Origin of the sequence: Geomonas sp. Red32, from assembly GCF_023652955.1 — a bacterium.
Lineage (GTDB): Bacteria > Desulfobacterota > Desulfuromonadia > Geobacterales > Geobacteraceae > Geomonas.
In genome coordinates, this window is sequence record NZ_JAKLOY010000001.1 from 1 (window position 1) to 115,343 (window position 115,343).

The following is a 115,343-nucleotide window of genomic DNA, read 5'->3' on the forward strand; positions in this document are numbered from 1 at the left end:
CGAAGCCGGTGTCCACGTTGGCGATGGAGGTGGTGCCGGTGGTGTTGCCCAGAGCGGAACCGTGCTCGTCGATAGCGATGGCGCCGTCATGGCAGCTCATGCAGAGACGGCTCGGGCCGGCCAGCGGATCGGTGATGGTGAAGGTGCCGTTGTTGGAGTTGAGCGGAGTGGCCCAAGCGTACGGGGTGTAGGTGGTGGTGTCCGGAATGGTGTGGTTCCACAGCGGAAGGTTGAACCCGCCGTCGGAGGACTGAGCGTGGTGCGGGGTGTGGCAGAACACGCAGACTCGACCCATGGAGTCGGCGGTCGGACCGACAACCTTAGTCATGTCGTGCAGGGAGCCGTTAACCCCGGTGCCAGCCGGAAGACCGGCGATGGCGGTCCCCGCCACGGCGAAGGACCCGAACACTGCTGCTACTGCTAATACCTTTTTCATTCGTGCTTCTCCTTTGCATTGAATTGAATGCTATTGCATTCATCCCTCACGGGAATCGTAACTTCATGAATTGAGAGAACTACCGACCTGCTCCTGGCTCTTCCGTTGCCCCCCCTTTCCTAAATTTAACTGCGATCATTTCAAGACTTTTGCTACCGGCTCGTCTGGCTTTTTCTGGTGCGGGTTACGGAATGCGCCACCCGTCACGATTTCGTAACAGCAACATGCGCACCACATTCGGCGTTACGAAGTCGAAACGTTGTAACGGAAAGAAGTATGAGGGGCATTATAATGGCGTGTTCACCATTAGTTGCGTCGGTGTTCTTAAAACCGATGATCAATTGTCATTTAGTGGTCATTTTTGGCCTTTGTGGCCCCAATCAGTCAGGGAGAGAATGGCCCGCAGAGCCCCCGGCAACGTCCCAGACGGGGGTGATTCGGCTATTTAGCGATGGGTGGCTTGGTCTTTTCACGAGGTGGGGACCGGGGGAATAACGGTGCCCCCCCCAACGGCAGGTGTGGTGGCAGGTGTGGTGGCAGGTGTGGTGGCAGGTGTGGTGGCAGGTGTGGTGGCAGGTGTGGTGGCAGGTGTGGTGGCAGGTGTGGTGGCAGGTGTGGTGGCAGGTGTGGTGGCAGGTGTGGTGGCGGGTGGCACCAGAGCTTCTCTGTCCGGCGGGTCCACGAAAAAGAGCCTCCCCGTCAAGCGGGAAGGCCCTTTTTCATTCAAGAGCAAAATAGCGTCATCAGCGCAGCCGTGGAAAGACCAGCCCGCGCCTCATCTTAAGCACCCCCGAAATAGGGCCGTACGACTCCGAGTTCCCGGGCGCCTGGTGGCAGACCACCACGCAGGTCCCGTTGCCGGGGGAGGTAGTCGCGTAGTAGGGGTTGGTGAAGGTGTCCGACGCCGCGTAATCCCGGTCGAAGTTGATGAGGTGCGCGTTGTTGACGGCGGTCACCTTCGGGTTGCTGATCGGGACCCCGTGCGGATCATGGCAGGCGAAGCAGGGAATCCGCCTGGTCACCACATGGCTGAAGTGGTGATTGGTCACCCCGGTGCTGAAGGCCGACCCGTTACTGATGATGTAGTTCTCCGAGTGGCAGCGGAAACAGACCGCATAGAGGGCGCTGCTGTAGGACTCGCGGGTCGAGGGATCGGTCGAGCCCAGCGGCATGTAGTAGCGGGCCATCAGGATGTGGACGAAGTTGGAGCCGTGCGGGCCGTTGGGACCGATCCCTCCCGCCTTGGTACTCTGGTCGCTGTTGTGGCAGTCGGAGCAGTAGATCCGGGGCATCGGCTGCAGGTTGCTCAAAAGGCTCGCCGAGCCGATCTTGCTCACCCCGGTCACCGGGTGGTAGGAGGGGTTGGCCGTGTTGAACCGCTGCTGCTGGTCGGGCTCCGGGATCATCCGGTTGGGCATCGGCTCGGTCTGCCCGGAGAACTGGGCGGCCGACGGCCCGGAGTGGCACTTGAAGCAGACGTCGAACTCGGTCTGCGCGTAGTTCCCCGCCGCGTCCACCCTCACCCCCGCCAGCCGCCCGTCGATGTTGGGAGGGTTGGAAAGCGGCGCGTTGGTGCCGTTCACCTGGTGCGGGTTGTGGCAGTCCACGCACTGCACGTGGTAGTGGGAGGCCGCCACCGGCAGGGACTCCTTCTCGTCGTGATCGAGCAGCGGGTTCGGGTTGTGGACGTTGACCGGGTGACGGTAAAGGGTGGTCGGGTCGAAAAGCGGCTTGACGTTCACCGAGGTGGTGGCGGTGGCGCTCCCGTTGTGGCAGGAGGCCAGACAGTTGTCCTCCATGTTCGCCCAGCTCAGAAGCCGCACCGGGCCGGGGGCGCTGTGAACGCTGTGGCAGCTCAGGCACTGGTGGCCGAGGGTGGGATCCTTGGTGTTGTTGTGGGTGGTGGCGGACCACCCGGCCGGCTGGTGGCAGGCCACGCAGAGCGGCGAGCCGGTCATGTAGTTGGGGCTGGCCGGGTTGTCGGAACCGTTGTTCATGACCAGGAAGTTGCCGAACTCGTTGTCGTGCGGGTCGTGGCAGGCGGTGCATTCCAGGTTGATCCCCTTCTCGAGCCGGATCTGGGGGGGGAGATTGGACGGAGAGACCAGGTGGCTCGCCAGGGCCAGGGTATCGGTGTACTGGAAGGAGATCGGGTGATCGTCCCTGAGGTCGGTGCCGAGCTTGGCGTTGACGGTGGCGTTGAGCGCCCCGGAAGCCCCCGCGATCTGGTCGTAGGGCATGTAGGTCTGGTCGGAGAGGTGGCTCCCGACGTACTTCGACAGCGCCAGCGTTCCGTCGTGGCAGCTCAGGCAGAGCCTGGAGGCGCCGGTCGGCTTGTCCGGCTTCGGGCTCGCGTTCAGGGTCGAGGACTGGTTGTACGGCTGGTACGGTGTGGTGTCCGGCGGCAGCGAACGGCTCCAAAGCGGAGTGCCGCTGATCGCGTTGTGGGGGACATGGCAAAAGACGCAGACCTGGGTCTCGCCGGCGAAGGTCACCCCGGGAAGCCCCGAGGTCCGCCCCCGGCCGCCGGAGGCGGAGAGGTTGTGGGGGGAGTCGAGGACGCTCATCTTGCCGTGGGCCGCCCCGGCGGCACCAAGGGCGGCGACGAGCGCCAGCGCGGGGAGACGAAGCCGCCGGGCCAGGATCGTGATGCTACGCATTGAAGCCATGGTTGTTACCTCTTGGGCGCCGCGGCAACGCCTGAGACCGCCGACGATTCCCGCTCGGGCGCCACGCGCCTGAAGATCTGGATCCTCTGGTTATAGGTGTCGGTGACGAAGATGAACTCACCCCGGATGAAGATTCCCGAGGGCATCCAGAAGGCGCCGTCCTCGGTCCCGACTCCGCCGAAGGTGAAGAGGAACTGGCCGGTGTCGTCGAAGATCTGCACGGCGTCCAGCAGGGCGTCCGCCACGTAGATGCTCCCCTCCGGGTCCACCGCTATCCCTTTCGGCTTGTTCATCTCTCCGCTTGAATCCCCCATGGCGCCGAACTGCCCGACCTGCAGACCCTCGGGGGTGAAGATCCTGATCTTGTAGTTAAGGGGGTCGTTGACGTACACCTGCCCCTTGCGGTCGACGGTGACGTCGGTCGGGAGGTTGAACGGGACGGTCCCTATGCTCCCCGGGGTGTCGCCGAAGCTCCACTTGACCTTCGCGTTCTCGTCCACGGCCAGCACCCGGTGGGCGGTGGTCTCCGAGATGTACAAAAGATGATTGACGGCGTTGTAGGCGATGCCGGTCGGGCGGGCGAGCTTACCCATGAAAAGGGAGAGCTGCCCGGTGGCCAGGTCGTAACGGTAGACCGCGCCCGCCTCGGAGTCGGTGATGTACAGCCGCCCCGAGGCGTCCTCGGCGAGCCCGATGGGAGAGATGAAGGCGCGCCCCTGCTCCTTGGTGATCCGCCGGTACTGCCGCTGGCGGGTGTCCATCAGGTGCACCACCCCCGCCCCGGTGTCGGCCACGAAGAGCCGGTCGGCCGCGTCGTAGAGGACGCCATACGGCTTGGTGAACTGGCGGGGATCGGGGCCGGCGATCAACTTGACGATCTTCTTCCAGAAGGAGACCCCGATCCCGGCGTCCTCAGGCGTGGAGATACTCCTCACCCATTCGATCTGGGGGGCCATGGGGGCTTCCGGCCACTGGGGGCCCGGCTTGGAGCGCTGCAGGAGGTTCGTCTGCCCGGTTGCGCAGGCGGAGGTCAAAAGGAAAAGCCCGGCCAGGGACAGTCTGAAAAGACGGCTCCACAGCCGGTAGGTCTTCGGGGCACGGATACCAGGTTTCACTAGAAGAACCTCGTCACGGAGCAGGTGATGTTCCTGTCCTGGGTGCTCGTCGAGCCGGCCAGACGGTAGATGTACTGGCCGCTCAAGGTGAACTGCAGCTGGTTGAACATGCCGTTCAGGGCGCAGCGCAGCGACATGAAGTCCGCGTAGGCCCCGGAGCCGCGGGTGTCGTTGATGGTGAGCGCGGTGTAGGCGCTGATGAATCCGAATATCCTGCGGCTGTAGTTGGCCGCCAGGCTCGCCGAGTTCTGGCCCGAGTTGCCGACGCCGCGGGAGCCCTTCAGCACCGCATAGGTGTCCCGCAGGGAGAAGCCCAGGAGGGCGTTATCGTCGGTGCGCCAGTTGTAGTTGGTGTAGCCCGAGGCGTGGTAGGAATCCTCCTGGGTGGAGGAGATCTCCCCGTACTCGGCCCCCGCCTGGAGGTCGAGCCAGTTGGCATCGGCGCGCAAAAGCAGGGCGGTCGAGCGCGAGAGCCCCTGGGTGGTCGCCTGCCCGGCCAGCAGGGTCTGCTGCTGGGTCGAATAGCTCGCCGACAGGTTGTAGCGCCCCCCCGCCAGGGCCAGGTTCGCGAAGGTCCCGTAGGTACCGGTGCGGTAGCGGATGGAGTTGTTGACCGCCACCGTGTAGGAGATGGCGATGTCGGAACCGGGGAGGATCTGCCCCGCCGTCAGGATCTCGATGGTGCCGAGCACCAGGTCCACCCGGTAGTCGGACCCCTCCTGGTAGATGATCAGCTTGTCCGCGCTGGTGACGGTGATCACCGCGGTCAGCTGACCCGCCACGTTCGGCTTGATCTTGTCCCCCCAGTTGACCTTGGCATGCACCTCGTCCCTCACGGCGAGCTGGGAGAGGGGGAACTCCTGGCTCGAGTAGGAGAGCGCGCCGTCGAAGGTAACCATCATGTTCGCCTGCGCGGGGAGCTGCTTCATGTAGATGACCTTCCCGCTCCCCGAGTACGACTCGGTCGACCCCCCCAGGAAGCGCCCGTTGGTCATCGACCCGGAGACGCTGGTGAGGAGGCTTTGGTAGAGCCGGTGGGAAAGGGAGCCGGAGAGGGTGTTGCTCCGCTCGGTCTGGTTCTCGTTCTGGAAGTTCAGCGTCGAGTTGTAGGTGTAGCTGTCCCCCAGGGTCCCCTGCAGCGCTTTCCCGAGCGCGGTTCCGAGCTGGCTCGTGAGCGAGATGTTCCGCTGCGGAACCCCCTGCACCCGGCTGTCGTTGATGTTCAGGTTGGTGGAGAGCCGGTACTGGCGCGCCTTGTCGAAGGCCAGGTCGTTGCCGAAGGCGAGCGAGTAGCCGCTGGAATTGGTGGTCCCCGCCTCAGTGCTGGTGGTGGTCATCGAGAGGTTGGTGTTGCTGATATCCTGGTAGTCGTGATGGAGCAGGATACCGGCCGCGTCGGTCGCACTGTGGGTGTTCTCGTCGCGCCCCTCGGTATCGGACGTGCTGTGGAGGTAGAAGAGCTGGAGCGGCACCTTGGAGTTCATCAGGGTGGCGCTGACCTGGTTGTTGTTGCTGGTCACCGCGTAGGTCGGCTGGTAGCCGTTGCTGATGTAGGAGGTGGTGTGCGAGCTGCCGAACGAGAACGGGTGGTAGGTAAGGTCGAGGCCGCTTCCCACGATGCTGTATTCGGCGTCGAACAGCTTCAGGTTTTCCTGGCTGAACTGCTGGGAGTAGGTGAGCCCCCCGAGCATCTGGAGGCTCAAAAGGTGCGGGTCGAGCACGGCGCCGGTGGCGTTGATGGTGTACTTCTCCATCAGCGAGTTGGAGACGGAGCTCGAATTACTCGGGCTTATGTGCTCGGCGTAGCTGTAGGAGACCCCGAGGGACTGGTTGATGTCCCCCAGCATCAAAAGGCTCGGGTACTGGATAACCTCCTCGTTGCGGGCCGCAAGCGCGGTGCCTTCCCCAAGAAGCCACAGTGCCAGAAAAAGATAAAGGACCCAGGCGCGCATGCCGCTATTTGAGGAAGTACTTCGCCTGCCCGGAGTGCGGGTCGTGGCAGTCCATGCAGAAGAGTCCGGTGGCGGTGACCTTGTCGTGCATGGCCTTGGCCTGCCGCGGTTCGCGGTGGCACTGCACGCAAAGCTTCGCGCGCTCCAGCTTCATGAGCGACTTGTTGGGAGAGGAATGGGGATCGTGGCACTCGAGGCAGGCGCCGACCGCGGCCGGGCCGTGCAGGAAGTACCCCTTGAGGATCTTCGGGTGGCACATGAAGCAGAGCTGCTCCTTGGGCTTCTTCAACCCGGAGTCCTTCGACTTGTCGTGGCAGTTGTCGCACTTCTTCTGCTTGTACGGGGGGTGGGCGGAGCCTTCCCCTTCGCCCGCGGCCGAAGCGGAGTTCTTCTTGAGAGCGGCCTCCTTCTCCTCCTGGAGCTTTTTCAGGTGGTAGTCCTCGCAGTACTGCTCGGCGGGAGGCATGGCGGGTACTCCGTCGAAAATGGTCGAGGTGACCTTGTGGACGGTGACCGGGTCACACCCCCACAGGGCCGCCGAGGCGACCAACATTCCGAACATAGCTACCAGCGTCTTCCGCATCAGCACTCCGATTCCCGAATTCATCACTGCACCCGCCGCGCGGGGACCGTCCCGTCACCCGCGCGGCGGCTCATTGCACCGTATCGTTACTTGGCAGCCGGGGTAGCAGCCGGGGTAGCGGCCGGGGCGGCAGCCGGCGCGGCGGCGCCCTTCTCTTCGGGCTTCTTGGCCTTCACGTCCGCCTTCTCTTTCTTGGCCTTGTCTTCCGGCTTTTTCTCCATCTCCCCCATCCCGTAGAAGGCGAGCGAGTAGTTGATGGGGCTTGCGTACTGGTTGGCGACGATCACCACCTGATTGAGCTTGAATCCCGGCGCCGCATACTTCTGGAACAGCGGGAGGTTCTCCTTGGTGACCACGATGCCGGCCGGGAGGTTGAGGGAGCCGGCGGGAAGCCCCGGGCGGCCGAAGAAGCCGAGCAGGCGGCGCTGCGAGTTGAAGACCTGCACCACCTGGTGTCCGGCGTCGACGATGAAGATGTTCCCCTCGTCGTCCACCGTGATCCCGCGGGGGCGGGTGAACTCGCCGAACCCGTCCCCCATCCTGCCGAACTCGGAGAGGAGGTGGCCGTCGAGGTCGTACTCCTTGACCTTGCCGTTACCGATGTTGACGACGTGGATGTTCCCCTTGGAATCGACCGTCATGCCGTTGGGGAGCGCCATGTTCTTGCTCTTGTCGGGGTTCCTCCCCAATGTGGAGATCAGGTCGCCGCTCTTTCTCTCCATGACGAAGATCTCCCCGAGCCGGTTGTCAAGGGCCAGGAGGTAATCCTTGTAGGCGTAGACCGCGATGATACTGCGAGTGGTGCCCAGGTCTTTCCCCATCGACTTCACGTACTTGCCATCCGCGTCGTAGACGGCGATGTCCTTCCTGCCGTTGTCAGCCACGTAGACGTAGCCGTCGTCGTCCACCGTCACGCTGATCGGCTTCTTGAGCTCGGCGGCCCCGATCTCCTCGTTGAGGTTCTTCATGGTCTTGTTGACCATGTCGATCACCACGATCTGGGAGGCACCGATGTCGCAGACGTAGATCTTGCCGCCATGCACCGCCACCCCGTACGGCTTGGAGAGCCGGACGACGGTCTGGGTTCCCCCGGTCAGAAGCCGGGAGAAGATGCTCTGCTTGCCGGTCAGGTCGGCCGAGTTGGAGATGCCGGTCAGGTACTGGATGTGCGGCTCGTCAGGCGGGGGCGGGAAAAACACCGGCCCGGTCTGGGCGTTCTTGGTCTCGGCACATCCCGCCAGCAGTGCCACGAGCAGCAGCAGGACCGGCAGCCTCAGGTCCACGGACTTCAACGACTTCACAATGCCACTAATCCCCTTCACCATGTTTCTTGCTCCTTTGCAACACATGCTTCCTGCTGGGACGGGCGGCAGGAGAGCCGTCCGCCTGCCAGCACCGATGTTACTGGTAGGTCTCGGGCTTGACCCGGTCGTACTTCAGTTTGCGGTGGCAGCCGGGGGCGCAACTTCCTCCGGTGGAAGTGATCATGAAGTTAATCGGGATCTTCCACTCGCCGAATTCCGCTCCATTCTTGTTGATCAGCTTCGGCCCGTCGGAGGCGTGGGGCTGGTGGCAGATCCGGCAGGTGCGTCCCTTGCGGCTCACCACGTGTACGTAATGGAGGTTGCGGTTTCCGTTGCGGAAGTTGGTGTAGATGGTGGTCTCCGGGAACCGGAGGAGGTTCTTCTCGTGGCACTTGAGGCAGGCGTCGTAGGCGCCGTCCTGGTACGGGTAGTAGAGCTCGCTCGGGTAGTTGCCGGGGAGCAGGCGGAAGTAGGCAGAGCCGTGCGGGTTGTGGCACGCCTTGCAGCTTCCCTTCTTGATCGGCCCGTGCAGGTAGGGCTTCCCTTCGATCTGTTTCTTGATGTTCTTGAGAGGCGGGGTACCGAGGTTGTCGACGCCGTGGCAGCCGAGGCAGACGGTCATCTGGTCGGCGGCCAGAAGCCCCTTGGCCTTTCCGTAGTGGGCGGCATGGCAGTTGGCGCAGGCCCCCTCGGAGATCACCGGCTTGTGGGGTACCTTGACGGCGGCCAGCGTGGCCGCCATGCTCTTGTGGCAGCCGAGGCAAAGGTCGGGCATCTTGTTCTTGAGGAACATCTTGACCGGCGAGCCGTGGGGATTGTGGCAGGCGGTGCAGGCGTCGTCGCGGACCGGCGGATGGACCACCGGGGCCGCCTTGAAGGCCGCCGCGAAGTCGGCATGGCACTTCAGGCAGACCTCGCGCACCGGCCCCTTCATGAGCGCCTTCTCGTTCGACTCGTGCGGCTCGTGGCAGGTGTTGCAGGAGCCGACCGCGGCGGGGCCGTGCATGTACTTCTGCTTGAAGGGATCCGACTCGTGGCAGTTGAGGCAAAGGGGAGCGCGGTCCTCGCCGGCCTCCAGCAGGAACGGCTGGTTGGAGCCGTGCGGGCGGTGGCAGGCGGTGCACTCGCCGTCTTTGACCGGGGAGTGCTGGAACTTCTTCTTCCCGAAGGGATCGTGGCAGCCGAAGCAAAGGGAGGGTTGTTTCGAGGAGAGCTTGAAGCTCTTGGCCCCCTTGACCGGGTGTTCCTTCACGACCTGGGTGTGGCAGGAGGTGCAATCCTCATCCTTCACCGGGGCGTGCGGGTTCTTCAAGGCGGCGATGTCGGCGTGGCAGCCGGCAGTGAGACAGGAACCGGCGTGGGCCGGACCGGCGAGGCACAGGACGAGGAGGGTCAGCACGATAGAAATTGCAACATGACTTTTCATTGAATGTCATCCCGCCCGAAGTTGTGATAGTGGCCCGCCCGCGGGGAGTTTCCGTGCGGAGGATACTGCCACAATGCGATGCGCAAGTTACTCAGGAGCCCGTACAGGCTCAACGCGTAAAAAAAGGGCCTGAAAAGTCATGCCCCCCGTGCCTATGCCGCCTCCGGCAGAGTAAGTGCGCCGGACACCTGCTTCGTGTGCCTGTCACCGGAAAAGTTTTGCCAGAGCATATGCCAACTCAAGGTTGGAAAGCCAGCAAAATCCTCAGGCTATTTATCAGATTCGCCATTTTTTTTCAACACGAAATGCTTGTCAGGCCCGGCTAGCTGCCTGAAATCCTGACAAAGATCCGGAAACCAGGAAAAGATTTATTATCCCCTGTTTATTAAGCGGTCTACCATTAACACCTTTACAGGACACTTGAAAAGGGAAAATTCTGTGGCCGGACTCCCCGTGTCAGAAGCGGGGACGTAAAGACCAGCGGATACCGCGCGCTTGGAGCGGCTATGAGCTAACGCCCCCGGCTAAGAGACAGAAGCCGTTATTTTAGTAGGATTAATGGCCGGCGCGATGGAGAGGGTGACGGTGCTGCCGCGGGGTCATCCTTCGGGGTAGTCGGAGAGCGCGAGGAAGGTCTCCTTGAGCTCGAACGAGAAGATGGCGAACATCCGGTCCACCAGGCGGCTGGTGGGGACCGGCGGGTAGAGCGGCACCGACAGGCGGTAGATGAGGTCGAGCAGCCCGTCGTGGGGGTTCTCCTCCAGGAAGAGGGCGCCGTACTGCAGGACCGGGGCGAAAAGGAGCGCCTCTTCCATGACGGCGTCGTCCTCGCTGAAGTAGGGGAGGATCATTTCCAGGGAGAAGCAGAGGCCGGAGCCGCCGGCGTCCTCGGTGATGCTCAGGAGCACCTCGTCCTGGGGGGAGCCGAACTCCTGGGATTCGGGGGAAACGCTCCCCGCGGGGAGCACCAGCACTTTGCCGTGTACCGGGTCGATGCCGTAGGGGGCGTTGCGGAGCTCGAGGAACCGCTCGAGAAGCCGGTACGCCTTGCTCTGCACCCTCCCCATGCCGCGGTAGAATGCGGGGCGGAAGGTGTCGCGGTTGGCGATCAGATCCTCCAGGGGGATAAACTCCTGCTCTCCACCTGCCGGTCTCGCGCTCCTGATCTCGGGGTTGTTAACCACCAGTTTCAGGTGCGTTCTCTTCCGCTCGTCCTTATCTTTACTCATGAGTGGTGAATCTCCCGTGACGTCTGACTCTGTAATACACCGCGGGAGAGACGGGTGTCAAGCAATCCCTCCTCCGCCCTGGCCGATGGCCTCGACCACCCCGTCGCGGATGTGGATGGTGCGCTCGGCGTAGCTGCAGTTCTCCGGGTTGTGGGTGACCATGACCACCGTCTGCCCCCCCTCGTTGAGCGAGCGGAAGAGCTCCATCATCCGGTTGGAGGTGCCGGTGTCGAGGTTGCCGGTCGGCTCGTCGGCGAAGAGGATGGCCGGCCGGTTGACGATGGCGCGGGCGATGGCCACCCGTTCCTGCTCGCCCCCCGAGATCTGGCTGGGGAGGCGGTCCCCCTTGCCGGAAAGACCCACCCGGTCGAGCGCCTCGCGGGCCGCCGCCTGCTTCTCCGCCGGTTTCCAGGGGGAGATGGCGAGGGGGAGCATGACGTTCTCCAGGGCGGTCAGGTAGGGGATCAGATTGAAGGACTGGAAGACGAACCCCATCCGCTGGCTCCGGAAGTCCGCCAGTCGCTCCCCCGGGAGGGCGTAGAGGTCTACCCCGGCGATCGTGACCGTGCCGCCGGTAGGGCGGTTGAGCCCCCCTAAAACGGAGAGGAGGGTGCTCTTCCCCGAGCCGGATCTCCCCATGATGGTGACGAATTCCCCCTCCGCGATGGAGAAGTCGATCCCGCGGAGGGCGGCGACCGTCTCGTCCCCCGTCGTATAGCTCTTGCTGACTCCGGTTACCTCGATAAGTGCCATGACGTTCCTTTCCTATGATCTGCCGCCCAGCCGGAGCTTAAAGCGCCCTGAGCGCCTCGGTGGGATCGAGCTTGCTCGCATGCAGGGCCGGGTAGAGGCTCCCCAAGAGGGCCAAAAGGACCGACAGCGCGAGCGCCGCTCCGGCCAGTCCGCCGTCCACCACGAGATGCAGCGCCTTGCCGTCGGACATGAAGGGAAGCGCGAGCCGCGCCCCGCCGATCCCCGCTGCGTACCCGATCACCCCGGCCAGGATCCCCACCACGGCGGCCTCCACCAGGATGATCCGCATGATGTGGCTCTTCCTGAACCCGATGGCCCGGAAGACCCCGATCTCGGTGGTCCGTTCGTTGACGCTCCCCATCATGGTCACGAAGACCATCAGCGACCCGATGAAGACCACCACCGCCGTCATGGCGTAGGAGAAGCGCTTGAACTGGTCGATGGCCTTGAGCCGCCCCTCCACCACCTGCTGGATCGCGCTCACCTTGGTTCCCGGGAGCTTCTCGGCCAGCTGCTGCACCATGTCGGCGATCGGGCAGCCGGAGCAGAGGGCGGCCACCTCGACCAGGCTCACCCTCCCCTCCTTGCCGAGGATCCGCTGGGCTACCGGAAGATCGACGAAGACCAGGGAGTCGTCCTGGGAGCCGGTCTCGTCGAGGATCCCGCTCACCTTGAAGCTCTTTCCCTTGATATCCAGGGTATCCCCGGTCATCAGGTTGAGCACCTTGGCGGCCTCGCTCCCGACGAGGAGTTCGTCCGGCCCCTTGGGCGTTTCCCCGAAAACCTTCCACCACTGCTTCATCTTCAGCTCCTGCGGGAACTGCACCCCGACGAGCAGCACCTGGTGCCCCCCGGCCTGCACCCCGCCCAGCACCTTGGGAGCGACGGCGGAGATGTTCTTGTGGTTGGCGATGGTCTTGATGACGGCCAGGTCGGATTCCTTGATCTCGGTCTGGTCGAAGCTGACCCCTCCCAGGCTGATCCCGCCGTAGGTGAGGGAGAGGCCGTTTTGCTGCGGAGTGATCAGGATGTTGGCCCCGAACTCGTCCATCTTCCGTTCGATGTCGGCCGACATGGAGCGGGTCAGGGTGAGCAGGGTCACGATGGTGGCGATGCCGACCACCAGGCCGACGGTCAGAAAGGCCATCTTGGCCTTGCGGCGGCGGAGGTTGTTGAAGGAGATGTTGTGCAGTTTCACGGGCAGTACCTATTTCCGGAGAGATTAGCCGCTTGCTTCCGCTTAAGACAACCTCCCCCCCACCTCATCAAGGAGAGGGGGCGGGAGCGGGGTGACCCTTAAAAAAGCCGCGCCCCGCTTTTGAGGTCGCTCACCTTGATGCGTACCGTCGAGGCGTCCACCTTGGCGGGAAGGTAGGAGGGGTTGCAGCCGCCGTCGGCCTGGGCGCCGATCTGGGTGATCGGGAACTTCTTGTTGCAGTTCTTGCAGATCATGTTCCCCCCCTGCTGGACGTACCCTTTCTTCTCGTGATAGCAGACATCGCAGGCGTCGAAGGCGGTGTGGATCTGGCCGTCGCTCCCCTTCACGACGAAGAAGTCCAGCTCCTTCCCCCCTTCGGAGTACTTGAAGAAGTGGGCCTTCCCGTCGTTGACCTTGGCCAGCGGGACCGACACCACGCCGTTGACCGGCTTCACCTTCTGGTACTTCCCGCCGAAGCTGGGGAACTCGAAGGCACAGACCGCGGTGGCCACCGCGACCGCGAGGACGACGGCTAAGACGCCCAGTTTGATTCCGTTTTTGCACAACCTTTCCATGTGTCGACTCCTTTATGTGATGCAGAATGCTCTTCTTCGTTTCCTGACGTCCTATTCTTTGCCGCTGCAGATCCTTTGACCGCAACAGCCGCCGGTCTGCCGGCTGACCTCGTGACCGGCCACCGCCTTGAACTGCTGCGGAGTGAGCACCTTCTCCACCTGGCTGCAGAACCCGCTATCGCAGACCTTCTTCGCGAGTTCCCCGGGGGCCACCTGCTTCGAGTCGTAGCCGGCCACCACCCATCCCTTCTTGAGATCGACCTCGATGGCAGCCACCCCCCGCTGGGACTGCAGCGCACGGGTCACCTGCTGGACGCAGCGGTCGCAGGTGATCCCGCTGGTCTTCAGCACCACTACCGCATCGGCGCAAGCTCCCATCCTGACGTAGCGGCCGAAAACGGCCAGCACCACGAGGACCAGGGCTACCAGGGAAATGTTGATGACTTTGTTACGCATGCGGAAACTCCTGTAGCCGGGCATCCCCCGGCCGTACCCTACGAGCCGGATGGATACAAGGAGCGTGCCACGGCGGCGGCCGGACCGAAACGGCGTGAATGGCGGGTTTGCGAGAGGGAAAGCGGAGAGCGGCGGGAGGGGGTGAGGAATAGTCTTCAAAGAGAAGTAGCATTTTCTACAACGGTGCGGCGGAGCCCACCCGGTGCCCCCTCCCCGGGAGGCGGGGAGAGGGTACCGGCCGCGGGGCTACTTCACGGTGTACCAGAACTTCGCCGAACGGGTCTTGCCGTCTTTGATCTGGAACTTGGACATCACGCCGTACTTCCCTTTCTTGGCCATGTCGAAGTCGCCGCCGAAGTGGCCGTGCATCGCCATGAGGTCCTTGGTCTGCTCGCTTTTGTCCGGCCCGAGCACCTTCACCTTCACCTTCCCATCGGTGATCGGCTTGCCGGTCTTGGCGTCGACGAAAGAGACCGAGATGTGATGGGTCTCCTTGACCCCTTCCGGCATCTCCATCCCCATCTCCTTCATCGCCTCTTTCATGGTGGTGACCTTGAAGGTCGCCTTCACCCCGTCGACGACCTCCTCGTGGGCGGCATGCCCCTTCATGGAGCCGTGCTCCATGTTCATACCCGAATGATCCATGGCCCAGGCCGGTGCGGAAAGGGCCAATGCTGCTGCCAGTACCAAGACGATTCTTCTCATCTGCGACTCCTTGTCATTTTTGTGTTTTTTGCAGCAATTTCACTATTAGTGAAAATGCATGACCGAGGTTCGGCATGCCGAACCTCACTTAACTCTGTGAAAGCGGTTAGGAATACCCCATTATGATCTGCACTTTCAATTTCCGGGACCTGGGCTTATCGTACCACTTTCGCGGTGGTCAGTGCTTCATCCCCGAGTACTTCAGTTTCCCCTTCTTGAGATCCCGTTTTTTCATCAGCACGAAGATGACCGGCGTCATGATCAGCACGTGGACCGCCGAGGAGATCATCCCCCCGATCATGGGGGCGGCGATCGGTTTCATGATGTCGGCGCCGGTACCGGTAGACCACATGATGGGAACGAGGCCGATGAGGGCCACCGCCACCGTCATCAGCTTCGGCCTGAGCCGCAAGACCGCCCCCTCGTAGGTGGCGTCGTAGATGTCCTGTTCGGTGCAGGTTCCGTGGATGAGCTTTCTATCCAGTGCCTCGTGTAGGTAGATGACCATGACCACCCCGGTCTCCACCGCGATCCCGTAGAGGGCGATGAAGCCGACCCAGACCGCCACCGACATGTTGTAGCCGAGCGCCTTGACCAGGTAGACGCCTCCCACCAGTGCGAAGGGGACCGAGAGCATGACCATGCTCGCCTCCAAGGCCGAGTGGAAGGTGAAGTACAAAAGGACGAAGATGATCACCATACCGGCGGGGACCAGGACCTGCAGCCGCGCCTTGGCGCGCACCTGGTTCTCCCACTGTCCCGACCAGGCGACGTAGTAACCCGGGGGAAGCTTCAGGTTCTTCTCCAGCACCTTCTGGGCCTCCGTCACGAAGCCACCCATGTCGCGGCCGCGCACGTTCAGGTAGACGAGCGACCTGAGAAGGCCCCCCTCGCTGGCGATCTCGGGAGCGCCGGTGGAGACCTTCACCTTGGTCACCAGGGAGAGCGGGATCTGGGAGCCGTCCTTGGTCGTCACCAGCATCCGCTGGATGGAGGGGATGTCCCCGCGCAGGTCGCGCAGGTAGCGGAGCCTGATCGGGAAGCGGTCGCGCCCTTCCACCGCGGTGGTGAGCTGCATCCCGCCGAGTGCTGTCTCGATGATCTGCTGCACGGCTCCCACGTCCATGCCGTAGCGCGCCGCCGCCTCGCGGTCGACGTCGATGTCGACGTAGTTGCCGCCGGTGACCCTTTCGGCCACCACGTCCGCCGCCCCGGGCACCGTCTTCAGGATCCCTTCCGACTGCACGGCGAGATCCTTCAGGACCTCCAGGTCCTTGCCGAAGATCTTGACCCCGAGGTCGGTCCGGACCCCGGTGGAGAGCATGTTGATCCGGTTGATGATCGGCTGGGTCCAGCCGTTACGCACCCCGGGGATCTGGAGCTTCGCGTCGAGCTCGGAGACGATGTCCGCCTTGGTGATGCCGGGGCGCCACTGCTCCTTGGGCTTCAGGATGATGATCGACTCGAACATGGAGACCGGGGCCGGGTCGGTGGAGGTTTCCGCGCGCCCCACCTTGCCGAGCACGTAGGCCACCTCGGGCTGCTCCTTGATGATCTTGTCCTGCACCTGGATGATCCGCTTCGCCTCGGTGATGGAGATGTTGGGAAGCGTCACCGGCATGTAGAGAAGGCTCCCCTCGTCCAAAGGCGGCATGAACTCCGAGCCGATCGACATGAACATCGGGATGGCGATGGCGAGCGCGATGACGTTCAGGAGGATGGTGGTCTTCTTGTACTTAAGGACCCAGCGGATGACCGGCGAGTAGAGCTTGATGAAGAAGAGCGACACCGGGTTCGAGCTCTCCGGCGGCATCTTGCCCCGCATGAGGTAGTACATGAGGACCGGCACCAGGGTGATGGCGATGAGCGCCGAGCCGACCATGGAAAAGGTCTTGGTGAAGGCGAGCGGATGGAAGAGTTTCCCCTCCTGCCCTTCCAGCATGAAGACCGGCACGAAGGAGAGGACGATGATGGCGAGCGAGAAGAAGATGGCGCGGCCGACCTGCTTCGCACTCGCGATGATCACCTCGAGGCGCTTCTCCTGCCGCTCCTCGGGGGGCATCTCCGAGAGGTGGCGGTAGCAGTTCTCCACCATGATGACCCCGGCGTCGACCAGGACCCCGATGGCGATGGCGATCCCCCCCAGCGACATGATGTTGGAGGTGACCCCCATGAACTTCATGGTGATGAAGGACATGAGCACCGCGATGGGAAGGGTCAGCACGATGACCAGCGCGCTCTGGAAGTGGAGCAGGAAGACCAGCACCACCAGCGACACGACGACCGACTCCTCGGTGAGGGCGTGCTTCAGGGTATGGATGGCCCGTTCGATGAGGTCGGAGCGGTCGTAGCGGGCGGTGATGGTGACGCCGGGGGGAAGCCCCTTGGAGAGGGCGGCGATCTTCTCCTTGACCCGTTCGATGACGTCGTTGGCGTTTTCGCCGTAGCGCATGACGACGATGCCCCCCACCGCCTCGCCGTCGCCGTTCAAGTCGAGGAGGCCGCGCCGGATGGCGCCGCCCAATTGGACGGTGCCGAGGTTCTTGACGTAGATGGGAGTGCCGAAGGCGCCGGAGCCGACCACGATGTTCTCCAGGTCGGAAGCCGACTTGACGTAGCCGGTGCCGCGGATCAGGTACTCGGCGTCCGCGTGTTCCATGAGGCCGCCGCCGACGTCGTTGTTGGAGCGCTTGATGGCGTTCATGACGTCGTCCACCGAGACCTTGTAGGAGAAGAGGCGGTTGGGGTCGAGGTCGATCTGGTATTCGCGGACGAAGCCGCCGATGGAGGCCACCTCGGCGACCCCGGGGACCGTATTGAGCTGGTAGCGGACGAACCAGTCCTGCAGCGTGCGGAGCTGTTCGAGGTCGTACCCTTTCCCGTCGATGGTGTACCAGAATACGTGGCCGACACCGGTGCCGTCCGGGCCGAGCGTCGGGGTGACCCCGGCAGGAAGGAGCGAGGCGGCGTAGTTCAGGCGTTCGAGGACGCGGGTCCTGGCCCAGTAGATATCCGCCTTGTCGTCGAAGATCACATAGATCATCGAATAGCCGAAGGCCGAGGAAGCGCGGACCGCCTTGACCATGGGGAGCCCCTGGAGGTTGACGGCCAGGGGGTAGGTAACCTGGTCCTCCACCACCTGAGGCGAGCGGCCGGGGTAGTCCGTGAAGACGATGACCTGGTTATCCGAGAGGTCGGGGATGGCGTCGACCGGGGTGCGGTAGACCGCCCAGACCCCGGCGGCGATGATCAGCGCGAAGAGCATCAGGACGACGACGCGGTTGCGGGCGGAATATTCGATGATTTTCTCGATCATAAAAACCGGACCTTAAGAGAGTAAAAAAACCAATAGAACACGGATGACACGGATTGAACGGATTAACACGGATAAGGCTAAGTCAGAACCTTTTTAAGGTAAAAGCTAGTCAACATCGAACTGATCCAGGGTGTAAATCACCCTCCGAAGCTCCGGCTTCTTTCCGAAGTTAAGGACGAGGCCGAGTTCCTTTCCGGTCGCCTTGAGATAGTTGGTAAGCTGGGCGATGTGCTCTTGCCGCAATGACTCCGCCGCTTTTAGCTCGAGAATGATCTGGTCATCCACCATGAGATCGGCGAAGTAGTCACCGACCACCACACCCTTGTAGAAAACGGGGATGTGTTGTTGAGGGTTGGCAGTGAAGCCATGTTCCGTCAACTCCAGGGCAATCGCGTTCTGGTAGACCTTCTCGAGAAAGCCATACCCAAGCGTATTGTAGACCTTATAGAAGCAGCCAATAATCCGTTCCGTCGCAGCCTCGTGGAGCACATCTCCCTCCGCTTGCTTCCCGGTTTTGATTCCCCCTCAAAAAGCCTTTGCCTCTCCCCTAAAAGCCTTGCCTTTGTCTTTGTCTAATCCGCCTTTATCCGTTCAATCCGTGTCATCCGTGTTCCATTGCCGTGGGTTTGCCTCGGTTTTACATCTTCATGTCGTTCATATCCATGCCGTCCTTCTTCTTCCCCGGTGCCGCCGGGGAGGCTCCGGGGGCTGGCTTACTCATGTCCATCCCCGGCATGCTCCCCTGGGTACCGGGCCCGCCTCTCAACTTGCTTTCGGAGTCGATCAGATACCCTCCGGTGGCGGCTACCTTGTCGCCGACGTTAAGCCCCGACAGGATCTGGATCTTGTCGCCGGCCTTCGCCCCCACCTTCACCTCGCGCGGCTCGAAGACGCCGGCGCTCTTCTCCACCCAGACCACCTGCCTCACCCCGGTGTCGATCACCGCCTGGCTCGGCACGGTCATGGTGTTCCCCAAGGACGACTTGAGCACCGCATTCACGAACATGTCCGGCTTCAGCATGAGCCCCGGGTTATTGAGCGCTACCCTCACCTTCACGGTCCGGGTCTTGGGATCGAGGAAGGGATAGACGAAGGAGACCCTCCCGTTGAAGGTCTTACCGGGATAGGACTGCGAGGTGATCGCCACCCCCTCCCCCACCTTCACCGACGGGAAGTCGTTCTCGTACACCTCGACCTCCACCCAGACCCGCGACAGGTCGGCAATGGAGAAGAGGGGATCGCCCATGTTCACGTACTGCCCCTGCTGCACGATCTTCTCGATGACGATGCCGGAGAGCGGCGTATAGATCGGGATGCGGATGTTCGGCTCGCCGGCCTTCTCCAGGGAGGCGATCTGGCTGTCCTTCACCCCGAGAAGCTTCAGCCGCTGCCGTGCGGAGGCCACCAGCCCCTGCCCTCCCTGCGAGATGGACTGGATCGGGGAGTTCTTCAACTGGTCGCGGCTCTTCAATGCCAGCAGGTATTCCTGCTGCGCGGCCACCAGGTCCGGCGAGTACAGCTCGGCAACCGGGCGGTCCTTGGAGACGTAGGCCCCGACCGTATTGATGTTGAGACGGTCGATCCTGCCGGCGGCCCAGGCGGTGACCTTGGCCTGGCGGGCCTGGTCGTACTGGACGATGCCCACGGCGGCGATCTCCTTGTACATCGGAGATTTCTTCACCGCCACCGTTTCCACGTTGGCCATCACCTGCTGGGTCGGGGAGAGGGCGACCTGGCCAAGCTGCGCCGCCTGCTGCTTCTGCTCCGGCGTCTGCGCGGTCGCTTCCTGGGCCTGGTTCACCTTCTTGATGAGCTGCATCCCGCAGATCGGGCAGACGCCCGGGGCGTCCTTGATGATGAACGGGTGCATCGGGCAGGTGTAGAGGACCTTGGAGGAGGTCTCCAGCTTGGCGGTGCCGTCCCCCTTGCTCCAGCCCGGGACCTTCTGCAGCTTCCCGCTCTTATACATCCAGCTTCCCACCACCAGGGTCAGGGTCACGACAGTCAGGGGTATGGCGATTTTCTTGTTCATGGTTGCTATGGCCTCGCTTCGATCGCGATTTATAAAACTCTTCAATTAACCTATCGGTTGCCGCCCGCCCTTACTCCAGCTCTTTGCCGACCAGCGCTTCCAGCTGCGCCCTCTTCACCTGGTAATCCGCCACCGAGTCGTAGTACTCCCGCTCGTAGTTGAAGAGGGTCACCCGGCTGTCCAGAAGGGTGAGGAAGTCTACCTTGTTCACCCGGTAGCCGATGGTGGCCGACTCCAGCGACTGCTCGGCCTGGGGGATGATGCCGGTCTTGTAGAGCTCGATCAGCTTCTTTCTCCGCTCCATCTGCACCAGCAGGTCGGCGATCCCGCTGGAGATGGTGTTGCGTGCGGCGTTCAGGTCCTCGGTGGTCATATTGACCTCCGAGGTGGACTCCGCCTGCAGCGCCTGGCGCCGTTCCTTGCGGACCGGGAGGTTGAAGGTCACCCCCAGGGAATACATGTCGTCGCCGTTACTCCCCATGGCGCGGTCGCGCTGCATGTACTCGAAGGAGACGTTGAAATCCGGGTAATTCTCCATCTTGGCGAGCTTGTAGGAACTTTCCCACCGCTCGATCATGGTCTTCAGGTTCTTCAGCGCCGGGCGGTTCTGCTCCGCCAGCTCGGCCAGGGTCTTGGCCGGGGGAAGGTTGTCCTTCAGAACCGGCTCCGGTATGGGGCCCACCGGCTGGGTAGCCGGACGGTAGAGCAGGGAGTTAAGGGCAATCTCCAGCGACTTCCGCTGCTGTTCCAGCGAGATCTGCATGTCGAGCATCTTGGAGCGCTCGAGCTGCGCCTTGTAGACGTCCTGCTGGGCCCCCTGCCCAACCGAGTACTTGGTCTCCGCCAGGGTGATGAAGGTGTCGAGCACCCCGATGTTCTTCTGGACGATGGCCAGCGAGCGGTCGGTGAAGTAGAGCTGGTAATAGACTTCCTTCACCTGGCGGATCAGCTCCAGCGTCTTCTCCTCGTGGGTATAGTGAAAGGCCTCCGCCTCCTTGTTGGCAACCTCTTCCCGCAGGGCCCGTTTTCCGAAGAAGGGAAGCTGCTGGGAGATCCCGATCACCTTCTGGGTCATGGCGTCCTTGGAAAAGTTCAGCGGGTCGTTGATCAGGCCGTTCTGGATCTTCAGCATCAGCATCGGGTCGTCGAGACTCCCCGCCTGCCGCGCACGGCTCTTCAGGGTTCCCACGTGGATGGCGGCGGACTTGATATCGGGATTGTTGGAGACGGCGGCGTCGAGCAGCTTCGGGAGACTCTCCGGGGGAAGAGCCTCCGGGGCGGCGAAGGCCGGCGCCGTCAGTAGCACTAAGAACAGGATGGTTACGATTCTGGCAGTCATGGAGACTCCTGGGGGTTCAAACGATCTTTCCTGGACTAGCAACGGGTGTGCCAGCAGCGGAAACTACCGGAAGATGGTGGAACTGTGCGAAAGGAGTAGGAGAAAAGGAGAATATCCTACCGGGCGCTGGGGAATATTCTACAAGAGACGGGAGCCCATGCAAGCGGGGCTGGCGTTTATTAATGGCTAAGCGGAAGGGAAATTCTGAAACAGGCACCGTTGCCGGGGACGTTTTCGGCGACGATGGTGCCGCCATGCCCCTCGATGATCTTCCTGGTGATGGGGAGCCCCAGCCCGGTACCGTTTCCCTTGGTGGTGAAGAAAGGCTCGAAGATCTGCGGGAGCGTTTCGGGGGGGATACCGGGACCGTTGTCGCAGAAACGGATGTCGACCGAGTTGCGGTCCCCGGAAAAGAAGGTAGTGATGGTGACCTTGCCGCCGGCGGGCGCGGCCTGGATACCGTTGAGGATGAGGTTCATGAAGGCCTGGCGAAGCTTTTGCCCGTCGGCGGTCACCTCCGGGACGGCGGAGGGATGGAACTCGATGGAGACCCTGCGGGAACGGGCCTCGGCGGAGAGGAGGGTAACGATGTTGGAGAGTTCGCCGTTGATGTTGCAGGGCCCCTTGCCGGTCGGCTCCGGCCGGGCCAGGCGGAGAAAATCTTCCACCACGCCGTTCAGCCGGTCCGATTCCTTCACCAGGATGTCGAGGAACTCGACCCGGTTTTCGTCGGAGGCGCCTCCCTCCATGAGGATCTCGGCGGTGCCGCGGATGGAAGCGAGCGGGTTGCGGATCTCGTGGGCGAGCATGGCGGAAAGCTCCCCCAGGGCGGAGAGACGCTCGGCACGGCGCAACTGCTCTTCGATCTGGATGATGAGGTCGGATTGGCTCTGCAACTGCTGGTAGGAGGCTTCGAGCCCCTTGGCGGTCTCTTCCAGCTGCTCGCGGCGGGAGCGTTCCTGCTGCGACAGCATGCCGGTGATTCCCCCGACCACGTTATAGAGGATCACCTCGAGGTACTTCTCCATCTCCATGGCGAGGTGGCCGCCCCACTGGAAAAGGATGTGCGGCGCGTAGCAGATGGTGACCAGGATCGCGCATCCGATCCCCCCGCGGAACCCGAACCAGTAGGCGGAAAGGATGATCGGGATGTAGTAGAGACGCTGGAAGATGTCGTGCAGCATTGCGAGCCTGAGCGGGGTCAGGTAGTGCAGGAGACTGATCCCGACCACGCAGACAAGCAGGGCGACGACTCTGAGGATCTCCGATCGCTTCATAGCGCTCCCGGTACGCCTATTCGGTCCAGGAGATACAGGAAACCGGACAAAGATCGATGGCCTTGGTCTGTATATCCTCTTCCGAAGCACCATCAGGATTATAGACTTCCGATTTTCGCTGGGGATTGAAACGGAAAACTTCCGGACAGTTCTTCATGCAGATCCCGCAACTGATACATTCATCCTGGTCGACCCAAGGTTTTCTAGCCACGAATGCTCCCTTCCACTTCACGAAGCTTTGTGTGTATACACAAGGAGGACACTATACCGCAAATCGTTCAGGCATGAACTAAATTTTTTCAGTGATCCCGCACGCCTCGAAGCTCCCTCTTCCTCCCCCCCATCCTCACCCTGTCCCTCCCCCCCTCGTCCCCTCCTCGACCGGCTCTCCCTCCCCTTCAAGGGGAGGGCTGGGGTGAGGATGGGGTGAAGAAGTCAACCTGGTATTACTTGCTTTTACCCGTACCGGCAGGTATTGGTGTAGTTCATCCAGGGAGGCTCCATGAACAAGTTACTGCCGTCCTATTTCAGCGCCGGCGACGGCCCGGCGGTGATCCTTCTTCACTGCACCCTCAGCTCCAAGAACCAGTGGCGGGCGCTCGCCTCCCTGCTCCAGGGGAGCCACCGGGTGATCGCCCTCGACCTCTACGGGTACGGCGACACCCCGATGCCGGCCGTTGCTGCCGGGAACTTCACCCTGGCAGACGAAGCGGAGCTCGTGCGGGCGCTGGCGGACGAGCTCGTGCCGGGAGAGCGCTTCCAGCTTGTCGGGCACTCCTACGGCGGAGCGGCGGCCCTTTGCTTCAGCCACCTCTTTCCCGAACGGGTCTCCGGTCTCACCGTCTTCGAGCCGGTCTCCTTCCACCTCCTCCCCGAGGGGGATCCCGCGCTGACCGGATCCCGCGACTTCATGCTGCGTATGCGGGATCTGGTTGCCGCCGGGAAGCCGCAAGAAGCGGTGGAGACCTTCGTCGACTACTGGGGCGCCCCCGGCACCTTCGCCGGCTTCCCGCCCCGGGTGCGCAACGACTTCGTGGCACGGGCGGAAAAGCTGGTCTTCGATTTCCACGCCATTACCGGGACCCCCTTCACGATCGGCGACTACCGTGAGCTCCCTATGCCGGTCACCGTCATCGCCGGAAGATCGAGCCGCCCCACCGCCCTCAGGGTCGCCCATCTGCTGGCCGACGGGGTCCCGGCCTGCCGTCTGCTGGAGGTCGATACCGGCCACATGGGCCCGGTTAACGACCCGGACCGGGTGAACCCGGTCATCATAGAGAGCCTCTCGGCGCGGCCGGAGGAGTAATAAATCGTCATTTATTGACAGAATCGATCCAAACAGGGTACATTACCGCTGGAAATCGCCCACCACTACGCTGACGTACCGCTTATCCTCACCACGCTGAAGTCGGTTGGCCACTGCATCATCACCTGAAAGTACACCATTCATGCGGACCCCAGGCGGCACGGGCAGGCGGTATTCCCGGCAGGCCATGGCCTGTGTGCGCATCTATCACCATGTAAGGAGTAACCTGTGAAGCACCTGTGCGCGCCCCGTCATTACCAGTCGATATCCGTGCTGCTGCTCGCCATTCTCGCCTGCCCGCTGGTCCTGACCGGCTGCAAGGAAGAGAAGAAGGCAGCGGCAGCCCAGCAGCTTATGGCCCCCGCCGAGGCGGTCAAGCAGGACAGCCCGAGCTCCGCCAAAGCAGCGGCCCCCAATCCGGCCGCCACCTCTGCCACCGGCCAACCGGCAGTAGCCGCCGGCGCAGCCGCCATGGCCAACGCCACCAGCGCCAAGCAGGGCACCAAGAAGCCCAAAGGTAAAGGGGCCAAGGGCGCCGAGCAGGCGACCCCCTCCATCAAGTACCGCGCCGGTGAGGACCCCGACTTCGCCGCCCGCAAGGGATGGCCGGTGAAATTCCCCGCACCGCTTCCGGGCTCCCTCCTTCCCCAGAAGAGGATCGTTGCCTACTACGGCAATCCGCTCTCCAAGAGGATGGGTGCGCTCGGCGAATACCCGAAGCCGGAGATGCTGCAGCGCCTCAAGCGCGAAGCGAGCCGCTGGCAGGCCGCCGACCCCTCCCACCCGGTCCAACCGGCCCTGCACCTGATCGCCGTAGTGGCCCAGGGCGACCCGGGCAAGGCGGGGCTCTACCGGATGGTGATGCCGGACAAAGTCATCAACGATGTCTACAGCTGGGCCAAGGAGGCCGGGGCCATCCTGTTCATCGACATCCAGACCGGCCACGACAATATCCGCGCCGTGCTGCCGCGCTTCGAGTGGCTGCTCAAGAACCCCGACGTCCACCTCGGGATGGACCCCGAGTTCAACCTGATCAAGAGCAAGGCGCGCCCGGGGAGCAAGATCGGCACCTACGACGCCTCCGACATCAACTACGCGTCGAACTACCTGAAGGACATCGTCAAGAAGTACAACCTTCCGCCCAAGGTGCTGATCGTCCACCGCTTCACCCGCAACGGCGTCACCAACTACCGCAACATCGCGCTGCGGCCGGAGGTCCAGATCGTCATGAACATGGACGGCTGGGGCGCACCGTGGCTCAAGCGCGATTCCTACAAGGACTACATCGTCTCCGAGCCGGTGGAGCTGACGGGCTTCAAACTCTTCTACCACAACGACACCAAGAAGGGCGACGCGCTGCTGACTCCCGCCGAGGTGCTCAAACTTAATCCGAAGCCGATCTACATCCAGTACCAGTAGGTTCGGCTGGGTTTTAAAACTTAAAAGGCGGCTCCCGCTGGTTAATCAGCAAGGGAGCCGCCTTTTTCTTTTCGGCTGATAGGCATTGTCTCTCTCAGAGGGGCAAATCCCCCCCTGTCCCCCCTTTGACAAGGGGGGGCCCTGCTTCTTCTTTGGTCCTAATCTCCCTTCCCTTCAGTCCTCCCGGACCAGTCGAACTCCCGCTTTACCTCTGAGACTCCGCCGCCGTTGAAGGTTCGCTCCACGAAGAGCGCCTGCAGATCGCTGTCCACCATGATCACCGTGGAACAGCGGGTCCCGTAGCGCTCGCTTTCGATGAAGATCGACGATAGCAGCCGCTCCCATTCGAGCCCCACCCCGGTGTCCGGCAACTCCTCGTCGGGAGCCTTGGTCCCGTCGGCCAGCACGGCGAAGAGCTCCTCCGCTGAAGGATCCTCCCCCGCGAGCACCCTCTGTAGCCCCGCCTTCCCCCGCTCCACCTTCGGCCAGGGAGTATCCAGCAGGCGATTGCTGATCCCGAAGATGCCGGAGGTAAGAGGAGTGACCAGGCCGCTCTTGTTCGAATAGTGATAGAGGCTCCCAACCTCTCCCACCACGAGGTTGAAGCCGCAATAGGGAAGCCCGGCGGCGTGCAGCTCGTCGAGGTACCGTTCCGCCCCCTTCTCCCCGGCGAGGAAACCGGAGACCAGCTTTCCCCGGGTCGGCGCGTCGGGCGGGTGCGTGTGCGGCTGGCGATAGTTGGTAAGGGCGGCGATCCGGCCGGTCTCGGTCACCCCGAGCCAGGTTCCCCCATGGAGGAGATCACGCCCTCCGAAGAGACCGGGGGCGTCTTGCCAAGATGAAGCCGCGGCGGTCGGTCGGTCGTAAAACTCGTCGCGGTTGGCGGCTATCACCAGCGGATAGCGGGGATGGGCTGAGCAGGCGATCAGGAGGGTACACATCGGGAGTAGGTCTCGTTAGCGTTCCCCCGGCAGCTCTACGCCAGGGTCAAAAGTTGAGAATGGAGTTGATGGATTTCTGCTGCGCGTCGGTTACGCTGTCGAAGCTCACCCCGGCGCCGGGAATACTCCGTGAAATCCCCCACGGGTGCGACCAGCGGACAGTGGCGGGAATGGGGGTCTGGTCCCTGAACTCGGTGAAGCGGAGCCAGATCTTGTCCCCCTCGTGAAGCTCCTGCATGGAGTGGAGATAGATCCCCCCCTGGGAGATGTTGACGCAGAACGACTTGGTGGCCTCGACGAACCCGGCATCGGCGGAGACGAGGACGTTGAGAACGACCTCCCGCCTCTTGTGGCGGCGAAGACACCTGGCCGGAAAGGCACGGCACCTGCTTTCGATGAAATAGTTAAGGACGGAACCGGCATCGGGGGAAAAGGTCTGCTCGAGAGGACTCAGGGCGATCTTCCTGTGCTTCTTGTCCCACTTGACCCTCAGGATGGGGAAGATGTTGAAACACTCATAGGCGACCTGCTTCTCTTCCTTGCTGCAACGAACCAGGGTGAGGATGTCTACCAGCAATCCGTTGATGGGACGATCCATCGCGATCGCGGCCATCTCGTTGAACGAGGCCGCGATATCACACATGACGCCGATTTCGGCGAGGGCCTTTTCGTACGCACTCCCCGCCTCAGCGTCATTCACTACAATCAGCACCCTGAGATTTTCCATCGGCGTCTTCTGTCCTGTCTCTACTATGTCCTGTGGTTCCGGATCAAAGGCCTTCCGCCGCGACGACCTGCTACACTATAGCGTCTGACTCTGGAAGGTCAATCGTCATGTCGGCACCCTCACCGTTCGATGCCGGGGGCAGGTACCCATTCATCCCACATCGGCACCACGGCCGTTAACTGAAGGAGTTCCGGCTAGGATAAAGCCTTACTCCCACCTTATACTTGCCTTGATCGGGAAAGGGATGGTATCAACGGTTAACCGTCCGATGGAGGCGAACACGGACGGTCGAGGCCGGTAAAGGAACGGAGTAGCGATGTTCGATCAGCAGCTTTGGATGGGGCTTTTGGGGCTCCTGCCGCTTCTTGTCTACGTGGTGCTGGTTTTCCGCGACGTGGAGATCCTCACCGCCACCGTCATCTCCGTGATCCTCGGAGCCATCCTCAGCCACCAGAGCGCCCTCTCCTTCGCCGCCGCCCTCGCCAACAGCATGAGCTCCTTCCTCGCCCTGGTCGGCCTCATCATCATGCTCGGCCGGGGGCTCGGCGAGGTGCTAAGCGCCACCAAAGTTTCCCACACCATCGTCCACCGCATCATCTTCACCGTCGGGGTCGACACCGAGAACAAGGCGATCGCCGGCATCATGCTCGCCTGTCTCACCATCGTCGGCCTGCTCGGCACCATGGCCGGGGGGAACGCGATCATCGCCCCCATCGTGCTCCCCATCGCCGCCGCCGTCGGCCTCTCCCGGAGCACGGTCGCCATCGTCTTCCAGGCGGTCGGCGAGGAGGCGCTGATCCTCGGCCCCTTCACCCCTCCCGTCATCACCCTGCTCGGGCTGACCAAGATATCCTACGGGGCCATGCTCCTCTTCGTCTCCGGCCCGGTCGCCCTGGTAACCATCACCGCGACCTGGTTCATGGTCCGCCGCATCCAGCGCCAGACCAAGGACATCCACCCCTACGAGAAACCGGAAGGGATCGAGCTCTTCCACCCCACCAGGCAAAGCCGCCGCGCGACGCTGGCCTTCGCCGGCTGTTTCCTGGCCGCCGTCGTCTACGGCATGGCGGTCAAGGCGCCGACCTCCTTCGTCATCGTCATCATGCTGGGACTTTCGCTGGTAACCGGGCTGGTGGGGGGACTGAAGCTGGATGAGATCCTGAGGCTGGTGATCAAGGGGATGGCGGGGAACGTCGGGCTGTTCCTTCTCTTCCTGCTCCTCGACCCGTTCATCGTGTTCGTTCAGCAGGCGGGGGGATTCGCGGCCCTGGCGAAACTGATCAGGCCGATGATGGAGTTGGGGGGAAAGCCGGTGATCGTCATCACCGGGGGGCTATTGGGAGCCTTCGGGATCAGCGGAGCGACGGTGGCCACCCTGAAGCTACTGCACGAGATGTTCAACCCGCTTTTATCCCGCTACGCCGTCTCGATGCTCGCCTGGTCGCTCGCCCTGGTGGTCGCCACCCGGGTCAACAATTTCGTCTTCCCCGGGGCCAACATGGTGAGCTCGCTCGGCTTCGCCGAGTCCGAGGACCTTAAATCCATGATCAGAAACGGCTGGCTGGTGGCCACCTGCCAGATCACCCTGCTCATCCTCTTCAGCGTCTTCTTCGCCTGACCCCAAAGCCTTCTCCCTCCCCTTCAAGGAGAGGGTCGGGGTGAGGATGGGGGATTAGTTCACTTTCCCGGCTTGCTCGAGGTGACGGCGGTGATGACCACGGAGAGGTCGCCGGCGGGACGTTTCACGGTCACCTCGTCGTCAACCTTCTTCCCCAACAAGGCTTTGCCCACCGGGGAGTCGACGCTGATCCTCCCGAGGCTCACGTCGAACTCGTCGGGCCCCACCAGCTGGTAGCAGCGCTCGTCGCCGTTCTCGTCCTCGTAGGTTACCCAGCAGCCGAAGCTGACCGAGGTGGGGTTGAGCGGCGGATACACCACCTTCACCACCTTCAGCCGGTCCCCCAGGTGCTTCAGTTCCCGGTCGATCTCCCTCAGCCGCTTCTTGGAATAGATATATTCCGCGTTCTCGGAGCGGTCCCCTTCGGCGGCGGCGTCCGCCATGTTCTTCACCATCCGGGGGCGTTCGTTCTCCCAGAGATAGTCGTAGCGTTCCTGCAATTTCTTGCGCCCTTCGGCGCTGATCATGTTGGTCATCGTTTGGCTGTTACTCCGTTATTTCGTTTCGCCGGGAGGCTGGACCGGTGCTGCGGGCGGGATTGCCGGAACCGCAGCCGGCTCGTTTCCCGCCCCTTCGGCCACCGCCGGAGGAACCTGCCCGCCGCCCGCCGGGGCCGCCGGAAGATCGGCCGGGAGCGCGGTCTCGGGATTGGCCGCCGGCGGAGTCGGCTGGGGCACGGAAGCCCCGAGCACGCCACCGTCCGGCGAGATGGACGGCGGAGGATTCGCCGCCGCGTCCTCGGAGGAGAGGGTAGGAGGAGGCGACGCGGGGCGCGCGGCCTTGGCGGCGCCGTGCTCTTCTTCCTCCGGTTCGCCGGAGGCGTTCTGCTCGCCCGTGCAGATCTCGTCTTGGGCCATCTCCAAAACCGACTCGGGGGGGACCGGTTCGAAGACCGGCTCGCCCGAGGCGAGCGTCTTGCCGAGCTCCCTTCTCCCCTTGTCGAACATGATGGTGCCGCGCACCCGGTAACTCGAAACCGCGCAGTCCAGCTCGTAGTTGGTCAGGATGTAGGCGAGGTTGGAGACGTTGTACTCCCTGCGGTAGTACTCCTTGTCCTTGGCCACCGACTTGATCCAGAAGACGTAGACGTTGTCGGGAAGCGGGTGGACCGACTTGCGGTCCAGGTAGTACTTGAGATCGCCGTCCTCGGCAAAGTTGTACCAGCGATCCTCCCCGTAGGTCAGACCACTCCACGCCATCAGCAACAACATCGACAACATAATCGTCCGGACGTTCATGCCACCCTCCTGTGGGCCAATGAAGCAGGGGCTTATGCCGGGCTCATGATAGACCACTTTGGTGGTGAACGCAACCTCCGCTCTTGAAAGTCCCCCTTTGGAAAAGGGGGATTTAGGGGGATTTCCGCCGTTGCCAGCGCCATAAATCCCCCCTGTCCCCCCTTTTTCAAAGGGGGGGACGTGATGACAAGCAGCGTAGGTCGTGTTGAGGAACGAAACGCGATGGTTTCCACGGTCATCCTACTTGAGGGACTTCTAGTGGTCTTCGTGGCGGTACTGCTTGAGGGATTTCTGGTAGGTCTGCTGGATTTCGTTGGGGGAGCCCTGCTTGACGTAATTTGCGAGCTGGCGTACTAGGTACACGGTCACCAGGAAGACGACCGCGACGAGGATCCCCCGCAGCACCTTCTCGCGGGTGGTGAGCGGCTCGGGAGGGGGCGGCTCGGAAAATCCGAACTCGCGGCGGTCGGCGCGGTTGCGTAAAAACTCCATCTGGGTGGCGGAGATGTGCTGGAACAGCAGGTCGCGGTCGTGCTCGGCCAGCATGGCGAACGACATCCCGGCCCGGCACCCGGCCTTCCCCCTGACCTTGGCGGGTATCACGTGAATGACCCGGGCCACCGTGTGAATCAGCCGGGGAGGCGCCAGCGGGAGGTGGATCTCCATCGCCACCAGGTCGTCCGGATAGGCGTGGTGGCCGAGGAGAAAGGCGAGCCCTCCGCCGCCGAGGTTGATCTCCCAGTGAGGCAGGTCGCGCCACTCGAGCGGAACGGTGGGACGGTAACGGGCTCGGTGGGCGGCGATGACCACCTCGTCGAACCCCTGGAACTTCATCTGCTCGATCTCGCGGCGCTGCTTCCAGTCGGCCTCGACGGAGCTGTAGGCGGCCTCCTTGATGAAGGCGTACTTGATCCGCAGGTCGAGGTTGATCCGGAAGAACTGACGCCGCTCCTTGAGAGTGAAGGGGCCGAAGAGCCGTATCCGCAGCACCTTCTGGCTCTGCTTGTCCGTGATGATCCCGCTGCAGGTGTAGTGCTCGTTTTTGATCCGGATGCTGACGTCGAGGATGTACCCCTGGTCGATGTGTACTTCGGCCGGGAGGACGTCGCGGGAGATCTGGACCTGCAGCTCGTCCCCCTCGAACTCCCCCACCACCGCCCACTCGCGGAACACCCCGCCACCGGAGAGCGGAATGCCGACCTCGATGCGGGACCCGGGGTTCAGGAATTCGCGGTAGGCGTCGTAGTAATTCTCCACCATGACTGCTCCCTGCTCATAATAACAGCGGCAACGTCCATATCATTAAACTGCACTACGGCGTGATTGCAACAGGTTACCGGAAGAAAAGGGGCCTTCGATGCCATTTTCATGAAGGAAAGCCCTTGACAGTTCCCGAGCCTGTGCTATCACAGGATGGTCCAAGTTTTCTCATTTAATTCAACTAGGGAGGTATTCATCATGAAAAATGTGGCGAAGGCAGCAGCGGCTCTTATCCTGGTACTGGCGGCAACGAGCGCCCTGGCGGTTCCCCCGGGCAAGACGGTGGAGTGGCAGACCCCGAACGGCAAGGTGGTGTTCAGCGGCGACGTCCACGCCAAAAAAGGATTGAAGTGCGCCGACTGCCACACCAAGATTTTCAAGATGAAAAAAGGAGCCGATGTGTTCAAGATGTCGGACATCTACGCCGGCAAGTACTGCGGTGTGTGCCACAACGGCAAGAAAGCCTTCAAAGCAATGGGCAACTGCGCCAAGTGCCACAAGAAGTAAATCTTTCGGAATGCGCCCCGGCTCTGCTATAGTAGCCGGGGCGCGCACCCTGCCGAAGGGGCGCGCCAGTTGAAGGCGCCGCTGACGGCAGGAGTTGAGCAGTTCCCCCTCCTCGATCCTTTCAGCCGGCCCGCTCCGGCCCCCGCGGAAACGATCCGCCGCCAGCCGGACAGGACGGCGGTGTCCATCTCCCGAAATCGAACAATCCCTGATTAATAGAGCGACGCAAGGAGAGTATTGCCATGAGCGTTACCAAGAGATCGGTCTGCCCGTTCGACTGCCCGGACACCTGCGGCCTGTTGGTCGAGGTCGAGGGAGGGCGAGCCGTGGCGGTCAAAGGAGATCCCGAGCACCCGTACACCCGCGGCTCCCTCTGTCCGAAGATGCTCCACTACGAGAAGAGCGTGCATTCGCCGCTGCGGCTTACCACCCCGCTCAAAAGAACCGGAGCCAAGGGTTCCGGCGAATTCGCCCCCATCTCCTGGGACGAAGCGGTGGCGGCCATCGCCGGGCGCTGGAAGGAGATCATCGCCACCCACGGCGCCGAGGCGATCCTCCCCTACTCCTACGCCGGGACCATGGGGGTCGTGCAGCGGAACGCCGGGCACCCCTTCTTCCACCGGCTAGGGGCCTCCCGCCTGGACCGCACCATCTGCTCACCCGCCAAGGGGGCGGGATGGCAGGCGGTCATGGGAAAGACGCCGACCCCGCACCCCGACAGCGCGGGTAAGAGCGATCTCCTCATCCTCTGGGGGATCAACGCCGCCGCCACCAGCATCCATTTCCTCAACGCGGTCCGTGAGGTCAAGCAGCGGGGAGGCGAGGTCTGGCTGATCGACACCTACCGGACCCCGACCGCGGCCGCCGCCGACCGCACCATCCTGGTCCGTCCCGGCAGCGACGCGGCGCTCGCCCTCGGCATCATGCACGTCCTTGCCCGCGAGGGGCTCGTGAACGAGCCGTTTGTGGCAGAGAGCGTCCTCGGCTACCGGGAGTTCCGGCGCGAGGTGCTCGGCACCTTCACCCTTGACGAGGCATCCCGGCTCACCGGACTTCCCGTCGCCACCATCGAGGAGCTGGCCCGCAGGTACGCGGCGGCCAAGGCGCCCTTCATCCGGATCGGGAGCGGGCTGTCCCGCTACGGCAACGGCGCCATGACGGTACGCTGCATCGCCTGCCTTCCCGCGCTCGTGGGAGCCTGGGAGCGCGAGGGGGGCGGAGCCTTCCCCGACACCTCCACCGGCGGCGCCTTCGCCATGGAGCACGTCCTGCGCGAGGACTTCGTCACCACCCCCACCCGCATCGTCAACATGAACCGGCTCGGGGAGGCGCTGAACACGCTGAACAATCCCCCCGTGATGAGCCTCTACGTCTACCACTCGAACCCGGCGGCGGTGACCCCGGACCAGAACGCGGTCCTCAGGGGGCTTTCCCGCGACGACCTCTTCACCGTGGTCCACGAGCGCTTCCTGACCGACACCGCCCGCTACGCCGACATCGTCCTCCCCGCCACCTCGTCGCTTGAACACAGCGACATCTACCGCGCCTACGGGACCTACTGCATCCAAAGGGCCCGCGCCGCCGTCGACCCGGTGGGGGAGAGCAAGTCCAACTGGGAGGTCTTCTCCCTGCTGGCCAAGGCCCTGGGCTTCGAGGAGGAGCCCTTCACCCTGACCGCCGACGAATTGATCGACCGCCTGCTGGCGCTTCCGTCGCCGATGAGGGAGGGGATCGACACCCGCGCCCTCGCCGAGGGGAAGGGAGTGGAGCTGACCGTCAATCGGGACGGCGGGTATCTCACCCGCTCCGGGAAGATCGAGATCCTCAACCGGAGCCTGCCGGAGCCGCTCCCCTGCTACCTTCCGACCCACGAGGAGGAGGGGAAACTCCCCTTCCGGCTGATGACCGCCCCCAACCCGTTCGCGCTCAACGCCACCTTCTACGACCAGCCGGACCTGCGGGAGAAGCAGGGGGGAATGCGCCTGCAGATGAATCCTTCCGACGCCGACGCCCGCGGCCTCAAGCACGGGGAGCGGGTGGTCGCCTTCAACGAGCTCGGCGAGGTCCCCTTCTTCCTGGACGCCACCGACCGCGTCCCTCCCGGCGTGGTGGTGGCCGAGGGTGTCTGGTGGATCGCCCATGCCCCGGGGAACCGCTCGGTGAACGCCCTCACCTCCCAGCGGCTGACCGACCAGGGGGGAGGGAGCACCTTCTACGACAACCGGGTGGACGTCCGCCCGGAATAAGGAGACTGCCCGAGGGAGGGGACTGGCTCCGCCAGGTGCCTGTCCCCTTAGCCGCGCCCTTAGTCCGCGGCCACCGCCCTCTTCACTCCCTCCGCGATCCGTAAAAGGGGGCCGCCCCTCTGCTGCCAGGCCCCTGGCGCCTCCGACATTTTCCCTCATGCTTTGTTCACCGCTGCCGATGTAGAAAAGGGAAGCGCGATTAAAGCACGAAAGCGGGGGGCGGTATGGAGGCTAACAGCAAGATCCTTCTCGAAAGCGGTACCAACGAGCTCGAGATAGTGGAGTTCAGGATCGACGAGGTCGATGCCAAGGGGAACGTGGTTCCCTGCTATTTCGGCGTCAACGTCGCCAAGGTGCGGGAGATCATCCGGCTGCCGAACCTGCGCAAGGTGGTCAACGCCCACCCCGCGGTCTGCGGGATGATCAAGCTGAGGGAGCAGGTCATCACCCTGATCGACCTCTCCCGGTCGCTCAACAAGAACACCGACGGCATCGCCGCCGACCGGGTCATCGTCCTCGAGTTCAACCGGATCGTGGTGGGGATGCTCGTCCATTCGGTCTCCCGCATCTACCGGATCTCCTGGGAAAACGTGGAGCCGCCGGTCAAGGCCATCCACGACGCCAACATAACCGGCGTAGTGAAGATGGAGGACCGGATCATCCTGATCCTCGACTTCGAGAAGATCGTCAGCGAGCTCTCCTTCGGGGAGGCACTCTCCCGCCCCAGCGACGAGCTCCTCGCCAACGCCCCGCTCAACCGGAGCGAAAAGACCATCCTGGTCGCCGACGACTCCAGGTTCATCCGCAGCACCATCTCCAGCTCCCTGCGGGAAGCCGGGTACCAGGTGCTGGAGGCCGAGAACGGCGAGGACGCCTGGGAGCAGGTGACCAGCCTGCGGGACCGGGCCGCCCAGCAGGGAAGCCCGATCTCCCAGCTGCTCAACTTGGTGATCACCGACATCGAGATGCCGCGCATGGACGGCCTGCACCTCACCGCGCTGATCCGCAAGGAATCGATGCTCGACGAGATGCCGGTGGTCCTCTTCTCTTCGCTCGCCACCGACGACAACAAGGCCAAATGGAAGAACCTGGGCGCCAACGACATCCTGACCAAGCCGGACCTTCCCAACCTGGTGGAGCGGGCGGACAGCCTCGTCCACTGACCCATCCCCCCGAGCTTTCCGTGGTGGTCCCGCTCTTCAACGAGGAGCGGGCCATCGCTTCCTTCCTGAACGAACTGGCCCTCCAACAAGCGATCGATTTTGAGGTGATCCTCTCCGACGGCGGCTCTTCCGACGGCACCCTCGCCGAACTCTCCCGGCTCGTCCCCTCCCTCCCCTTCCCGGTGAAGGTGGTGACGGGGAGCAAGGGGCGGGGCGCCCAGCTGAACCGTGGGGCCGCCGAAGCCCGCAGCGGGATGCTCCTCTTTTTGCACGCCGATTCGGCCTTCGGCGATCCCCTTTCTTTCCGCAAGGGAGTCGATGCGCTCGAGCAGGCGGGGCGCACGAGCCCGCTGCCGGTTGCCGGCCACTTTCCCCTCACCTTCGCCTTCCCCGGTTCACCGCCGCTCCCCTACCGCTTTTACGGCGAAAAGGCGGCCCTCGACCGCCCGGGGTGTACCCACGGCGACCAGGGATTCCTGATCCCCCTCCCCCTCTTCCGCGAGCTCGGCCCCTTCGACCCGGAGCTCCCGCTCATGGAGGACAACGTCCTGGCGGAGCGGATCCGGCGGCAGGGGCGATGGATCCTGCTCTCCACCCCCATCGCCACCTCGCCGCGGCGCTTCCTCGCCGAGGGGCTCCTCCCCCGCCAGACGCTGAACGCCATCCTCATGGACCTGGCCGCCGTCGGCAGGCTCGACCTGATCGACTCGCTCAGGGAGACCTACCGGAGCCAGGACCGGACCGGCCGGCTCGATCTTTCCCCTTTGCTGGAGAATCTGCGGATGCGGATTGCCGGGCTGCCGCCGGCGGAGCGGAGGGATCTCTGGAGAAAGACCGGGCGCTACGTGAGGCTAAACGCCTGGCAGATCCCGTTTTTCTTAGACGTGGTCATGAAAAAGGCGGCCGGCGGCAAGGGGGGAATCTTCCTCTCGCTGCACGACCGCCTGGTGGGGAGGTTGCTCGATAATGGGGTGGCGGATCTGGCCGCCTCGTGGCTGGTCCGGCTCTGGTTCCGGCTGGTCCTCAGGCGGTGCCGTCGATGATGGCGGCGTCGGCCTCCAGGTAGGATTTGAGGCGGGGGGCCTCCTCCTCGCCCAGTTCGACGAACTCGATGCCGAAGCCGCCCGGCAGGGTGGACTTGATCCGGCCGGTCTCCTCGTTGAGCCAGGCGACCCGCCCCTTGACCTCCAAGAGGAGCGGGCTCTCCCCTTCCAGGTAGAAGGCCACCTTGACCGGCGTGTCGCACGGCACCTTCTGATGGCTCGCCACGAAGATGCCGCCGTCGCTGATGTCGAGGGCGTTGGCGCTCAGGGAGCTGTTGCCGATCAGGACGAGGACCGGGAAATGACAGGGGAGACGGACGTCGCGGCGGTCGACCGTGCTCGTGTAGCGGCGGGCCATCTCCAGGAACTCCCGGCGCTGGACCGGTTTGGTCAGGAAGTCGTTGCACCCGGCCCGGAGGGCCTTCTCGCGGTCCTCGTCGTGGCCGGCGGTGGTCAGGATGATCACCGGGGTATCGCAGATGAAGGGATCAGCCTTGATGGCGGCGCAACACTCGAGCCCGTCCATCTCCGGCATGTGCATGTCCATGAAGACCAGGTCGGGAGCCTCCTTGCGGATGACCTCCAGCGCCTCGACCCCGTTGGCGGCGGTGAAGACGTCCACCTCCGAGATCTTCAGGAAGCTCTTCTCCAGTTCCAGCACCAGCCTGGTGTCGTCGACCAGCAGTATCTTCGCTTTCGCCACCTGACTCCCCCCGTTCCTGTCACGTGCGAGCCGTCAGCACCTCGTCAAAATTTCACAGTGCCAACAGCACTACACGAAAAATTTCAGCAATTAACCAATATTGCCGCCCCTTTGTCAACGCAAATTATTCCTGTCCGCCCCGCCCCCCCCGCCCTCCCACCCAAAGCAAGACCGGGCAACGAAGCCGGCATGTCGTCCCCCCCTTTGCGAAGGGGGGACAGGGGGGATTTTAACCAAAGCCAGTCCCTACCGCCACCACCGAAATCCTCGCGTCCCCTCCCCTTCAAGGGGAGGGCCAGGGTGAGGATGGGCTCCCCCCCCTTCTTACACAACCACTCTCATAAATTCCCCCAACGATCTCATCCTGAGCGGCGCGCACCCGAAATAATCCCCATCGCACTGCACCGCCTTATTCCCCGTGATCTCCACCTCTTCCGCGGAAAAGACCGTCACCCCGCTCCCCTCGGAAACCCGCCCCGCGAGCAGCAGCAGAAAGAGCTTGAAGTAGTCCGTTCTCCCCCCCTTGATGCAAACCACCTGGAACCCCGGCGCGAAGAGATCCGCCTGCGGCGCGAGCAGAAAATCCCCCGCATACCGCACCGCGTTGCAGACGATCACGCTATGGCACTCGACGCTCCTCCCGCCCCCGGTAACCGTGAGGCTTGCGCGGTCCCAATCGCGCATCACCCGGAACGCCGACAGCGCGTAGGCCCCCTTCCCGAACCGTCTCTTCTCCGCGAGCCGGACCCCTTCGACCACCGCGCCGTCCACCCCGACCCCGGCCATGAGGAGAAACCGTTTCGTCTCCCCCCCGCACGAGATCTCCCCCACCGATACCGGACGCGTATCCCCGCGCACGATGCGGGCGACCGCATCCTCCGCCGTGGCGATTTTCAGTTCCCGGGCCAGCACGTTCGACGTCCCCATAGGCACCACCGCCAGCGTAGCCGCCTTAGCCGTGAGCCCGTTGAGGACCCCGTTGACCGTCCCGTCCCCCCCCGCCACCACGATGAGCGGATCAGCCACCTCGTCGCAGAGCCGTTTGGCAAAGAGAGCCGGATCCAGAGCAGAGGTAGTGGGAAGCAGCTCCGCCTCCATCCCCCCCTGCTTAAGTCCGTTCATAATGGAATCAACTTTGGGTTGCGAGAAGCTCCCCGAAGTAGGATTAACAATGACAAAGCACCGACGTCCCAAGCGTCACCTCAGACATAGAGTAGAAAAAAGCCGTCCCAGCTATATACCCCATTCCCCCCCCAATCACAATCACCCAGAAGCTATGCTTTGAATGTTGAAGGAAGTCCTGATCCTTAAAAAAATGCGATGAATAGCGTCTGCCAAAGGTTCACCTTTGACAAGCCCCCCTGATCTCTATATAGTCCGCATTAATTTGCCAGCTAGGTGTAAGGCATTAGAGGGGAGGCCGGGGTCTTGAGAAGTATGCAAACGCCCCTGGCGGGATGACCGTTTTTTCCGCTCATCCCCCCAAACGGAACATTTCACCACCACACGAGTGCGGTATATCAACCGGTTACGTCAGCAGTCGGCATCACCCACTTTACGCCGCGCATGGTGCGGGTGTGATATCAACAATTTCCGGTCAATAAGTTGTTGGCGAGGTAAAAGGAAGGATCACAATGAAATTTCGAATGATAATGACTCTGTTTTTTGTCTTCTTTTCGTCCGCAGCCAATGCACAAAGCTATGTCTCGCTTTCAAAGTCAATGGTGAGTGGGAAGTGGTACGAGCACAGGATATCCGTGGAGAACCTCACCAAGGTACCGCAATGGAATCCCTTCGATGACCCCGCCCCTCTTCCTCCCCACAAGGCTATTGCCATCTCAAGAGATTACCTTAAGAAGCACAACAAAGACATCGGCCACCTCGCACTTGGGACTATTACGATCGATCGCGTGATCTCCAAAAAAGTGAAGAACCGCTGGAAGTACATGATCTCGATCCTAGACCGTAACGACATGGCAAACTCATTCAACATCGTAGTAATGATGGATGGCACCGTCATCGAACCAGTCGAAATCTCCGATCCGGGAGTGGTTTGTCCAGAGGAAGAATAATCCTCGGGTGAAGGTGGGGCAGCTAAAGAGGCTGAAAAACCCGACGTGTCCGCCACCATTTAATCTGACGCCGAGAAAGAAGAAAAGTTGCCAACCAAGCGCATGGACCAGGTCTCCGCGATTGAGAGTGTTGGTGAAAGCTGGAAGGAGTTGAGCGCTCCGCCGGTCATGCCGCGCCGTTGGCGGGAAAGACACTAACATTGACCTTAGAGAGGCAAATGACACAGTGAAAGCTTCTCTATAGGATTCACAGCGACAATGACCAAATTACGAAGTGATCTCGGGAAAAAGCATACGTGAGGAGGTGTTATGGGAATTTTTGGCGATGAGAGAGTTGACTATCTGGAAGCGGAAAGACAGAAGCTCTGGGGACAAGTCACTGCGCTTCAAGAACAACTGCGCAATACCCAAGGAGAGTGTCAATCACTGAAAGAGCAGTCACGCGCACTCGAAGTAGCACTGGCAAAGAAAACAAGTGACTATGAGGCTGAAGCAAAAGAATCTTCTGAAAAAGCCTCTTCATATGAAACAAATAGCAAGGCATCGTTTGAGAACATCAGCAATTTTCAGGCAGAGGCTAGTGTTAAGCTTGAGGAAATACGTGCTGCATTACAGACAGCTGCCGCTTTACAACCGGAGATAAGTCAATTCCATATCTCAGCGCAAACCGAGGAAAAGAACGTAAAGCAATTAATGCTGAATATAGAAACACTGCATAAAGGGGTAACAGAAAAGGTAAATGAGCTTAATACAATATACTCAAGTCATTCTGGGTACGTAGAAAAAGTGACGAAACTTGAGGAATTATATTCAAAAGGTGATGACCTTGCCGCTAAAATTGAACAATTTCATAAAACTGTACTTGGGAAAAGTGAACAAATCAATAAACTTCATTTAAATATTGTCGGTTACATTGGTAAAGACGACAAAGGAGGAGATGTAAAGGTACCTGGATTAAAAGATAAATTGGAAAATGAGTATAATGAACTTCAAGACTTAGCTGGTAAGTTAGGTCAAAAAATTACAGAGATAGAAGCAACTACCGAATCCGAACTTACTTCTTATACTCAAGCTAAAGAAAATGAATTTAGTTCAACGCTTGATAAGTGGAAAAACGAATACAATGTAGCTTTAAAAAGAATCAAAGATTTATTGCCAGATGCGCTTACAGCTGGCCTGAGCGCAGCGTACCATGACAAAAAGGAAGCTGAAATTAAGGAAAGCGAAATACTAACTAGTAAGTTTGTTAAGGCTATTATTGGTATGGTGGTAGTTTCGTTGATTCCGTTTGCAGTGAGTATTTATTCATGGTATGTAGCCACGCCATTGGAAAAGGTTTTACTGGATATGCCAAGACTTGTTCTTGCAATTCTTCCTTTGTACATTCCTGTTTTGTGGTTAGCATATTCCTCTAACAAAAGTATAAAATTATCTAAAAGACTTATTGAAGAATACACACACAAGGAGGTATTGAGCAAAACGTTTGAGGGGCTATCAAGACAGATTGAAAATATTGAAGACCAAGAGATTTCCTCGGATTTAAAGATCAAACTGCTTTATAACATACTTGAAGTTAACTCTGAAAATCCAGGAAAATTGATTACTGATTATAATAAGTCAGACCACCCACTTATGGATGCTTTGGAAAAAAGTGTGAAATTGGGTAACACTATTGATAAGATAGCCGAAATTCCAGGTTTATCTAAGCTTGTTTCGGTATTGGAGAAGAAAACAAGAAAGACGCTTGATGAGAAGAAAAAACAAGCAAAAGCTGGTTTAGATGCAATCGTAGATGAAGAGGAAGATGAGCCATAAGGCAAAGGTAAGGGCAAACTGATTGCGGATGACTGACCGATGCCCGCCGAACCTGTCATGTCCGCCCCGACCTAGACACAAATTGTAAGCACTAGCAGTGGCAATACTTTACCAGGGAGGCCTTTTATGCATAATTGCACGTGCGTCAAGCAAGCCACCTCAATGATTGATTGGGACATGACAAGCAAGGCTGGTACTACCATAGCTGCAATCTTGATTGCCATACAAATATTTGTTGCAGTGTGGTCAATTTATCAAACAAACAAGAGAGATAGAATGAAGTCGACTCTCGAATATTACGAAAAGGTGAACCAAGAGATAAAAACTGCAAAAGGTGACGTTAGGAAAAAATACGGTTCGACTCTTACACGTGACACGTGCGCGCAGATTCTGAAGGATAGCGAATATACTGTTAAACTTCATAAGATACTTAATGCTTACGAACGAATGTGCTTGGCGGCTAACATCGGCATCTTTGACATTGACGTTCTCAACAAAATAAGCGGAGCTAACTTAATTCAGAATTATGACAGATACTCTGCTTATATCCTATATCGACGTGAGATAAAGGATAAAGAATTCATATGGGTTGAGTTTGAAAAACTAATTCGTGAGCTGAGGCGTAAGAGAAAATAGGGGCAATTGGGGCAGGATTGATTAATGACGGAGACAATATAAGCAGCGGTTTTCCAACCATCCGCAGGACCAGGTCAAAGCCGGGTCAGCGGGGCGTTGGGGGAGGAGGGTAGGTGACAAGCAAACAAAAGAAAAGTAGAAAGGGGAAAAAAGCTCCCACCAGAACAAAACAGGTCATGCGGTGGCATCTGGACGGTACCTTCCCGGGTAATGATCCCAATGGTCAGCCGGTGGGCGAAGATTTCAGGGTAGTGGCGCACGACGTGATCTGCATCGTAAAGGATCTGATCACGGGGACCCCCCTCTCCGATCCGCGTGAGATCAAAATTGGCATAACTTCAAGGCCAGTACCGTATATCGACGCCACCACCGACCCCAAGTTCCTGTTGATTTTTCTCTCAATGACAGATGACGACCTGATGGTAAGGCGGGATTATGCAAAGTTTGCCTTCCAACTCGGCCACGAACTCGGGCATGCGGTAATGGGGCCGTTACGGACTAACGGGCTCATCGAAACGCTGGCGGATGCCTTCTCCTACGAGGTCCTCGACCGGATGAACCGTCTGTGGGAAAGAAAGTACAGCGCCACAAGACCGCATTGGGCCTCGTGGGCATCCCATTTCACGGATTACCAAAAAAACGAGGAGGCTGAGCGCTTCGCTGGCCTTCCAGCGTCAATCCGAAACGCGGTGGGGGAACCCGACTGGCCCCAGGTTCCCGACTACCTTAAAAACAACCTCGGCATACTCGAGATGAACCTGACGGAGGAGGCGGGTCTGAGACTTAGGTCGCTGGGGGCAAGTGCATTACGCAGGAACAAGATTCCCTGGAAGGATCTCCTCGGCATAAGTGGATTCACCACCCCGTCTGCCAAAGACGACCCCGGTTTTCGCAGCGACCTCCAGACCGAGGTGCACCTGCTACCAAATGCGGTGCGGAACATTCTACCCCGGATCGGAAGGTAGAACCCTAGCAGGTTGTTGGAAGGTGCGAAGGACCCGGTTCAAAGCAAGGGGACGGTCATGCGTTGCATGCGTTTCTCTATGCAGGGAACGTCTGAGGGGCCAAGTCCAGGATCCGCCATGCAGGCAGCCTGGGGGTCAAGGGTAGGGGCAGTGGGACCGGGTGTTGAGAAGTTGATAGATTGAAGGGGGCGCTAGTAGTGATAGCGTGCCTGAAGGAAATCTATAGAATCGTCGCGGACGAGATAAAAGGCGATGGGGCCAGGCTTTTAAGGTCTCAAGTTTGCCGTAGTTATTACACACAGGTTGGGGGAGATGGGGCCACCCATTGATAACCGGATAACTCAAGGCGTCCTCGTGCATTACGCAATAACGTCCCGAGATGTCCATTTATCAATGGGTGGACCCACTATGGCCCCAGATTTCACAGACTGTGACAAGGTTGCAGTCTAGGGGAGGCAAAATGAACTTCAAAGGGGCAGCCTGGGGGTCAAGTCTTGAATGTTGAATTTCCGGGAAACCGTTATCGAGCCGGAGAAAAAGGGGACAGGCTACTTTTGCAGTAAATCGAACAGGTCGGGGAGGGAAAAGTAGCCTGTCCCCTTTTCCTTCACCGTTAATTGGCAGCGGAAAGTGGAAAGATCTTCCGATTCAGCAGATTCGAGGGGCCTGTTCTGGAATCCGCCCTCAGGAGGCCGGAGCCGGTGATAGAGAAGAGAGGAAACCAGCGTGGATAATCATAGCGGCCAGACGTTCACCGAGTTGTGCCAGTTCATCGTCGATCCGGGGTCGGTGCGGTTGCTTCCGAAACCGTATTGCCTCCGGAATTTGATCGTGATCCTGGGGAGGGTTGAGCCCGCTGCCGACTCCCTCGATTACGCTCGGGTGCCTCAACCCTAAGAACGAGATTCGGGCAGCCTGGGGGTCAAGTCCTGAATGTTGAATTTCCGAGGCAAAGCAAGGGGACGGTGAAAAAACTTCCCCACCCTTCTTCCATCGGTAGGCTCCTACCCGACGAGCTAGCCCAGCCGGAGAAAAAGGGGACAGGCTACTTTTGCAGTAAATCGAACAGGTCGGGGAGGGAAAAGTAGCCTGTCCCCTTTTCCTTCACCTTGAAGGGGGCGCTAGTAGTGATAGCGTGCCTGAAGGAAATCTATAGAATCGTCGCGGACGAGATAAAAGGCGATGGGGCCAGGCTTTTAAAGCCTCAAGTTTGCCGTAGTTATTACACACAGGTTGGGGGAGATGGGGCCACCCATTGATAACCGGATAACTCAAGGCGTCCTCGTGCATTACGCAATAACGTCCCGAGATGTCCATTTATCAATGGGTGGACCCACTATGGTCCCAGATTTCACAGACTGTGACAAGGTTGCAGTCTAGGGGAGGCCAAATGAACTTCAAAGGTAACTTTTGGTACGTCTTTATCGCTTTAACATTTTCCATCTTTGCCTTTGGATGTGCCACTACACCGGTTCCGTCAGAGGAAGCCACTCTTGTACCTAGCAACCAGATCCATGATAATCGATATCTACAAGAGCGCGAAGGCACCGGTGAAGTTATTGTCAAAAGAGACAAGGGATTTCTAGGCTCTGGTTGTTTTTCAAAGGTTTATATTGACGCAATCTTTATCGCCTATGTAGATCCGGCGGAAAAGGTAGTCCTGTTCTTACCTGAAGGCGACCATCTTGTAGGCGCGGAACCCAATAGCATTTGCGGTGGTGGCTTGTCAGAATCAAAAGCGTCTGTAACCAAAGGTAAAAAACTCGTATTTCGAATCGGATATGGCAGCAATGGTGACTACCACATCCTACCCACAGCCTTCTAAACGGGGAAAGGTTTTGGGCCAGACAAAGGGGGCCAGCCATTGATAACCGGATAAGCTTTTATGGCACGCCCCGAGAAATCACTATATCAAGGGAAGCCGAGGGGGACGCCCATGCGATGCATGCGTTTCCCGGATGAAAGGGGAAGCCGAGGGGGACGCCCATGCGATGCATGCGTTTCCCGGATGAAAGGATCGCCAGAGGAGAACGAGGACCGCGTGCGGCGAGAAACGCATGGAACGCATGGGCGTCCACCTTGATTGCCTTTCATTCATTTAGCCTCTCCCCCCCCCCACACACACTTCTAACTTACTGAACTTGAGCGGCCTATGAAACGAGCAATGTCCCTAGCCTTCCTGCTGGTTCTCCTTATCTGCCTTCCTGCGATAGCAGATGAGTTGGAGGACTTCGGCTCACAGATGTCCTACTTTTACCTGGCCCCTTCTGCGGAAGGGTTTAAAGCTTTCCAGGCAAAGGCAGACAAGTTTCGCGGACAATTTGAGAAGGCAGGTAACGGCGCTAAGGTTCTCACGGCAGTAATGATCGCAAGGATCTCGGAAAAGAACGGGTGGCCGATCACGGACGGTGCGCTAGGCGATCTCGCACGAGAAATCGCGAAAGGCGAATCGAAATTAGCGAAGTATGTTTCCGACGATGCGCAAGTTGATCCAGGGAAATTGGATGTGTGGTGGGCCAGTTTCTTCGCTACGGGTGATGAGAGGTATCTAGAAAGGATCTTCAATTATGCTGGCCTCGAGCTTCCCAAAGGGGACATCGAGCGGTTGATGGTGATCGGTTCAGCTACATGGTCATTCAAGGCCAACTGCCGTCAACACAAGAAGGTCTTGGAATTTGCCAAACGAAAGTTGGAGGCTCCAGGCTTAGCTGAGCCACAAAGATCATTTCTCCGTGACTGCATCAAGTCGGCAGTCGAACCAGATAGCCACCAAGAAGAGGCTTATGGGGAGTATGGGACGCTGGTTACTTCGTTGAGTTAGTCGGGGAGAAGAACTACGGGAGCTATGAAAGGAAGGGCCATGGGGTCAGCCATTGATAACCGGATAAGTTTTTGTGGCACGCCCCGAGATATCAATATATCAATGGCTGACCCCATCGTCTTTCTATTCGCTTAACTTGTTGGCGGATGAGAGCCGGAAATCACTAAGAGAAGTCCATCCAGAAGTTAGGCCTAGCAATGATGAGAGGGCGCAGTCCCATGAGCACAGTTATATCAGCTGATCAAAATCCAGCCGCGGGCGCTACGGTAGTTATTACGCACAGGTTGCGCGAAAATAAGCAGGCAGAATATGAAAGGTGGCTCGAGGAGATCGCCCCTCTTTGCAAAGCTTCACCCGGTCATCTGGACTGGCACATCGTCCGTCCGATACCAGGGTTGACGGAAACGTACACCGTCATAATTCGATTTGATACCGAGGCGCATTTGCGGGAGTGGATGGAGTCCCCAACCCGCGCCCGTTTGATAGAAAAAGTTCGGCCACTGCTTATGACCAAGGATGACTTTTTTATCAGTAGCGGATTGGATTTCTGGTTTACCCCCGCGGGAGCGAAGGCCAAGGTGCCTGTACGCTGGAAACAGTACCTGGTGACATGGTCAGCCATCTACCCTCTAGCGTTAAGTGTGCCTCTGGTCGTTACTCCAATTCTGCAAGACCTTGGGATTCCGAATAACCGTCTAATAACAACATTGGCGGTGACGGGACTCGTTGTTTTCCTTATGGTGTACGTGGTAATGCCCCGCTATACCAGACTGGTTCAGCGATGGTTATTTAGATAATGCACCCCGCACCCAATATACGCGCTTAGATCATTGCCGATCTAGAGCATGATGGGGATTGGTGGGACGCAATACTAATAAGAGGGGTGCTGATGGTTTTGAATTCGACCCCGTCAGCTTGGTTTCGATCGGAGGGGAAATGAAATGCTGCATACGTGCACTCCTGTGGGGTCTCTTTCTGATTCTCTGCGGGTGCGCAACAGAAATGGTAAAGCGTCTTCCAAAGCAAGTCGAAGATGTTGGTGAGGTTAAGAGTGCATGTATGGCGGGCAATGAACTGTTCGTGGACTATGTGCCTTACCTCTATCACACGAGATTAGGACTTGCATACGACAAGGATATGAAGCCATCCTCTGTCGGCGACCAGCAAAGGATCAGTTTTAATCTCGGCAGAATCAATCAGCTGACACCGAGGCAGTTTGGTCATAGGTTAAATAGTTACACCAGAAAAAAATTGGTCGAGCTCGTATACGAGCCGGAAACACATACACGCGGAGGACGCTTTATCCCTATCACCGTAGCGAAATATTCTACGTTTGACACAAAATGCAACGTTACCGTTCCTGTTTATACTGACGTTGACGATGCCATAACTACAGATGAACCGATTGCTTTGATTCTGGAAAGGTTCGGCGAAGCTCCGGAGAATTACTACCAATATTTAATGTTCCAGCACGAAGACAACAATATCGAGATCATTTCCCTTCCTGCTCTTCCTTTGAAGGAATCGGAAAGCCCCGCATGGAAGGTCGTGAGTTATACCCTATATCCTTTTGCGATCGTCTGGGATGTAGCAACCTTCCCTGTGCAGATCCCATTGGCTATGCGGAGTTTGGGTGATGGGGCAACTCGCTCTTTTCCTTAGCCGTTAATTGGCAGCGGAAAGTGGAAAGATCATCCGATTCAGAGATTCGAGGGGCCTGTTCTGGAATCCGCCCTCAGGAGGCCGGAGCGGGTGATAGAGAAGAGAGGAAACCAGCGTGGATACTCATAGCGGCCAGATGTTTACCGAGTTGTGCCAGTTCATCGTCGATCCGGGGTCGGTGCGGTTGCTTCCGAAACCGTATTGCCTCCGGAATTTGATCGTCATCCTGGGGAGGGTTGAGCCCGCTGCCGATTCCACGATTACGCTTGGCTGCCTGAACCCTAAGAACGAGATTCTGATCGGGGAGGTATCGGGACTACTGCAACGACAGGTCACACCGGTGCAGCTTAACGACTACGAGATCGTGAAGGCGATTAACATCGGCCATGGCGCCGACCTGAACGGTTCTTCCAACCGGCTCCCCCTCACTCCGGTTCGAACCCTGTCCTTCTCCCCCGACTTGTCTTCCTCACAATTGCTCGACGAGATCCTCGGCAAGGCCTTGGAGTGCGGCGCGACCGATATCCACTTCGAGAGCTACGAGGAGGATGTGGATGTGCGGATCAGGGTGGATGGACTGCTGCGAGGCTTCTCCACCGCCATCGATAACGACAACATCAGCTCTATCGTCTCCCGCATCAAGATCCTCGCCGGACTCGACATCACCGAACGTCACCGCGCCCAGGATGGACGCATCGCCGCCTGCTGTCAGCATGACGGAACGGCCCGCGACGTCGACTTCCGCGTGTCGGTGGTGCCGGGGCCGTTTGGGGAGGATGTGGTCATGCGCATCCTCGACAGCTCCAATCCATTGATCGGACTGGAAAAGCTTGGCTTCCACAGGGATGTGATGACCCAGTTCGAGCAGATCGCATCCAACCCCGAAGGGCTCATCCTGGTCACCGGCCCTACCGGGAGCGGCAAGACCACCACGCTCTATTCCGCCCTCCAAAAGATCAACACTCCCGAGAACAAGATCCTCACCGTCGAAGACCCGATCGAGTACACCTTCGACAAGATCAATCAGAAGCAGATCACCCCGTTCATGAGCTTTGCCGACTACGCGTGCTCCTTCATGCGCCAGGACCCCGATATCATCCTGATCGGCGAGATACGCGACGAGGAGACCGCCTCCGCTGCCATGCGCGCGGCGCAGACCGGCCACCTCGTGCTCAGCACGCTGCACACCAACGACTCCGTGCGCACCGTGTCGAGGCTCCTGACCTTGGGAATCGATGCCAGCCTGATTGCCAGCTCGCTGCTCGGGGCGATCTCGCAGCGGCTGGTGCGGAAACTGTGTGACAAGTGCAAGCAGGAGACCGCGCCCACCGAGCAGGAGCGTCTCCTGTTCAACCTCCCCGCCGGCGGAAGGTATTTCACCGCCCCAGGTTGCGAAGCCTGCGACCATACCGGGTTCAAGGGTCGGACCGGCATTTACGAGCTCTTCATCCCCGACGACGAGATCGCCGACATGATAACCTCCGAGCAGTCGATGCACCTCATCCGAAGGCGTGCGTTGGAGAAAGGCATGCGCTCCCTGCTCGCCGACGCCCTCGACAAGGCCCGCCAGGGAACGATCCCCCTCTCCGAGATCCTCCGCGCCGTCCCCTACCGCATCATCGCCGCAGAATGCGGCACCAATCCTCTATGACCACTCCAGCACCGACAGGTCGCTTCCGCCTCCTTCAAAGGGGCCGACAGGGATGAGGGAGGAAAATGCATATTTTATAGGACCTAGAAAGAAATGACTTAACAGACCGTAATCACTTAGGATTACCGAAAAAACCATCACCCCTCGACGGCGAACCATCGGAGCGGGAGCACATGGAGTGACCGCGGCTATTCACTCGAAATTGCTACGTAATTTGATATCGCCAAGAGGTCGGCATGTCCATAATCTGCCCATCCAGGACCGTCAAAACGGGTACAGCTTTCGGTTGCCGGTGAGGGGGAGGCTGATAGACTTCCCACATGCCTACCCTCGCCCGCATAGACCAGGTTGAACTTCTCCAGCACGTCATCGTCAAAGCCGTCCCGGGCCAACGGCTCTTCGAGGACGACACCGACCGTGACACCTTCCTCAGTATGCTGAAGCCTCTCCTCGCCCGGACGGGGACCAGGTGCCTCGCCTGGGTCCTGCTGCCCGACCACTTCCACCTGCTGCTTCGCCCCACCACGTACAGGCTCACCACCCTGATGCTGCCGCTCTTGGTCGGCTATGCCCGCGGCTTCAACAAGCGGCACGGCCGGCGCGGCCGCCTGTTCCGCGGACGCTACAAGTCGGTGGCCTGTGAGGACAACACCGTACTCAAGGAGCTCGTCCGCTACCTCCACCTCCACCCGTTGCGCTCGGGCGAGGTGGCGAAATACAGGGATCTGGAGCGTCACCCATGGTGCGGCCACGGTGCTATCATCGACTCCTCGATGCAGGGCTGGCAAAGCGTGGACGAGGTGCTGGGGCGTTTCGGCAGGAAAAGGGAGCGCTGCCTCCTGGCCTACCGCCGCTTCGTCAAAGCGGGCAGGGGGCAAGGCGAGCGGCGGGAGCTGGCCGGGGGAGGAAAGCGGCGGGTGCGAAGGCTGGGGGTGGAGGCGCGTCCAACCCGGTGCGACGCGCGCATGCTGGGCACCAGCGCCTTCGTCCAGGAGATCGTGGAAGCGCAGCAGTGGCAACGGGCGCCGGTACGAGGTCGGGCGGAGAACATATATACTCCCCGCCGCGCCGTGGTTTCCCTATCGGAACTGGTCGAAAAAGTAGCTGCCGCGGTCGGGCTGAGCCCGGAGCAGGTGCGCCGGCGGTGCCGGGCTCCCGAGGTCCGCAAGGCGCGTAGCGTGATCTGTTATCTGGCGTACATACGGAATTGCCATCCCGGCAAGGCGGTGGCCGCCGAATTGGGCATGGCGCACGCAACCGTCTGTGCTTGCGCCAGAGCGGGCGAGACTCTCCTCCGCTACAACTTCCGGCTGCACCACCTGCGGCTTTGAAAAAAATGCCGTGCTTGTCAGGGGAGGGTCACGGTGCCGTTTGCGGGGCTCTTGGCCAGGACGAGGTCGAGATAGGCGCCCAGGTTCTTTGCGCAGGTTGCGTCGGTCGAGGGGGCGTACAGGAGATCGATTTCGGTGCCGGGGCTTTGGGCCTTTTGCAGGACGACCGAGCCGGCCGGGCAGCCTGTAGGGGTTGCGGTGGCCGTGCTCCAGGTGTGAGTGGCCAGCCCGTCGGGGGAGAATACGGCGCGGGTCACCAACGTGGCGGGAGTGGTGGAGGTAGTAGGAGTCGAGACGGTGAAACTGGTGAATTCGTACATGCTTCCCGCCGACGGCGAGGCAGCCACTTCAAGCCCCGCCGCGCCGGTGGAGAAGTTGGCATCGGTGGCGGAGGCGGCCAAAACGTTGTCCACGTACATGCTGATGGCCGTGCCGATCATCCTCAGCTCGACGGTATGGGTGCTCCCGGCCACCAGGTCGGTGCCGCCGGCCGGGTCGAGGTAGGTGGAGCCCAACTGAGTCTCGGTGCCGCTCACCTCCTTCATCAGCCGCCAGCCGACGCCGTGGGCGAAGTCGGCGAAGTAGCGGCCGTTGGTGTAGCTGCCGCTGGTCTGGATGCGCCCGGAGACGCCGGCGTTGGTCCCGGAGGTCCAGCCGAAGCAGTGGATGGTGCCAATCACGCTGTAATCGCCGGTAGAAAGGGTGCCGGTATTCCAGATGTTGCCGTCGGTTGTGGAGTAGGTGGCCTTGTTGGCCGTGTCGATGTAACTGTTCGAGTTCCAGCCCTGTTTCCACCCGGAATTGACTTCGCCGGCGTGATTGACCAGGGGGATGTTGGATGTGTCGGTGAAGGAATCGTAGATCAATTGGGCGGCCGACGCCGCCGTCGATGCCGCCAGCAGCAGTGAAAAGACAAGTACCAGAACTCTCCGCATAAGTTTCTCCTTCTTTTGGGGGATGGACTGCTTATGAGTCCCGGCTGTTGCCGCAGAACGAAAAAAGCCGGGCGCGAATATCGTTAGATATTTCGGCAACCCGGCTGTCTCGGTGAGACCCTTTAGGCTTTCCGTCACTCCCTCGCGGAAGCTTTAGTATTGTCGTCTATCGCCAGTACCTGTTCCCCCCACCCTACCACACCCCTCCCGCCCCCCTGGTGACCCCCGTCACCAACGCGGCAGCACCTGGTTCTTCTGTTAAGCAATCGCCTAAGCCGGGTCGCCTTTGGGGGCTTCGAGCTTGGCGGCTTCTTTTTCCTCTACGGCGAAGCGGTGCATGCTTTCCATCATCTCCCGCAGACGGCGGTCGACCAGGAAGTTGACACTCCCCTCTGGATAGCGGCCATCCGCCCCCGGCTCGCCCGCGGGAACGCCGGTGAGGATCTCGATTCCCTGGTCGATGGTGCTCACACTCCAGATGTGGAAGCGCCCCGCCTCCACCGCCTCTACCACCTCGTCGTTCAGCATCAGGTTCCGCTCGTTGATGGATGGAACCATCACTCCCTGGCTGCCGGTCAGCCCCTTCGCCTTGCACAGCGCAAAGAATCCTTCGATCTTCTGATTCACACCGCCGATCGGCTGCACCTGCCCGTGCTGGTTGACGCTCCCGGTCACCGCAATCCCCTGCCGGATCGGGAGCCCGGAGAGGGCTGAAAGGAGCGCATAGAGCTCGGTGGAGGAGGCGCTGTCCCCCTCGATCCCCTCGTAGGACTGCTCGAAGCAGATGGAGGCCGAGAAGGAAAGCGGCTTGTCGTTGCCGAAGCGCCCGCGCAAGAAGCCGGTCAGGATCAGCATCCCCTTGTCGTGGATCGGCCCCGAGAGCTTGACCTCCCGCTCAATGTTGACCATCCCGGCCCGCCCCAAGGAGACCCGGGCGGTGACCCGGGAGGGGCGCCCGAAGCTGTAGTCGGCCATGGTGAGGACGGAGAGACCGTTGATCTGGCCCACCACGGCGCCGTCGATGTCGCAGAGGATGGTGCCGTCGGCCAGGTACTCCTGGATCCTCTCCTCGATCCGGTTGGAGCGGTAGATCTTCTCGTCGATAGTCTTCCTCACCCATTTGCGGTCCACCACCTGACCGCCTCCCCGGCTGGCCCAGAAGCTCGCTTCGCGGATGGTGTCGGAGAGCTCCATGAACTGGGTGGTGAGACGTTCCTGGTCCTCGACCTGGCGGGCGGCGTACTCGAGGAGGGCAGCGACGCCGCTGGGGCTGAAGGGGAGCAGCCCTTCCTTGCGGCAGTGGGCGGCGACGAAGAGGGCGTAGTCCTGCAGGACCTCCGGCGTGCGATGGATCCTCGAATCGAAGTCGGCGCGGACCTTGAAGAACTTGCGGTAGTCGGGATCGAGGTAGAAGAGGAGGTGATAGATCCAGAGGGAGCCGATCATGATGATCTTCGCGTGCAGCGGGATCGGCTCCGGCTTGAGCGACACCACGGTCATGAAACGGTACTGCTCGAGGACGTCCTCGATCCGGATCTCCGAGTTGCGGATGCAGCGCTTCAACGACTCCCAGGCGAAGGGGTTGAGCAGCACTTCGCGGGCGTCCACGATGAGGTAGCCGCCGTTGGCCCGGTGCAGCGCCCCCGCCTTGATGAGGGTGAAGTTGGTAGTCGCCACCCCTCCCATCTGCATCACGTTCTCGATGCGGCCGAAGAGGTTGTTGTAGGTGGGGTTACTCTCGAAGATGATGGGGGCGCCCGAGTCGGGGTCGTTTTCGACCACCACGTTCACCTCGTAGCGCTCGAATGTCGGCTCCTGCCGGGGAAGCTTGAGCCCGGGGATCTGGGGAGGCGGAGTCTGCGGCTTGAAGTCCTCCAGGTTCAAAAGGAGGTCCTCCTGCACGGACTCCAGGTAGTGGAGGACCTTCTGGAAGCCGGCGTACTTCTCCTTGAGGGGATCGAGGTGATGGCCGATGGCCGAGATCCCGAGCTCGCGGTCGAGGCGGGCCAGGTCGTCGCGCAACCCCTTCTCGTTTTCCCGCACCTGCCTCAGGGCGTCGTTGAGCTTCTCGGTCAGCTCCCGGCCGACGCCGTCCATCCGCTCCCGCTCGTCCTTATCGAGCCCTTCGTACTCCTCCTGGGTGTAGTTGCGCCCCTCCTTCTGGGGCACGATCACCAGGCCGGAGACCGTCCGCTGCAGGGCGAACCCCTGCTCGGTGGCATCCTGTTCGAGCTGGGAGAAGATCTCGCCGTTTCTCTCCTGGTACTGCTCGATGATGGAGACCCGGTCGCTCTCGTACTCCTTGCTCTCCAGGACGGCCGGGATGTTGGAACGGACGTAGTCGAGGAGCTCCTGCATGTCGTCGGCGAACTCGGCCCCCTTGCCGGCGGGGAGCGAGATGGCTAACGGGGAATCGGGGGTCTCGAAGTTGTTAACGTAGCACCAGTCTGGCGGCGGGGGACTGTCCATGGTCCGCTTGCGGAGCATGCTTTCGATGGTGGTGCTCCGGCCGGTTCCTGGCTCGCCGGCCAGGTAGAGGTTGAAGCCGTGGCTGGACATGCCGAGGCCGAAGTCGATGGAGGTGAGCGCGCGCTGCTGGCCGATGCTCCCTTCCAGCCCGGAGATGTCGGAGGTGGAGTTGAAGGTGAAGACTGAGGGGTCACAGACCCATCTCAGTTTATCGACGGGGACTTTGCGATCGGATTCCGACATGGGAGCCTCCTTGGGCAGCGGCGATCCGGCAGGGGAAGAAAGCGGCGGTCTCCCTTTGACGGGGCCGCCTCAGCAGCGCGGCAACCGGCTATCCAGCCTTGGGTGAAACCGCTCGGCGACCAGCGCTTTCACTTGATCCATCGGGGGGGTATCCCCCCTTTCCCGCGACAGGGAGGTGATGGGGCACCCCTCCATCCCGCACGGGTTGATACGACGAAACGCGGAGACGTCGTGGCCGACGTTGAGGCAGAAGCCGTGCATGGAGACCCAGCGTCTCACCCCGACGCCAATGGAAGCGATCTTCCCCCCTTGGCTCCAGACCCCGGTCCGCCCCGCTACCGTGTGCCCCGGGACCCCGAATTCACCGGCCACCTCCACCAGGAACTCCTCCAGGAAACGGAGGTAGCGGTGGAGATCGCGGCCGCGGCGGGAAAGGGCGATGATCGGGTAGCCGACCAGCTGTCCCGGGCCGTGGTAGGTGACGTCTCCGCCGCGGTTGATACGGACGGCGTCGATGGCGGGGTCGAGGAGGTTATCGAGGCTCCCCGCCGAACCGATGGTGTAGATCGGCTCGTGCTCGAGAAGGAGCAGCGTATCCTCTCCGCCGTCGGCGACCTCAGCGACCTTCCGCTCCTGAAAAGCGAAGGCGTCGGTGAAGGATATGGTTCCGAGATCGAGTATCTGCATGGGTTCCTTCTTAGTCGGGGCTTTGGCACTTCGTGGAGGCTTCCCCCACCCCCTGGCCCCCTCCCTCAAGGGGAGGGGGAAGGGGCAGCTCACGCGTGGATGGCCTTTTTGTCAACGTCCAGGGCCGCCTCTCGCAGTGCCTCGGAGAGGGTGGGATGGGCGTGGACGGTGAGGGCGATGTCCTCGGCGCTCCCGCCGAAGCTCATCACGGCAACCGCCTCGGCGATCATGTCGGAGGCGCGGGGGCCGAGGATGTGGATGCCGAGCACCCGCCCCCCTTCCTTCTCGGCGAGCACCTTCACGAAGCCGTCGGTCTCGTCCATGCACTTGGCCCGGCCGTTCCCCATGAAGTTGAACCGCCCGGCCTTGTACTCCACGCCCTCCTCCTTGAGGGCCTCCTCGGTCTTCCCGACGGAGGCGGCTTCCGGCCAGGTGTAGCAGACCCCGGGGATGCAGCCGTAATCGACCAGGCTCGGCTCTCCCTTCATCCGTTCCACGCAGACCACTCCTTCTTCGGAGGCCTTGTGGGCCAGCATCGGGCCGGCGATCAGGTCGCCGATGGCGTAGATGCCGGGGACGTTGGTCTGGTACTCGCCATCCACCACCACCCGCCCCCGGTCCAGCCGGATCCCGAGCTCCTCTATGCCAAGCCCCGCCGTGAGCGGCTTGCGCCCCACCGCGACGAGGATCTTGTCGCACTCGATTTCCTGGTTGCCACCTTCGGTTTCGACCCGGGCCACCAGCTTGCCGTCCCGTTTCTCGACCCCGGCCACCTTGGCCTGCATCACGAACTCCATCCCCTGCTTCTTGAGGGACCGCATCAGTCCGTCGGCAACCTGGCCGTCGCTCCCCGCCACCAGCCGCGGGAGCATCTCCACCACCGTCACCCGGGCGCCCAGCCTCAGCCAGACGGATCCGAGCTCCAGCCCGATGTAGCCGCCCCCGACCACCAGCAGGTGTTCCGGCACGGCAGGAAAAGAGAGGGCCTCGCGGGCGCTCACCACGCTCTCGCCGTCGAAGGGAAGGGCCGGGATCTCCACCGCTTCGCTCCCGGTGGCGACGAGGACTTTGTGGGCCGATACCGTGGCGGGGGAATCCCCCTTCACCTCGACCCGGTGTACCCCGTTGCCGTCCGCCCCTGCCAGCCGCCCCTCGCCGGCGAAGGAGGAGATGCCGTTTTTCTTGAATAGGAAGGCGATGCCGTCGGTGAGCTTCTTCACGACGTCTTCCTTGCGGGACATCATGCGGCCGACGTCGATGGTCGGGGGAGCGACTTCGATCCCGTGGTGGGCGAAGCGGTCGCGGGCCAGGTGGAACAGCTCGCTCGAATCGAGGAGCGCCTTGCTCGGGATGCACCCCTCGTTGAGGCAGACCCCGCCCATGGCGGAACGTTTCTCCACCACCGCCACCTTCATTCCCAACTGTGCCGCCCTGATGGCAGCCACGTAACCGCCCGGTCCGGCGCCGATCACCACCAGGTCGAAGATCTCTTCAGACATGCCTCGTCCTCCTGAACGTATGCGGCCCTCGCTTTGGCTGCCGCGTGAGATTGTAATGAGAAAAAAGGAAAGGGAGTCGCCTCCCCTTAAACTATAGCCGGTTTCTTCAATGCCGTTGGCGGAGCGATCCCTCCCCTTCACGGGGAGGGACAGGTTGAGGATTAGGTTCTTATCCCTCCAGAAGCATCTCCTCCGGCTCCTCAATGTACTCTTTGACCTGCTTCAGGAAGCTGACCGCCCCCTTGCCGTCCACCAGCCGGTGGTCGTAGGAGAGGGCCAGGTACATCATCGGACGAATCACGATCTGGCCGTCCCGGACCACTGCCCGGTCCTGGATCGTGTGCATCCCGAGCACCCCGCTTTGGGGAGCATTGAGGATCGGAGTGGAGAGGAGCGAGCCGTAGACACCGCCGTTGGAGACCGTGAAGGTACCTCCCTCCAGGTCGGAGACCGCCAGCCGGTTGGTGCGGATCTTCTCCCCGAACGCCGCGATCTGCTGCTCGATCTGGGCGAGGGTCATCCGGTCGGCGTCCCTCAAGACCGGGACGACCAGCCCCTTCTCCCCACCCACCGCGACGCCGATGTCGCAGTAGTGGTGATAGACGATGTCATCCCCCTCGATGCTGGCGTTGACCTCCGGGCAATCCTTCAGCGCCTGGCAGCAGGCCCGCACGAACAGCGACATGAACCCGAGCTTCACCTGGTGGCGCTTGAGGAAGAAATCGCCGTGCTGTTTGCGGAGCTCGATGACCTTGGACATGTCCGCCTCGTTGAAGGTGGTCAGCATGGCCGTCTGCTGGCGCACCGCCACCAGCCGCTCGGCGATCCGCTTCCGGATGGGGGGCATGGCCTTGCGGGTGATGCGCCCTTCTTCGCCGGACGGCGGGGCTGGGGCCGCGGCGGGTGCCGGTGCCGGGGCGGGTGCCGATACGGCCGCAGCGGACGGCGCGGCAGCGGGGGCAGCCTCGCGTGCCTGCGAGCGGCCGTTTCCCTTAACCGCCTGGCTGAGCGCCAAAGCGGGCTCGGCCCCGGCGGAGGCGGCCTTTTGAAGGTCCTCCACGGTCACCCGTCCGCCCCGGCCGCTCCCCTTCACTTCCCGCGCATCCACCCCCATCTCGCGGGCGAGCTTCCGCCCCGACGGAGACATGGGGGGCTCGGGGCCGGAGGGAGGCTCTTTGACCGGCGGGGGAGTCGGCTTGGGCTCCTCCACCGGGGGCTTCGGCGGTGCGGGCTCCCGTACCGGTGGTGCCGGTTCGCCTGCCGGAGGAGCCTCCGCGGTGGCCCCCTCCTCGATGGTCCCGATGACCGCACCGATCTTTACCGTCTCCACCTCCGGGACCAGGATGTGCAGGACCCCGTCCGCCTCGGCGGTGACTTCGAGGGTAATCTTGTCGGTCTCTATCTCGCAAAGCGGCTCGTCCTTGGCCACCTGCTCGCCATCCTTCTTAAGCCACCTGGCGATCAGCGCCTCGAACACCGATTCGCCGACTGAGGGGACCTTGATCTCCATAAAATTCCTCCTAAAAACAGGTATGTCTAAAAAAATTGCAGCAGTTATTGATTGGTTTAGATTCCCAGCGCTTCGCTGACGATCCGCTCCTGCTCCACCCGGTCCAGCCGGTGAGAGCCGGAGGCCGGCGCGGCAGCTTCGGGACGCCCGACGTAGCGCGGGACATGGCCCAGGATGTCGGTCAGCACCGGCCTCATGAACCGCCAGGCGCCCATGTTGTGGGGCTCTTCCTGGACCCAGCTGAAGGGGACGTCGTTCGGGTAGCGCTGCAGCTCGTTGCGGAGCTGGTCCACTCCCAGGGGGTAGAGCTGCTCGATCCGGACCAGGGCCGTTCCCTGGATCTGGTCGCGGGCGATGCGGTCGGCGAGGTCGTAGTAGATCTTCCCGGTGCAGATGAGCACCTGGCGCACGTTCCCCTGCTGGGGTGGCTCGGCGATCACCTCGCGGAACTGCCCGCCGGTCAGATCCTCTACCTTGGAAACGCAGGAGGGATGACGGAGAAGGCTTTTCGGCGTGAAGAGGATCAACGGCTTCCGGAAACTCTGCACGATCTGCCGCCTCAGCACGTGGAAAAGCTGGGCCGGGGTGGAGGGATAGACTACCTGGAGGTTGCCGGCGGCGGAGAGGGCGAGGAAGCGCTCGATGCGGGCGCTGGAATGCTCGGCCCCCTGCCCCTCGTAGCCGTGCGGGAGCATAAGCACGAGGCCGCTGGAGCGCTCCCACTTGGCCTCGCCGCTGGTGATGAACTGGTCGATGATGACCTCGGCGCCGTTGACGAAGTCACCGTACTGCGCCTCCCAAACGACCAACGAGTCGGGGGACTCGAGCGAGTAGCCGTACTCGAAGCCCAGGACCGAGAACTCGGCGAGCATGCTGTCGAAGGCGCAGAAGGCGGCCTCCCCGGTGGCTGCCGTGGAGAGGGGATAGAAGGGGTCCCCGGTGACCTGGTCGAAAAGGGCCGCGTGGCGATGGCTGAAGGTGCCGCGGCGGACGTCCTGCCCCGAGATGCGGACGCTGACCCCCTGGTTGAGGAGGGTCGCATAGGCGAGGGTCTCGGCGTTCCCCCAGTCGAGCGGTCCCCCTTTCTGCACCGCCTCGCGGCGCTTCTGCAGGAGGGCGGCCACCTTGGGATGGGGATTGAATCCCTGCGGGGTGACGGAGATCTTTTCGGCGAGGGCCTGGATGACGTCGTCCCCCACCGAGGTCTTAACCGATTCCCGCGGGATTGCCGGTTTCATGCCGCTCCAGCGGGCCAGGAAGGCGGACTCGCGGGGGACCGACTCGCGCTCGCTCGCCAGCCGGAGCTCCTCGGCCACCTCGGCCTCGATCCCCTTCAGGCTCTCGGGGTCCTCCCCCTCGGCGATCAGCTCGCTCTGGTAGAGTTCGTGGAGTTGGGGGCGGAGCTTGATCTGCTGGTACATGAGGGGCTGGGTGAAGTACGGCTCGTCCCCCTCGTTGTGGCCGAAACGGCGGTAGCAGATCACCTCCACCACCACGTCGCGGTGGTAGCGGTCACGGAAGGCCAGCGCCAGCTCGGTGGCATGGATGACCGCCTCGGGATCGTCGCCGTAGACATGGAAGACGGGGGCGTTGACCATCTTGGCGGCATCGGTCGCGTAGCAGGTGGAACGGGCGTCGGCGGGGAGGGTCGTGAAGCCGATCTGGTTGTTGAGGACGACGTGGAGGGTGCCGCCGGTACGGTAACCGGTCAGCTGCGACAGGTTCAAGGTCTCCGCCACCACCCCCTGGCCGGAGAAGGCGGCGTCGCCGTGGATGAGCAGCGGGAGGACGCGGGTCTCGCCGTCGCTCCCCAGTCGGTCCTGGCGGGCGCGGGCCTTTCCCTCCACCACCGGATCGATCGCCTCCAGGTGGCTCGGGTTGGAGGCCATGGTCAGGTGAATGGAACGGTCGCCGGCCACCGTGAAGTCGGCGGAATACCCCTTGTGGTACTTGACGTCTCCCTCACCCACCACCCCGAACTCGGAGTTGTCGGCGAACTCGGCGAACATGTTCTCGTACGGCATCCCGAAGATGTTGCAAAGGACGTTAAGACGCCCCCGGTGCGGCATCCCGAGCACCACGTCGGTCACCCCGAGCGAGGCCGCCTTCTTGATCGCCGCGTCGAGCATCGGGATCAGGACGTCGCCCCCTTCCAGGGAGAAACGGGTCTGCCCGGGGAACTTCTTCTGCAGCACCCGCTCGAAGAGCGCCGCCTCCTTGAGCTTCTTGAGGATGGTGAGCCGCCGGTCGCCCTCGAACTCCCCGCGGTTGCAGGTCGGCTCCATCTGGTCGATCAGCCACTGGCGCTCCTCGGGGGACTGCAGGTGCATGAACTCGACCCCGGTCGAGCCGCAGTAGGTGCTCCGCATGACCTGGACGACTTCCCTGAGTGTCACGGGACTCTTGGTGAACCTGCGCGTGTGGAAGGAGGTGTCGAGGTCTGAGGTGTCCAGCTCGAAGGCGGAGAGGGCAAGGTGCGGGTGTTCGAGCTTGCAGGGTGAGAGAGGATCGGTGCAGGCCAGCAGGTGGCCGATGTCCCGGTAACGGTAGATGAGGGATTGAACCCCCGAGTGCTTCATGAGCTCCTCGACGGTGCAGGGAGCCCCCCCTGACTCTCCGCGAGGAGCAAGTCCCAGGTCGAAACCGGTGAAGAAGGCGCGCCACTCGTCGGAAAGAGCTTCAGGATTCTCCTTCCAAAGCTGGTACTGGTTTTCGATCCACAGGGGACTCACATTGTCCGGCATTCCCATCGTCTGCTCCTTTTCGGTTTCATGAGCGTCGGGCGCTCATGAGCTTATCGAAGTTTAGCAGATGAGGTTTTCCTTTCAAGGGGCCGATTTCCTTGCGTAACGGCGGACGGTGATGCTCTCGGTGGTGATGAGTCCCCCGTCGAGCATCTCCTCGATCTTGGGGATGACCGCTTCGCACTTGGCGGGCTCGTCGATGACCTCGACCACCACCGGAAGATCCGAGGAGAGGCGCAACAGCCGTTCGGAGTGGATACCGCCGCGGGGGCCGAATCCGGCGATCCCGCGCAGGACGGTGGCGCCGGCGAATCCCTCTTTGCGAAGCATTTCGACCAGTGCCTCGTAGAGCGGGATGTGCCGGAGGCGGTCTCCCTCTCCAATGAAGACCCTGATCAGGGTCAGTTCCTCGGCCTCTGCGTGATCAGACATAGCTCACTCCCTATGGGTGGTAAGGTGCCGGGGGTGCGTTGCCAGCCGCCGGGCTACTGGAACTTCCACCCGACGTTCACCCCCCAGATGTCGGAGGAGGAGTCGGGCTGATAGATGTAATTTGCTCCGGAGAGCTCGAGGGGGGACTGGGTGAAGCGAAATCCCTGGTAACTGAGGCTTACTTTCAGGTTCCCGACGGTTACTCCGCCTTCCGCGAAGGCGCTCCACTCTCCCTGGGGCCGGACGGTGGCGGAGTTGACGGTGTTGCTGACGTAGAAGGGATATTTGGCCCCCCCCTCCAGCTCCAGGGTGGTCCGCTCGGCCAGGGGATAACGGGAACGGAGCCCCGCCAGCCAATACCAGCTTTGCCACGCCTCCGTGTAGCCGTGAGCGGCCCCCGCCTGGGTCATGGTGTCCTGCAGGTCCCGCAGCCAAAAACGGTAGCCGAGCCCCCCGAAGGGCTCCACCGTCACCCGGGAGAGCCGGATACGGTAGGCGAGGTCCAGCTCTTCACGAACGCCAAGGTAGACCACGTCGGTCTTGGCGGGGACGGGGGTGAGCCCCTGGGTCTCGCCGTCGTAATCGACGTCGCCCCCGAAGATCTCGCTCCTCCCCCGGAACAGCACCGGTGTCTCGGTGGCCACCGTCCCTACCACTCCGAGGGCGAAGATGGCCCCGCTCTCCTTGAGCCTGGTCCGTCCGCCGTAGTACTCGTCCCAGTAGTGGTGCAGCGCCGAAAGGTAGGGGGTGACTTCTTCGAATGAGGCGGCGGACGCAGCCCCCGCACCGCACATCGACATCACCGCGGCGGCCAGGAGCGGCGTGATCGTCTTGCCTAATCCCATTACTCCTGGCTTTCTCCCTTTTTCTTGCGCGGCGAGCGGGGCTTTTTGACGGGCTCGCCCTCCGGCGCCGGGGCAGCTTCGCCCGCCTTGGCAGCGGAAGCGGTCTCCTTTTTCGCCTTACCGGCGGCCTTGGCCCCCTTGGCAGGCTTGGCTTTCGCCTCCCCCTTCGCCTCGGATTGCGGTTCGGCCTTGGTTTCCGGCTCCGGCTGGGCCTTGGCGGGGGACTTCGTGGCCCGCTTCGATCCCGCTTTCGCTTTGGGCGCCGCTTCAGCTTCGCCCTTCCCGGCCTCGACCTCCGCCTTGGGAGCAGCAGTCACCGGCGCCTTGGCAGCGGCTTTAGGAGCCCTGCCCTTGGCTTTCCCGGCCGCTTTGGTGGGAACAGCCCCCCCCTCGCCCGCTCCGGCGGCGGGTGCCGCCTCGGTGTTGGCCGCGGCGGGCTCCGCTTTGATGGTGCCCGGCTTCGCCTTCTTCGCGGCGCCTTCCGCTTTGGCCGCGGCGGGCTCGGACTCGGCTGCCGATGCGACGGCGGCGGCAGGCTCGCTCCCCTCCTTGGCCTTGGTCCCCTTTCCACCCCTCTTGCGGGCCGGCTTGGCGGCAGGAGCCTGCGAAGCGGCAGCGTTCGCTGCCTCCTGCACCACAACCTCATGGACCGCCTCGGGAGCCATCCCACCGGCCATCTCCTGGACGGCAGGTTCGGCAACGGCCACTTCCTTGGCAGCTTTGCCACCGCGCTTCCCGCGGGAGCGGCGCCCCTTCCCTTCCTGGCGGGGCTCCTCGCCGGCAGCCTCCTCCATCACGGAGGCATCGACCACCCCGGAGACGGCGGCGGCCGGAACTTCCTGGATAGCGGTCGCGGCTTCCCCGGTGGCCTCAACAACTTCCGGGGTGACCGCGGCGCCCTCGGCGGGCTTCTTCTTGGAGCGGCGGGTTTTCGCCTTCTTGGGTGCCGCGGCAGCTTCGGGGCCACCTTCGGCGGCAGCTTCGTGGGCCCCCCCGGAGGGTGCCTCTTCGCCAGCTATCTCTTCGGTGGCCTCGCCACCGGTCTCGGCAGCGGCCTCATGGGCGCCACCTTTGCCCCGCCGTCTCCGGCGCCGGCGCTTCTTCTTGTGCTCCTCGCCCTGCTCCGGATGTTCGGCCGCTTCGGCGGTCTCTCCTTCGGGAGCCACCTCGGCCGGGAACAGTCCGGCAGGCGCTTCGGGGAGGTCGATGGCCACCTCGGCCTGTTCGTTGGCCTGCGCTTCGGCGCCCCCACCCTTGCCCCGCTTCCGCTTCCGGCGGCGCTTCTTCTTGTGCTCCTCGTGTTCCCCTTCGGTGAGGACGTGCTCGGCACCATCCGGTTCCACCGCCAGGGCGACCGGCACCTGCTCGGGCGCCTCTTCCCCCTCGGCGTGGGCGGCAGCCGCGGCAGGCACCGCCTCGGTGACTGACTCGACGACAGCCTCGGCTTCGGCCGCCCCTTTCCCTTTCTTTTTCTTCTTCTTGCGGCCATCGGCCGGAGCGCCCTCCTGGACGGCCCCCTCCTCCTTGACCGCCTTGACCGCCTTGGCGGCCGGCTTCTCCTGGGGAGCCTCCTCCAGGGAGATCTTCTCGCGCTTGATGAGCTCGAGGTCCATCTGGTTGAGGAGGTAGGAAGGTTTACCCTTGACCGTGACCTCGATGTCGTAGTCGCTTTCGATCCGGGAGAGCTCTTGCCGCTTACGGTTCAAGAGGTAGTAGGCGACCTCCAGCGGGAGGCTTCCGAGGACCTCGGCCACCGTCCCCTTGGCCGCTGCCGCATGGACCTTTCTCAGGAAGGAGAGCGCCATCGCCTCCACCGACTTCACCTTGCCGCGCCCGTCGCAGTGCGGGCACTCCAGGGTGGAAGCCTGGTGGATGTTCTGGCGGATCCTCTGGCGGGACATCTCGAGCAGGCCGAACTCCGAGATGCGGGAGACGTTGACCCGCGCCTTGTCGGCCTTGAGCGCGGACTTGAGGGTCTTCTCCACCTCGATGTTGTGCTTTCTCTCCCGCATGTCGATGAAGTCGATGACGATGAGCCCGCCCAGGTCGCGCAGCCTGAGCTGCCGGGCGGCCTCCTCGGCGGCCTCGAGGTTGGTCTTGAAGGCGGTGTCTTCCACCCCCTTCTCGCCGGTCGACTTGCCGGAGTTGACGTCGATGGAAACGAGCGCCTCGGTCGGCTCGATGAAGATGGAGCCGCCGGATTTGAGGGGAACCTTCTTCTCGTAGATGAGGTCGATCTGCTCTTCCAGCTGGTAGCGGGAGAAGATGGGACGCTTCTCCTGGTGCAGTTTGACGAGCTTCTCGAACTGGGGATCGATCTCTTTGAGGCAGTCGCGCACGTCCTTGAAGACGTCCTTGCTGTCGACCAGGACCTCGTCGATGTCGGAGGAGAAGTAGTCGCGGATGGTCCTTATGAAGAGCGCCGACTCCTGGTAGATGAGTCCCGCCCCCTTGCCGGAAAGCCCTTTCTCCCGGACATCCTCGTACAGGGCGACCAGCGAGTCGAGGTCCTTCTGGAGCTCCTCCCTGGTCCTCCCCATCGCCTCGGTCCGGATGATGTAGCCGTACCCCTCGGGGATGGCCATCTCGGAGATGATTTCCTTGAGCTTCTTCCTTTCCGACTCGCTCTCTACCTTGCGGGAGATCCCGGAGGAATCGCTTCCCGGCATGAGCACCATGTAGCGCCCCGGCAGCGAGACGTAGCTGGTAAGGGCGCTCCCCTTGTTGTCGCGCTCCCCCTTCTCGACCTGGACGATCAGCTCCTGCCCCCGCCTCAGGATCTCCTGGATGCGGGGACGGCGGTGCCGCTGGTCCTCGGCGATGTCGTCGCGCCACTTGTAGTTCTCGGGGTGGATCTCGCCCATCTGCAGAAAGCCGAGCTTCTTGAGCCCCACGTCGACAAAGGCGGCCTGCAGCCCCGGCTCCACGCGGACCACGACGCCCCGGTAGATGTTGCCGCGGATCTGCTCGCTCCCGGCGATCTCCACGTCGAGATCGACCAGCCTCCCGTCCTCAACGATCGCCACCCGCGCTTCTTCGGCGTGCAGCGCATTGATCAGCATTTTTTTTGACATAAATTAGTTGTTTCCTTTCCTTTTGGCCGGCGCGGCACCGGATGGTCTTCCGGCGTTCTGCGCTCCAGTTTGGTATCGGCGCCCCCCAAGGGTGCCGTCATTCTCTATTTGCAAGCCCATTAGTGGGCGGCAATGTTAATGAAAAACCCTGGGATTATAACAGAAGAATTCGTCCCCGCACATAAAAAACACAGAGGTTCAGCGGGATTTCCCAACTTCGCACCTTCCGGAGGCCGGGAGAAATTATCATTAACGCCATGAGGGGATCGAAAAATCCGGCGTCATCCTCCCCGCCGCCCGCGACCGCACCAATGACAGCACCTCACCGTGCCTTCTAATAATTAAGTTTTGACGAAGCCGACTTTCATGTTATTTTGCCCTAACTTCTCCCGCTGGCAAGGGATATGCTTTCATCCTCGTTTTTCTGGAGCCCCGATGGTACGAGACTTTCAGAACGTTGGCGCGGTCGCCCATGTCATCCAACTCTCGGTCGCGCCGGTCTTTCTGCTGACCGCCGTGGGGACCATGCTGGGGGTGATGATCAACCGGCTGGCCAGGATCATCGACCGGGCCCGCCACTACGAGGGAAAACTCGAGGCCGCCCGCCCCGAAGACATCGCCAAGCTGCACGATTCCCTGGCCACCCTCCGGCGCCGCGCCGACCTGATCGGCCGCGCCATCTTCCTCTGCACCTCCACCGCCGTCATGGTCTGCACCGTCATCGCGCTTCTCTTTCTGGGCGACTATCTCCGCTACGACATGTCCCAGCCGGTCGCCCTGCTGTTCATCCTGGCCATGCTGGTGCTGGTCACCGGGCTGATCCATTTCCTTAGGGAGGTCTTCGTCGCCAAGGCGAGCCTCAAGATCGGCCCCAACCGCTAGCGCCCGACGTTAGGAGAATCCGATGAGACAGCTCCTCCCCGTTTTCGACAGCCACTTCCATATCATCGACCGCCGTTTTCCGCTGACCCCCAACCAGGGGTACCTGCCGGACGATTTCACCTGCGAGCAGTACCTCGCCCGCACCTCCTCCTTCAACCTCAAGGGGGGAGCGGTGGTATCGGGATCGTTCCAGGCCCTGGACCAGGAGTACCTGGTGGATGCGCTGGGGAAGCTCGGCCCCGGCTTCGTGGGGGTGACCCAGCTTCCCGCCACCGTGAGCGACGGCGAGCTGCTTCGTCTCGACAAGGCGGGGGTGCGTGCGGTCCGGTTCAACCTGAAGCGGGGAGGATCGGAGGGGGTGGAACACCTGGAGCAGATGGCCCGCCGCGTCCACGAACTGGCCGGCTGGCACGTCGAGCTCTACGTCGACTCCCGCGACCTGGGGGACCTGAAGGAGACGCTGGCGGGCCTGCCGGCGGTGAGCATCGACCACCTCGGACTGGCCAAAGAGGGATTCGGGACGCTGCTGTGGCTGGTGGAGCGCGGGGTACGGGTGAAGGCGACCGGGTTCGGCCGGGTGGACTTCGACGTCAAGAGTGCCCTGAAGGAGATCTGCGCGGCCAATCCCGCCGCGCTCATGTTTGGCACCGACCGCCCCTCCACCCGGGCGCCCCGCCCCTACCGGGACGAGGATCTCACCCTCGTGCTCGATGCCCTGGGCGAAGAACAGGGGAGAAAAGCGCTCTACGACAACGCGGTGGCTTTCTACCGGCCGTGATTGGCGGGCCTTCTCCCCGGCGGCAGCGACAACCGCTCGAAGGCCTCCCGCAGCTCATCCACCGGCGTGTTGACGTTGCGGAAAGATTTTTCGTAGGAACTGTCGGCGAAGACGATGCTGTGTTCCGGCATGAAACGGTTCAACTTGGACTTCAGGTCGAGCGCGATGAGGGTGGCCTCCTCCAGGGTGGGAGGATTGGCCATCGCCTTCTCCATCACCGACAGGACGTAGATAAGAGCCACCTCCGCCTCGACCAGTTCGATCCCCACCGAAACGATGATGTTGCTTCGCCGGAGTTTGAAGAGCAGGGCGAAAAGCCTCGCCTGGTTCTCCTCCTCCATGGCCACCTTGATCCAGAGATGGGAGGACTCCCGCTTCTCTTTGAATAACTCAGCGAAATAATGGTAGAGCTCGGCACACCGCAACTCGACCGCCTCACATACCTCCAGCACATCGCTGCCGCCAAGCCCTATACCAGTGCTGCCGCTATCTTGATCCATTTACCTGCTCCCCCGCAAATAACCGATCATGGTTCTGGTACTGCCTAACAGTATATTTTATATTGACTTTTATGCAAGATTGATTGATTTTCAGAAAAATTCAGTCATAGTAGAAAAAGCCGTCCGACCCTATGCCAGATACAGTACTCACTCTGCCTTTCTTTATCAACAGAAATATTTAATATTACTCGATGCCGGGAATTTTATTCATAACAGACTCTCAGTACATTGCATCTCTCGCCGAGAACCTGCAATTGCTGATAGATCAGCCGCTCGCCGTAGAGAACGATCTCTCTGCCGGGATCAGGCGCATCTTCGACGACCGTCCCGACCTGATCCTTTTCCAGGGGACCGTCGGTGGGATTCCTTGCGACAAGGCGGCGCGGCAGGTGAAGATGCTGCTCGGCGGAAGTCCCGCACGGCTGGTCCTCCTCTCCGACGACGGCTCCCGCCCCTTGGGTGACACCTTCGAAGAGGTGATAGATCTCCGCGTTTCCTTCGACGACCTGGTCTTGAAGCTCCGGGAGATGGCGGCAGAGCCGGGGAACGAGCCTGCCGCCGCGGCGGAGGAGCCTCCCTCTTCCGACTTGGCCGACGAGGTGGAAATCACCCTGCCCGAGGACAAGATCGAGGAATTCTGGACCTACACCACCACCGCCGCCAGCGAGGAGGTCAACAACTGGGATTTCGCCGCCGAGGCCGGAGTGAGCCCCCAGCCGGTCCCCGACCAGAGCGAAATCGCCCCTTCCGGACCTCCTCCCGGCGAGGAGCTCGGCATGCGGATGACCACCGACGAGTTCGGGCTGCCAATCTACGACCTCCCCACCGGGAGCTCCTCCGACGACTGGGAGGACCTTCCCCTGCCGGTAGTGGACCCGCTCCCGGCCGAGCTGTTTCCGCCGGCCGCGGCCGCCCCCGCGATCCCGCCCTCCCCTCCGCCTCCCATCGAGGAGGACCACTGGACGACTCCGGTACCGGGAGAAGAGCCTTCCGCCGCGGAAGCTGCCGAACCGGAAGCGGCGGCAGAGCCTCCGGTCCCGTCCGATCTCCTGGCGGAGGAGCTCCTCCCCGACATGGAGGAGCTTCCCCCGAAACTGCGCTATTCACCACCGATCATCCCGACCTACGACCGGGTCGAACGCGAGCGTGCCGACCGGCTGTTCGGGAACATCTCCGAAGAGGGGAACGATCAGCCGCCCCTTCCCGAGGAGGAGCCAAGGCGCTCGCAGGGAAACGGCTCCGGCCAAAGGGATCCGAAGCCGGCATCGCGCGGAAAGGTCACCACCCCGGCAGAGCAGCACGCCCAAGGGGTCAGAAAGCCGGCCGCCCCCACGGCTCCCGACAAGATCGACGACAGCCTCTTCCAGGCTCCCCCCGACGAGTTCGACGCCGGTTCGCTTAAGATCGACCAGAGCGCATCCGGCCGCAGGACGGCCGTCTCGAGCGCCACCGTCGCGCTGGCGGGTGCCGTGGTGGTCTGCCTCGTCCTGGCCGCTGCCTACCTCTGGCCGCGCCTGCACATCGGCAAAAGCGGCGGGCCGGGCCACCCGGCGCCAGACCAACCGGCCATGACGCAGCCCCGTCCGGCGGCCACGGCTCCGGCCCCGGCCGCCCCGCCGGGACTCCCGGCCTTCATCCCGAAGGAAGCCGCCGATGCCCGTTACGGCGCCACCCACCCCGGATGGGAACGCTATCAGGCCGACGGTCTCGAATACCTCGTGTTCCGCGAGCAGGGGGCGATCAGGGCCATCCAGATAGTCGCCAAGGAGCAGGGGACCATCACGGTGCCGCTGGTGAAAACCTGGGCCCGCATCGCCACCGGTCTCGAGCTCCCTGCCGCCAGTAACGTCCGCCTGCAAGGCGGCTTCGAGGTGGGAGGCGGCTTGCTGGCCAACGGCACCGAATTCGCCATCTACCGCAGCGTCCCCGAAGGCGACATCCGCGGCTTCGTCCTCTCGCTCCCGGCGGCCGCGCCCGCGCCAGCCGCGGGGCAGAATCCGCCGCGCTAGTCCAACAGCAATTTTCACTGCCTCGACCAATTGGCCCTTTATTGGCGGATTGGTGGCGGCAAATCGGAGAATACATGCAGCTCGCGTTTCCCGCCGGATACCGTCATCTTCTCCTGGCCACGCTCCTCGTGGCGGGGCTCCCCCTGTCGGCCCGGGCCCTCGACGCCAAGTTCGAGATCGCTCCCCAGCAGCTGACCAGGAAGGCACCGGCCGCTTCTGCACCCGCCGGACCATCGCACGCCCCCGCTTCCTCAGCTGCGCCCTCCCCGTCCGCGCCATCGCGCGCCGCAACATCCCACGCCGGGACATCCCACGCCGGGACATCGCGCGCTTCGGAGAAGCATGAGGGGAGCCGGGAGACCGTGCGTTACACGGTGAAACCGGGGGACCAGCTATACCGGATTTTGGCCCGCGAGTACGGCGTCACCGGCGACCGGGCGGATCGCCTGGTACGGGAAACCAGGCAGCTGAACCATCTCTCCAACGTGCGCGGCCTCCAGGTCGGCTCCACCATCCTCCTCCCGGCCGGGATGGCCGGAAGCCACCGCCGGACCGCCGCCCGGCACGTTGCCTCCCCCGCCCGCCGGAGCAAGACCGTGTCACGCAGGGTGGAAGCCGCCTACCAGGAAGAGACGCCGGGCGTGCCAGTGAGCCCCAGCGTTGCCGCCGGCTCCACCTCGCCGGGTGCCCCCTTGCTGCCGCTGCGGCTCTCGCAGGCGCTCCCGGATGCCCGCGAGGTCTGGGGACGGCTGGTGACCGCCCCGGCTGCACCGAACGACCGCTACGGCTATCTCTCCAGCACTTTTTCGCTGTCGCTCGATCCCGACCGCTACCCGCTCCTTCCCGCCCAGGACGGCGGGAGTATCCTGGTGGACGCCAACGGGAGCCTTCCTCCGCTGGTCAAGTCGCTCATCTTGGAGAAGAACCCGAAGCTGCGGATCGTCAACGAGGATCCCGACAACACCCGCCGCTTCTACCGCTCGCTCCTGGACGCCTCCCACTTCTACTCTTTCGAGGAGGATTTCCAGGTCTACCTGGGAGCGGATCCCAAGATCACCGTGCGGGCCGACTTCAAGATCGAGAAGACCCCGGAGAGCCTCGCCAAGCAGGACATCACCCTCTTGAACGTCGACAACAACCGTCCCGCCGTCCCGGAGGGTCTGGTGAAAATGCTGGCGGGGAGCGGGTTCAACCTTATCGAGGCCAACCGCTATCACGTGGAAGGGAAGCAGGGCGAGCCGAAGGTCCTCTACCAGGTGAGCGAGAAGGAACCGACGGCACTGTGCGATGCGGTCTTGGACGCGCTTTCCATCCGCCCCCAGGGTGAGCTGAACCTCGACCTGTACGCCGGGGACAACCTCGGCATCCGCCTGGAGGTGCCGGTGGACCGCTACTTCGAAATCCGGGGGCAGCGGTACGTGGTGGCGCTCTTCAGGGACGATCCGGTGATGTACACCCTGGTCCGGCTCCTGGAGACCAAAGGGTACAAGGTCATCGTGCTTCAGAAGGGGGATGACCTGGCCCAGGTGGCCGACCGGATGCTCTCCCGGATGCAGATCCCGGCGCGCTACCGGGAGCAGGACCTCTGGTCGCTCAGGGATGTGGGATACGGGGTGAAGCTCGCGGGAACCATGGTGCGGGAGGGGGAAAACGGCCGGACCGTCTTTATTACGGACAAGAAGGTGGATCCGCTGGTGCAGGAACTGGCGGAGGCGAATGGGTACCGGATGCAGACGCGGTAGAGGGGAAAACCTCCCTCACCCGGCCTTCGGCCACCCCTCTCTCTGCGAGGTATTAAAAGGATAGGAACTAGGGGGAGGAGAGGCGGAGGTAGCAGTCGGCGCGGTAGAGAGATGCGTCGGAGGCGAGCGGCGAATTCGGGAACTTCTTCAGGAAGGTGTCGAAGAGAGCCAGCGATTGCCGGTACTCTCCTTTCAGATAGGCGCGTTTGGCCTGCTGGTAGGCATCCTGCTCGGCAGCCGGGGAGGCCGCGGTCCCTTTGGTGCCATTGGACTTGGAACTTCTGGCGGACTTGGACTTTTTGCCGTTAATCGAACTCTTCGCCGGCACACCCGGCTGGGGGGCCGAGGCGGCCTCCTGCTTCGGCGCAACCGGCGGGGCCACGGCCTCGCTTCCGGCGGGCTTGTTCACCTGCTTGCCCGAACCTTCCTCGGCCGCCTTCTCACCCTTAGGAGCCTCGACCTGGCCCGCCCTTACCCGCTTCAGGCGGTGATGGCGGGCTTTTTTACTTTTGGCGGCCGGGTGCTTTTTCCCTTTGGCGGAACTCTCCCCCGCCTCGCTCCCCTTCTTGACCGGCACCAGCAGCTCGTCGCCCGGATGGATCAGGTCGGGATTCTTGATGGTGTTGAAGACCAGCACCTGCGGAAACCAACTCGCCACGCCGGTGTGCCTGCGAGAGATCTTTTTCAGCGTGTCTCCCGGCTTGACCGTGACCTTGCGGACCAGCACCCCTTCGGAGGGGTTGGCGGGGGCCTTTTCACCGCTGGCAGGCTTGGGCAAATAGAGGAGGAACTCCTCCCCCACGGAGAGGGAAGGAACCATCAGTACCGCCAAAAGCGAAGTGGTGAGCAGGGCCGCCTTCTTCATGATCAGTACCTGTTGCCGATTTGATCCTGGTAGTTTAACAGGTTCTTGAGCTGCATGTTGGTTCCCACGGCGGTTCCGGGCTTCACGCGGTAGGTGACCTTGATGCTGCGGGTCTCGCCGGCGCCGAGCTCATCGAAGCGCCAGGAGTAGACGCCGTTGTCGGCGCGGGTGAAGGCAGGATCGGCGGCCACCAGCTCGAGCTGGTTGGGGAGCACGCTCTCCAGGGTGACCTGCTTGGCCATGTTGGTGCCGCGGTTCACGCAGTTGAGGTCGAGCGACGAGACCTCGCCCGGCTTGAGGCGGCCACCCTTGGCGGCCATGGAGAGCTCGAGAATCGGCCGCGAGAAGGTGAGCTGGACGTCGGTGGAGGCGACCCGCTCGGGAGCGTTCTCCGGCTCGAAGGATACCGAGGCGCTGGCCACCTGCCCGTCGTTGGCGGAGGCCGGGGTGGCGATCTCCAGCACCACGTAGGCCTCTTCCTTGGGAGAGAGCGGCCCGACATGGTTGATGATCGGTTCGTTGGCCTGGCGCTTACCGTCGCGGTTCAGGTCATCGAAGAAGGTGTAGGTGGCGCCTCCGCCGACGTTCGCCTTGATGGCGAAGACCTCGCGCGAGTTGCCGGTGTTGGTGACGATGAGGGGAACGGCAACCACCTGGCCGGGGATGACCACCAGCTTGCCGGCGGTCGTCCTCACCGCCACTCCGCTCACCTTCTGCACCACGGAGGTGGCCGAGACGAAGGAATCCCTCTTCTCGAGGTCGTTGTTGATGACATCGGCCCGCAGGAAGAGCTCCTGGTCGGCCAGCGCCTCGTCCTTAAGCTGGAAGGCGAGGTTGAAGTCCTTGCTCTCGCCGCTCTTCAGCTGGACGCTGTCGAGCACCAGGGCCGCCTTGCTCTCCTGCTTGAATCCGGAGGCGACGGCCCCGACCGGCTCGTACTGCGGCGGGTAGTTGACCCTCATGGTCACCCCGCGGGCCGGGGCGGTACCGATGTTCAGAAGCGAGATACGGTAAGAGACCTTTTCGCCGGGGACCAGTTTAGGCTTGTCGGTCTTCACCACCGCGCGAAGCAGCGGTGCCGAGGTGGCCAGCTCGATCTCGCGCGACTGGGAAGCCTCGTGGGCGAAGGAGGAGACGATCTTGATCGGGTAGGTGTTCCGCTGCCCGTCGATGTTGGAGCGCGGAATGGTCCCCACCGCCACCATCCTGAACTTCTCGCCGTTGGCCAGGGTCGGGGTGGTGTTGATCGGGATGTCCGGGGTGCCCGGTGCGGCGAAATGGAAATCGAAATCGCGGGGGAAACCGGACTCGAGGTAGAAGCTGTCGTTGCCGTTGCCGGTGTTGACGACGTCGATGGGGATGATGAACTGCTTGCCGGCTTCCTCGGTCTCCGGAACCGGACCTACGCGGACGTCGAGGTTGGCGTACTGGGCGACCTCGAGGTTGAAGACCTGGGAGGTCTCGGCGGGCCGGGTGGCGGCCATCTGCTTGGGAGCCGGGTACTCGATCCCGAGCTGGCGGAGCTTGGCGGTGGCATTGGCGGCCGCCGCACTGCCGGGGAATTTGTCGACCACACCCTTGTAGGCGTCGATCGCCTTGTTACGCATGGCGATCTTCTCCTGCTCGGCGCCTCGTTCCGCGGCAGCCTTCTCGGCAGCGGCCTTGTCCGCGGCGGCTTTCTCGGCCAGTGCCTTTTCGGCAGCCAGCTTCTCGGCGGCAGCCTTTTCCGCCGCCAGCCGCTCGGCAGCGGCGCGGTCGGCAGCGGCCTTCTCGGCGGCAGCCCTTTCGGCGGAGGCCTTCTCCTGGGCGACCCGCTCGGCGGCAGCTTTCTCCGCCGCGGCCTTTTCGGCGGCGGCTTTGTCTTGGGCGGACTTCTCGGCAGCCATCCGTTCAGCGGCAGCGCGCTCGGCAGCCATCTTCTCGGCGGCGGCTTTCTCGGCGGCCAGGCGATCAGCCTCGGCCTTCTCGGCGGCGGCCTTGGCGGTAGCGGCTCTTTCAGCCGCGGCTTTGTCGGCGGCCAGCTTCTCGGCGGCCAGTTTCTCGGCGGCCAGTTTCTCGGCGGCCAGCTTGTCGGCGGCGGCCTTCTCCGTAGCGGCGGACTCTTCGGCCCCGGCCTGCTCCGGCACCACCTTTTCCGAGGCAACCGTCTCGGCGGGGGCCTTCTGCGCCACCGCGGCCCCGGCCGCCGGCTTCTGCCCCGCCCCGTAATTCTCGGCGAGTTGAACCAGTTCCTCCTCCACGGTTCCCTTCAGCGGGTTGTCGGGATAGTCGCGGAAGAACTGCGCCATGTACTTGGCGGCCTCGTTCTTGTTGCCGGCCCGGTAGTTCGCCCGTGCCAGCCAGAAGATCGCCATGTCCTTGAGAGGCGTTTCGGGATACTTCTTGAGCAGCGACGACATCGTCTGGACCGCACTCTTATAATCCTTCCTCTGATAGGCGTTGAACCCGGTGATGAACATCTTCGAGTCTTCGGAATCGAGAGAAAAGGCAGGTGCTGGAACGAGGACTGCTATAAGCAGAAGGACGGCGAGAAATTTCAGGACTGAAGCACGGAAAACTTTATATACATGCACGTGAAGAACCTTTCCGAGCGGAGTAGATATATGATGAGTAACGTGACGGAAAGTATCATTATAGACAAGCGTTGTCAACGCAGAATGGGCCCGTGTTTTATACTCAAAGGGCCGTGAATCACAGGACTTTAGCCGCTTCTTCGACGGCGCCGAAGAGAGATTAAACGCGGCACATCGACCCCCTGACAGGCACCAACCGAGGGTTGATTGAGAGGCAGGTTTTCCATTGAGCTTGCGGCCGCCGAAGAGACGGCCGCCGTATTGACACCACTCCCCTTCTTGGCTACCATCGCCACGTTGCCACCCGGTATCGATTCAAGGAGGAAACCATGTCGCCCTCGTACCGTCCCCGCGGCCCCAAAACGGTGCCACCAAAGAGCGCCGAAGAGATCGACGAGATCGTCCGCAAGATGAGAGGCGAGCAGACCCGGCCGGAGAACTACCGGGAACGCTCGCTGAAGATCCACGGCTGGATCTGCGCCAAGTGCGGTCGGGAGTTCGAGCTCGCCAACCTGCACCTTTTGACCGTCCACCACAAAGACGGCAACCACAACTACAATCCCCCCGACGGCAGCAATTGGGAAAATCTCTGCGTGTACTGTCACGACGACGAGCACAGCCGCACCATCCTGGCCGACTACCTGGCCGGAAAGGACAAGAAGCGGTAAAGGCTTCCGGCGCCGGACGGGGGGCCCACCCTACTCCGGGACAGAACGCGCCGGCAGAGAGTTTTTGACAAAAAGCCTCCCCTCCCCCTACAATGCCCGATTGGCGCCGCCCGCCTCGTTCTTCTCATGACGATCCGAAGGCGCCCTGCGTCCCCCCACCATCCGGCATAGTTCTCTTCCGTGGTGCCCGCAGGTCCCCCCCTTTGCGAAGGGGGGACGGGGGGATTTGCTTTGTGGATGTGAAAAAAGCTCTACCGAAAAGGACGATATACGATGCTCCACCTCAAAAAACTCTCCAAAGATTTCGCGGGCAAACCGCTCTTCACCGATATCAGCTGGCACCTCAAGAAAGGCGAGCGGGTCGGCCTGGTCGGGGAAAACGGCGCCGGGAAATCCACCTTGATGAGGATCATCGCCTCCGAGGTGGAGGCATCGAGCGGCGAGATCCAGATCGCCCGCGGCGGCACCGTCGGCTACCTCCCCCAGGACGGTATCGTCGCCAAGGGGCGCCCCCTCTTCGAGGAGGTGATGACCGCCCTCTCCGAGCTGCAGGCCATCGAGCGGGAACTCGCCGAGCTCACCGCGCGGCTCGAGCTCGAGCCGCATGACGCGCCGGGCCACGAGCAGATGCTCGACCGCTTCGGCCACCTCCAGGAGGAGTTCCGCCTCAAGGGTGGCTACGCCATGGAGAGCGAGGTGGGGAACGTTCTCTCCGGCCTCGGCTTCTCTCCCGCCGATTGGCAGAAGGAGTGCGGGGAGTTCTCCGGCGGATGGCAGATGCGCATCGCGCTCGCCAAGCTCCTTTTGAAAAAGCCCAACGTCCTTTTGCTCGACGAGCCGACCAACCACCTCGACATCGAGGCCCGCAACTGGCTGGAGGGATACCTGCAGGGGTACCCCTACTCGGTCATGCTGGTCTCCCACGACCGCTTCTTCCTCGACCAGGTCTGCTCCCGCATCGCCGAGGTCTGGAACCACGCCATCACCGACTACCACTGCAACTACAGCCGTTACCTCGTTCTTCGCGAGGAACGGGTCTCGGCCTTGAGGGAGGCCAAGAAGCGCCAGGACGAAGAGGTCGAGAAGATGGAGGATTTCATCTCCCGCTTCCGCTACCAGGCGACCAAGGCGTCGCTGGTGCAGTCCCGCATCAAACAGCTGGAGAAGGTCGAGCGGATCATCCTCCCGCCGGAGCGCAAAAGAATCCGCTTCACCTTCCCGACCCCGCCCAAAAGCGGCAAGACGGTGATGGAGCTCTCCGGGGTCACCAAGGCTTACGGCTCCAACGTGGTGCTGAACCAGGTGGATCTCCTGATCGAGAGCGGGGAGCGGGTGGCGCTTGTCGGCCACAACGGGGCGGGAAAATCGACCCTCATGAGGGTATTGGCAGGCGGCGACGTCACCGGCGGGGCCGTCAAGGCCGGCCACAACGTGATCCGCGACTACTTCGCCCAGGACCAGGCCCAGGAGCTCGATGCCACCCGGACCGCCTACGAGGAGATCTACGCCGACGCCCCCTTCGACATGGTGCCGCAGCTGCGCGATATCCTGGGCGCCTTCCTCTTCTCCGGCGACGACATCCACAAGAAAGTGGCGGTCCTCTCCGGCGGGGAGCGCAACCGGCTCGCGCTCGCCAAGCTCCTCCTGCGCCCCTCGAACCTCCTCCTCATGGACGAGCCGACCAACCACCTCGACCTCTTCAGCAAGGAAGTCCTCCTCGAAGCGCTCAAGAATTTCCCCGGCACCGTGGTCTTCGTCTCCCACGACCGCCACTTCATCGACGGCCTCGCCACCCGGGTGGTCGAGGTGGCCGGCGGCATGCTCGAGAACTACTACGGCGATTACGAGTACTACCTAGAGAAGAGCGGCCAGGGCGAAGCGATCCGCCCGGAGGCACCCCAGCTCGCCAAGCCCGCCCAGGAAGGGGAGGCGCCGCGCAGAAACGGCGATCCCGCCCCGCTTCCCCCCATGGCCTCCAAGGCCTCCCGTCAGCAGCAGCGCGAGGATGAGAAACAGCGCCAGAAGGAGGAGCGGGCCAAGGAGAAGAAACTTGCCGAAATCGAGAAGAACATCTCCGCCAAGGAAGGGGAGCTGGCCGGCCTCGAAACGGCCATGGCGGCCCCGGACTTCTTCAAAGACGTCGAAGCCGCCCGGGTAGCAGGGGAGAAACACGCCCTCCTCACCACGGAGATTTCCGAGCTCTACCAAGCCTGGGAGTCACTCTCCTAACCCCGCCTAATTGCATAGTAACTTTAGGATTTTCCCCACCACGTTTGTTGACAGGTGACGCAACTCCATTACTCTTAGTATTGGGAAAATATCCAGTCCCGCTCTCATGGGAGACCCAATGACCGAGAACATCACCATCAACATGCCCGAGATCGTCCCCCTGTACCCGCTGCGCGAGATCATCGCCTTCCCGTACATGGTTTTCACCATCTTCCTCAAGCACGAGGACATGCCCCCCTTCGAAGAAGCGGTGCTCTTCAACAACCTGGTGGCGCTCGTCAAGCTGAGGCAGGAGCCGACAGGGGAGCTCTTCTCCGCCCTTCATGAGATCGGCACCCTCTGCAAGGTAATGCAGATCAACAAGCTCCCGCAGGGTGGGGCCAAGGTCGTGCTGGAAGGGGTGGTCCGCATCAGGGTCCTCGCCATCGTCCAGCAGACCCCGGTGGCGCTCTCCCGCCTCGAGCCAGTCCGCGAGTTCGCCGAGAAGTCGATGGTGTCCGAGGCGTTAGTGGGAAGCCTCAACGCCCTTTTGAAGATCGCCCTCTCCTACGGCCGCCCGCTCCCGGACGACGTCATGAAGATGATCGACTTCATCGACAACCCCGCCCGCCTCTCCGACCTGGTCGCCCTCTACCTGAACCTTCCAGTGGACGAGCTTCAGAACCTGCTGGAGACCGTCGATCCCCTCGAGCGCCTGAAAAAGGTCTACATGCACCTCACCAACGAGGTCCAGAGGCTGCAGATCAAGGGCGAGGTGCAGGCCGAGGTGACCAAGAAGGTCGGCAAAAGCCAGAAGGAGTTCCTGCTTCGCGAGCAGATGAAGCAGATCCAGGAGGAGCTCGGCGAGGAGGATTCCAAGCAGGGAGAGGCCAACGAGCTCCGTACCAAGCTGGAGAACGCCAAGATGCCGGAAGAGGTCCGGAAGATCGCCGAGAAGGAGCTGAAAAGGCTCGAGCGGATCAACCCTGCCTCACCGGAGTACACGGTCTCCCGCACCTACCTCGACTACCTGACCGGGATCCCCTGGCAGACCAGCACGCCGGACAACAAGGACATCAACCAGGCCGAGAAGGTCTTGAACGAGGACCATTACGACCTGAAGAAGGTCAAGGAGAGGATCCTCGAGTACCTGGCCGTCCGCTCCCTGAAAGAGAAGATGAAGGGGCCCATCCTCTGCTTCGTCGGCCCTCCGGGAGTCGGCAAGACCAGCCTCGGGAAGTCGATCGCCAGGACACTCGGGAGAAAGTTCATCAGGATCTCGCTGGGCGGTATGCGGGACGAGGCGGAGATCCGCGGGCATAGGCGCACCTACATCGGGGCGCTCCCGGGCCGCATCATCCAGGAGATCAACCGGGCGGGCTCCAACAACCCGGTCTTCATGCTCGACGAGGTGGACAAGATCGGCGCCGACTTCCGCGGTGACCCCGCCAGTGCCCTTCTCGAGGTGCTGGATCCGGAGCAGAACTTCTCCTTCACCGACCACTACCTCGACGTCCCCTTCGACCTCACCAACGTGATGTTCATCACCACGGCGAACCTGCTCGACCCGATCCCGGCCCCCCTGAAGGACCGGATGGAGGTCATCTCGCTGTCGGGCTACACCGACGAGGAGAAGCTCAACATCGCCAAGACTTACCTGGTGGCGCGCGAAATCGAGGAGAACGGGCTGAACGAGATGCCGCCCGAGTTCAACGACGAGGCGATCTACCGGATCACCCACGACTACACCCGCGAGGCTGGGGTGAGGAACCTGCAGCGGAACATCGCCTCCATCTGCCGCAAGATCGCCAAAGAAGTCTCCCAGGGGAAAGAGGCGCGCAAGCTCATCGCCCCCGACGACGTCGCCGAGCTCCTCGGGCCGCCCCGGTACTTCGACGAGGTGGCCAGCGAGAAGGACCGGGTCGGGGTGGCGACCGGGCTCGCCTGGACCGAGAGCGGCGGGGACATCATCTTCGTCGAGGCGACCATGATGAAGGGAAAAGAGGACCTGATCCTCACCGGGTCGCTTGGCGAGGTGATGAAGGAATCGGCCAGGGCGGCGGTCTCCTTCGTGCGGGCCAACTGCGAGGAGCTGGGGATCGACAAGAAGGAGTTCGACAACACCACCGTCCACATCCACGTCCCGGCCGGCTCTATCCCGAAAGATGGCCCCTCGGCCGGCATCACCATGGCCACCACCATCGTTTCCCTCTTCTCGGGGCGCCCCGCCCGCCGGGACGTGGCGATGACCGGGGAGATGAGCCTGACCGGCCGGGTGCTTGCCATCGGCGGCCTGAAGGAGAAGGTGCTGGCCGCCCGGCGCGCCGGGGTGAAGAAGGTGCTGGCCCCGGCCAAGAACAAGAAGGACCTCGATGATATCCCGGACAACGTCAAGCAGGAGCTCGAGTTCTGCTTCGTCGAGGACGTGCGCGAGGTCTTCGCCCAGGCGCTCCAGTAGGGGCGCCGCGAAGCCGGCGATGCCCGATCGATCCATGACAATCAGCACCAGGGTGCAGGAGATCTTCCGGGAGACCGGGGCCATTGCGGCACTCACCCTGCGCGCCATAACCGGTATCTTTCAAAAGCCTTACTACCAGAGGGAGTTCGTGACCCAGCTCGACAAGATCGGGGTCGGCTCCCTCTTTATCATTCTCCTGACCGGGCTTTTCACCGGGATGGTGATGTCGCTCCAGGCGCTTATCCAGCTCAAACCGTTCGCCGCCACCAGCTACGTCGGGGGAATGGTGGCCATGGTGATGGTGAAGGAGCTCGGGCCGGTCCTCTCCGCTTTGATGGTCACCGGGCGGGTCGGCTCCGCCATCACCGCCGAGCTCGGCACCATGGTAGTCACCGAGCAGGTGGACGCCATGCGGGTGGAGGGGACGGACATCGTCAAGCGCCTGGTGGTCTCGCGGCTGAAGGCTATCCTGGTGGCGCTTCCCCTTTTGGCGGTGGTGACCGACACCGTCGCCCTCTTCGGCGGGTACCTGATGGCCGCCGGGTCGGGGGTCAACCTCATCATGTACCTGCACTCAATACCGCAGTTCATGGCGCTGCAGGACATGTTCGAGGGGCTCGCCAAACCGGCCTTCTTCGGGGTGATCATCGCGATGATCGGGTGCCAGGTCGGCCTGAGCACCCGCGGCGGCGCCGAAGGGGTCGGCAGCTCCGCGAAACGGGCGGTGGTCCTCTCCTCGGTGCTGATCCTGGTCGCCGACTTCTTCCTGACCAAGATCTTCATCGCCTTCAGGTGACCGGGCAGACATTCCCTCGCCCCTTCTGGGGAGAGGGGCAGTGGTGATGGACAGGGTGAGGATGGGGATCATGCCCTCCACAGGAATCAGACTCGACAAGGTGACCTACAGCGTCGGCGGCCGCTTGATCCTCCAGGACTTCGACCTCTCCCTCGACCGCGGGGTGAACCGCACCATCCTCGGCGTCTCCGGCGCCGGCAAGACCACCATCCTCAAGCTCATCCTGGGGCTCATCCCTCCCAACAGCGGAAGCATCACCATCGACGGCACCGAGATCACCGGACTCTCCGAGGCGAGGCTTCGCGAGGTGCGCCGCCCCATCGCGGTCGTCTTCCAGGGGGGCGCCCTCTTCGACTCGATGACGGTGGGGGAGAACGTCGGGTACCGGCTGATCGAGCAGGGGACCAAAAACCCGGCCGAGATCGAGCGGGTCGTACTGGAAAAGCTCGGCTTCGTGGGGCTGGAGGACGCCATCGACCTTTACCCTGCCGAGCTTTCGGGAGGGATGAAGAAGCGGGTGGCCATCGCGCGGGCCCTTGCCGCCGATCCCGGCTACATCCTGTTCGACGAGCCGACCACCGGCCTCGATCCCATCGGGGTCTACAACATCTGCGAGTTGATGAGGCGCCTGCAGCAGCAGGGGAAGACCACCCTGATGGTGACCCACGACCTGCACACCGCCTTCCAGGTTTCCCAGCGATTCTCCTTTCTCCACGAGGCCCGCCTGGTCTTCGAGGGGACCCGGGAAGAGCTGATGGCGGCCGGGATGGAGGTGACCAGGGAGTTCCTCTCCCCTACCCCCCGCTCCCTCTTCGCCTACACTTCCCCAGAAAGGACCACGGCATGAACCGTAGCGAGAACATAGCGCGCTCCCAGCTCAGGATCGGGATCTTCGTGGTGGTGGCCCTCGTGCTCCTCTGCCTGGGCATCCTCCTATTGGGGGAGAAGACCAAGATGTTTATCTCCAAGGGGAAGGTCTCCCTGATCATGACCGACGTGGCGGGGCTCAAGGAAGGGGCCCCGGTCTGGCTGGCGGGGGTAGAGATAGGGGTGGTGCGCGCGATTCACTTCGAGCATCCCGAGGCGAACAACAACGTGGAGATCCAGCTTGAGGTGGAGAAGGAGTCGCAGAAGAAGATCGGCAAGGATTCGGTGATCACCATCAAGACCCGCGGCCTGATGGGGGAGAAGTACGTCGACATCACCCCGAGCGGCCACCTGGTGACCGTCCCGTTGACCCGTGTCTACGGGACCAACGTCCCGAAGCTCGACGACGTGATGCAAAAGGCCGCTACCGCCTTCGACAACCTCAACGCCACCATGGAGAAGATCGTCAACGGGAAAGGGACGATGGGACAGATGATCGCCGACCCCAGGCTCTACCAGAACCTGACCCAGTTGACCGCCGAGATGAACACCTTCGTCGCCACCGCCAACAAGGGGCAAGGGACCATCGGCAAGCTCAACCGCAACCCCGAGATCTACGAGAAGCTGGTGAGCACCCTCGAGCGGGCCGACCGCACCCTGGCCGATTTCCAGAACGGCCAGGGGACCATGAACCTGCTGATCCACGACCGCGCGCTCTACGACAAGCTCCTCTCGCTGGCCGACAAGAGCCGTCAGGCCGCCGACGACATGCACGCCCTGAACGTGAAGCTCCTCTCGCCGCAGGGAACCATCGGGAAGCTGGTCCAGGACCGGGAGTTCTACGACAAGGGGGTGGCGGCCATCGAGAGGGCCGACCGGTCGATGGCTACGCTTGAGGAAGTGATGGAACGGGTGAAGAGCGGCCAGGGGACGGCCGGCAGGCTGGTGAACGAGCGAGTTCTCTACGACAATCTCAACGGTGCGGTGGACGATCTCAATTCGCTTCTGAAGGACGTCCGCGAGCATCCCAAGCGCTACTTCAAGTTTTCCCTCTTCTAGGCCGGGCTCCTACAACTTCGCCGCCTCGGCGACCACTCTCCGCACCCGGTTCAAGGCGTCGTCCTCCATCATCCCCCGCACCAGGAAAACGGGGACGCTCCCACCGGGGTCGGCGAGGATGGTGTAGGTGATCCTGGTCCCGCCGGCCGCGGGCCTCAGTACCCAGCGCCCACGGGCCCGGATGGCAACGCAGCCGGGAGCGGGCTTTCCTCTCGACCACTCGTCCCGGCTCTCGAACTCGACCTCCACCGTCCCGTTGGCCTCCCGCCTCACCCAGGTGCGGGCGGAAGCGCAGCGGTCGGAGAGCACCGGCGTCTTGATGAGATCGGTCCAGGCCGCCGCCTCGGCCGAGCGCTCCAGGATCTTTCTCGTCATCCCCGGGTCCGCCTCGTCGATGTAGGGCCCCATGAGGTAGGAGACGAGCTTCGCGCTCGGGGTCCCGGTCGAGGTCTCGATCCTCAACTCCATGAACCGTGCCCCCTCCACCGGCCGCCCCATCACGGCCAGCCCGTGCCTCGTGCGAAGATGCCTCCACTCGTCCGCGCCTGCCGTAGCCTGGAAGAGTGACAGGGAAAGAAGCAGGCCCGCCAACAGAGGAAGCCATCGCATGCTACCGGCTCTATCCACAGAAGTTCCCTTGCCGTTGTCAGTAAAAAACGCTCAACACAATACACGCGATGGCCGATTCATTCAAGAAAGGAGATCCGTCCAGTACCGTAACCTGTCTGCCTGCTCCATTGACAAGGGGAGAGGGGTTCCGGACCGTTAGTTGACGGCTGGAGTGGGGCGACCTCGAAGGAGGCTCATAGTGCGGATACGTCCAGCGGCGTTGGCAGTGGCGTGGATGGTGGTGACGGGCGCTTCGTGCCCGGCGTGGGGAGACGACCTCTCCGAGGCGGCGCAGGTCTTCGACGAATACTGTGCCGCGGCCAGGACGGGCGATTTCGAAAAGCTGATGTCGCTCTACACTGAAGACGAGCAGCGGATCAAGCGGGAGCAGAACCTGGCGATGGATGCGCAGGAAGGTTTCCTGCTCAAGGCCCGCTCGCTGGCCCCCGATTCCTACACCATTCAGCATGTCAGCTGGAAATTGAAAAGAGACCGCAGCAGCGTGACGCTCTACCTGGAGGGGGTTGCCCCCACCCTGGACGAGTGGAAAGCAGAGCGTCCGCGTTCGGCCGTGCGGGAGTCGGTAGCCTTGAAGAAGGAATCGGGGGAGTGGAAGATCGATGCCGTAGTGAACTGGGGGAGGCCGGGGACCGTCAGCGCCGCTCCCGACCTCGTCTATACTCCGGCCAACCTCGATCCGGAAAAGACGGTTAACGTGGAGGGACGGGTCCTGCGGGTCGAGTACCAGACTTCCTACACCCTGGTCCTGCTGGAGCGCCGTGCGTCCGAGGACGTCGCGGTGTTCCTCCCCCCGCGGGAAGAGCTGGTTGCCTCGGAGGACGTCCTGCAGTGGTTCGGGGAGCCGCTGCAGCAACTGACCCCCTGGAACCTCTTCGAATTCGAGTGCCATCCCGACCGTACGAGCGATTCCAAGTGCTTCGCCGTCCGGGGATGGTGGATCGGGGACTAGCTACTCGGCGCGGACCTTCACCTTGACCGGTATCTCGTCCAGCCAGCGCCCGATCTTCTGGGCGATCAGCGACTCCGCCACCGCGAGCACCAAGGCGCTGGTGGCGTAGATCCCGACGCACTTGGTAAGGGCGCCGGGGGAGACATCGCCGTCCTGGAAACGGGAGAGGATGATGGCCACCACCACTCCGGCAATCGCCGAGCCCACGTGGCGCTTAACCCAGTCCTGTTCCATCTCCAACAGCACCTTCACCAGTTCCACCTCTTCCTCTTCGATCATCCATTCCGCGTTCAGCCAGGCGATGTACATCCTGGGAACCATGATTACGAAAGTGGTAAAGGTGACGGTGATCATCAATGCCGGCAAAAGTGTCATCACGCCCTCCTGGCAACTGTCGTCTCGAAGCTCGATATCTCCCTCAGCACAAAAGGGTCCAAAACCGGCGGGGCCCGCAGTTATTTTTCCTTAATCGATTTCCCTTTATTTCACCGGCACTTAGAGCGCGGCAATCACTGGCATTCCATCCCTTGCCGATCCGATTTACCCGAAACTGCGGCCTTTTTGAACAGCACCCCCCATCAACGATTGAACAGCCACCCTCCCGGCCGGACGCCAAAGGACCGCGGCGAGGCCGCCAAATGGCAGGAGAAGCCTCGCCGTGGACGTTGCATAAGCTATTGGTTGGTGTTATCTTTTTCCTCATTTGCAGATGAATAGAGAAGGCCCGAGGTTATCATGAAGAGAGTGCTCAGCACCGCGGCCGCCTGCGCCTTGTTGCTCCTTTCGGCAACCAGTTTCGCGCAGGGTCTGGCCGACAAAGTGCAGGAATACACGTTGAAAAACGGCATGAAGGTTCTCATGGTCCCCCGCCACACCTCCCCCACGGTGGCGGCCTGGATCCGCTTCAAGGTGGGGAGCGTCGACGAGCGGAGCGACGAGCGGGGGCTTGCGCACCTGCTCGAGCACATGCTCTTCAAGGGGACCAAGACGCTCGGGACCCGTGACTACGCGGCCGAAAAGCCGGTCCTGGACCAGATCGAGAAGACCGCCCAAGCCCTAATGGCCGAAGAGGCCAAGAAGGACAAGGCCGATCCCAAGGTGGTGGCCAAGCTGACAGCGGATCTCAACCGGCTCGAGAAGGAAGGGGAGAAGTACGTCGTCAAGGAAGAATTCGCGGATATCTACGCGAGAAACGGTGCCACCGGGTACAACGCCTTCACCAGCAAGGACGGCACCACCTACATCATCAACCTCCCCTCCAACAAGCTCGAGCTCTGGGCGGCCATCGAGTCGGACCGGATGCAGAACGCGGTGCTCCGCGAGTTCTACACCGAGATGAAGGTGGTCAAGGAGGAGCGCCGCCGCTCCTACGACGCGGAGCCGGAAGGGAAACTCTGGGAGACCTTCATCGCCGATGCCTTCAACGCGCACCCTAACGGCCAGCCGACCATCGGCTGGATGTCGGACATCGAGCAGCTGACCCGGACCAAGGCGGAGAGGTTCCTCCACAAGTACTACGCGCCCAACAACGCCATCATGGCCCTGGTGGGGGATTTCGAGCCGTCCCAGGCGATAGCGCTCATCGAGAAGTACTTCGGCAACATCCCCCCCGGCCAACCGGTCCCGCCGGTGACCGTGGAGGAGCCGCAGCAGGCGGGTGAGAAGCGGACCGAGGTGATCGGGGACGCGGAGGCGGAGCTGTACGTCGGCTTCCACAAGCCGACCCTCCCCGCCTTCGACGACTACGTCTTCGACGTCATCGACATGCTGTTGACCAGCGGGCGCACCTCGAGGCTCTACAAGAAGCTGGTCATGGAGCAGCAGATCGCCACCTCGGTCTCCAGCTTCACCGCGCCGGGAAGCCGCTATCCCAACCTCTTCATCATCTCCGCCACCCCGCTCGCTCCCCATAGCGTGGCCGAGGTGGAGAAGTCGATCGACGAGGAGCTGGAGCGGCTGAAGAAGGAGCCGATGACCGCCCGCGAACTGCAGCAGATCCTCAACCAGCTGGAGGCGGAGGAGTCGCGCCAGATGGCTTCCAACGGCGGCCTGGCGAGAAACCTCACCGAGTACGAGGCGGTCGCCGGGACCTGGCGCTACCTGATCGAACACCGCCAGAAGGTGGCGGCCATCACCCCCCAGGACGTGATGCGGGTCGCCAACCAGTACTTCACCAAAGAGAACCGGAACGTCGGCTACCTGACCAAGAAACAGTGATCCCCTGCCCGCGCAGGAGCTTATAGTATCCCCTCGCCCATCCAAGGGTGGGGTGCCCGATATACCATTCATCAAGGGAGCAGCAGATGATTGCACCTCTGACATCGAAATCTTTGTTCCGCGCGACCCGCACCCTGATCCTCGGGGTGGCCGCCCTGGCTGCGGCCGGTTGCGCCACCACGCCGGGAGCCTCCGCCGGGACCGCCAAGGCCGCGGCCGAGCTCGCCAATCCCCGCACCATGGCCTTCCCGGCCCTGAAATTCCAGCTCCCCAAGAGCGAGCGGGTGGTGCTCGATAACGGCATCGTCGTTTACCTCCTCCAGGACCATGAGCTCCCGCTGGTCCAGATCACCGCCTACCTGAGCGGGGGGAGCATCTTCGAGCCCGACGACAAGGTGGGTCTCGCGTCGCTGGCCGGGGCCGCCATCCGCGACGGGGGGACTCTTTCCACCCCGCCCGGCAAGCTCGACCAGGAACTTGAGTTCATGGCCTCCTCCATCGAGTCCTCGATCAACGCCGACCACGCGACCGTCTCCATGTCCACCCTGACCAGGAACCTCGACCGCACCCTCACCCTCTTTGCCGAGGTGATGACCAAACCGGCCTTCGATGCCGCCCGCTTCGAGAAGGAGAGAAACCGCGCCATCGAGGGGATCCGGCGCCAGAACGACGATCCGAAGGGGATCGCCGGCCGGGAGCTCACGAAGGCGATCTACGCGGGACACCCGCTGGGAAGGATGCCTACCATCGCCTCGGTCCGCGCTATCACCCGCGACGACCTCAAAGCCTTCCACCAGCGCTACTTCTACCCCGGCAACACCATGCTGGCGGTCTCCGGCGACTTCGACCGGGTGAAGATCCTCGCCGAGCTCAACCGGCTCTTCGCCTCCTGGCCGGACCACCGCCAGCCGGTGCGGAACTTCCCGATGCCGGTGGAGGACAAGACTCCCGAGGTGCTGCACGCCCAGAAGGAGGTCAACCAGTCGGTGATCCGGATGGGGCACCTGGGGATCGACAAGAACAATCCCGACCTCTACGCGATCAAGGTGATGGATTACATCCTGGGAGGGGGCTTCACTTCGCGGCTCACCCAGCAGATCCGCTCCGACCGCGGACTCGCCTATAACGTGGAGAGCTACTTCGAGACCGGCCGGCGCCTCCCCGCCCCATTCGTGATCGAGACGGAAACCAAGACGGAAACCACCGCCAAGACCATCGAGCTCATCCGCCAGATCGTCGAGGAGATGACCAAAAACGAGGTCACCGACGCCGAGCTCAAACTCGCCAAGGACCACATCGTCAACTCCTTCATCTTCGGATTTGAAAGGAGCGACGTGGTGGTCAACCAGCAGGCACGGCTCGAGTTCTACGGGTACCCCCCGGGCTTTTTGGAGAACTTCCGCGACAACGTCGCCAAGGTCACCAAGGAGGACGTCCTGAGGGTGGCCAGGAAGTATCTCCAGCCGGAGGCGATGAAGCTGGTGGTGGTGGGTGACGAGAAAAAGTTCGACAGGCCGCTCTCCGAATTCGGGAGCGTGCGCGAAATAAGCCTGACCATTAAATAGGAGGAAGTATTATGGCAACGTGGAAATGCAAGAGCTGTGGATTCACCAAGGAAGGAAGATGCAAACCGCAGAAGTGCCCCCAGTGCCAGGAGAAGGGGAACTTCGAGAAAGCTGAGGAATAAGCAGCGGTTGTAACCTGCCCTACAGAAAAGGCCGGAGGCGTATGCCCCCGGCCTTTTTATTGCCCCCCCCCCTAGTCCCCCGAGAAGTGCGGCGTCCGTTTCTCCAGGAAGGCCTTGATCCCTTCCGCGTAATCCTTGCTGTCGTAGACCGTCCGCCTGAGCCCCTGCACCCGTTCGAAGGTGACCGGGTTGAGCGGGTGGGCGCTCGCCAAAAGCCGGATCTGCTCCTTGATGACCCCGATGCTCAAGGGGCTGTTCTTGGTGATGCTGGCCGCCAGGTCGTAGGTGAAGTTCTCCAAGTCGTCCACGTCCACCAGGTGGTTCAAAAGGCCGGACTGGTAGGCCCGCTCGGCGGAGAGGGGCTGGGCGGTGAAGAACATCTCCTTGGCCACGTTGACCCCCATGATGTTCATGAAGTGCAGGATCCCGGTGACGTTGTACGGCACCCCGATCTTCGCGGGAGTCATGCAGAAGGAGGAGGTCTGGCAGCCGATCTGGATATCGCAGGAGAGCGCGAGGTCGCAGGCGCCTCCCCAGACGCTCCCCTCGATCATGGCGATGACCGGGATGGGGAGGCTCTGGATGGACCTCAAAACGGTCACCAGGGGATCGTGGTAGCTCAGCGGGTCGCGCCCCGGCATGGGGAGCTCGTGCACGTCATGCCCGGCCGACCAGACCTTCGATCCCTTGAGGGCCCGGATGATCAGCACCCGCATCTTCCCCTTCTGAAGCGCGCCGATGGACTGCAGGGTCTCGTTGATGAGCTCCTTGCTGAGGACGTTGCGGTGCTCGGGATTGTTGAAGGTGATGGTGCCGATGTTGTCCTGCAACTGGGTATTGATGATCGCCATGGAGGGCCCCCTTGGGTGTGAATCGCCGCGAGCTCCGCCGGTAACGGGCTCGCGGCACCCTCACATTCTACCAAACGGGCGGCATACGTCAGGCGGGGGAGGCACTCTTCAGCTGTTCGAGGAAATGGTCGAGGCGGTAACCGGCCACCGCCGCCAGCTCGGCCAGGCGGGCCGCCACGGCCTCGGGGTCCTCGCCCCCGGGCTTGGCGTAGCTGGCGATGCGGGTGAGCCAGTCGAGGAGGATCTCGAAGCGCTCCTTGTTGAACCACTCGACCCCGTCGCTTTCGTGGAGCAGGATGAAGCCTCCTGCCGCCGGTTCCTCCATAAGCTCCGTCAGGGTCTCCCGTTCACCCTCTTGGCTGTAACCGGCCAGGAACTCCTGGTGCCGCAGCAGCACCCGGAGAAGGTCGCTCCAGTCGACGGGGGAGAGCTGAACCGCGGTTGCGGCCGGCTCGGGGAGCGAGGCGAAGGCCTCCACCAACGGACGGCCGAGGCCGAAGTGATCGAACGCCTCGTGCGCCTGGGAAGGGGCATCCTCGCCGTCGAAGAGCCCGGCGATCCGGTGCAGGATCAGGAAGGCGTTCAAAAGGAGCCACCCTTGGGGATCGGCGGCCGGATCGGCCATCCCATCCTTGAGGGCCGCGGTGATCCCGGTTCCGAAAGAGACCAGCAGGGAGCGCTGGGCCTTGCCGGTAGCGTCCGGGGCCAGGGTTTTCAGGAAGCCGGCCAGAAGAGGCTCGACCAGCGGGATCATGGTTTCCGCCTCCTCGCCCGGCTCGCCCGCTGCCGAGGCGAGCTTGGCGAGCAGCGCCCGCAGCGCGTCGTTGGCCGCGCCGTAGCGGATCTGCTTTACCTCCTCGTCAAGGCTCTCCACCCCGGCGCCGTTGAGCCGGTAGCAGAGGGTCCCCCAGGTGCCGTAGTCGTCGTCCCGGATCTCCTCGAAGTCGACGAAGGCGTGGTATTCGTAGGCATCCATCTCCACGTAGAGTCCCTGCTCCCAGAGATCGCGGCCGTTTCTCAGGTAGCTCAGTCCCGAGCCGAAATCGCGGAAGCGGTAGTAGTGGCGGCCGTCGCCGTTGAAGTCGAGCGCCTCACCGAGGCTTCGCTGCACGAGCCGGCTCCCGCCGCTTACGTCCTTCCTGAGGATGGCGCAGGAGTAGCGGATCCAGCCGGCGGTGGAGCCGTAGCGGTTGTTGTAGAGGACGAGGCCGCGCTCGTTTCCCGCGCGGTTCGAGTAGGCGAAGACGTTCTCGTCCACCTGGCTGCCGCTGTAGAAGTCGTAGAGGACGAACTGGTCGGAGCCGGAGAAGATGTGGCGCCGGCGCATGAGCGGGAAGATGTGGGTCTCGTGCCGCCGCACCAGGTCCTGGTCGACCGGCTCGTCCCAGTAGGCCCGTTTGTACTCCATCCCGTACTTCTCGTGGAACCCCTCGACCTGGCCGTGGCCGAACATCGGGAGCCCCGGCATGGTGACCAAAAGCAGGGTGGCGCCGAAGTATTTCCCCTCCTTGCCGAACTGGTCGACGGCGGTCCGCTCGTCGGGGTTGTTCATGAAGTTGACGAAGCGCTTGAGGATCTCCGGCTCGAACTCGAGGACGTTTTTCAGGGTCTGCCGGTACTTGGCGTTCTCCTCCATCTTCAGCATGTTCATGAAGGCGGAGTTGTAGACCCGGTGCATCCCCAGCGTCCGGACGAAGTATCCCTCCATGAGCCAGAAGGCCTCGGCCAAAAGGAGGGTGTCGGGGGCTTCCACCGCCACCCGGTCCACCACCTCGCGCCAGAACTCCTCCGGGAAGACCCGGTCGAAAGCCTCCTGGTCCATGCCGTGCTCGGCGCGGGAAGGGACACCGCTGCCGTGGCCCGGGAGGGGATACCACAGGCGCTGGTAGTGCTTCTTGGCGAGCGTCATGGCGGCGTCGAAGCGGATGATCGGGGTCTGGCGCGCTACGTGGAGGATGGTCTGGATGACCGCCTCGCGGACCTCGGGGAGGAGGTAGTTCAGCTGCGCGGTGTCGTTCCAGGGGGTCGAGGTGCCGTCGTTGCCGTGGTAGATGTAGCGGACCCGGCCGTTACCCCGGTCGAGGTGCTTGAAGACCACCGCCGCGTCCCGCTTGTCCCAATAACCATCCTCGATGAAGAGGCCGATCCTCCCGTCCGCCGACAGATCGGGGCCGTTGAACTGGTAGTCCGGATAGGGGGGATAGTCGAGCTGGACGTACCAGTCTGGATGCTCCATCGTCCACTTCGAGAAGAGCCCGGTGTGGTTGGGGACCATGTCGGAGGCGAGCCGGATCCCGCGGGCTGCGCAGCGCCTTTTCAGGTTGTCCAGTGCCCACTCCCCCCCCAGGTCGTTGGCGATCACGTAGTCGTAGAGCGAGTAGGCCGAGGAGATGGCGTCGACGTTGCCGCTTATGTGCTTGATGCTCTGCGAGGAAGGGGAGCGCTCCCAGATGCCGATCAGCCAGAGCGCCGTGAAGCCCCAGCGGGAGAGCCTGTCGAGCTCGGCGTCCGGGATCTGGTCGAGGGTGCGCACCTCGCGCTGGTAGTAGCGGGAGAGCTGGTCGAGCCAGACGTAGACCATCTTGGCGATCATTACGACGTTGGGCATCCAGTCGGCGTCGGGGGAGAAGCGTTCGTATTCGGGATAGTCTCCCCCTTTCCCTAAGCGGCCGAAACGGAGCACGTCGGTCCCGGCCCCGCCGCGGCCCTGGAAGAAGGAGCGCTGCTCCTGGGCGACGATATCGAGGGCGGTGGTCAGCTCGGCCAGCAGGTCGGCGGGGAGAAACGACGCCCAGTGTTCCTTGATGTAGGCGATCTGGCCGGTGAGAGAGCCGGGGGAAGCCTTGAGGGGAGCCCTCAAGAGCTCGGGGAGCGGTACCCCCACCGGCTGGAAGGGAGGGGCCTCGGCGAGCCGGCGGTCGAGCTTGCCGGTCACCGTCCGGTAGGGGGAGGTCTCCTCGAGGCCGCTGGCATCGAAGAGCCGGCGGAACTCGTCGACGGCCCGGTTCTCGCCGCACAGCATCAGGAGGAGGAGCTCCCCGGCCAGCGAGGAGCGCCGGGTCAGGGAGTCGTCATCGGCAGCGAGGTAGCCCGCCGCGGTCTCCTCCCCCAGCACCATCCGGCGGGAGGGGAAGAGCTCCATGAAGCGGAGCATGGATTGGCCCGCCTCTCCGGAGAAGGAGGGATAGCCCGCCCGCTCGGCCACCTTCACGAGCACCCGTGGCTGCTGCTCGATGCAGTACTGGCCGATGACGTAGCGGAAGACCCGGTTCAGCATGCCGTAAAGATGGAGAAGCCCCGGCTGGACCCGCGGCTCGCCCGCCGCGACCTCGCGGTTGACGCGGGCGGCCACCCGCCGGGTGTAGATGATGCCGGGGACGGTCCCGAGCTCCTCCAGAAGGTTCCGCAGCCCTATGCGAACGCCGCACTCGGCGGAGATCTGTATGTCGAAGGGAAAATAATCGGAGTTCACAAATCTCTGCTTCATAGGCACCTCGTCCTGATGGAGTGGTTAAGGCCATACATCATACAACGGATTTCGGCCACTGTCTTTACTAAAATTTATTAACAATTTGAAATCTGAAGAGCATCCGCCTATGCGGCCGGGTTTACCCTTGACACAGTTTGCGATTTGACCTAAATCTAGCATATTTAGCGAAGGCATCGTTTTTACAAAGGGAAGACGTCATTACCGTTTCAGGCATTACACAAATTCTGCGCACGCGGCGTAAGGAAGTTGCTGCCGCGATTCTGCTACTGATACTCATCCCGGCCATCCGCATCGTCACCTTCCTCGAGGTCTCTCCCGGCAACGGAAGCCGCATAGAGTTGGTGGAGGTCGGCCGGGGACGCCCGCTTAGGGCCCTGGCCGCCGACCTCGAGTCCCGCGGCGTGATCAGCAGTGCTAGGCTCTTCACCCTTCTCGCCCGTTTCAGGGGTGGGGACTCGCGGATCAAGGCGGGGATCTACCAGCTCCACGACGGCATGCACCCGGGGCAGATCCTCGCCAAGATGATCTCCGGCGACGTCTACCAGCGGATCTTCGCCCTTCCGGAGGGGTACTCGAGCTACCAGGTGGCGGAGATGATGGAAAAGCGGGGCTTCTTCAAGAAAGAGGCCTTCCTGGACGCCTGCAGCGATCCCACCCTCCTGGCAGAGCTCGGTATCCGGGCTAAAAGTGTGGAAGGATACCTCTACCCCGGCAGCTACAACATGCTCCCCGGCAAGAGCGAACGCGACGTGGTGCGGGAAATGGTGACCCGTCAGCGGGCCATGCTGGAGAGCTGCATCAAGACTACTCCGGCGGCTCCCCGCCACCTCTCGCACCGGGAGATCCTCACCCTCGCCTCGATGGTCGAAAAGGAGGCGGTGCTCCCGATCGAAAAACCGCTCATCGCAGCGGTCTTCGAAAACCGTCTGAGAAAGGGGATGCGGCTGCAGAGCGACCCGACGGCGACCTACGGAGTCAGGGCTTTCGGCGGCAAGGTCACCAAGCAGGATATCATGCGGGCGACGCCTTACAACACGTACCTGATCCCGGGACTGCCTCCCGGGCCGATCGGCAACCCCGGAAGGGAGGCCATCCAGGCGGTCTTGAGCCATCCCCCGGTCCCCTACCTCTACTTCGTGGCCCGGGGCGACGGGAGCCACCAGTTCAGCAGCGATCTCACCGCCCACAACGAGGCGGTGCGGAGGTTTTTGAGAACACCGGGCGCACCCCCGGGAGGGAGCCGATGAGCAGCCGAATTCTGCTGGCGGAGGATAACGAGCGGCTTCGCGAGATGCTGCGCGGCTTTCTGGAATCGCTCGGTCACCGGGTGGCCACCGCGGCAGACGGCAACGCGGCCCTGGCGGCCATCAACGCCGGCGGAGTCGATCTGCTGATCCTCGATCTCAAGCTCCCCGGGATAAACGGGGTGGAGATCCTCAAGACGGTGCGCAGGACCCCGCAGTACCAGGGGATCGAGGTCATCGTGATGACCGGCGTCTACCGCGGCGGGAACTATGCCCAGGCCGCGCTGAAGCTGGGGGTGAAAGCCTACCTGGAGAAGCCGTTCGGCAAGGAGGATTTTCTGAAGGCGGTGGCCGCGGCAGCGGGTGAGAAACAGCGAAATCTCGCCGAGCTTTTGGTGGAGCTCTACCGTAACCGCCAAAGCGGCACCCTCCAGCTCTCCGGCGGGCCGAGCGTGACGGTGGTCGGCGGGGAAGCCATTTCCTGCAGCTCGGAAGGGTTCCACGGCTTCCTGGTCTCCGGGGGCGCCGTCGCCGAGGGGGAGCTCGAACGCTACCGCCAGCACGGGGGAGCGCGGCTGGGGCTCACCGAGGCGGGGCTTTTGAGCTACGACGAGCTCCTCGACAAGTCGCGGCTCTTCCTCGTGAAGACCCTGAGCGACGCCCTTCACCAGCAGCAGGGTGCCCGCTTCGTCCCCGGCAAGGTCGAGCCGGAGCTTCCGCTTACCCCGGTCTTTCTTCCCCGCGTCATGCACCAGGTCTCCCGCAGCGCGGCGACCGGCTTCGAAATCGCCCCCTTCCTCCAGCAGCGCGGCCCCCTCTTTCCCGCCAAGACCAAGGAGTACTTCCGGCTGGCCAACCTCTTCAGCATGGGGCGCGATGAGATCGAGCTCCTCGAGCAGGTCGGCCGCGGCGCCAACCTTGCGGCCCTCGTCTCGCACGGGGAGGACCAGGGAAAGCGGGCCTCCTTCATCGATTTCCTGGTCCGGATGGGGATGATCTCTCTGGAGGCGTCACCCCAGGGGGGCGAGCAGGCCGACTTCCCGCAGAAGCGCCTATTCAACACCCCGATCGAGGAGGTCAACGGCGGGGACGGCGAGACCATGAGTTTCGACGACCTGGTGGAGGAAGTTTCCGACTCGGTCGAGCTGGTGGTCGGCGAGGAAGGGATGGCGGCGCCGCTCTCCGCCAGCGAGATCACCTTCGAGCAGGACGTCCAGCGCGATTACGCCGCCATCCAGGACAAGAACTATTACGAGATCTTCGGGCTGACCCAGGCCACCTTCAGCTTCTCCGGTTTGAAGGAAGCGTACTTCGCCAAGACCCGGCAGTACTCCCCCGAACGTTTCATGGAGCTCTCCGGCGCCACCCTCTCGCGCGCCCAGGACGTCCTCTCCCACTACGCCAACGCCTACAACACCCTCTCCAACGTCATCGCCAAGGAGCGCTACGACGAGATGCTGAAGGCAAACAGCATCGGTTCCGGCCGTGAGGAAGACCAGCTCCAGGCACGGATACAGTTCCAGTCCGGCAAGGTCTTCCTGGAGATGGAGGATTACGCCAACGCCGAGAAGACGCTTCAGGAGGCCTACACCCTCGACCCGCAGGACGCGGTGACCTGCGCCTTCCTCGCCTGGTCCATCTACCGCAATCCCTCCAACAAGGGGTCCCACGCCGCCCAGGAGAAGTCCCGCATGCTCCTCTCGAAGAGTCTCCAGATGGGACGGTGCTCCGAGGCCTTCGCCTTCCGCGGCTGGATGCTCATGGACGAAGGGAGGGACGGGCTTGCCGAGGGAGAATTCCAGAAGGCGCTCAAGGCGAGCCCGCGCGACCGGCTGGCCCAGAAGGGCCTCGCCATCATCGCCGAGCGCAAGGAAGCGGAGAAGAAAGGCCTTTTCAAACGCATCTTCGGCTGATCCCCCGGCCGCCTCCCGCCCCCCCCACCACATCGCCCCCCCTGACGGTGGCGCGCTCACTCGACTCACCCCGGCACACCCCCGGCCCCCCCCGACCACCCACCTCTCCTCGCCGCCGACTCCTGCAGGCTCGCCGCGCCCGGCCTTGCCCGCCCCAGTCAGACCAGTAGCCCCCCATCGCCTCGTCTTTCCTTTGACCCGCCCTTGATCTTCGATCATTAGTTTGTATTATTTAAAGCATTCAAACCGTACCCCCATTAAACCCAATTCCAAAGGCAAGACCACCTCAGGGCAGTTCCCTGCCCTGGTAGCGGGAAAGGAGGATCCCATGAAGAGGATCGCTTTGCTCATCGCCGTGCTTCTTTGCAGCGCGGTAGCAGGCCAGGCCGCCGAACCGGCTGGCGACGTCATCAAGATCGGCATGGTCAACGACCAGACCGGCGCCAACAAAGGTTCAGGGCGGGGGATGAAGGTCGGCGTCGACGCCTACTTCAAGGCGGTCAACGCCAAGGGTGGCGTCAACGGCAGGAAACTCCAACTGGTGGTGGTGGACGACCAGATGGTCATGGACAAAACGGTGGACGGACTTCTCAAGCTGGCGGACGAACAGAAGGTATTCGCGGTAGTCGGCTCGGTCGGCACCCCCAACTGCGTGGCGAGCCTTCCCATCGTCAAGGAGTACAAACTCCCCTTCGTCAATCCCCGCACCGGCGCCACCGAATTGCGGGAGCCGCTCATCAGGGAGGTCCTCCACATCAGGGCGAGCTATAAACAGGAGATCGACAAGATCGTCGACGCGCTGGTCAAGAAGGGAGCCAAGCGCTTCGCGGTCTTCTACCAGAACGACGCCTTCGGGACCGACGTGCTCGTTTCCACCGAAAAGGCGGTGCAGCGCCACGGCCTGAGCGTGGTCTCCAAGGGCTCCTTCGAGCGCAACACGAAGGCGGTGACCGCAGGGCTCGCCTCAGTCATGGAGGGGAAACCCGATGCCATCATCGTAGGGGCGGTGTACGCTCCGGGCGCCGAGTTCATCAAGCTCGCCCGCAAGGAAGGGGTCAAAGCCCATCTCGCCTCCTGCTCCTTTGCCGGGGGCTCCAACCTGGTGAAGGCCTCCGGCGACGCCGCCGAAGGGCTTGTGATGAGCCAGGTCGTCCCGGACCTCGACGATCTCTCGCTGCCGGTCACCAAGGAGTGCAAGGAGGCAATCGAGAAGAATCCCGAGGAGGTCGGGTTCAACACCATCAGCCTCGAGGGGGGCATGGCGGCCAAGTCGATGGTGATGGCACTGGAGAAGGCGGGCAATCCTCCCACCAAGGAGGGTTTCGTCAACGCCTACGAGAGCATGAAGGACGCCGATCTCGGTGGCATCAAGCTCACCTTCTCCCCGACCGACCACACCGGGCAGGACAACGTCTACCTGTACATCGTGCAGGGCGGGAAGCTGGTCCCGATGAAGGACTAAGGGGAGCGGCGCGATGACCGTCAAAACCAAACTGCTCGGCAACCTGGCCCTGACCATCATCGGCATCGCGGTGATCGCCGGGATCGGGTTGTTCTCCATCTCGAAGGTCAAGGCGAGCATCGAGATCCTGACCGGGAAGTCGACGCCGCTGCATTTGAAGATGCTTGAACTGCAGCAGACCGTGGAGAAGGTCTCCGCCGATTTCATGCGCCTGGAGATGACCACCGAGCCCTCGGAGGTGGCCAAACTCTCGGAAACCATCACCAGCAGGATCCAGAGGATGGAGACCCTCAACGAGGAGATCGTCGCGGGGGGGGCCGCTTCCAGCGGGGTCGACACCAAGGTGCTGCGGGAGATCGAGAGGACCGTGGTGCAGGTCGCCTCCCAAAGACTCAAGGACATGAACCTCTTCAAAAGCGAGATCGCCTCGGTCAACGGCGAGTTGCGGAAGGCCGAGGCGAGCGTAACCGGCATGCGCAAGAGCATCAGCAAAATGGGGAGCAATGCCCTGTCGGCCATCAACTCCTCGCAGGCCGCCAACCTCCAGGTGAACAACAGCATCAAGAAGCTCCTGACCCTGCAAAGCCGCCTGAAGGACATCGACATCATCCTGAGCGACCTGGAGCTCGTCAAGAACAAGTTCAAGATCGGTCCGCTCAAGGAGCGTCTCAAGAATACGGTGGAAATCACCCGCACCATCGAGGTCGAAAACGGCGACAACCCGGCCATCAAGGAGGTCAAGGGAGTCGCCATCGATATCCTCAACCGGATCGGCGCCGAAGAGGGGGGGCTGATGGCGTTGCGGCTCGCCATTCTGAATACCCCCGAAAAGACCGAGACGGAACAGTACGCGGCCAAGCGGGCCGAGATCATGAACCCCCTCGAGGAGAACAGCAGGAAGATCTTCAACACCATCGACACCCTCGAGCTGCAGATCAAGAAGGACCGCAACCAGGTGGTCTCCTCGCTCGGCTTCCAGAACGCGGCCAGCAGAGTGATGGAGGCCGGCAGCAGCATCAGCGTGGACGTCAAGGAACTGAACGCCGGGGTGCGCCAGATCATGCTCTGCAGTTCCGAGCAGGAGGTGGCGGGCGTCTCCTCCCTGCTTGCCCAGGCCCAGCAGCGGGTCGAATCGAACGTCGCGATGGCACGCGGGCTCCTGGTGCAAAGCGGGCAGAAGGAACTCGCCGGAAGTATCGCCGAGGTCTCCGGCACCATACGCCGGGCCGCCGCCTCGATCCGGAACATCGAAGCGACCAAGCTCAGCGTGATCAGGAGCAACCTTGCCATGCAGAAGGCCCTCGATTCTGCGCGCGGCATATCCAAAGAGCAGGCGCAAAAAAGCGAGGAGCAGGTCAAAAGCATCGGCGAGAATCAGCAGCAGATCCTGACCGGCGTCCGCCGGGCGGTGGAAAACGCCTCGCTTTTATCGATCGTGATGATCGGGGTCTCCATCGGGGTAGCGCTCGTCTCGCTCATCATCAGCCTGAGGATCATCTCTTCCATCACCAAGCCGCTGGGGCACGCCAAGCTGGTCACCGCCGAGATCGCCGCGGGCAACCTCACCAAGCGGATCGCGCCCCGCTGCAACGACGAGATCAGCGAGATCTGCCACAGCATCAACAACATGGTGGCGAACTTCCACGAGGTGATCTCGCGGGTCTCCCACAACACGCAGCAGGTCGCCTCGGCCTCGGCCAGCCTCTCCCGCGTCTCCGAGCAGATGGCCTCGGGTGCGTCGCGGGTGGCCGAGCAGGCGGCCACGGTGGCCACCGCCAGCGAAGAGATGGCCGCCACCTCCAACGAGATCGCCCTCAACTGCACCCAGGCCGCGGCCGGCTCCCAGCAGGCCAACGACGCCGCCATCACTGGCGCCTCGGTGGTCAAGGAGACCGTGCGGGGAATGAACCTGATCGCCGACAACGTCCGCGAGTCCGCGGTCACCATCGGCAACCTCGGCAGCCAGTCGGAGCAGATCGGGGCCATCGTCAAGACCATCAACGACATCGCGGACCAGACCAACCTGCTGGCCCTCAACGCGGCCATCGAGGCGGCCCGGGCCGGCGAGGGGGGGCGCGGCTTCGCGGTGGTGGCCGACGAGGTGCGGGCGCTGGCCGAGAAGACCGCGGATGCGACGCGCGAGATCGGGGCCATGATCAAGTCGGTCCAGCAGCAGACCAAAGGGGCGATGAAGGTGATGGAGGCCGGGGTGACCCAGGTGGAGGGGGGAACCGTGGAGGCGGCCAAGTCGGGGACCGCGCTGGCGGAGATCCTGCAGCAGATCAGCTCGGTCGCCTCCCAGGTCGGTCAGATCGCCACCGCGGCGGAGGAGCAGACGGCCACCACCGGGGAGATCAGCGCCAACATCCAGAACATCAACGAGGTGGTCCAGGAAACCGCCAGGAGCGCACAGGAATCGGCCGGCTCCGCCCTGCAGCTATCCCAGCTGGCCGAGGAGCAGCAAAAGCTCGTGGGACAGTTCACGCTCTAGGTTACCTGGCCCCAGTCCCGTCACTTTGCAGGAGGCTCATAACACGACCCTGCACCAAAGGGGAGGCGGCTTACGCCCACCCCGGACCTCAGGGAACCCCGTACGAGGTGGGAGCGGTCCATGACAGTCAAGAGCAAGTTGCTGGGAAACGTCGTACTGACCATCGTCGGCATTGCCGTGATCGCCGGGATAGGGCTCTTCTCCATCACCAAGGTCAAATCGAGCATCGAGATCCTGACCGGGAAATCGACACCGCTGCATTTGAAGATGCTGGAACTGCAGCAGACGGTGGAGAAGGTTTCCGCCGACTTCATGCGGCTGGAGATGACCACGGAACCGGGCGAGGTAAACAAGCTTTCCCAGACCATCACCGAACGGATCCAGCGCATGGAGACGCTCAACGAGGAGATCGTGGCGGGGGGGGCTGCCTCGAGCGGGGTCGACACCGGCGTTCTGAAGGAGATCGAGAAAACGGTGGTGCGAGTCGCCAGCCAGCGCCTGAAGGACATGTCGCTCTTCAAGAACGAGATCGCCTCGGTGAACACAGAGCTCCAAAAGGCGGAGAGCAGCGTCGGCGCGATGCGTAAAAGCATCAGCAAGATGGGGAGCAACGCCCTCTCCGCCATCAACTCCTCCCAGTCGGCCAACCTCCAGGTCAACAGCAGCATCAAGAAGCTCCTCACCCTGCAAAGCCGCCTGAAGGACATCAACATCATCCTGAGCGACCTCGAGCTCGTGAAGAACAAGTTCAAGATCGCCCCCCTCAAGGAGCGCATCAAGAACACCGTGGAGCTGACCCGCAATATCGAGGCCGGGGCCGGGGACAATCCGGCCATCAAAGAGGTGCGGGGGGTGGCGCTCGACATCCTCAACCGGATCGCTTCCGATGAGGGGGGGCTGGTGGCGCTGAGGCTGGAAATCCTCAGCACCCCGGAGAAGACCGAGACGGAGCAGTACGCCGCCAAGCGGGCGGAGATCATGAGGCCGCTGGAGGAGAACAGCAAGAAGATCTTCAACACCATCGACGCCCTCGAGCTGCAGATCGTGAAGGACCGCAACAAGGTGGTCTCCTCGCTCGGCTTCCAAAATGCCGCCAGCACGGTGATGGAGGCGGGAAGCGGCATCAGCGTCGACGTCAAGGAGCTGAACGCCGGGGTGCGCCAGATCATGCTCTGCACGGCCGAGCAGGAGGTGGCGGGTTTGGCAGCCACCCTAGGGCAGGCCCAGCGGAGGATCGAGGCCAACGTCTCCGTGGCGCGGGGAATCCTGCTGCAAAACGGCCAGAAGGAACTCGCCAGGAGCATCGCCGAGGTATCGGGGACCATCCGGCGGGCCGGTTCCTCCATCCAGAAGATCGAGGCCACCAAGCTGAACGTGATCAAGAGCAACCAGGCCATGCACAAGGCCCTGGAGTCGGCCCGGGGGATCTCGCGGGAGCAGGCCCAGCGAAGCGAAGAGCAGGTGAAGAGCATCGGCGAGAACCAGCAGCAGATCCTGACCGGCGTCCGCCAGGCGGTGGACAACGCTTCGCTTTTGTCGATGGTGATGATCGGGGTCTCCTTCGGAGTGGCGCTGGTCTCGCTCATCATCAGCTTGAGGATCATCTCCTCGATCACCAAACCGCTCGGGCACGCCAAGCTGGTCACCGCCGACATCGCCAACGGCAACCTGACGAGGAGGATCGAGCTCAAGACCCGCGACGAGATCGGCGAGATCTGCGACAGCATCAATAACATCGTGATCCACTTCCACGAGGTCATCTCCCGAGTCACCCACAACACCCGCCAGGTCGCTTCGGCCTCGGCCCTCCTCTCCAACGCCTCCGACATGATGGCCTCGGGGGCCGCCCGGGTCGCCGAGCAGGCCGCCACCGTCGCCACCGCCAGCGAACAGATGGCGGCCACCTCGAGCGAGATCGCCCTCAACTGCACCCAGGCGGCGACCGGCTCCCAGCAGGCCAACGACGCGGCCATCACCGGCGCCGAAGTGGTCAAGCAGACCGTGGAGGGGATGAACCTGATCGCCGAGAATGTGAGGGAGTCGGCGGTCACCATCGGGAACCTCGGCAGCCAATCGGAGCAGATTGGCGCCATCGTGAAGACCATCAACGACATCGCCGACCAGACCAACCTGCTGGCCCTCAACGCCGCCATCGAGGCGGCGCGCGCCGGCGAGCACGGGCGCGGCTTCGCGGTGGTGGCCGACGAGGTGCGGGCACTGGCCGAGAAAACCGGGAGCGCCACCCGCGAGATCGCCGCCATGATCAAATCGGTCCAGCAGCAGACCAAGGGGGCGATGAAGGTGATGGAGTCCGGAGTGATCCGGGTGGAGCAAGGTACCGTCGAGGCGTCGAAATCGGGGAGCGCGCTGGAGGAGATCCTTCAGCAGATCAGCGCGGTCGCCATGCAGGTGAACCAGATCGCCACCGCCGCCGAACAGCAGACCGCCACCACCGGGGAGATCAGCAACAACATCCAGAACATCAACGAGGTGGTCCAGGAAACGGCCAGGAGCGCTCAGGAATCGGCCAGTTCGGCCCTCCAGCTGTCGCGGCTGGCCGAGGAACAGGAAAAGCTCGTGGGTCAGTTCACGCTGAGTTAGGGCTCAAGAAGGGAGAACCCCATGGCATTCGAGGCCCAATTGCAGATGGCGCAGGGGGTGGCGAGAATCACCCTGGCCGGCTCGCTGGACGCCGCCTCGGCCCCCCGTTTCCGGGAGGTCATCGAGCAGGCCGCGGCCCAGGAGGCCGGAAAGCTGGTCCTTTTCATGGAGAAGCTGGAGTTTCTGGCCAGTGCCGGCCTGCAGCTGCTCATCTTCGCCCGGCGGAAGATGGGGGCCGACGTCGATATCTACGTGGTCGGCAGCCAAGGCCCCGTGCTGGGCACCCTCGAGATGACCGGATTCCACCACGGCGTCCATATCCAGGACACCTTCGCCGACTCGTGACCAGCCGCGCCACCGTCAATTCCACCGTTCTTTTCCACCGCCCAAGCGCCTCCCGCCGCAGCCGGTGACCCGGGGCGCTTTCTGCAGGGGTATCCGATGGAGCCGTTAAGCCTCCCCGCAAAATTGGATTCGCTCGAAAAGCTCGGGAGCTACGTCGTCCGGGCAACCGCCGAGGCAAAGCTCGCCGCCAAGGCGGCCTACGGTCTGCGCCTGGCGGTGGACGAGATCGCCACCAACATCGTCACCCACGGCCACGAGGAAGCGGGAATAAGCGGGGTGGTGACGGTCAGCGTGGCCTTGACCGACGATTCCCTGACCGTCGTCTTGGAAGACGGCGGCCTTCCCTTCGATCCCTTGAGCCACCGCCTTCCCGCCGAAGATGACTTGAACCTCCCCCTGGAGGAGCGTGCCATAGGCGGCCTCGGCATCTTCCTCGTTCTCAAGAGCGTCGACGCCTTCCGCTACGAGCGGGCCCATGACGTCAACCGCAACATCTTCGTCATGAACCGTACCCCGAACGGGGCGGCCTGAAGCGAGGGTGAGAGGTTCGAACCGGAGAGTGAGCCATGCTGACCAAGCCGTTCGGCGCACCAAGTATCGGGAGGATGATTCTGCGGGCCCTGCGGGGGCTACCGGCCCTGTTCCCGGTCGTCATCCCTAAGGGGAACATCAGGGGACGCATCCTGCGGGCTCTCCTCGGGGTCTCCGTTTTATCGCTGCTCTGTTTCACGGTGATCTCGCTGCACGGCATCAGCCAGATCGAGGACTTTGCCGTCCACGCCTGCAGCGCGCCGGCCGAAGGGGGGGACGCACCTGCCGTTCCTACCGAAACCGCCTTCGTCACCGTCATCTCCCAGCTCGCCCTCGGGATGAGAAGGCTGATGGTCGTCCTGATCCTGCTCTTCTTCGCCGCCATCACCGCGGTCTACCTGGTCGCCCGGGAGCTCGCGCGCGTCATCACCGACCCGATCCTCGTGCTCGATGCCGGGGCGAAGGTGATCGGCGACGGCAATCTCGATTACCGGATAGAGGTACACACCGGGGACGAAATCGAGGCCCTGGCCGAGACCTTCAACAAGATGACCGGCAGCCTCCGGGAGTACGTCCGGACCCTGACCGAGACCACCGCCGCCAAGGAAAGGATCCAGGGCGAGCTCAAGGTGGCGACCGACATCCAGGCGAGCCTGCTGCCGAGGCTGTTCCCACCGTTTCCGGCCCGCAAGGAATTCGACATCTTCGCCCACATGGACCCGGCCAAGGAGGTGGGGGGGGACTTCTACGACTTCTTCTTCGTCGACGACAAGACCCTCTGCTTTCTCATCGCGGACGTCTCGGACAAGGGGGTGCCGGCCGCCCTCTACATGATGGTGGCGAAGACCCTTCTCAAGACCGAGGCGCTGCGCGGCCTTGGGCCGGACGAGATCCTGTTCCGGGTCAACAACCTCCTGGCCGACAACGACAGCTGCATGTTCGTCACCGTCTTCTGCGCCCTGCTCGACACCGCCAGCGGCGAGGTCCGCTTCTCCAACGCCGGCCACAATCCCCCCCTCCTCTACCGGACCGGGCGCGGGTTCGAGTTCCTGAAGATCCGGGCGGGGTTCGTGCTCGGCCCCATGCCGGACAGCAGCTACACGATGGAGAGGGTCACCCTTGGGGCCAACGACCTCCTCTTCCTCTACACCGACGGCATCACCGAGGCGAAGAACCCCGCGGGTGAACTGTACGGAGAAAAAAGGCTGCTGGAGGCGCTCAACGGGGGAGAGGTGGGCGATCTGGCGGCCATGGTGCAGGCGATACGTACCCGGGTGGACGAGCACGCCGGCGGCGCGCCCCAGTCCGACGACGTCACCATGCTGGCACTCAAGTTCAGGGGGGTGTCCCGTGAGGCCTAGCTTCTTCGGTCCCGGCAGGGTGAGGCTCGCCATCGTGCTCGTGCTGGCGGCGCTCTTCTGCCTGACCGCCGCCCACGCCCCGGGAGCCGACCGGAAGGTGCGCAGGGTGGCGATGATCCTCTTCCGGGGGGAAACCCCTTCCGAGCAGGGATTCCGGGACACCATCCACGCATCGCGCGATTTCCTGGTGCGCTGCCGGACCTTCAACGCGGGGCAGAGCCAGGAGCGGCTGCGGGAGATCATGGCGGTCATCGATCCCTCCCAGTACGACCTCATCTATACCTTCGGCACCATGGCCACCCAATCGGCCATGGAGAGGATCAAGGGCGTCCCGATCGTCTACAACGTCGTCCAGCGCCCCGTCGAGGCGGGGATCATCAGGAGCTGGGGCGACTCCGGGAACAACGTGACCGGCGCCTCGAACATCGTCGCCACCGAAAGCGCCTTCAGGGCCCTCACGCTGGTGATGAGCATCCGCAAGCTCGGGCTCATCTACAACGATCAGGATCCCGCCTCGCTGATCCAGAGGGGAGAAGTCGAGAAGCTCCAGAAGAAGTACGGCTTCCGGATCTTCGACATGCCAGTGCGGGACCGGGAATCGATTTCGGGGGCCATCGGGCTCGGGGTGAGCGCCAAGGTCGACGCGGTCCTTCTTCCCGCGGACTCCTTCGTGAAGGCCAACGCGGGGGCCATCGTGTCCTCGCTCAACGAACACCGGATCCCGACCATCGCCATGATACCGGAGATGGTGAGCGAAAACGGCGCCCTGATCTCCCTGGGGCCCGACTACTACGAACTCGGGCAGCTGGCGGCCCGGAACGCCCTGGAAGTTTTGGGCGGGAAGCGGCCGGCCGAGGTTCCCTCGCAGACCGTGCGGACGCTCCATCTCTGCATAAACCTCCGGACCGCGGACCGGCTGGGCATCATCTTCCCGTTGCAGCTACTGTCGATGGCGGCGGTGGTTCGCTAGGGAACGCATCGCCAGGAGCACGCGGGACCGCATCCGTCGTCCCTATTCGAGGGGGGACTTCGCAGCAAGGGGGCCATGGTGACCGATACCGGATTCTTCTCCATCAACGCGACCGAAATGCTCATGATACTGCGCGGGTATATCCCGACGGTCCTGGTGGTCGCCATCGGCGTCCTGGTCGGCAAACTGGACGAGTTCAGGCACCAGGCTACCCTGATCAAACTGATCGACTACGTTTTCCTCCCCTGCCTGGTGTTTTCCGCCCTGCACCGGCACCCGTTCGACCTGGACGAGCTGCTGCAGATAGGAGTGGCGGTTGCGGTGATGGTCTCTTTGTCGACCGTGGCCGCCATCTACCTGGTGGGAGACGGCAGGGGCGGAGCCGGCTGGAACCATCTGGCCACCATTTTCATGAGCAGCGGCACCATCCTCCTCCCTCTGGCTTACGTCCTGTTCGGCAACGAGGGGCTGGTGAAGGCCATCTATTTCCACCTGTTCGTCCTCCTGCTGCTCCACACCCTGGGAGCTCACCTCGTGAAGGGAAGCAGCAACCTCCCCTCCTTTTTCAAGGTCCCGTTCCCCTATGCGGTGGCGCTGGCGATCGGGACCGCCTCGTTACCGGTGCCCGCCTCCGATAATGTCCTGGAACTGGGCTGGCTGATGGAAAAGGGGATACAGATCGCCGGGCTGGGCGCGCTGCCGCTTTTGCTCATCAATTTCGGCTACCCGCTGGGGCTCATCAAGTTATCGGCCCTGCGCAAGGGGATTGCCGGGGGGCTCCTGCGGATCGTCGGCGGGCCGCTGCTGGGGCTTGCCGTCGTCTACCTCTACCGTCACGGTGGATGGCTCAGCATGGAAAAGGGGTACGACATCCTTACCTTCATCGACCGGCGCACCACCGAGGCGCTCCTGATGCTGGGGGCATCCATGCCGTCGTCACATCACGCCCTCCGGATGGAGGCAGGCGAGGGGCTCATCGCTTCCGAGGCGGAAAGCGGCACCTTCCTGGTCAGCGTCGTGGGGAGCACCGTCACCGTCATCACGGTGGTTTTTATCATCGATATCTACATATTCCCGCACTAGGGACCGCTTCACCCATCGAAGGCCAACACGTGCCCTTTCCCGGAGGAGTCGAGAACAATCCATGCCCATTATCTCGCCTGAAACGCTGATGGTCGTCCGCGCCGTGCTTCCCTCCTTCACCATCGCCCTGCTCGGGGTGCTGCTGGGGAAGATGGACCGCCGGCGGGAGTTGAACCAGAAGACCATCTCCAACATGGTCTACTATTTCTTCACCCCCTGCCTGGTCTTCTCGTCGCTCCACAAGAGGTCCTTCGACTTCGTAGAGTTCGCCCTGATCGGGGGGGCGGCCTTTCTCCTCATCGCGGTCATGACCCCCATCGCCTTCTTCTTCAAGCGCCGGGCCGGGGTCAGGGAGAACGGCTACTGCCTCCCCATCATCTTCATGAACACGGGGAACATCTCGCTGCCGATCGCGCTGCTCCTCTTCGGCAACGACGGCCTCGCCAAGGCCATCCTCTTCCACATGATGAACATCCTCGTCCTCTATTCCTACGGCGTCTACCTGGTGAGCGGCCAGACCGACCTCCGGCAGTTCCTCAAGATCCCCGCCCTTTACGCCACCCTCCTCGGTGTGCTGGCGGCCACCACGACTCTCCCGGTCCCCGAAACGCTCATGCAGGGGTACGCCATCGTCTGCAAGGTGAGCGATCTCCTCGCCTACGCCGCGATTCCGCTGCTGATCGTCAATCTCGGCTACTCCATGAGCGTGACCACCAAGCTGACCACCCTCAAAGACGACGCCACCGGAGCCTTCCTGCGGGTCGTGCTCGGGCCGCTGCTCGCTTTCGGCGTGGTCATCTGCTACCGCAAGCTCGGCTGGATCCCGGCCGGCGCCGGTCCGGACCCGCTCGTCACCATGGGGTACCGCACCACCGAGGCGATCATCATCCTCAACGCCGCCATGCCCGGACCGGTCATGGCGTATCTCCTCAACGTGAAGTTCAACAACTGTCCCCAAAAGGCCGCCTCCATGGTGGCGCTGGGGACGCTCGCGGGGTTGATAACCATCCCCTTGACGCTCCATTTCATTAACCAGTTCATCGCCGCATAACGGCCAGGAGGTGGGCAGATGCAGATCTCCTTACAGCAGCAGCAGGACCACCAGGTCATCTCGCTTTCCGGCAGGCTCGACGCGAGCACCGCCCCGCTTCTCCAGGATCGCTTCCAGCAGGCTCTTACTCCCGAAAGCTGCCGCTTCATCGTGGAGATGAGCGAGGTGGACTACGTCTCGAGCGGCGGCTTACGGGTGCTGCTGGTGATGACCAAGATGGTCAGGGCGCTCGGGGGGGAGATCGTGCTGGCGCGGCTGCACCCCTTCGTGGAGGACCTGATGACCATGTCCGGGTTCAATACCATGATCCCGGCGACCGCCACCAGGGAGGAGGCGCAGAGGCTTTTGACCGCGGGAGGCATGCCATGAAGGTCGCCATCATCGGCGCGGGACACATCGGGACCACCCTCGCCTACACGCTCCTCATCAAGGGGTTCGTCTCCGAGATCGCCATCGTCAACAGGACCCGGGAGAAGGCCTTCGGCGAGGCGCTTGACATGACCCATGCCCTCGCCTCGGCGTCGCATTCGGTGAAGATCTATTCCGGCGACTACCGCGCCTGCGAAGGGGCCGAGGTCGTGGTGGTAACGGCGGGCGCGGCCACCGTCAAGGGACAGTCGCGCCTGGAGATCGTCGCCGCCAATGCGGCCATCTTCCGGGAGCTCATCCCGAGCATCCTGGAGCATAACCGGGACGCCATCTTCCTGGTGGTCACCAACCCGGTCGACGTGAACACCTGGCTCGCGCTGCGTTATTCGGGGCTCCCCTGGCAGCGGATCATCGGATCGGGGACAGTGCTCGATTGCCAGCGTTTCCAGTCGTTTCTGAGCCGGCATTTCAACGTCCACCCTGCCAACGTCCAGGGGTTGATCATCGGGGAACACGGCGATTCGATGATTCCGCTCTGGTCGCGGGCCTCGATCTGCGGGATCCCGCTGGCGGAGTTCCCGGGCTACGACCAGCAGGAGATGGAGGACATCTTCGATATCACCAGGCGCGGCGCGGCCATGGTCCGGGTCACCAAGGACAGCACCCAGTACGCCACCGCCATGTCGGTAGCCCGGGCGGTGGAGGCGATCCTGCTCGACAAGAAGGAGGTGCTGACCGTCTCCACCCTGGTCAACGATTTCTACGGCATCGGCGACGTCTGCCTCAGCATGCCGGCCGTCGTGGGGAAACGGGGGATCGAGCGGGTACTGAAACCTCAACTCGCCGATGACGAACGGGACAAACTCCTCCGCTCGGCCGCCATCCTCAAGGGGGTGCTCGCCTCGGTCGGTGAAGATGGGCCGGCCGGTGGTGCATCCGGCGTATAACTTTTCTATACAGCCCCCCGGGGTGGCCGAACCCGCCGAATCTGCGGCAGATGCGGCTCTTGGCCACCCCCCACCCATCCTCCCTCCCTTTCCCCTGTATACCCAGCCTATACACCAGCCGGTCGCAAGGAGCATTGAAGACGCCGGGCGGCCAGCATCAATCCTTTCAAAACCAGACACTTAGCGAAAAGTACAATTTTTACTAATTTAAGGCACGGCAAATGCTAACCGAGGAAAGGGGACCATATCGAGGCCGTTGTCCCGCTTCCCCTCCGGGGAGAGGGGGCACGACCATTCATTTATTTTCCGGAGTAAAAACCGATCGGGAGGAGAAACCATGAGACTGCCATTGAGCATCGTGATCCTGGCTGTGCTTACCTGCGGGATTTCCGGGGCCCACGCCCTGGAACTGAAGGACGTCACCTTCAACACCAACGGTGGCGGAAAGGTGGTCTTCAGCCACGAAAAGCACCTGAAGAAAAAGGAGCTGAAGAGCCGCAACGTCAGCTGCAAATCGTGCCATGACATCGCCGCCAAGCCGGGTGTCCACTTCACCATGGCCGACATGGAAAAAGGAAAGTCGTGCGGCAGGTGCCATACCGGCCAGAAAGCCTTCGCCCTTGCCAAGTGCACCGGCTGCCACAAGGTCAAGGAGATCACCTTCCAGGTGAAGGAAACCGGCCCGGTCCGCTTCAGCCACAACAGCCATTTAAAGAGCATGCAGTGCAACTCCTGCCACAACAAGCTCTTCAACACCGGCCCCAACAAATCGGTCAGCATGGCGGAGATGGAACACGGGAAGTCGTGCGGCGCCTGCCACAACGGGACCAAGGCCTTCAGCATCGAGAAGTGCGGCAGCTGCCATCCGTCGCCCAAGCAGGTGGTCTTCAAGATCAAGGAAACCGGCCCCACCGTTTTCAGCCATGCCCGGCACGTGGAGAAGTACAGCTGCAGCGCCTGCCACACCAGGATCTACCCGCTGGGATCGAGCAGGCACGTCAGCATGGCCGCCATGGAGAAGGGTAAGTCGTGCGGCGCCTGCCACAACTCGCGGGACGCCTTCGCGGTTGCCCAGTGCAGCAAGTGCCACCCCACCAAGGAGATCACCTTCAAGCTGGCCAGCATCTCCAACGCCAAGTTCGATCACGACAAGCACCTGGCCAAGTACAAGTGCAGCGCCTGCCACACCGGCACCTTCCCGCTTTCCACCAAGGCAAGGCCGGTGACCATGTCAGAGATGCACCGCGCCAAGTCCTGTGGCCTGTGCCACGACGGCCAGAAGGCCTTCTCGGTCTCGGGCAACTGCGACTCCTGTCACATCAAGGATAGCCGGGCGGCCTCCACTCCGGGGGATGAGAAAGGATAGCGGGATTTCTGGAAGGGATCGAACGGGGTAGCCACAGCCGCTCCACAAAAAACGCCCCCTCCCGATCCGGGAGAGGGCGTCGTGCGAAAGGAAGGATGGGGATCATTGGAACTTGCGGATCCGCTCAAGCCTGGCGGTCGTCTCGCGGATGGCCCGGGAGGCGTAGCTTGTCACCGTGAAGTGCTCCAGCAGTAACAGAATCAGGCCAGCCACGAAAACCACCGGGAAGAGAGTAGCCGCCTCTTGCGTGAAGATAGCGAGGGGATAGAAGACGGTCGGAAGGCCGACGTTGTACCAGCAGTACCCCGGTTGGCCGTCCCCTCCCCGGCGCCCGATGATGAGGACAAAGGAGGAGAGCCACGATACCGCCAGCACCAGATAAAGGGCGGCCGGTGGCGGCCCTTCCCCAACCATCTCCCGCACCTCCGCCGGGATCAGGCTGAAGAGCCCCGAGGAACTGCCGTAAAGGGCGGCCGCGCTCACCGCCATGAAGAGGACGATCCCCCACAGGCCACGGCGGGAAAGAGCATGGAGGGCGTCCAGTTGCTCTTCCATCCGCTCGCAGGTGGTCTCGTGGACCGGCTCATATATCGAACGCACATGGTGAACGGCACTCTTAGGTCGAAGCTGCTCTATCAGGTGTCCTAACATGGCGTGCCTCCTTTACCGTACCGCATCAGTGGCTGCTATCCTGGCAGGTGTCCCCCTCCGCCGTGGCGTGGCCCGCCGCAGTATTCGGGGTAGTGGCGGACCGGGCGGTAGCCGGGAGGAGCCAGCGCATCGTCCTCGCTCGGGCCGTGGTGGTCGTCGTGTTTGGGGAGCTCCTCCCACCCGGTGAGCATCGGTTTGATGTAGGCCATCGGGGTGGCGCCCAGCGTCGCCAGGTAGACATGGGTGAAGAGGAAGGCACAGAGCGAGCAGGCCAGCAGGAAGTGGAGCCCGTCGATCACCTTCAGCCCCCCCCAGGCGAGGATCAGCACCCGCAGCGGGGTGACGTTCATGAGCAGGATCCCGGTCAGCCCGACCAGCGGCATGAGGACGAACATCACGGCGAGGTAGGCAGACTTCTGCATGGGGTTGAACTTCTCCTCCGGAGTGGCGTGGAAGGGACTCGGCCTCCCGAGGAAATACCAGAAGCAGTAGAACATGAGCTGGCGAACGATGCCGTGCTTCAGGTCCTCCTCGTTCGGGATGTAGAGACGGTCCAGACTGTGTTTGACCATCTTGTAGTAGAAGAACCAGAACGAGAACGAGACGGAGACGATCACGCCGGCGACATTGTGGACGTGGATGGCGTTGCGATAGCTCCCCAGGATCTGGACGGTTTCCGGAAAACGGATCTGGGTTCCGGTGACTATCAGCGTGATGATGCCGAAGGCATTAATCCAGTGCCAGATCCTCACCGGTATCGGCTGCAGGTATATCCGTATTTTCTCTTTCATCACGGTTCCTCCTCTTCTTTTCTATTCTTGCGGGTCAGGAAGCGCAGCGTACCGTGCCCGACCGGCATGATCAATCCACCGCAGATAATGGCCAACCCGACGACGTTCATCCGGGAGCTCTTGGTCGATCCCATCAGGTAGAAATCGGGGGTGCTGTACACGACGTCCAGCACGGGTCCCCTTTGGACGGCGATCCGCTGGAAGGTGCCGCCCGCCTGGGGGAGCGAGAGATAGCTCTTCTGCATGTGGGGCGTACCCGAGGCGTGGCAGAAGGTGCAGTTGCGGCGGTCATCCAGGATCTCGAACTTGTGGCTGGCGACCTCCGGCGTCATCATCCCCTGCAGCCTCAGAAACCGGTGGGACGCATCCTTGTTGAAGGCGCGCAACTCGTCGATGGAGATGGTGCGGTCCCCATTGGTGTCGATGAGGGAAACGACATCTTTGCCCCCGGCGAGTCTCTTGAGATCGTCATAGGTCGCCAGTTCCGGCCGGCCGAAACGGGAGCCATCTTTCCCCTTCACCACGTAGAGGCTTAAGTAGTAGTCAGGTGACGCCGTGTGGCAGGTGATGCAGGGAAGCATTCTCAGGTGGAGGTCCGCCTGGGGGAGCCATTCGCTGTGCTTGGCGGTCATTTCGAAGCCGTTGTGACATCCCGAGCAGATCTTGTTGATCTCCTCCCCGGATATCTCGACCGGTGTCTTGACCTTGTGGGGGTTGTGACACCCGGCGCAGCCGGTCTTGCCGGCGTGAATCCCGGAGGCGTACTCCTCGCTTTCGGCCTGGTGGCATGCCCGGCAGTCAGCCTTCGCCGCACCGGCCGCAGGATGGGTGACGGCGGAGCCGCCATGGCAGGTAGGGCAGCTGATGTTTGCATGGGTGGTGTGAGCGTACCTGGCCCTGTCCACGAAGAAGGCCGGCTTGACCTTGGCGGCGTCGGCATGACAGACAAGACAGGCCTCGTTCCTGGCGGCTGAATCCCCGTAGGAATAGCCGGCTGCGTTCTCTCCCGCCGCACACAGCCCCGCAAAGGCCGCGAGCGCCATGATTACGATGGGCAGGGTGATGAAGTTTACGCGCTCTTTTTTCACGTGGACCCTCCTTTGCTCCCGAGTTCCCCCGGCTAGCGGGATTGCTCTCCGTTGGTATTGTCTCTTTCCCTAGGCACCCCTTTCCTGAAGCGGGAGGGGAGCTTGATTCCGAATATAGGCAGTACCTGCGTCACGATGATCAAGCCGCAGAAGCCGAGGAAAAGCCAGATGGCGGTGCTGCTCCCTTCCTCGGAGGCCCTCTGGGCCGCGGTCAGCGAAAGAAAACTGGTTGCCACGACCAGGGCGGCCAAAGCTGTCAGCCACCACGCGCTGGTCACCGGATGTCTCCCCTCCTCACGGCTCATTCCCTCTTCCAGTTCTGCGTCGATCCCCGGTTCGGGAGCGGCCTGGCTGCTGTGGCTCGCCTCCGGGAGTGCCCCCGCCTCGTGCTGCTTCTTCCCGAAGGCGCACTCCACGGCCTGACTCAGTTCAGCGGTGTCGTCCGGCGACGAGGGTCTGAGGGCGTGGTAGAAGATACCCTCGTTGCGTACCTGGCGTGCCTCGGCCAGCGGCATCTCATCGGAGACCATGATGACGTTCAGGTGGCGGTTGCACTTCTTGAGCAGATGGATCAGGTCCCGTGAGGAGACCTTCTTGTCGAAGTCGCTACTGAGCAGCAGGACGGGGGTCTGCTTCTCCAGGATGCTGCACAGGACGTGGACGGCCGAATCGGTGGTTTCTACTGCATAGCCGGCCTTCTGGAAGAAGTCCGCGAGTTGCCGACGGTACTTACCATCTTTGTCCGCTATCAGGATTCCTCGCTCGTCCATACTTCACCTCGCACCGTTGCGGCAGACTTTGAGGCTACTTCTTCTCCTCGCCGACAGCCACCTTCGCTTTTTTGCCGACCATGCCGTAGATCCCTTTCAACATGGCGCCGAGAAGCATGATGCCCGGGATGACCTGGACCACGATGACGGCAGCCAGGAAGAATAGGAAGAGTTTGGCCATAACGCCGCTCGCCGCGGAGAGGTCGGCTACTCCGGCGATGAGGAAGGTACCGGCGACGACCAGACTGATGATGGACCAACTCGAGACACGCGATGCCAGGGTGTTTTCGCTTTTGGTTTTCATGACGCTCTCCTTGCGATTGTATTTTTTCCGGTGGGTCAACCATTAAAGAGCAATCATGATGCCAACTTGCCAATATCACAAAAACGACTAACATATCAGCCGGTTACACCAATTTCATTCTCAGCAGGGAAAGTCCCCTTTTCTCGCGAAAGAAGAGTGCCGATGGAGTGCGGCCACAGCGTCATCAGCGTATTTTCAATAACTTGCGGCGGAAACCATCCCTCGAGTGCGACCAACCCTTCTTTCCTGCCGGGCAAGAACGATTCCTGCCGCTCAGGAAAAAAGGAAGGAAGGCAAAGTGGGGTGCGCGGGGACGAGGAGTGGAGGAGTGGAGGAGTGGAGGAGTGGAGGAGTGGAGGAGTGGAGGAGTGGAGGAGTGGAGGAGTGGAGGAGTGGAGGAGTCGAGGAGGTTGGGAGTTGAGGAGGTTGGGGAAAGAGCTGGAGAGTCGGGGAGGCGCTGCCGGATGCATTAAGGATCGCGTCGAGGTTGGCGAGTGGACTGAGAGTGGGGCGGGGGACCAGGGTGCTCGCGGGAGCGGCTAGCGGGTAAGCTGGTGGGACTTGAGGAGGGCGTAGAGGCGCGACTGAGATAGACCGGAGAGACGGCACGCTTCGGCAATGTCGTGGCCGGTCAGCGACATGAGGTCGCTCAGGTAGCGTTTCTCCGCGTCGGCGTAGACGTTCTCGCGGAACTCGTTGAGCTTCGGAAGCTCCGAGGGAGGAAGCGGAGGGGGCGCAATGGAGGAGTCCCGGTCATGGTGCCGACGCACCTCCTCCTGGGCAACTTGGACCCGGATGTGAGTCGGCAGGTGCTGGGCGAAGAGTATTGGCTCGTCCCGGGCCGCCAGCACGCTTCTCTCGATGGTATTGATGAACTCACGGACGTTTCCCGGCCAGGGGTAAGCGAGGAGGGTTTCCATGAATTCCGGGCAGCTCCCTTTCGGGGAAAGACCGTACCGTTCACAGAAGCGGTCCATGTAGAAGCGGGCCAGGTCCTTGATGTCGTCCAGCCTCTCCCTCAACGGAGGAAGCTCGATGACGAAGGTGCTGAGCCTGAACAAGAGATCGCCGCGGAAGGTTCCCGATTCCACCATCTCGTCCAGATTACGGTTGGTGGCCGCCACCAGGCGGAAGTCGCTCTCCACCTCCCGATTGCTTCCCACCGGGCGGAAACGCCGCTCCTGTAGTACCCGTAGAAATGCTTTCTGGGCGGCATGGGGAAGTTCCCCGATCTCGTCGAGGAAGAGGGTCCCCCCGTTCGCCTCCCCTACCAGCCCCTCCCGGGCCCGCTCGGCGCCGGTGAAGGCTCCTTTCTCGTGACCGAAGAGAAGGCTTTCCACCAGGGTCTCCGGGAGGCTTGCACAGTCAGCCACCACGAACTGGCGGCCGGCCCTCTTGCTGTTGAGATGCACCGCGCGCGCGAAGAGCTCCTTGCCGGTGCCTGTTTCTCCCAGGATCAGCACGCCTGCGTCGCTTCCCGCCGCCTTGGCCACCAAGTCGAGGCAGCCGTTGAGGCGGGCGCTGTTGCCGATGATGTTTTCCCGTTTGAGCGCCACGACCCCCGCGGCGGCCGCCTGCTTCTTCTGCTTGCGGTACTCCAGGGCGCGGGTGAGTGCCAGGGTGATGTCCTTGACGGAGGCCCCTTTCTCGATGTAATCCCAGGCGCCGTGCCCGATGGCGAGCTCGGCTCCCCGCGGGTCGCCGAAACCGGTCATGATGATGACTTCGGGTCGCGAGGGGGCCTGGGCAATACGGGGAAGGACGTCAAGGCCGTTGCCATCGGGCAACCGGACGTCGAGCAGGACCAGGTCGAACTCTTCCGCCACCCGCACCAGCCCATCCTTCAGGGTCCGCTCGCAGACCGCCTCGTGCCCGGCCCGTTTCCCGACCAGGGACATCGACTGGCAAATCGTTTCCTCGTCATCGATGATCAGAATGCGCGCCATGTTCTCCTTGCCCTTCCTGTGGCCGCGTGAGAGCCCGGCGGATAGCCGCCGCCATTTCCTCCCGGTCGAGCGGCTTGTGGGCCACCTCCCGGATACCTTCCAACTCCTCGCCGGCCCGCTGCAGCGCCTTTTCGGCGGCAGGGCCCAGCCCCGTGCAGAGGATGACGGGGATATCGGGCCGGATGGAGATCACTTCCCGGGTCAACTCGGTGCCGGTCATCCCCGGCATGGTCTGATCCGTGATCACCAGGTCGAACTCGTCCGCCCGCGCCTTGAAGAGCTTAAGCCCTTCCAGGCCGTCCCGTCCCACGGTTACCCGGTACCCCATCCTCTCGAGCATCTTCTTCGCCGAGAAGGCCACCTCCTCCTCGTCGTCGACAAAGAGGATCCGTTCCCCTCCCGAAAGGGCCAGAGCGGGCGCCTTTACCGCCGGCTCCGCCACCCCCGGTTCGCCGATGCGAGGGAGGAACACCTCGAAAGTCGATCCTTCGCCGGGGCGGCTGCTGACGGTAATCGCCCCGCCGTGGTTTCTCACGATGCCGTGGACCACCGAGAGCCCCAAACCGGTCCCCTCCGTCTTACCCTTGGTGGTGAAGAAGGGATCGAAGATCCGTTCCATGACCGCCGGGGCCATGCCGTGCCCGGTATCCTTGATGGTCAGCTTGAGATAGCACCCCGACGGGAGGTCGGGCCCGCCGGTAGCGGCGGCGGTATCGAGACCGACGTTCTCGAGGGCCACCTCCAGCGTCCCCCCCTTCTGCCCCATGGCGTGGATCGCGTTGGTGGTGAGGTTCATGATGATCTGGTGGATCTGGGTCGGGTCCCCCATGATGAGCCCCAGGG

General features: G+C 62.4%; 95 protein-coding genes, 1 pseudogene and 1 riboswitch (1 of these 97 running past the window's edge). Of the genes and pseudogenes, 45 read left to right on the plus strand and 51 right to left on the minus strand.

Going from position 1 to position 115,343, the window contains the following annotated elements:
* The 20 genes and pseudogenes from L4X63_RS00005 to L4X63_RS00100 all read right to left on the minus strand — a co-directional run.
* A pseudogene (locus tag L4X63_RS00005) lies at nt 1-436 on the minus strand (cytochrome C); the annotation flags it as partial.
* A 469-nt stretch (nt 437-905) separates the two neighbouring features.
* A complete protein-coding gene (locus L4X63_RS00010; protein ID WP_250676536.1) occupies nt 906-1,118 on the minus strand; it encodes a hypothetical protein in 213 nt (70 codons plus the stop codon).
* Between the two features lie 61 nt (nt 1,119-1,179).
* Nucleotides 1,180-3,105 (minus strand): cytochrome c3 family protein, encoded by a 1,926-nt coding sequence (locus L4X63_RS00015; RefSeq protein ID WP_250676537.1) that lies wholly within the window; start codon nt 3,103-3,105, stop codon nt 1,180-1,182.
* A gap of 5 nt (nt 3,106-3,110) precedes the next feature.
* Nucleotides 3,111-4,220 carry an SMP-30/gluconolactonase/LRE family protein gene (locus tag L4X63_RS00020; protein WP_250676538.1) on the minus strand — a complete coding sequence of 370 codons (1,110 nt, stop codon included), beginning with the start codon at nt 4,218-4,220 and terminating at the stop codon, nt 3,111-3,113.
* Nucleotides 4,220-6,172 carry a hypothetical protein gene (locus L4X63_RS00025; protein WP_250676539.1) on the minus strand — a complete coding sequence of 651 codons (1,953 nt, stop codon included), beginning with the start codon at nt 6,170-6,172 and terminating at the stop codon, nt 4,220-4,222. The genes L4X63_RS00020 and L4X63_RS00025 overlap by 1 nt, the downstream gene beginning before the upstream one ends.
* A gap of 4 nt (nt 6,173-6,176) precedes the next feature.
* Nucleotides 6,177-6,755, minus strand: coding sequence for a cytochrome c3 family protein (locus L4X63_RS00030; protein WP_250676540.1), 579 nt, complete (start codon nt 6,753-6,755; stop codon nt 6,177-6,179).
* 86 nt (nt 6,756-6,841) lie between these two features.
* Entirely contained in the window at nt 6,842-8,080 is a 1,239-nt protein-coding gene (locus L4X63_RS00035; RefSeq protein ID WP_250676541.1) for an NHL repeat-containing protein, read from the minus strand.
* A gap of 76 nt (nt 8,081-8,156) precedes the next feature.
* Nucleotides 8,157-9,485: a cytochrome c3 family protein gene (locus tag L4X63_RS00040; RefSeq protein ID WP_250676542.1), complete on the minus strand. Its 1,329-nt coding sequence runs from the start codon at nt 9,483-9,485 to the stop codon at nt 8,157-8,159.
* A gap of 599 nt (nt 9,486-10,084) precedes the next feature.
* Nucleotides 10,085-10,714 carry a hypothetical protein gene (locus L4X63_RS00045; RefSeq protein WP_250676543.1) on the minus strand — a complete coding sequence of 210 codons (630 nt, stop codon included), beginning with the start codon at nt 10,712-10,714 and terminating at the stop codon, nt 10,085-10,087.
* Nucleotides 10,715-10,771: 57 nt separating this feature from the next.
* The gene (locus L4X63_RS00050) at nt 10,772-11,467 is read right to left on the minus strand and encodes an ABC transporter ATP-binding protein (protein ID WP_250676544.1); all 696 of its coding nucleotides are present in this window, start codon (nt 11,465-11,467) and stop codon (nt 10,772-10,774) included.
* A 37-nt stretch (nt 11,468-11,504) separates the two neighbouring features.
* Nucleotides 11,505-12,665 (minus strand): ABC transporter permease, encoded by a 1,161-nt coding sequence (locus tag L4X63_RS00055; protein ID WP_250676545.1) that lies wholly within the window; start codon nt 12,663-12,665, stop codon nt 11,505-11,507.
* A gap of 98 nt (nt 12,666-12,763) precedes the next feature.
* Nucleotides 12,764-13,240, minus strand: a complete 477-nt coding sequence (locus tag L4X63_RS00060) for a DUF2318 domain-containing protein (protein ID WP_250676546.1) — start codon at nt 13,238-13,240, stop codon at nt 12,764-12,766.
* Nucleotides 13,241-13,291: 51 nt separating this feature from the next.
* On the minus strand, nt 13,292-13,696 hold the full coding sequence (locus tag L4X63_RS00065; protein ID WP_250676547.1) for a heavy-metal-associated domain-containing protein: 405 nt from the start codon (nt 13,694-13,696) through the stop codon (nt 13,292-13,294).
* Between the two features lie 246 nt (nt 13,697-13,942).
* On the minus strand, nt 13,943-14,401 hold the full coding sequence (locus tag L4X63_RS00070; RefSeq protein WP_250676548.1) for a hypothetical protein: 459 nt from the start codon (nt 14,399-14,401) through the stop codon (nt 13,943-13,945).
* Nucleotides 14,402-14,579: 178 nt separating this feature from the next.
* A complete protein-coding gene (locus L4X63_RS00075) occupies nt 14,580-17,717 on the minus strand; it encodes an efflux RND transporter permease subunit (RefSeq protein ID WP_250676549.1) in 3,138 nt (1,045 codons plus the stop codon).
* A 105-nt stretch (nt 17,718-17,822) separates the two neighbouring features.
* The gene (locus L4X63_RS00080) at nt 17,823-18,206 is read right to left on the minus strand and encodes a GxxExxY protein (protein ID WP_250676550.1); all 384 of its coding nucleotides are present in this window, start codon (nt 18,204-18,206) and stop codon (nt 17,823-17,825) included.
* Nucleotides 18,207-18,354: 148 nt separating this feature from the next.
* The gene (locus L4X63_RS00085) at nt 18,355-19,749 is read right to left on the minus strand and encodes an efflux RND transporter periplasmic adaptor subunit (RefSeq protein ID WP_250676551.1); all 1,395 of its coding nucleotides are present in this window, start codon (nt 19,747-19,749) and stop codon (nt 18,355-18,357) included.
* Nucleotides 19,750-19,819: 70 nt separating this feature from the next.
* A complete protein-coding gene (locus tag L4X63_RS00090; RefSeq protein ID WP_250676552.1) occupies nt 19,820-21,088 on the minus strand; it encodes a TolC family protein in 1,269 nt (422 codons plus the stop codon).
* 179 nt (nt 21,089-21,267) lie between these two features.
* On the minus strand, nt 21,268-22,365 hold the full coding sequence (locus tag L4X63_RS00095; RefSeq protein WP_250676553.1) for a two-component system sensor histidine kinase NtrB: 1,098 nt from the start codon (nt 22,363-22,365) through the stop codon (nt 21,268-21,270).
* Between the two features lie 16 nt (nt 22,366-22,381).
* Complete coding sequence (locus tag L4X63_RS00100; protein WP_250676554.1) at nt 22,382-22,576, minus strand: ferredoxin; 195 nt, start codon at nt 22,574-22,576, stop codon at nt 22,382-22,384.
* A 291-nt stretch (nt 22,577-22,867) separates the two neighbouring features.
* On the opposite strand from L4X63_RS00100, the gene L4X63_RS00105 reads away from it, so the two are divergent.
* Both L4X63_RS00105 and L4X63_RS00110 read left to right on the plus strand, forming a co-directional pair.
* Complete coding sequence (locus L4X63_RS00105; protein ID WP_250676555.1) at nt 22,868-23,671, plus strand: alpha/beta fold hydrolase; 804 nt, start codon at nt 22,868-22,870, stop codon at nt 23,669-23,671.
* 228 nt (nt 23,672-23,899) lie between these two features.
* The gene (locus L4X63_RS00110) at nt 23,900-25,090 is read left to right on the plus strand and encodes a hypothetical protein (RefSeq protein ID WP_250676556.1); all 1,191 of its coding nucleotides are present in this window, start codon (nt 23,900-23,902) and stop codon (nt 25,088-25,090) included.
* Nucleotides 25,091-25,248: 158 nt separating this feature from the next.
* On the opposite strand, the gene L4X63_RS00115 is transcribed toward L4X63_RS00110, so the two are convergent.
* Together L4X63_RS00115 and L4X63_RS00120 are read right to left on the minus strand one after the other, a co-directional pair.
* Nucleotides 25,249-26,031, minus strand: a complete 783-nt coding sequence (locus L4X63_RS00115; RefSeq protein ID WP_250676557.1) for an NRDE family protein — start codon at nt 26,029-26,031, stop codon at nt 25,249-25,251.
* Nucleotides 26,032-26,077: 46 nt separating this feature from the next.
* The gene (locus L4X63_RS00120) at nt 26,078-26,758 is read right to left on the minus strand and encodes a PilZ domain-containing protein (protein ID WP_250676558.1); all 681 of its coding nucleotides are present in this window, start codon (nt 26,756-26,758) and stop codon (nt 26,078-26,080) included.
* Between the two features lie 316 nt (nt 26,759-27,074).
* Between L4X63_RS00120 and L4X63_RS00125 the strand changes: the two genes are divergently transcribed.
* A complete protein-coding gene (locus L4X63_RS00125) occupies nt 27,075-28,376 on the plus strand; it encodes a transporter permease (RefSeq protein WP_250676559.1) in 1,302 nt (433 codons plus the stop codon).
* A gap of 59 nt (nt 28,377-28,435) precedes the next feature.
* Here the strand turns inward: L4X63_RS00125 and L4X63_RS00130 are convergent, their stop codons facing one another.
* The 3 genes from L4X63_RS00130 to L4X63_RS00140 all read right to left on the minus strand — a co-directional run bounded on the left by L4X63_RS00130 (nt 28,436) and on the right by L4X63_RS00140 (nt 30,934).
* The gene (locus tag L4X63_RS00130; RefSeq protein ID WP_250676560.1) at nt 28,436-28,912 is read right to left on the minus strand and encodes a GreA/GreB family elongation factor; all 477 of its coding nucleotides are present in this window, start codon (nt 28,910-28,912) and stop codon (nt 28,436-28,438) included.
* A gap of 18 nt (nt 28,913-28,930) precedes the next feature.
* Nucleotides 28,931-29,674 (minus strand): surface-adhesin E family protein, encoded by a 744-nt coding sequence (locus L4X63_RS00135; protein ID WP_250676561.1) that lies wholly within the window; start codon nt 29,672-29,674, stop codon nt 28,931-28,933.
* A 255-nt stretch (nt 29,675-29,929) separates the two neighbouring features.
* Nucleotides 29,930-30,934 carry a PilZ-like domain-containing protein gene (locus L4X63_RS00140; protein ID WP_250676562.1) on the minus strand — a complete coding sequence of 335 codons (1,005 nt, stop codon included), beginning with the start codon at nt 30,932-30,934 and terminating at the stop codon, nt 29,930-29,932.
* A gap of 198 nt (nt 30,935-31,132) precedes the next feature.
* Here L4X63_RS00140 and L4X63_RS00145 point away from each other — a divergent pair, with 198 nt between their 5' ends.
* The 4 genes from L4X63_RS00145 (at nt 31,133) to L4X63_RS00160 (ending at nt 35,893) form a co-directional block, all read left to right on the plus strand.
* On the plus strand, nt 31,133-31,441 hold the full coding sequence (locus L4X63_RS00145) for a cytochrome c3 family protein (RefSeq protein WP_250676563.1): 309 nt from the start codon (nt 31,133-31,135) through the stop codon (nt 31,439-31,441).
* Nucleotides 31,442-31,683: 242 nt separating this feature from the next.
* The gene (locus tag L4X63_RS00150; RefSeq protein ID WP_250676564.1) at nt 31,684-33,687 is read left to right on the plus strand and encodes a molybdopterin oxidoreductase family protein; all 2,004 of its coding nucleotides are present in this window, start codon (nt 31,684-31,686) and stop codon (nt 33,685-33,687) included.
* Between the two features lie 224 nt (nt 33,688-33,911).
* Nucleotides 33,912-34,850, plus strand: coding sequence for a chemotaxis protein CheV (locus L4X63_RS00155; protein ID WP_250676565.1), 939 nt, complete (start codon nt 33,912-33,914; stop codon nt 34,848-34,850).
* 20 nt (nt 34,851-34,870) lie between these two features.
* Nucleotides 34,871-35,893, plus strand: a complete 1,023-nt coding sequence (locus tag L4X63_RS00160; RefSeq protein ID WP_250676566.1) for a glycosyltransferase — start codon at nt 34,871-34,873, stop codon at nt 35,891-35,893.
* Here L4X63_RS00160 and L4X63_RS00165 read toward each other — a convergent pair.
* Complete coding sequence (locus L4X63_RS00165; protein WP_250676567.1) at nt 35,874-36,596, minus strand: response regulator; 723 nt, start codon at nt 36,594-36,596, stop codon at nt 35,874-35,876. The two genes, L4X63_RS00160 and L4X63_RS00165, sit on opposite strands and share 20 nt — an antisense overlap.
* Nucleotides 36,597-36,920: 324 nt before the next feature.
* On the minus strand, nt 36,921-37,790 hold the full coding sequence (locus L4X63_RS00170; protein WP_284694430.1) for a diacylglycerol/lipid kinase family protein: 870 nt from the start codon (nt 37,788-37,790) through the stop codon (nt 36,921-36,923).
* Nucleotides 37,791-38,230: 440 nt separating this feature from the next.
* On the opposite strand from L4X63_RS00170, the gene L4X63_RS00175 reads away from it, so the two are divergent.
* From L4X63_RS00175 to L4X63_RS00220, 10 genes are all read left to right on the plus strand, one after another.
* The gene (locus L4X63_RS00175) at nt 38,231-38,668 is read left to right on the plus strand and encodes a hypothetical protein (RefSeq protein WP_250676569.1); all 438 of its coding nucleotides are present in this window, start codon (nt 38,231-38,233) and stop codon (nt 38,666-38,668) included.
* A 309-nt stretch (nt 38,669-38,977) separates the two neighbouring features.
* A complete protein-coding gene (locus L4X63_RS00180) occupies nt 38,978-40,483 on the plus strand; it encodes a hypothetical protein (protein ID WP_250676570.1) in 1,506 nt (501 codons plus the stop codon).
* A gap of 162 nt (nt 40,484-40,645) precedes the next feature.
* Complete coding sequence (locus L4X63_RS00185; RefSeq protein ID WP_250676571.1) at nt 40,646-41,119, plus strand: DUF4760 domain-containing protein; 474 nt, start codon at nt 40,646-40,648, stop codon at nt 41,117-41,119.
* 113 nt (nt 41,120-41,232) lie between these two features.
* Nucleotides 41,233-42,084, plus strand: coding sequence for a M78 family metallopeptidase domain-containing protein (locus tag L4X63_RS00190; protein ID WP_250676572.1), 852 nt, complete (start codon nt 41,233-41,235; stop codon nt 42,082-42,084).
* A gap of 1,390 nt (nt 42,085-43,474) precedes the next feature.
* Nucleotides 43,475-43,909 (plus strand): hypothetical protein, encoded by a 435-nt coding sequence (locus L4X63_RS00195; RefSeq protein ID WP_250676573.1) that lies wholly within the window; start codon nt 43,475-43,477, stop codon nt 43,907-43,909.
* 327 nt (nt 43,910-44,236) lie between these two features.
* On the plus strand, nt 44,237-44,905 hold the full coding sequence (locus L4X63_RS00200) for a hypothetical protein (protein ID WP_250676574.1): 669 nt from the start codon (nt 44,237-44,239) through the stop codon (nt 44,903-44,905).
* Between the two features lie 218 nt (nt 44,906-45,123).
* A complete protein-coding gene (locus tag L4X63_RS00205) occupies nt 45,124-45,702 on the plus strand; it encodes an antibiotic biosynthesis monooxygenase (RefSeq protein ID WP_250676575.1) in 579 nt (192 codons plus the stop codon).
* 139 nt (nt 45,703-45,841) lie between these two features.
* Entirely contained in the window at nt 45,842-46,567 is a 726-nt protein-coding gene (locus tag L4X63_RS00210; RefSeq protein WP_250676576.1) for a hypothetical protein, read from the plus strand.
* 136 nt (nt 46,568-46,703) lie between these two features.
* Complete coding sequence (locus L4X63_RS00215; RefSeq protein ID WP_250676577.1) at nt 46,704-48,218, plus strand: GspE/PulE family protein; 1,515 nt, start codon at nt 46,704-46,706, stop codon at nt 48,216-48,218.
* Between the two features lie 320 nt (nt 48,219-48,538).
* Nucleotides 48,539-49,549: a transposase gene (locus tag L4X63_RS00220; RefSeq protein WP_250676578.1), complete on the plus strand. Its 1,011-nt coding sequence runs from the start codon at nt 48,539-48,541 to the stop codon at nt 49,547-49,549.
* Nucleotides 49,550-49,566: 17 nt separating this feature from the next.
* On the opposite strand, the gene L4X63_RS00225 is transcribed toward L4X63_RS00220, so the two are convergent.
* The 9 genes from L4X63_RS00225 to L4X63_RS00265 all read right to left on the minus strand — a co-directional run bounded on the left by L4X63_RS00225 (nt 49,567) and on the right by L4X63_RS00265 (nt 63,987).
* Nucleotides 49,567-50,484 carry a hypothetical protein gene (locus L4X63_RS00225; protein WP_250676579.1) on the minus strand — a complete coding sequence of 306 codons (918 nt, stop codon included), beginning with the start codon at nt 50,482-50,484 and terminating at the stop codon, nt 49,567-49,569.
* 91 nt (nt 50,485-50,575) lie between these two features.
* A riboswitch (cyclic di-GMP riboswitch) is annotated at nt 50,576-50,652 on the minus strand.
* A 102-nt stretch (nt 50,653-50,754) separates the two neighbouring features.
* Nucleotides 50,755-53,196: a Lon protease family protein gene (locus L4X63_RS00230; protein ID WP_250676580.1), complete on the minus strand. Its 2,442-nt coding sequence runs from the start codon at nt 53,194-53,196 to the stop codon at nt 50,755-50,757.
* A 69-nt stretch (nt 53,197-53,265) separates the two neighbouring features.
* Nucleotides 53,266-53,976: a lipoyl(octanoyl) transferase LipB gene (lipB, locus tag L4X63_RS00235; protein ID WP_350339154.1), complete on the minus strand. Its 711-nt coding sequence runs from the start codon at nt 53,974-53,976 to the stop codon at nt 53,266-53,268.
* On the minus strand, nt 53,973-55,382 hold the full coding sequence (gene lpdA, locus L4X63_RS00240) for a dihydrolipoyl dehydrogenase (RefSeq protein WP_250676582.1): 1,410 nt from the start codon (nt 55,380-55,382) through the stop codon (nt 53,973-53,975). Before lpdA ends, lipB begins: the two co-directional genes overlap by 4 nt.
* A gap of 169 nt (nt 55,383-55,551) precedes the next feature.
* The gene (odhB, locus tag L4X63_RS00245; RefSeq protein WP_250676583.1) at nt 55,552-56,892 is read right to left on the minus strand and encodes a 2-oxoglutarate dehydrogenase complex dihydrolipoyllysine-residue succinyltransferase; all 1,341 of its coding nucleotides are present in this window, start codon (nt 56,890-56,892) and stop codon (nt 55,552-55,554) included.
* A gap of 56 nt (nt 56,893-56,948) precedes the next feature.
* Nucleotides 56,949-59,642, minus strand: a complete 2,694-nt coding sequence (locus L4X63_RS00250; RefSeq protein WP_250676584.1) for a 2-oxoglutarate dehydrogenase E1 component — start codon at nt 59,640-59,642, stop codon at nt 56,949-56,951.
* A gap of 75 nt (nt 59,643-59,717) precedes the next feature.
* Nucleotides 59,718-60,068, minus strand: coding sequence for a DUF190 domain-containing protein (locus L4X63_RS00255; RefSeq protein WP_250676585.1), 351 nt, complete (start codon nt 60,066-60,068; stop codon nt 59,718-59,720).
* 53 nt (nt 60,069-60,121) lie between these two features.
* A complete protein-coding gene (locus L4X63_RS00260) occupies nt 60,122-60,913 on the minus strand; it encodes a hypothetical protein (protein WP_250676586.1) in 792 nt (263 codons plus the stop codon).
* Nucleotides 60,913-63,987 carry an Rne/Rng family ribonuclease gene (locus L4X63_RS00265; RefSeq protein WP_250676587.1) on the minus strand — a complete coding sequence of 1,025 codons (3,075 nt, stop codon included), beginning with the start codon at nt 63,985-63,987 and terminating at the stop codon, nt 60,913-60,915. The genes L4X63_RS00260 and L4X63_RS00265 overlap by 1 nt, the downstream gene beginning before the upstream one ends.
* 435 nt (nt 63,988-64,422) lie before the next feature.
* On the opposite strand from L4X63_RS00265, the gene L4X63_RS00270 reads away from it, so the two are divergent.
* Both L4X63_RS00270 and L4X63_RS00275 read left to right on the plus strand, forming a co-directional pair.
* Entirely contained in the window at nt 64,423-64,869 is a 447-nt protein-coding gene (locus tag L4X63_RS00270) for a DUF2721 domain-containing protein (protein ID WP_250676588.1), read from the plus strand.
* Nucleotides 64,870-64,891: 22 nt separating this feature from the next.
* A complete protein-coding gene (locus L4X63_RS00275; RefSeq protein ID WP_250676589.1) occupies nt 64,892-65,647 on the plus strand; it encodes an amidohydrolase family protein in 756 nt (251 codons plus the stop codon).
* Here the strand turns inward: L4X63_RS00275 and L4X63_RS00280 are convergent.
* Complete coding sequence (locus L4X63_RS00280; RefSeq protein ID WP_250676590.1) at nt 65,635-66,147, minus strand: rubrerythrin; 513 nt, start codon at nt 66,145-66,147, stop codon at nt 65,635-65,637. The two genes, L4X63_RS00275 and L4X63_RS00280, sit on opposite strands and share 13 nt — an antisense overlap.
* A gap of 254 nt (nt 66,148-66,401) precedes the next feature.
* On the opposite strand from L4X63_RS00280, the gene L4X63_RS00285 reads away from it, so the two are divergent.
* Both L4X63_RS00285 and L4X63_RS00290 read left to right on the plus strand, forming a co-directional pair.
* Entirely contained in the window at nt 66,402-68,156 is a 1,755-nt protein-coding gene (locus tag L4X63_RS00285; RefSeq protein WP_250676591.1) for a hypothetical protein, read from the plus strand.
* 74 nt (nt 68,157-68,230) lie between these two features.
* Nucleotides 68,231-69,898, plus strand: coding sequence for a LysM peptidoglycan-binding domain-containing protein (locus L4X63_RS00290; protein WP_250676592.1), 1,668 nt, complete (start codon nt 68,231-68,233; stop codon nt 69,896-69,898).
* Between the two features lie 67 nt (nt 69,899-69,965).
* On the opposite strand, the gene L4X63_RS00295 is transcribed toward L4X63_RS00290, so the two are convergent.
* Nucleotides 69,966-70,763, minus strand: a complete 798-nt coding sequence (locus tag L4X63_RS00295) for a LysM peptidoglycan-binding domain-containing protein (RefSeq protein ID WP_250676593.1) — start codon at nt 70,761-70,763, stop codon at nt 69,966-69,968.
* A 2-nt stretch (nt 70,764-70,765) separates the two neighbouring features.
* Nucleotides 70,766-73,222, minus strand: a complete 2,457-nt coding sequence (locus L4X63_RS00300) for a tetratricopeptide repeat protein (protein WP_250676594.1) — start codon at nt 73,220-73,222, stop codon at nt 70,766-70,768.
* 443 nt (nt 73,223-73,665) lie between these two features.
* Here L4X63_RS00300 and L4X63_RS00305 point away from each other — a divergent pair, with 443 nt between their 5' ends.
* The 6 genes from L4X63_RS00305 to L4X63_RS00330 all read left to right on the plus strand — a co-directional run bounded on the left by L4X63_RS00305 (nt 73,666) and on the right by L4X63_RS00330 (nt 81,392).
* Nucleotides 73,666-74,004: a YajD family HNH nuclease gene (locus L4X63_RS00305; protein ID WP_284694431.1), complete on the plus strand. Its 339-nt coding sequence runs from the start codon at nt 73,666-73,668 to the stop codon at nt 74,002-74,004.
* A gap of 273 nt (nt 74,005-74,277) precedes the next feature.
* Nucleotides 74,278-76,233, plus strand: coding sequence for an ABC-F family ATP-binding cassette domain-containing protein (locus L4X63_RS00310; protein ID WP_250676595.1), 1,956 nt, complete (start codon nt 74,278-74,280; stop codon nt 76,231-76,233).
* A gap of 118 nt (nt 76,234-76,351) precedes the next feature.
* On the plus strand, nt 76,352-78,670 hold the full coding sequence (gene lon / locus L4X63_RS00315; protein WP_250676596.1) for an endopeptidase La: 2,319 nt from the start codon (nt 76,352-76,354) through the stop codon (nt 78,668-78,670).
* Nucleotides 78,671-78,704: 34 nt separating this feature from the next.
* Nucleotides 78,705-79,466: an MlaE family ABC transporter permease gene (locus L4X63_RS00320; RefSeq protein ID WP_250676597.1), complete on the plus strand. Its 762-nt coding sequence runs from the start codon at nt 78,705-78,707 to the stop codon at nt 79,464-79,466.
* 70 nt (nt 79,467-79,536) lie between these two features.
* Nucleotides 79,537-80,313 (plus strand): ABC transporter ATP-binding protein, encoded by a 777-nt coding sequence (locus L4X63_RS00325; protein ID WP_250676598.1) that lies wholly within the window; start codon nt 79,537-79,539, stop codon nt 80,311-80,313.
* Nucleotides 80,310-81,392 (plus strand): MlaD family protein, encoded by a 1,083-nt coding sequence (locus L4X63_RS00330; RefSeq protein WP_250676599.1) that lies wholly within the window; start codon nt 80,310-80,312, stop codon nt 81,390-81,392. The genes L4X63_RS00325 and L4X63_RS00330 overlap by 4 nt, the downstream gene beginning before the upstream one ends.
* A 9-nt stretch (nt 81,393-81,401) precedes the next feature.
* On the opposite strand, the gene L4X63_RS00335 is transcribed toward L4X63_RS00330, so the two are convergent.
* Nucleotides 81,402-82,001, minus strand: coding sequence for an SRPBCC family protein (locus L4X63_RS00335; protein WP_250676600.1), 600 nt, complete (start codon nt 81,999-82,001; stop codon nt 81,402-81,404).
* 199 nt (nt 82,002-82,200) lie between these two features.
* On the opposite strand from L4X63_RS00335, the gene L4X63_RS00340 reads away from it, so the two are divergent.
* Entirely contained in the window at nt 82,201-82,971 is a 771-nt protein-coding gene (locus L4X63_RS00340) for a nuclear transport factor 2 family protein (protein ID WP_250676601.1), read from the plus strand.
* On the opposite strand, the gene L4X63_RS00345 is transcribed toward L4X63_RS00340, so the two are convergent.
* Entirely contained in the window at nt 82,972-83,346 is a 375-nt protein-coding gene (locus tag L4X63_RS00345) for a hypothetical protein (protein ID WP_250676602.1), read from the minus strand. It lies immediately after the preceding gene.
* Between the two features lie 360 nt (nt 83,347-83,706).
* Here L4X63_RS00345 and L4X63_RS00350 point away from each other — a divergent pair, with 360 nt between their 5' ends.
* The 3 genes from L4X63_RS00350 (at nt 83,707) to L4X63_RS00360 (ending at nt 86,875) form a co-directional block, all read left to right on the plus strand.
* A complete protein-coding gene (locus tag L4X63_RS00350) occupies nt 83,707-85,188 on the plus strand; it encodes a M16 family metallopeptidase (protein WP_250676603.1) in 1,482 nt (493 codons plus the stop codon).
* Nucleotides 85,189-85,274: 86 nt separating this feature from the next.
* Nucleotides 85,275-86,753, plus strand: coding sequence for a M16 family metallopeptidase (locus L4X63_RS00355; RefSeq protein WP_250676604.1), 1,479 nt, complete (start codon nt 85,275-85,277; stop codon nt 86,751-86,753).
* An 11-nt stretch (nt 86,754-86,764) separates the two neighbouring features.
* On the plus strand, nt 86,765-86,875 hold the full coding sequence (locus L4X63_RS00360; RefSeq protein ID WP_129127189.1) for an RCKP-type rubredoxin-like domain-containing protein: 111 nt from the start codon (nt 86,765-86,767) through the stop codon (nt 86,873-86,875).
* 71 nt (nt 86,876-86,946) lie between these two features.
* On the opposite strand, the gene scpB is transcribed toward L4X63_RS00360, so the two are convergent.
* Together scpB and L4X63_RS00370 are read right to left on the minus strand one after the other, a co-directional pair.
* A complete protein-coding gene (scpB, locus tag L4X63_RS00365) occupies nt 86,947-87,726 on the minus strand; it encodes a methylmalonyl-CoA decarboxylase (protein ID WP_250676605.1) in 780 nt (259 codons plus the stop codon).
* A gap of 88 nt (nt 87,727-87,814) precedes the next feature.
* Nucleotides 87,815-91,213 (minus strand): alpha-amylase family glycosyl hydrolase, encoded by a 3,399-nt coding sequence (locus L4X63_RS00370; protein WP_250676606.1) that lies wholly within the window; start codon nt 91,211-91,213, stop codon nt 87,815-87,817.
* Between the two features lie 137 nt (nt 91,214-91,350).
* Between L4X63_RS00370 and mltG the strand changes: the two genes are divergently transcribed.
* From mltG to L4X63_RS00440, 14 genes are all read left to right on the plus strand, one after another.
* A complete protein-coding gene (gene mltG / locus L4X63_RS00375; RefSeq protein ID WP_502799888.1) occupies nt 91,351-92,463 on the plus strand; it encodes an endolytic transglycosylase MltG in 1,113 nt (370 codons plus the stop codon).
* The gene (locus L4X63_RS00380; protein WP_250676607.1) at nt 92,460-94,373 is read left to right on the plus strand and encodes a response regulator; all 1,914 of its coding nucleotides are present in this window, start codon (nt 92,460-92,462) and stop codon (nt 94,371-94,373) included. Before mltG ends, L4X63_RS00380 begins: the two co-directional genes overlap by 4 nt.
* 328 nt (nt 94,374-94,701) lie before the next feature.
* Nucleotides 94,702-95,835, plus strand: coding sequence for an ABC transporter substrate-binding protein (locus tag L4X63_RS00385; RefSeq protein ID WP_250676608.1), 1,134 nt, complete (start codon nt 94,702-94,704; stop codon nt 95,833-95,835).
* Between the two features lie 13 nt (nt 95,836-95,848).
* Nucleotides 95,849-98,326: a methyl-accepting chemotaxis protein gene (locus tag L4X63_RS00390; RefSeq protein WP_250676609.1), complete on the plus strand. Its 2,478-nt coding sequence runs from the start codon at nt 95,849-95,851 to the stop codon at nt 98,324-98,326.
* A gap of 120 nt (nt 98,327-98,446) precedes the next feature.
* Nucleotides 98,447-100,927 carry a HAMP domain-containing methyl-accepting chemotaxis protein gene (locus L4X63_RS00395; protein WP_250676610.1) on the plus strand — a complete coding sequence of 827 codons (2,481 nt, stop codon included), beginning with the start codon at nt 98,447-98,449 and terminating at the stop codon, nt 100,925-100,927.
* Nucleotides 100,928-100,948: 21 nt separating this feature from the next.
* Nucleotides 100,949-101,272, plus strand: a complete 324-nt coding sequence (locus L4X63_RS00400) for an STAS domain-containing protein (RefSeq protein ID WP_250676611.1) — start codon at nt 100,949-100,951, stop codon at nt 101,270-101,272.
* 123 nt (nt 101,273-101,395) lie between these two features.
* Nucleotides 101,396-101,803: an ATP-binding protein gene (locus tag L4X63_RS00405; RefSeq protein ID WP_250676612.1), complete on the plus strand. Its 408-nt coding sequence runs from the start codon at nt 101,396-101,398 to the stop codon at nt 101,801-101,803.
* Between the two features lie 35 nt (nt 101,804-101,838).
* Nucleotides 101,839-103,164 (plus strand): PP2C family protein-serine/threonine phosphatase, encoded by a 1,326-nt coding sequence (locus L4X63_RS00410; RefSeq protein WP_250676613.1) that lies wholly within the window; start codon nt 101,839-101,841, stop codon nt 103,162-103,164.
* Nucleotides 103,154-104,134 (plus strand): ABC transporter substrate-binding protein, encoded by a 981-nt coding sequence (locus tag L4X63_RS00415; protein WP_250676614.1) that lies wholly within the window; start codon nt 103,154-103,156, stop codon nt 104,132-104,134. The genes L4X63_RS00410 and L4X63_RS00415 overlap by 11 nt, the downstream gene beginning before the upstream one ends.
* A 75-nt stretch (nt 104,135-104,209) precedes the next feature.
* The gene (locus tag L4X63_RS00420) at nt 104,210-105,217 is read left to right on the plus strand and encodes an AEC family transporter (protein ID WP_250676615.1); all 1,008 of its coding nucleotides are present in this window, start codon (nt 104,210-104,212) and stop codon (nt 105,215-105,217) included.
* A 61-nt stretch (nt 105,218-105,278) separates the two neighbouring features.
* Complete coding sequence (locus tag L4X63_RS00425) at nt 105,279-106,268, plus strand: AEC family transporter (protein ID WP_250676616.1); 990 nt, start codon at nt 105,279-105,281, stop codon at nt 106,266-106,268.
* Nucleotides 106,269-106,286: 18 nt separating this feature from the next.
* Complete coding sequence (locus L4X63_RS00430) at nt 106,287-106,637, plus strand: STAS domain-containing protein (protein ID WP_250676617.1); 351 nt, start codon at nt 106,287-106,289, stop codon at nt 106,635-106,637.
* The gene (locus L4X63_RS00435; RefSeq protein ID WP_250676618.1) at nt 106,634-107,584 is read left to right on the plus strand and encodes an L-lactate dehydrogenase; all 951 of its coding nucleotides are present in this window, start codon (nt 106,634-106,636) and stop codon (nt 107,582-107,584) included. The genes L4X63_RS00430 and L4X63_RS00435 overlap by 4 nt, the downstream gene beginning before the upstream one ends.
* Before the next feature lie 337 nt (nt 107,585-107,921).
* On the plus strand, nt 107,922-108,950 hold the full coding sequence (locus L4X63_RS00440) for a c(7)-type cytochrome triheme domain-containing protein (protein ID WP_250676619.1): 1,029 nt from the start codon (nt 107,922-107,924) through the stop codon (nt 108,948-108,950).
* 102 nt (nt 108,951-109,052) lie between these two features.
* On the opposite strand, the gene L4X63_RS00445 is transcribed toward L4X63_RS00440, so the two are convergent.
* From L4X63_RS00445 to L4X63_RS00480, 8 genes are all read right to left on the minus strand, one after another.
* Nucleotides 109,053-109,601, minus strand: a complete 549-nt coding sequence (locus L4X63_RS00445) for a hypothetical protein (RefSeq protein WP_250676620.1) — start codon at nt 109,599-109,601, stop codon at nt 109,053-109,055.
* Nucleotides 109,602-109,636: 35 nt separating this feature from the next.
* The gene (locus tag L4X63_RS00450; protein WP_250676621.1) at nt 109,637-110,392 is read right to left on the minus strand and encodes a cytochrome b/b6 domain-containing protein; all 756 of its coding nucleotides are present in this window, start codon (nt 110,390-110,392) and stop codon (nt 109,637-109,639) included.
* Nucleotides 110,392-111,480, minus strand: coding sequence for a multiheme c-type cytochrome (locus L4X63_RS00455; protein ID WP_250676622.1), 1,089 nt, complete (start codon nt 111,478-111,480; stop codon nt 110,392-110,394). The genes L4X63_RS00450 and L4X63_RS00455 overlap by 1 nt, the downstream gene beginning before the upstream one ends.
* Nucleotides 111,481-111,512: 32 nt before the next feature.
* The gene (locus tag L4X63_RS00460; protein WP_250676623.1) at nt 111,513-112,250 is read right to left on the minus strand and encodes a DNA-binding transcriptional response regulator; all 738 of its coding nucleotides are present in this window, start codon (nt 112,248-112,250) and stop codon (nt 111,513-111,515) included.
* A gap of 34 nt (nt 112,251-112,284) precedes the next feature.
* A complete protein-coding gene (locus L4X63_RS00465) occupies nt 112,285-112,554 on the minus strand; it encodes a hypothetical protein (RefSeq protein ID WP_250676624.1) in 270 nt (89 codons plus the stop codon).
* Nucleotides 112,555-112,649: 95 nt separating this feature from the next.
* Entirely contained in the window at nt 112,650-112,790 is a 141-nt protein-coding gene (locus tag L4X63_RS00470) for a hypothetical protein (RefSeq protein ID WP_250676625.1), read from the minus strand.
* 303 nt (nt 112,791-113,093) lie between these two features.
* Nucleotides 113,094-114,500, minus strand: coding sequence for a sigma-54-dependent transcriptional regulator (locus L4X63_RS00475; protein ID WP_250676626.1), 1,407 nt, complete (start codon nt 114,498-114,500; stop codon nt 113,094-113,096).
* Nucleotides 114,475-115,343, minus strand: partial view of a hybrid sensor histidine kinase/response regulator gene (locus tag L4X63_RS00480; RefSeq protein WP_250676627.1) — the 3' portion only. Its footprint extends 1,483 nt past the window's final position; 869 of the gene's 2,352 nt are visible here — the last part of the coding sequence; its start codon lies off the right edge, out of view; it ends in the stop codon at nt 114,475-114,477. Before L4X63_RS00480 ends, L4X63_RS00475 begins: the two co-directional genes overlap by 26 nt.

Excerpts from the sequence above, each read along its gene's own strand:
- L4X63_RS00200 (WP_250676574.1), top strand. The coding sequence starts at position 44,237 with ATGAAACGAGCAATGTCCCTAGCCTTCCTGCTGGTTCTCCTTATCTGC.
- L4X63_RS00325 (WP_250676598.1), top strand. The coding sequence starts at position 79,537 with ATGCCCTCCACAGGAATCAGACTCGACAAGGTGACCTACAGCGTCGGC.
- scpB (WP_250676605.1), bottom strand. The coding sequence starts at position 87,726 with ATGGCGATCATCAATACCCAGTTGCAGGACAACATCGGCACCATCACC.
- L4X63_RS00135 (WP_250676561.1), bottom strand. The coding sequence starts at position 29,674 with ATGAACGTCCGGACGATTATGTTGTCGATGTTGTTGCTGATGGCGTGG.
- L4X63_RS00150 (WP_250676564.1), top strand. The coding sequence starts at position 31,684 with ATGAGCGTTACCAAGAGATCGGTCTGCCCGTTCGACTGCCCGGACACC.
- L4X63_RS00050 (WP_250676544.1), bottom strand. The coding sequence starts at position 11,467 with ATGGCACTTATCGAGGTAACCGGAGTCAGCAAGAGCTATACGACGGGG.
- L4X63_RS00035 (WP_250676541.1), bottom strand. The coding sequence starts at position 8,080 with ATGGTGAAGGGGATTAGTGGCATTGTGAAGTCGTTGAAGTCCGTGGAC.
- L4X63_RS00435 (WP_250676618.1), top strand. The coding sequence starts at position 106,634 with ATGAAGGTCGCCATCATCGGCGCGGGACACATCGGGACCACCCTCGCC.
- L4X63_RS00260 (WP_250676586.1), bottom strand. The coding sequence starts at position 60,913 with ATGGGATTAGGCAAGACGATCACGCCGCTCCTGGCCGCCGCGGTGATG.
- L4X63_RS00280 (WP_250676590.1), bottom strand. The coding sequence starts at position 66,147 with ATGGATCAAGATAGCGGCAGCACTGGTATAGGGCTTGGCGGCAGCGAT.
- L4X63_RS00255 (WP_250676585.1), bottom strand. The coding sequence starts at position 60,068 with ATGTCTGATCACGCAGAGGCCGAGGAACTGACCCTGATCAGGGTCTTC.
- L4X63_RS00330 (WP_250676599.1), top strand. The coding sequence starts at position 80,310 with ATGAACCGTAGCGAGAACATAGCGCGCTCCCAGCTCAGGATCGGGATC.
- L4X63_RS00115 (WP_250676557.1), bottom strand. The coding sequence starts at position 26,031 with ATGTGTACCCTCCTGATCGCCTGCTCAGCCCATCCCCGCTATCCGCTG.
- L4X63_RS00320 (WP_250676597.1), top strand. The coding sequence starts at position 78,705 with ATGACAATCAGCACCAGGGTGCAGGAGATCTTCCGGGAGACCGGGGCC.
- L4X63_RS00125 (WP_250676559.1), top strand. The coding sequence starts at position 27,075 with ATGTTCGATCAGCAGCTTTGGATGGGGCTTTTGGGGCTCCTGCCGCTT.
- L4X63_RS00400 (WP_250676611.1), top strand. The coding sequence starts at position 100,949 with ATGGCATTCGAGGCCCAATTGCAGATGGCGCAGGGGGTGGCGAGAATC.
- L4X63_RS00145 (WP_250676563.1), top strand. The coding sequence starts at position 31,133 with ATGAAAAATGTGGCGAAGGCAGCAGCGGCTCTTATCCTGGTACTGGCG.
- L4X63_RS00180 (WP_250676570.1), top strand. The coding sequence starts at position 38,978 with ATGGGAATTTTTGGCGATGAGAGAGTTGACTATCTGGAAGCGGAAAGA.
- L4X63_RS00440 (WP_250676619.1), top strand. The coding sequence starts at position 107,922 with ATGAGACTGCCATTGAGCATCGTGATCCTGGCTGTGCTTACCTGCGGG.
- L4X63_RS00195 (WP_250676573.1), top strand. The coding sequence starts at position 43,475 with ATGAACTTCAAAGGTAACTTTTGGTACGTCTTTATCGCTTTAACATTT.
- L4X63_RS00220 (WP_250676578.1), top strand. The coding sequence starts at position 48,539 with ATGCCTACCCTCGCCCGCATAGACCAGGTTGAACTTCTCCAGCACGTC.
- L4X63_RS00430 (WP_250676617.1), top strand. The coding sequence starts at position 106,287 with ATGCAGATCTCCTTACAGCAGCAGCAGGACCACCAGGTCATCTCGCTT.
- L4X63_RS00075 (WP_250676549.1), bottom strand. The coding sequence starts at position 17,717 with ATGATCGAGAAAATCATCGAATATTCCGCCCGCAACCGCGTCGTCGTC.
- L4X63_RS00045 (WP_250676543.1), bottom strand. The coding sequence starts at position 10,714 with ATGAGTAAAGATAAGGACGAGCGGAAGAGAACGCACCTGAAACTGGTG.
- L4X63_RS00205 (WP_250676575.1), top strand. The coding sequence starts at position 45,124 with ATGAGCACAGTTATATCAGCTGATCAAAATCCAGCCGCGGGCGCTACG.
- L4X63_RS00140 (WP_250676562.1), bottom strand. The coding sequence starts at position 30,934 with ATGGTGGAGAATTACTACGACGCCTACCGCGAATTCCTGAACCCCGGG.
- L4X63_RS00350 (WP_250676603.1), top strand. The coding sequence starts at position 83,707 with ATGAAGAGAGTGCTCAGCACCGCGGCCGCCTGCGCCTTGTTGCTCCTT.
- L4X63_RS00015 (WP_250676537.1), bottom strand. The coding sequence starts at position 3,105 with ATGGCTTCAATGCGTAGCATCACGATCCTGGCCCGGCGGCTTCGTCTC.
- L4X63_RS00130 (WP_250676560.1), bottom strand. The coding sequence starts at position 28,912 with ATGACCAACATGATCAGCGCCGAAGGGCGCAAGAAATTGCAGGAACGC.
- L4X63_RS00385 (WP_250676608.1), top strand. The coding sequence starts at position 94,702 with ATGAAGAGGATCGCTTTGCTCATCGCCGTGCTTCTTTGCAGCGCGGTA.
- L4X63_RS00425 (WP_250676616.1), top strand. The coding sequence starts at position 105,279 with ATGCCCATTATCTCGCCTGAAACGCTGATGGTCGTCCGCGCCGTGCTT.
- L4X63_RS00065 (WP_250676547.1), bottom strand. The coding sequence starts at position 13,696 with ATGCGTAACAAAGTCATCAACATTTCCCTGGTAGCCCTGGTCCTCGTG.
- L4X63_RS00040 (WP_250676542.1), bottom strand. The coding sequence starts at position 9,485 with ATGAAAAGTCATGTTGCAATTTCTATCGTGCTGACCCTCCTCGTCCTG.
- L4X63_RS00230 (WP_250676580.1), bottom strand. The coding sequence starts at position 53,196 with ATGTCGGAATCCGATCGCAAAGTCCCCGTCGATAAACTGAGATGGGTC.
- L4X63_RS00265 (WP_250676587.1), bottom strand. The coding sequence starts at position 63,987 with ATGTCAAAAAAAATGCTGATCAATGCGCTGCACGCCGAAGAAGCGCGG.
- L4X63_RS00395 (WP_250676610.1), top strand. The coding sequence starts at position 98,447 with ATGACAGTCAAGAGCAAGTTGCTGGGAAACGTCGTACTGACCATCGTC.
- L4X63_RS00215 (WP_250676577.1), top strand. The coding sequence starts at position 46,704 with ATGTTTACCGAGTTGTGCCAGTTCATCGTCGATCCGGGGTCGGTGCGG.
- L4X63_RS00420 (WP_250676615.1), top strand. The coding sequence starts at position 104,210 with ATGGTGACCGATACCGGATTCTTCTCCATCAACGCGACCGAAATGCTC.
- L4X63_RS00155 (WP_250676565.1), top strand. The coding sequence starts at position 33,912 with ATGGAGGCTAACAGCAAGATCCTTCTCGAAAGCGGTACCAACGAGCTC.
- odhB (WP_250676583.1), bottom strand. The coding sequence starts at position 56,892 with ATGGAGATCAAGGTCCCCTCAGTCGGCGAATCGGTGTTCGAGGCGCTG.
- lpdA (WP_250676582.1), bottom strand. The coding sequence starts at position 55,382 with ATGTCTGAAGAGATCTTCGACCTGGTGGTGATCGGCGCCGGACCGGGC.
- L4X63_RS00300 (WP_250676594.1), bottom strand. The coding sequence starts at position 73,222 with ATGTTCATCACCGGGTTCAACGCCTATCAGAGGAAGGATTATAAGAGT.
- L4X63_RS00290 (WP_250676592.1), top strand. The coding sequence starts at position 68,231 with ATGCAGCTCGCGTTTCCCGCCGGATACCGTCATCTTCTCCTGGCCACG.
- L4X63_RS00345 (WP_250676602.1), bottom strand. The coding sequence starts at position 83,346 with ATGACACTTTTGCCGGCATTGATGATCACCGTCACCTTTACCACTTTC.
- L4X63_RS00465 (WP_250676624.1), bottom strand. The coding sequence starts at position 112,554 with ATGAAAACCAAAAGCGAAAACACCCTGGCATCGCGTGTCTCGAGTTGG.
- L4X63_RS00445 (WP_250676620.1), bottom strand. The coding sequence starts at position 109,601 with ATGTTAGGACACCTGATAGAGCAGCTTCGACCTAAGAGTGCCGTTCAC.
- L4X63_RS00175 (WP_250676569.1), top strand. The coding sequence starts at position 38,231 with ATGAAATTTCGAATGATAATGACTCTGTTTTTTGTCTTCTTTTCGTCC.
- L4X63_RS00030 (WP_250676540.1), bottom strand. The coding sequence starts at position 6,755 with ATGCGGAAGACGCTGGTAGCTATGTTCGGAATGTTGGTCGCCTCGGCG.
- lon (WP_250676596.1), top strand. The coding sequence starts at position 76,352 with ATGACCGAGAACATCACCATCAACATGCCCGAGATCGTCCCCCTGTAC.
- L4X63_RS00070 (WP_250676548.1), bottom strand. The coding sequence starts at position 14,401 with ATGAGAAGAATCGTCTTGGTACTGGCAGCAGCATTGGCCCTTTCCGCA.
- L4X63_RS00270 (WP_250676588.1), top strand. The coding sequence starts at position 64,423 with ATGGTACGAGACTTTCAGAACGTTGGCGCGGTCGCCCATGTCATCCAA.
- L4X63_RS00250 (WP_250676584.1), bottom strand. The coding sequence starts at position 59,642 with ATGGGAATGCCGGACAATGTGAGTCCCCTGTGGATCGAAAACCAGTAC.
- L4X63_RS00305 (WP_284694431.1), top strand. The coding sequence starts at position 73,666 with ATGTCGCCCTCGTACCGTCCCCGCGGCCCCAAAACGGTGCCACCAAAG.
- L4X63_RS00390 (WP_250676609.1), top strand. The coding sequence starts at position 95,849 with ATGACCGTCAAAACCAAACTGCTCGGCAACCTGGCCCTGACCATCATC.
- L4X63_RS00060 (WP_250676546.1), bottom strand. The coding sequence starts at position 13,240 with ATGGAAAGGTTGTGCAAAAACGGAATCAAACTGGGCGTCTTAGCCGTC.
- L4X63_RS00295 (WP_250676593.1), bottom strand. The coding sequence starts at position 70,763 with ATGAAGAAGGCGGCCCTGCTCACCACTTCGCTTTTGGCGGTACTGATG.
- L4X63_RS00410 (WP_250676613.1), top strand. The coding sequence starts at position 101,839 with ATGCTGACCAAGCCGTTCGGCGCACCAAGTATCGGGAGGATGATTCTG.
- L4X63_RS00275 (WP_250676589.1), top strand. The coding sequence starts at position 64,892 with ATGAGACAGCTCCTCCCCGTTTTCGACAGCCACTTCCATATCATCGAC.
- L4X63_RS00380 (WP_250676607.1), top strand. The coding sequence starts at position 92,460 with ATGAGCAGCCGAATTCTGCTGGCGGAGGATAACGAGCGGCTTCGCGAG.
- L4X63_RS00335 (WP_250676600.1), bottom strand. The coding sequence starts at position 82,001 with ATGCGATGGCTTCCTCTGTTGGCGGGCCTGCTTCTTTCCCTGTCACTC.
- L4X63_RS00095 (WP_250676553.1), bottom strand. The coding sequence starts at position 22,365 with ATGAAGCGATCGGAGATCCTCAGAGTCGTCGCCCTGCTTGTCTGCGTG.
- L4X63_RS00370 (WP_250676606.1), bottom strand. The coding sequence starts at position 91,213 with ATGAAGCAGAGATTTGTGAACTCCGATTATTTTCCCTTCGACATACAG.
- L4X63_RS00475 (WP_250676626.1), bottom strand. The coding sequence starts at position 114,500 with ATGGCGCGCATTCTGATCATCGATGACGAGGAAACGATTTGCCAGTCG.
- L4X63_RS00085 (WP_250676551.1), bottom strand. The coding sequence starts at position 19,749 with ATGAACAAGAAAATCGCCATACCCCTGACTGTCGTGACCCTGACCCTG.
- L4X63_RS00210 (WP_250676576.1), top strand. The coding sequence starts at position 45,842 with ATGAAATGCTGCATACGTGCACTCCTGTGGGGTCTCTTTCTGATTCTC.
- L4X63_RS00360 (WP_129127189.1), top strand. The coding sequence starts at position 86,765 with ATGGCAACGTGGAAATGCAAGAGCTGTGGATTCACCAAGGAAGGAAGA.
- L4X63_RS00120 (WP_250676558.1), bottom strand. The coding sequence starts at position 26,758 with ATGGAAAATCTCAGGGTGCTGATTGTAGTGAATGACGCTGAGGCGGGG.
- L4X63_RS00310 (WP_250676595.1), top strand. The coding sequence starts at position 74,278 with ATGCTCCACCTCAAAAAACTCTCCAAAGATTTCGCGGGCAAACCGCTC.
- L4X63_RS00450 (WP_250676621.1), bottom strand. The coding sequence starts at position 110,392 with ATGAAAGAGAAAATACGGATATACCTGCAGCCGATACCGGTGAGGATC.
- L4X63_RS00105 (WP_250676555.1), top strand. The coding sequence starts at position 22,868 with ATGAACAAGTTACTGCCGTCCTATTTCAGCGCCGGCGACGGCCCGGCG.
- L4X63_RS00090 (WP_250676552.1), bottom strand. The coding sequence starts at position 21,088 with ATGACTGCCAGAATCGTAACCATCCTGTTCTTAGTGCTACTGACGGCG.
- L4X63_RS00355 (WP_250676604.1), top strand. The coding sequence starts at position 85,275 with ATGATTGCACCTCTGACATCGAAATCTTTGTTCCGCGCGACCCGCACC.
- L4X63_RS00025 (WP_250676539.1), bottom strand. The coding sequence starts at position 6,172 with ATGCGCGCCTGGGTCCTTTATCTTTTTCTGGCACTGTGGCTTCTTGGG.
- L4X63_RS00225 (WP_250676579.1), bottom strand. The coding sequence starts at position 50,484 with ATGCGGAGAGTTCTGGTACTTGTCTTTTCACTGCTGCTGGCGGCATCG.
- L4X63_RS00185 (WP_250676571.1), top strand. The coding sequence starts at position 40,646 with ATGATTGATTGGGACATGACAAGCAAGGCTGGTACTACCATAGCTGCA.
- L4X63_RS00460 (WP_250676623.1), bottom strand. The coding sequence starts at position 112,250 with ATGGACGAGCGAGGAATCCTGATAGCGGACAAAGATGGTAAGTACCGT.